General features: G+C 35.2%; 85 protein-coding genes, 10 tRNA genes and 1 riboswitch (2 of these 96 running past the window's edge). Of the genes, 59 read left to right on the forward strand and 36 right to left on the reverse strand.

The window, feature by feature from the left end:
- Positions 1 to 231 carry the 5' end (the start) of a pyridoxal phosphate-dependent aminotransferase gene (locus K4L44_12845; GenBank protein ID QZE13463.1) on the reverse strand. Its footprint begins 972 nt before the window's first position, so 231 of the gene's 1203 nt are visible here — the first part of the coding sequence; it begins with the start codon at positions 229 to 231; the stop codon falls past the left edge of the window.
- Positions 232 to 533: 302 nt separating this feature from the next.
- Between K4L44_12845 and ald the strand changes: the two genes are divergently transcribed.
- A complete protein-coding gene (gene ald, locus K4L44_12850; protein QZE13464.1) occupies positions 534 to 1649 on the forward strand; it encodes an alanine dehydrogenase in 1116 nt (371 codons plus the stop codon).
- Positions 1650 to 1722: 73 nt separating this feature from the next.
- Here the strand turns inward: ald and K4L44_12855 are convergent, their stop codons facing one another.
- From K4L44_12855 to purE, 3 genes are all read right to left on the reverse strand, one after another.
- Positions 1723 to 2874 carry a glycerol acyltransferase gene (locus K4L44_12855; GenBank protein ID QZE13465.1) on the reverse strand — a complete coding sequence of 384 codons (1152 nt, stop codon included), beginning with the start codon at positions 2872 to 2874 and terminating at the stop codon, positions 1723 to 1725.
- Between the two features lie 134 nt (positions 2875 to 3008).
- Positions 3009 to 4988 carry a helix-hairpin-helix domain-containing protein gene (locus K4L44_12860; GenBank protein QZE13466.1) on the reverse strand — a complete coding sequence of 660 codons (1980 nt, stop codon included), beginning with the start codon at positions 4986 to 4988 and terminating at the stop codon, positions 3009 to 3011.
- 64 nt (positions 4989 to 5052) lie between these two features.
- Positions 5053 to 5559 (reverse strand): 5-(carboxyamino)imidazole ribonucleotide mutase, encoded by a 507-nt coding sequence (purE, locus tag K4L44_12865; protein QZE13467.1) that lies wholly within the window; start codon positions 5557 to 5559, stop codon positions 5053 to 5055.
- A gap of 262 nt (positions 5560 to 5821) precedes the next feature.
- Here purE and hpt point away from each other — a divergent pair, with 262 nt between their 5' ends.
- From hpt to K4L44_12940, 15 genes are all read left to right on the forward strand, one after another.
- On the forward strand, positions 5822 to 6361 hold the full coding sequence (gene hpt, locus K4L44_12870) for a hypoxanthine phosphoribosyltransferase (protein ID QZE13468.1): 540 nt from the start codon (positions 5822 to 5824) through the stop codon (positions 6359 to 6361).
- Between the two features lie 19 nt (positions 6362 to 6380).
- A complete protein-coding gene (locus tag K4L44_12875) occupies positions 6381 to 6953 on the forward strand; it encodes an adenylate kinase (protein QZE13469.1) in 573 nt (190 codons plus the stop codon).
- Positions 6954 to 7095: 142 nt separating this feature from the next.
- Positions 7096 to 8085 (forward strand): GTPase ObgE, encoded by a 990-nt coding sequence (gene obgE, locus K4L44_12880; GenBank protein ID QZE13470.1) that lies wholly within the window; start codon positions 7096 to 7098, stop codon positions 8083 to 8085.
- Positions 8086 to 8155: 70 nt separating this feature from the next.
- A complete protein-coding gene (locus K4L44_12885; protein ID QZE13471.1) occupies positions 8156 to 8848 on the forward strand; it encodes a phosphatase PAP2 family protein in 693 nt (230 codons plus the stop codon).
- Between the two features lie 113 nt (positions 8849 to 8961).
- Positions 8962 to 10797 carry a type IIA DNA topoisomerase subunit B gene (locus tag K4L44_12890; protein QZE13472.1) on the forward strand — a complete coding sequence of 612 codons (1836 nt, stop codon included), beginning with the start codon at positions 8962 to 8964 and terminating at the stop codon, positions 10795 to 10797.
- Positions 10798 to 10816: 19 nt separating this feature from the next.
- Positions 10817 to 13420, forward strand: a complete 2604-nt coding sequence (locus K4L44_12895; GenBank protein QZE13473.1) for a DNA gyrase/topoisomerase IV subunit A — start codon at positions 10817 to 10819, stop codon at positions 13418 to 13420.
- A gap of 14 nt (positions 13421 to 13434) precedes the next feature.
- Positions 13435 to 13971 (forward strand): shikimate kinase, encoded by a 537-nt coding sequence (locus K4L44_12900; GenBank protein QZE13474.1) that lies wholly within the window; start codon positions 13435 to 13437, stop codon positions 13969 to 13971.
- 109 nt (positions 13972 to 14080) lie between these two features.
- Positions 14081 to 14830 (forward strand): LytTR family DNA-binding domain-containing protein, encoded by a 750-nt coding sequence (locus K4L44_12905; protein QZE13475.1) that lies wholly within the window; start codon positions 14081 to 14083, stop codon positions 14828 to 14830.
- Positions 14827 to 16338, forward strand: a complete 1512-nt coding sequence (locus tag K4L44_12910) for a histidine kinase (protein ID QZE13476.1) — start codon at positions 14827 to 14829, stop codon at positions 16336 to 16338. The genes K4L44_12905 and K4L44_12910 overlap by 4 nt, the downstream gene beginning before the upstream one ends.
- A gap of 174 nt (positions 16339 to 16512) precedes the next feature.
- The gene (locus tag K4L44_12915) at positions 16513 to 19086 is read left to right on the forward strand and encodes a zinc-dependent metalloprotease (GenBank protein QZE13477.1); all 2574 of its coding nucleotides are present in this window, start codon (positions 16513 to 16515) and stop codon (positions 19084 to 19086) included.
- A 106-nt stretch (positions 19087 to 19192) separates the two neighbouring features.
- Positions 19193 to 22549 carry a SusC/RagA family TonB-linked outer membrane protein gene (locus tag K4L44_12920; protein ID QZE13478.1) on the forward strand — a complete coding sequence of 1119 codons (3357 nt, stop codon included), beginning with the start codon at positions 19193 to 19195 and terminating at the stop codon, positions 22547 to 22549.
- Positions 22550 to 22566: 17 nt separating this feature from the next.
- Positions 22567 to 23913, forward strand: coding sequence for a RagB/SusD family nutrient uptake outer membrane protein (locus tag K4L44_12925; protein QZE13479.1), 1347 nt, complete (start codon positions 22567 to 22569; stop codon positions 23911 to 23913).
- A gap of 722 nt (positions 23914 to 24635) precedes the next feature.
- On the forward strand, positions 24636 to 27824 hold the full coding sequence (locus K4L44_12930; protein QZE13480.1) for a SusC/RagA family TonB-linked outer membrane protein: 3189 nt from the start codon (positions 24636 to 24638) through the stop codon (positions 27822 to 27824).
- Positions 27825 to 27868: 44 nt separating this feature from the next.
- Complete coding sequence (locus K4L44_12935) at positions 27869 to 29515, forward strand: SusD/RagB family nutrient-binding outer membrane lipoprotein (protein ID QZE13481.1); 1647 nt, start codon at positions 27869 to 27871, stop codon at positions 29513 to 29515.
- A gap of 251 nt (positions 29516 to 29766) precedes the next feature.
- Positions 29767 to 30969 (forward strand): transglutaminase-like domain-containing protein, encoded by a 1203-nt coding sequence (locus K4L44_12940; GenBank protein ID QZE13482.1) that lies wholly within the window; start codon positions 29767 to 29769, stop codon positions 30967 to 30969.
- A 73-nt stretch (positions 30970 to 31042) separates the two neighbouring features.
- Here K4L44_12940 and K4L44_12945 read toward each other — a convergent pair whose 3' ends face one another.
- The 5 genes from K4L44_12945 to K4L44_12965 all read right to left on the reverse strand — a co-directional run bounded on the left by K4L44_12945 (position 31043) and on the right by K4L44_12965 (position 36682).
- Entirely contained in the window at positions 31043 to 32239 is a 1197-nt protein-coding gene (locus K4L44_12945) for an amidohydrolase (protein ID QZE13483.1), read from the reverse strand.
- Between the two features lie 14 nt (positions 32240 to 32253).
- Complete coding sequence (locus K4L44_12950) at positions 32254 to 32622, reverse strand: sulfite exporter TauE/SafE family protein (GenBank protein QZE13484.1); 369 nt, start codon at positions 32620 to 32622, stop codon at positions 32254 to 32256.
- A 125-nt stretch (positions 32623 to 32747) separates the two neighbouring features.
- Positions 32748 to 33131, reverse strand: a complete 384-nt coding sequence (locus K4L44_12955; GenBank protein ID QZE13485.1) for a group III truncated hemoglobin — start codon at positions 33129 to 33131, stop codon at positions 32748 to 32750.
- Positions 33132 to 33263: 132 nt separating this feature from the next.
- Positions 33264 to 34613 carry an adenylosuccinate lyase gene (purB, locus tag K4L44_12960; GenBank protein ID QZE13486.1) on the reverse strand — a complete coding sequence of 450 codons (1350 nt, stop codon included), beginning with the start codon at positions 34611 to 34613 and terminating at the stop codon, positions 33264 to 33266.
- A gap of 554 nt (positions 34614 to 35167) precedes the next feature.
- Complete coding sequence (locus tag K4L44_12965; protein QZE13487.1) at positions 35168 to 36682, reverse strand: alpha-L-fucosidase; 1515 nt, start codon at positions 36680 to 36682, stop codon at positions 35168 to 35170.
- Between the two features lie 308 nt (positions 36683 to 36990).
- Here K4L44_12965 and K4L44_12970 point away from each other — a divergent pair.
- The 11 genes from K4L44_12970 to K4L44_13020 all read left to right on the forward strand — a co-directional run bounded on the left by K4L44_12970 (position 36991) and on the right by K4L44_13020 (position 41801).
- Positions 36991 to 37065, forward strand: a tRNA-Val gene (locus tag K4L44_12970).
- 25 nt (positions 37066 to 37090) lie between these two features.
- Positions 37091 to 37168, forward strand: a tRNA-Val gene (locus tag K4L44_12975).
- Between the two features lie 21 nt (positions 37169 to 37189).
- Positions 37190 to 37267, forward strand: a tRNA-Val gene (locus K4L44_12980).
- 21 nt (positions 37268 to 37288) lie between these two features.
- A tRNA-Val gene (locus K4L44_12985) sits at positions 37289 to 37366 on the forward strand.
- 21 nt (positions 37367 to 37387) lie between these two features.
- Positions 37388 to 37465, forward strand: a tRNA-Val gene (locus K4L44_12990).
- Positions 37466 to 37486: 21 nt separating this feature from the next.
- Positions 37487 to 37564: transfer RNA gene (locus tag K4L44_12995), tRNA-Val, on the forward strand.
- Positions 37565 to 37585: 21 nt separating this feature from the next.
- A tRNA-Val gene (locus K4L44_13000) sits at positions 37586 to 37663 on the forward strand.
- A 21-nt stretch (positions 37664 to 37684) separates the two neighbouring features.
- Positions 37685 to 37762, forward strand: a tRNA-Val gene (locus tag K4L44_13005).
- 21 nt (positions 37763 to 37783) lie between these two features.
- Positions 37784 to 37858: transfer RNA gene (locus K4L44_13010), tRNA-Val, on the forward strand.
- Between the two features lie 24 nt (positions 37859 to 37882).
- Positions 37883 to 37957, forward strand: a tRNA-Val gene (locus K4L44_13015).
- 1573 nt (positions 37958 to 39530) lie between these two features.
- A complete protein-coding gene (locus K4L44_13020) occupies positions 39531 to 41801 on the forward strand; it encodes a family 20 glycosylhydrolase (GenBank protein QZE13488.1) in 2271 nt (756 codons plus the stop codon).
- Between the two features lie 249 nt (positions 41802 to 42050).
- On the opposite strand, the gene K4L44_13025 is transcribed toward K4L44_13020, so the two are convergent.
- Positions 42051 to 42644, reverse strand: coding sequence for a hypothetical protein (locus tag K4L44_13025; GenBank protein QZE13489.1), 594 nt, complete (start codon positions 42642 to 42644; stop codon positions 42051 to 42053).
- A 104-nt stretch (positions 42645 to 42748) separates the two neighbouring features.
- Positions 42749 to 44620 carry an endonuclease gene (locus K4L44_13030; protein QZE13490.1) on the reverse strand — a complete coding sequence of 624 codons (1872 nt, stop codon included), beginning with the start codon at positions 44618 to 44620 and terminating at the stop codon, positions 42749 to 42751.
- A 376-nt stretch (positions 44621 to 44996) separates the two neighbouring features.
- Here K4L44_13030 and K4L44_13035 point away from each other — a divergent pair, with 376 nt between their 5' ends.
- Genes K4L44_13035 through K4L44_13045 form a run of 3 tightly spaced genes read left to right on the forward strand, consistent with a single transcriptional unit; the run spans position 44997 to position 47937 of the window.
- On the forward strand, positions 44997 to 45227 hold the full coding sequence (locus K4L44_13035; protein QZE13491.1) for a DUF4492 domain-containing protein: 231 nt from the start codon (positions 44997 to 44999) through the stop codon (positions 45225 to 45227).
- The gene (locus K4L44_13040) at positions 45220 to 46779 is read left to right on the forward strand and encodes a cytochrome ubiquinol oxidase subunit I (GenBank protein ID QZE13492.1); all 1560 of its coding nucleotides are present in this window, start codon (positions 45220 to 45222) and stop codon (positions 46777 to 46779) included. Before K4L44_13035 ends, K4L44_13040 begins: the two co-directional genes overlap by 8 nt.
- A gap of 21 nt (positions 46780 to 46800) precedes the next feature.
- On the forward strand, positions 46801 to 47937 hold the full coding sequence (locus tag K4L44_13045; protein ID QZE13493.1) for a cytochrome d ubiquinol oxidase subunit II: 1137 nt from the start codon (positions 46801 to 46803) through the stop codon (positions 47935 to 47937).
- A 185-nt stretch (positions 47938 to 48122) separates the two neighbouring features.
- Here the strand turns inward: K4L44_13045 and K4L44_13050 are convergent, their stop codons facing one another.
- Positions 48123 to 48839 carry a queuosine precursor transporter gene (locus tag K4L44_13050; GenBank protein ID QZE13494.1) on the reverse strand — a complete coding sequence of 239 codons (717 nt, stop codon included), beginning with the start codon at positions 48837 to 48839 and terminating at the stop codon, positions 48123 to 48125.
- Positions 48840 to 49085: 246 nt separating this feature from the next.
- Between K4L44_13050 and K4L44_13055 the strand changes: the two genes are divergently transcribed.
- From K4L44_13055 to K4L44_13065, 3 genes are all read left to right on the forward strand, one after another.
- The gene (locus K4L44_13055) at positions 49086 to 49778 is read left to right on the forward strand and encodes a Bax inhibitor-1/YccA family protein (protein ID QZE13495.1); all 693 of its coding nucleotides are present in this window, start codon (positions 49086 to 49088) and stop codon (positions 49776 to 49778) included.
- An 84-nt stretch (positions 49779 to 49862) separates the two neighbouring features.
- Positions 49863 to 50375, forward strand: a complete 513-nt coding sequence (locus tag K4L44_13060) for a hypothetical protein (protein ID QZE13496.1) — start codon at positions 49863 to 49865, stop codon at positions 50373 to 50375.
- 36 nt (positions 50376 to 50411) lie between these two features.
- Complete coding sequence (locus tag K4L44_13065) at positions 50412 to 51719, forward strand: MATE family efflux transporter (GenBank protein ID QZE13497.1); 1308 nt, start codon at positions 50412 to 50414, stop codon at positions 51717 to 51719.
- A 39-nt stretch (positions 51720 to 51758) separates the two neighbouring features.
- Here the strand turns inward: K4L44_13065 and K4L44_13070 are convergent, their stop codons facing one another.
- From K4L44_13070 to K4L44_13085, 4 genes are all read right to left on the reverse strand, one after another.
- The gene (locus K4L44_13070) at positions 51759 to 53417 is read right to left on the reverse strand and encodes a nucleoside kinase (protein QZE13498.1); all 1659 of its coding nucleotides are present in this window, start codon (positions 53415 to 53417) and stop codon (positions 51759 to 51761) included.
- 162 nt (positions 53418 to 53579) lie between these two features.
- A complete protein-coding gene (locus K4L44_13075) occupies positions 53580 to 54281 on the reverse strand; it encodes a Crp/Fnr family transcriptional regulator (GenBank protein ID QZE13499.1) in 702 nt (233 codons plus the stop codon).
- A gap of 211 nt (positions 54282 to 54492) precedes the next feature.
- A complete protein-coding gene (locus K4L44_13080; protein QZE13500.1) occupies positions 54493 to 56142 on the reverse strand; it encodes an NAD+ synthase in 1650 nt (549 codons plus the stop codon).
- A gap of 52 nt (positions 56143 to 56194) precedes the next feature.
- Positions 56195 to 56857: a PorT family protein gene (locus tag K4L44_13085; protein QZE13501.1), complete on the reverse strand. Its 663-nt coding sequence runs from the start codon at positions 56855 to 56857 to the stop codon at positions 56195 to 56197.
- Positions 56858 to 57043: 186 nt separating this feature from the next.
- Here K4L44_13085 and K4L44_13090 point away from each other — a divergent pair, with 186 nt between their 5' ends.
- From K4L44_13090 to K4L44_13100, 3 genes are all read left to right on the forward strand, one after another.
- A complete protein-coding gene (locus K4L44_13090) occupies positions 57044 to 58045 on the forward strand; it encodes a hypothetical protein (GenBank protein QZE13502.1) in 1002 nt (333 codons plus the stop codon).
- Between the two features lie 417 nt (positions 58046 to 58462).
- Positions 58463 to 61468 carry a TonB-dependent receptor gene (locus tag K4L44_13095; protein QZE13503.1) on the forward strand — a complete coding sequence of 1002 codons (3006 nt, stop codon included), beginning with the start codon at positions 58463 to 58465 and terminating at the stop codon, positions 61466 to 61468.
- An 11-nt stretch (positions 61469 to 61479) separates the two neighbouring features.
- The gene (locus K4L44_13100) at positions 61480 to 62688 is read left to right on the forward strand and encodes a RagB/SusD family nutrient uptake outer membrane protein (GenBank protein ID QZE13504.1); all 1209 of its coding nucleotides are present in this window, start codon (positions 61480 to 61482) and stop codon (positions 62686 to 62688) included.
- A 574-nt stretch (positions 62689 to 63262) separates the two neighbouring features.
- On the opposite strand, the gene K4L44_13105 is transcribed toward K4L44_13100, so the two are convergent.
- The 8 genes from K4L44_13105 to nadB all read right to left on the reverse strand — a co-directional run bounded on the left by K4L44_13105 (position 63263) and on the right by nadB (position 73576).
- Positions 63263 to 65368, reverse strand: a complete 2106-nt coding sequence (locus K4L44_13105; GenBank protein ID QZE13505.1) for a SurA N-terminal domain-containing protein — start codon at positions 65366 to 65368, stop codon at positions 63263 to 63265.
- 167 nt (positions 65369 to 65535) lie between these two features.
- A complete protein-coding gene (locus tag K4L44_13110) occupies positions 65536 to 66807 on the reverse strand; it encodes a hemolysin family protein (protein ID QZE13506.1) in 1272 nt (423 codons plus the stop codon).
- Positions 66808 to 66821: 14 nt separating this feature from the next.
- Positions 66822 to 67424: an LPS export ABC transporter periplasmic protein LptC gene (gene lptC / locus K4L44_13115; GenBank protein ID QZE13507.1), complete on the reverse strand. Its 603-nt coding sequence runs from the start codon at positions 67422 to 67424 to the stop codon at positions 66822 to 66824.
- Between the two features lie 6 nt (positions 67425 to 67430).
- Positions 67431 to 69062: a tetratricopeptide repeat protein gene (locus K4L44_13120; GenBank protein ID QZE13508.1), complete on the reverse strand. Its 1632-nt coding sequence runs from the start codon at positions 69060 to 69062 to the stop codon at positions 67431 to 67433.
- 39 nt (positions 69063 to 69101) lie between these two features.
- Positions 69102 to 70406 carry a hypothetical protein gene (locus K4L44_13125; GenBank protein ID QZE13509.1) on the reverse strand — a complete coding sequence of 435 codons (1305 nt, stop codon included), beginning with the start codon at positions 70404 to 70406 and terminating at the stop codon, positions 69102 to 69104.
- Positions 70396 to 71124, reverse strand: coding sequence for a type III pantothenate kinase (locus K4L44_13130; protein ID QZE13510.1), 729 nt, complete (start codon positions 71122 to 71124; stop codon positions 70396 to 70398). The genes K4L44_13125 and K4L44_13130 overlap by 11 nt, the downstream gene beginning before the upstream one ends.
- Complete coding sequence (gene nadC, locus K4L44_13135; protein ID QZE13511.1) at positions 71121 to 71963, reverse strand: carboxylating nicotinate-nucleotide diphosphorylase; 843 nt, start codon at positions 71961 to 71963, stop codon at positions 71121 to 71123. The genes K4L44_13130 and nadC overlap by 4 nt, the downstream gene beginning before the upstream one ends.
- A gap of 41 nt (positions 71964 to 72004) precedes the next feature.
- Positions 72005 to 73576, reverse strand: coding sequence for an L-aspartate oxidase (gene nadB, locus K4L44_13140; GenBank protein QZE13512.1), 1572 nt, complete (start codon positions 73574 to 73576; stop codon positions 72005 to 72007).
- 755 nt (positions 73577 to 74331) lie between these two features.
- Between nadB and K4L44_13145 the strand changes: the two genes are divergently transcribed.
- The 3 genes from K4L44_13145 (at position 74332) to K4L44_13155 (ending at position 80177) form a co-directional block, all read left to right on the forward strand.
- Complete coding sequence (locus tag K4L44_13145) at positions 74332 to 75480, forward strand: HlyD family efflux transporter periplasmic adaptor subunit (protein QZE13513.1); 1149 nt, start codon at positions 74332 to 74334, stop codon at positions 75478 to 75480.
- The gene (locus K4L44_13150; protein ID QZE13514.1) at positions 75477 to 78797 is read left to right on the forward strand and encodes an efflux RND transporter permease subunit; all 3321 of its coding nucleotides are present in this window, start codon (positions 75477 to 75479) and stop codon (positions 78795 to 78797) included. The genes K4L44_13145 and K4L44_13150 overlap by 4 nt, the downstream gene beginning before the upstream one ends.
- 93 nt (positions 78798 to 78890) lie before the next feature.
- Entirely contained in the window at positions 78891 to 80177 is a 1287-nt protein-coding gene (locus tag K4L44_13155; GenBank protein ID QZE13515.1) for a TolC family protein, read from the forward strand.
- A 46-nt stretch (positions 80178 to 80223) separates the two neighbouring features.
- On the opposite strand, the gene K4L44_13160 is transcribed toward K4L44_13155, so the two are convergent.
- Both K4L44_13160 and K4L44_13165 read right to left on the reverse strand, forming a co-directional pair.
- Complete coding sequence (locus tag K4L44_13160; protein QZE13516.1) at positions 80224 to 80931, reverse strand: response regulator transcription factor; 708 nt, start codon at positions 80929 to 80931, stop codon at positions 80224 to 80226.
- Positions 80932 to 80953: 22 nt separating this feature from the next.
- Entirely contained in the window at positions 80954 to 82546 is a 1593-nt protein-coding gene (locus tag K4L44_13165) for a HAMP domain-containing histidine kinase (protein QZE13517.1), read from the reverse strand.
- 1807 nt (positions 82547 to 84353) lie between these two features.
- Between K4L44_13165 and K4L44_13170 the strand changes: the two genes are divergently transcribed.
- On the forward strand, positions 84354 to 85952 hold the full coding sequence (locus K4L44_13170; GenBank protein QZE13518.1) for a T9SS type A sorting domain-containing protein: 1599 nt from the start codon (positions 84354 to 84356) through the stop codon (positions 85950 to 85952).
- Between the two features lie 340 nt (positions 85953 to 86292).
- Here K4L44_13170 and K4L44_13175 read toward each other — a convergent pair whose 3' ends face one another.
- Together K4L44_13175 and tgt are read right to left on the reverse strand one after the other, a co-directional pair.
- Complete coding sequence (locus K4L44_13175; GenBank protein ID QZE16007.1) at positions 86293 to 87372, reverse strand: LptF/LptG family permease; 1080 nt, start codon at positions 87370 to 87372, stop codon at positions 86293 to 86295.
- A 32-nt stretch (positions 87373 to 87404) separates the two neighbouring features.
- The gene (tgt, locus tag K4L44_13180) at positions 87405 to 88535 is read right to left on the reverse strand and encodes a tRNA guanosine(34) transglycosylase Tgt (protein QZE13519.1); all 1131 of its coding nucleotides are present in this window, start codon (positions 88533 to 88535) and stop codon (positions 87405 to 87407) included.
- A gap of 422 nt (positions 88536 to 88957) precedes the next feature.
- Between tgt and K4L44_13185 the strand changes: the two genes are divergently transcribed.
- From K4L44_13185 to K4L44_13230, 10 genes are all read left to right on the forward strand, one after another.
- A complete protein-coding gene (locus K4L44_13185; protein ID QZE13520.1) occupies positions 88958 to 89965 on the forward strand; it encodes a glycosyltransferase family 2 protein in 1008 nt (335 codons plus the stop codon).
- Positions 89956 to 90567, forward strand: coding sequence for a sigma-70 family RNA polymerase sigma factor (locus K4L44_13190; GenBank protein QZE13521.1), 612 nt, complete (start codon positions 89956 to 89958; stop codon positions 90565 to 90567). Before K4L44_13185 ends, K4L44_13190 begins: the two co-directional genes overlap by 10 nt.
- A gap of 6 nt (positions 90568 to 90573) precedes the next feature.
- The gene (rsmG, locus tag K4L44_13195; GenBank protein ID QZE13522.1) at positions 90574 to 91194 is read left to right on the forward strand and encodes a 16S rRNA (guanine(527)-N(7))-methyltransferase RsmG; all 621 of its coding nucleotides are present in this window, start codon (positions 90574 to 90576) and stop codon (positions 91192 to 91194) included.
- A gap of 150 nt (positions 91195 to 91344) precedes the next feature.
- Positions 91345 to 91503 carry a 50S ribosomal protein L34 gene (gene rpmH, locus K4L44_13200; GenBank protein QZE13523.1) on the forward strand — a complete coding sequence of 53 codons (159 nt, stop codon included), beginning with the start codon at positions 91345 to 91347 and terminating at the stop codon, positions 91501 to 91503.
- A gap of 155 nt (positions 91504 to 91658) precedes the next feature.
- The gene (gene mqnE / locus K4L44_13205) at positions 91659 to 92780 is read left to right on the forward strand and encodes an aminofutalosine synthase MqnE (GenBank protein QZE13524.1); all 1122 of its coding nucleotides are present in this window, start codon (positions 91659 to 91661) and stop codon (positions 92778 to 92780) included.
- A gap of 141 nt (positions 92781 to 92921) precedes the next feature.
- A complete protein-coding gene (locus K4L44_13210) occupies positions 92922 to 93707 on the forward strand; it encodes a PASTA domain-containing protein (GenBank protein QZE13525.1) in 786 nt (261 codons plus the stop codon).
- 14 nt (positions 93708 to 93721) lie between these two features.
- A complete protein-coding gene (locus tag K4L44_13215) occupies positions 93722 to 94765 on the forward strand; it encodes an RluA family pseudouridine synthase (GenBank protein ID QZE13526.1) in 1044 nt (347 codons plus the stop codon).
- A gap of 28 nt (positions 94766 to 94793) precedes the next feature.
- Positions 94794 to 95771: a D-alanine--D-alanine ligase gene (locus K4L44_13220; protein QZE13527.1), complete on the forward strand. Its 978-nt coding sequence runs from the start codon at positions 94794 to 94796 to the stop codon at positions 95769 to 95771.
- Positions 95772 to 95870: 99 nt separating this feature from the next.
- Positions 95871 to 97481, forward strand: coding sequence for a replicative DNA helicase (gene dnaB, locus K4L44_13225; GenBank protein ID QZE13528.1), 1611 nt, complete (start codon positions 95871 to 95873; stop codon positions 97479 to 97481).
- A gap of 33 nt (positions 97482 to 97514) precedes the next feature.
- Positions 97515 to 98042 carry an RNA methyltransferase gene (locus tag K4L44_13230; protein QZE13529.1) on the forward strand — a complete coding sequence of 176 codons (528 nt, stop codon included), beginning with the start codon at positions 97515 to 97517 and terminating at the stop codon, positions 98040 to 98042.
- Positions 98043 to 98168: 126 nt separating this feature from the next.
- Here K4L44_13230 and K4L44_13235 read toward each other — a convergent pair whose 3' ends face one another.
- On the reverse strand, positions 98169 to 99110 hold the full coding sequence (locus K4L44_13235) for a bifunctional methionine sulfoxide reductase B/A protein (GenBank protein QZE13530.1): 942 nt from the start codon (positions 99108 to 99110) through the stop codon (positions 98169 to 98171).
- Positions 99111 to 99287: 177 nt separating this feature from the next.
- Here K4L44_13235 and K4L44_13240 point away from each other — a divergent pair, with 177 nt between their 5' ends.
- Together K4L44_13240 and K4L44_13245 are read left to right on the forward strand one after the other, a co-directional pair.
- A complete protein-coding gene (locus tag K4L44_13240; GenBank protein QZE13531.1) occupies positions 99288 to 100190 on the forward strand; it encodes a glycosyltransferase in 903 nt (300 codons plus the stop codon).
- A 220-nt stretch (positions 100191 to 100410) separates the two neighbouring features.
- Complete coding sequence (locus K4L44_13245; GenBank protein ID QZE13532.1) at positions 100411 to 101094, forward strand: leucine-rich repeat domain-containing protein; 684 nt, start codon at positions 100411 to 100413, stop codon at positions 101092 to 101094.
- Here K4L44_13245 and K4L44_13250 read toward each other — a convergent pair.
- Genes K4L44_13250 through K4L44_13260 form a run of 3 tightly spaced genes read right to left on the reverse strand, consistent with a single transcriptional unit; the run spans position 101007 to position 103176 of the window.
- On the reverse strand, positions 101007 to 102515 hold the full coding sequence (locus tag K4L44_13250) for an IS66 family transposase (GenBank protein QZE13533.1): 1509 nt from the start codon (positions 102513 to 102515) through the stop codon (positions 101007 to 101009). The genes K4L44_13245 and K4L44_13250 overlap by 88 nt on opposite strands.
- A gap of 23 nt (positions 102516 to 102538) precedes the next feature.
- Positions 102539 to 102883 carry an IS66 family insertion sequence element accessory protein TnpB gene (gene tnpB, locus K4L44_13255; protein QZE13534.1) on the reverse strand — a complete coding sequence of 115 codons (345 nt, stop codon included), beginning with the start codon at positions 102881 to 102883 and terminating at the stop codon, positions 102539 to 102541.
- Entirely contained in the window at positions 102883 to 103176 is a 294-nt protein-coding gene (locus K4L44_13260) for a hypothetical protein (protein QZE13535.1), read from the reverse strand. Before K4L44_13260 ends, tnpB begins: the two co-directional genes overlap by 1 nt.
- A 108-nt stretch (positions 103177 to 103284) precedes the next feature.
- Here K4L44_13260 and K4L44_13265 point away from each other — a divergent pair, with 108 nt between their 5' ends.
- Positions 103285 to 103470, forward strand: coding sequence for a transposase (locus K4L44_13265; GenBank protein QZE13536.1), 186 nt, complete (start codon positions 103285 to 103287; stop codon positions 103468 to 103470).
- A 132-nt stretch (positions 103471 to 103602) separates the two neighbouring features.
- On the opposite strand, the gene K4L44_13270 is transcribed toward K4L44_13265, so the two are convergent.
- Entirely contained in the window at positions 103603 to 104289 is a 687-nt protein-coding gene (locus tag K4L44_13270) for a hypothetical protein (GenBank protein QZE13537.1), read from the reverse strand.
- A gap of 489 nt (positions 104290 to 104778) precedes the next feature.
- On the opposite strand from K4L44_13270, the gene K4L44_13275 reads away from it, so the two are divergent.
- Positions 104779 to 105204, forward strand: a complete 426-nt coding sequence (locus K4L44_13275; protein QZE13538.1) for a hypothetical protein — start codon at positions 104779 to 104781, stop codon at positions 105202 to 105204.
- Between the two features lie 109 nt (positions 105205 to 105313).
- On the opposite strand, the gene K4L44_13280 is transcribed toward K4L44_13275, so the two are convergent.
- Complete coding sequence (locus tag K4L44_13280; protein QZE13539.1) at positions 105314 to 107707, reverse strand: TonB-dependent receptor; 2394 nt, start codon at positions 107705 to 107707, stop codon at positions 105314 to 105316.
- A gap of 43 nt (positions 107708 to 107750) precedes the next feature.
- Positions 107751 to 107852: riboswitch (TPP riboswitch) on the reverse strand.
- Positions 107853 to 108541: 689 nt separating this feature from the next.
- On the opposite strand from K4L44_13280, the gene K4L44_13285 reads away from it, so the two are divergent.
- Entirely contained in the window at positions 108542 to 109174 is a 633-nt protein-coding gene (locus tag K4L44_13285) for a hypothetical protein (protein ID QZE13540.1), read from the forward strand.
- Positions 109175 to 109284: 110 nt separating this feature from the next.
- Here the strand turns inward: K4L44_13285 and K4L44_13290 are convergent, their stop codons facing one another.
- A complete protein-coding gene (locus tag K4L44_13290) occupies positions 109285 to 111282 on the reverse strand; it encodes an OmpA family protein (protein ID QZE13541.1) in 1998 nt (665 codons plus the stop codon).
- A gap of 319 nt (positions 111283 to 111601) precedes the next feature.
- Between K4L44_13290 and pyrE the strand changes: the two genes are divergently transcribed.
- Together pyrE and K4L44_13300 are read left to right on the forward strand one after the other, a co-directional pair.
- A complete protein-coding gene (gene pyrE, locus K4L44_13295; GenBank protein QZE13542.1) occupies positions 111602 to 112234 on the forward strand; it encodes an orotate phosphoribosyltransferase in 633 nt (210 codons plus the stop codon).
- Between the two features lie 114 nt (positions 112235 to 112348).
- Positions 112349 to 112813: a hypothetical protein gene (locus K4L44_13300; GenBank protein ID QZE13543.1), complete on the forward strand. Its 465-nt coding sequence runs from the start codon at positions 112349 to 112351 to the stop codon at positions 112811 to 112813.
- 23 nt (positions 112814 to 112836) lie between these two features.
- Here the strand turns inward: K4L44_13300 and K4L44_13305 are convergent, their stop codons facing one another.
- Entirely contained in the window at positions 112837 to 113592 is a 756-nt protein-coding gene (locus K4L44_13305; GenBank protein QZE13544.1) for a biotin--[acetyl-CoA-carboxylase] ligase, read from the reverse strand.
- A 126-nt stretch (positions 113593 to 113718) separates the two neighbouring features.
- Between K4L44_13305 and rsfS the strand changes: the two genes are divergently transcribed.
- Positions 113719 to 114078 carry a ribosome silencing factor gene (gene rsfS / locus K4L44_13310; protein QZE13545.1) on the forward strand — a complete coding sequence of 120 codons (360 nt, stop codon included), beginning with the start codon at positions 113719 to 113721 and terminating at the stop codon, positions 114076 to 114078.
- Positions 114079 to 114086: 8 nt separating this feature from the next.
- On the forward strand, positions 114087 to 115343 hold the 5' portion of the coding sequence (ftsH, locus tag K4L44_13315; protein QZE13546.1) for an ATP-dependent zinc metalloprotease FtsH. It continues 810 nt past the right edge of the window; only the first 1257 of its 2067 coding nucleotides appear in the window; its start codon is at positions 114087 to 114089; its stop codon lies off the right edge, out of view.

Raw genomic sequence — 115343 nt, forward strand, 5'->3', positions numbered from 1 at the left:
GGCCAGCTTTGTTCGATAAGAAAGGTTTCCGGCGGAGTTGCCGTAAGGAATCAGATCAAAATCAAAGTTTTTGATTCTTTCAATAGCATGGGCGGGTGTTTTAATATCAGGTTGTCCAATATTAAGATGGAATACATGTACTCCTTTGTCTTTTGCCGCATCAGCAAAAGGGACCAACTTGCGAATAGAAGATTCAGGTAGTTGCTTTCCTCGAATTGAAATTTCTGGCATAATAATAAAATGTTTATAACAGTATATACTCTTAATTTTAGAGTACTAAAAAGTGTTATACGACATGAATAACCGAACAAAGGTAAGTTATAATTTTGCGACTTCAAATTCGTATTTCTTACCATTTATCCTTTATCCTCTTCAAAATCAGATTATTTGTAGTGTTTTTGGTGAAAAAAGTTTCAATGAATGAATAGAACGTTTAGTCTGTTTTTTTTGTCCTTAAAATGGACCTAATAAAAATCATATATTGAGAAATAGATGACGCTTACTTTTGAGATATCGCTTAAAAATAATACGCTATGATTATAGGAGTTCCAAAGGAGATTAAAAATAACGAAAACAGAGTTTCGTTAACCCCAGCAGGGGCTGCAGAGATGATCAAATATGGTCATACTGTATATGTACAACATACTGCGGGTATGGGAAGTGGTTTCGAAGATAAAGAGTTCGAAGCTGCTGGTGCAACTATTCTACCTACGATTGAAGAGGTGTATAAGATTGCTGAAATGATTATTAAGGTGAAAGAACCTATTGAATCAGAATATGCTCTTATACGTGAAGGACAGCTTGTTTATACCTATTTCCACTTTGCTTCGTGTGAACCTTTGACACATGCTATGATTAAGCAGAAAGGAGTTTGTTTGGCTTACGAAACTGTTGAACTTGACGATAGATCGCTGCCTCTTTTAGTCCCTATGTCTGAAGTTGCAGGGCGTATGTCTATTCAAGAGGGTGCAAAATATCTTGAGAAACTTTTTGGTGGTAGAGGAGTTTTGATGGGTGGTGTTGCTGGTGTTCCACCTGCAAAAGTATTGGTTATCGGTGGTGGTATTGTAGGTACAGAAGCGGCAAAAATGGCTGCAGGACTTGGTGCTGACGTGACCATAATGGATGTTAACCTTAAGCGTCTAAGGTATTTGGATGATGTGATGCCAGCAAATGTGAAGACTATGATGTCAAACGAATATAATATTCGTCATATGGTTCAATCACATGATGTAATTGTTGGTGCAGTCCTTATTCCTGGTGCTGTAGCTCCAAATTTGGTTACAAAAGATATGTTGCCAACCATGCAGAAAGGGACTGTTTTAGTAGATGTAGCAATCGATCAAGGAGGTTGTATCGAGACTACATATCCTACGACACATGATAATCCAGTATTTGAAATAGATGGCGTGATTCATTACTCTGTAGCAAATATGCCTGGTGCTGTGCCTCGCACATCTACTTTGGCTTTAACCAATGCGACATTGCCTTATGCAATTAAATTGGCAAATAAAGGTTGGAAAACTGCTTGTAAAGAAGATCCAGCACTTAAATTAGGTCTTAATATTGTGGATGGACAGGTTGTTTATCAAGGTGTATCAGAAGCTTTTGATCTGCCTTACTGCGACGTAGATAAGGTGTTAGTATAATTAAATAGTTCTAAATTAGCATAACCATAGTAGTTTAAAAAAGCACATCGTGAGATGTGCTTTTTTATTTTGATTAAAGATATTTAAAGTCTATCTTACTTTGTACTGGGTTGGAATACATCTGAAGCCAAAGTTCCAATGCTTCATTATGGTGTTCTTTAATGATGCTTAAGCTCTCTTTTGTAAGCTTCTCAAACTTTTCGATATCCTTGGTGGTATATTCATTGCTAAAGCGATCCGTTTTATTCAATTGATCAAATGCAATGAAGTTAAAAGGCCATAGTTTGTAATTCTCGATGATGGCCTGATCCATAAGTTCTGCAACTATTTTCAGTTGTTTGTTTTTATTTTTCAGGTCTTCAATCTCACTGAGCTTTTTGTTTAAAGGCTCCCCGAATTGGAATACTATTCGTCCTTTATTCTTTACAATACCAGCCCCCATGCTTTTAAGATCTTCTCCTGGGCCCTTTTTGTAGTCAGGCTCATGTCTTTTTCGAAGAAGCTCAAGAACCTTTAATTCGCCACAAGGCTCAATCTCATAAGAAAGAGATATAGGAATCACATCAAGATCGATAAATCCTTGTTTTACGGTGCTATCAGGGTTGCTGATGTTGAGCATTTTTAGAAGTGCTACTTGTGTTCTATCTACTCCGTCTTTGCTTCTTCCCTCTTTTTGAGCAATCCATACAGAACGGTTAAGTTCTAGAATATTGGTACGGATATAATTGGAAAGTGTTTCAGAAGCTTCCATCATCTGTTTGACAGGAATATCTCTTTTTACAACAAAACTTCGGTTCAATTTCACAAGATCCGTGATCCATTTGTAAATAAGAAGGTTGCTTCCAATGGCGATCTCTGTTGCTCTAAAATCTTGTTTAATAATACCGACATTTAGTAGTGCCGGGTCTAGAACAATATCTCTGTGATTCGAGATAAAGACATGACTCTTCTCTGTATCGAAACGCTCTTTTCCAAGGAGTTGAAATCCATCAGAAGACATTTTAGCAACTTTGTCTACTAATGGTCGTATAATTTCATATTGAAATTGCTCCACTGTATTGACTGAAGCAAATATTTCAAGAATTGCCTTTTTTTCGTTCTGATCAGGGAATATTGAGTCAATGACTTTCAAGAATGTTTCATCTTGAAGTAATTCGGAAATCACTGACTTAAGTTCGTGATCTCTATATGGCCTTATCTCTTCAAATTTGTTTTTAAAATCCATAAACTTAATTTGGTATACAGGGAAATAATATTCCTCAAAATTTTGACAAAAATAATAATAAATAACTGTTTGCCATATCAATTGATAAACAGTCGTGTCAATATTTATGTTTCGTTTGACATTTGTGTCTATTCTTATAGCTTGTATTGTAGGAAAAGCCCGTAATTGCGGTTTTCTACTTTTTGAGTATTGTATCTATTATTCGATGTTTTATTTTTCTTAATATATCTAGAGTAGTCTATTTTTGCAGCAATTTTAAAGTGTTTTGATATTTTGACTCTTTCAAGAAGTGTAAACTTAACCCCTTTGCCATAAAAGAATGGGATGGAGAGATCATATGGTATGCTATTTTCATATGAGTATATGCGAGATTGAAAGGATTCGGTTTGAAATAGAGATATCTGGATTATTGATGCTCTTTTGTCATTCGGTGTGATCTTGGTGTTTATCTTGCTATATAAACCACTCTCTTTAGATGTTTCCAATTGGACATGAGTCCATTGTCCCTCTAAACCACATTGAATGTGTTTGGATAATTTTTTGTCCGTTTGAATACGAATATTATTATATCTGTATTGATATGGTATCGCACGATGGTTGATGCGATGACTTTTATGATAATGTTTATAGGTGTGTCTAATCTGAATAATGGAAGAAGGCGAAAGAATATAGTTTGCAGTTGTGGCGGATTGTATTGACTTGGTGTTTTTTATTTGATGATAATTATAAGGTTGTAACTCGGAGAAATAGGAGCAATGATTTTCAAGTTTAAGAGATTTATTTAATTCATATATTTGGCAAAGGAAAAATCCTTTTTCGTTCTTACAACTGCTATGAATAGCATACCCTTTACCGTAGGGCATAAAAAAGGATGTTGGATAACTGCGGTATCCAATGGTAAATTGATATTGAGGGATTGCTGCTACATAGAGCCCATGAATATGGCCTATGTTTTTTAAAGGGTCTTTAGCTATTTCTCCAAAGAGGTGAAATTTTTTGAAAGTGAAATGGTAGCTGGCACCTCCAATAAGGAATTCTTTATATGGATTTTCATTGATAGATTGGATCGTGTTTCTCTTTTGTAGTGGTAAACTGTATTTTCCTGAGTGGACATAACCTATTATTTTGCAAAACGTATTGGTGTATTCTACTGCTCCACCATATGCAGTTTCTTTGATACTATTGTGATTATTTTTTTGTGTACTCGAGATGTGAATTCCATTCGATATCAAGGAGGAGAAGTAATTTTTTCCTGAAAGACTATGTATTGAAGCGTCTCTTTTTTTTGAAGAAAAATATCCCAATATTCGAAATTTGGATATCTGTTTGTCTATGGCGACTCCTCGGAAAAAGTTGTTTTCATCAGCTTGCGCATAACCTCTTATTTGGTTTAGATTATGTATCATGGCACTAGGAGAGTGATTGGAGTAAAATGAAGCATTCGATAATCCTAATCCTTGACCATAATCTGGTTTGAAGTCTCCAATAATTATTTTTGTACGATGGGTGTTGTATTGAATAAATCCACTTAAATGATCGTAGAAAGGCCTACTCTCCCCGTAATCAGACTCACCAATTCCTTTGATTATTAAGTTTTGAGAGGATAGAATGAATCTACTTTGCTTTTTTAGATATCTCCATGTGTCTTTCTTTGAATCCCCTTTCTTTGCTTTATCTTTCAATAGGATTGCTACATGCCCTTTCCAATATCTATTGGATTGTTTATGATGTATCGTGTCGAAGGAGATAAAATGGGATATTATTTTGGTTTTTATTGGATCTAGAGAGAGGATAATGGAGAGTTCTCTGATAGTATAGATCGTCTTGTATTTGGTGCGATATTGTATGATGTTTTGAATATCAATAGGGCTGAAGAAAGGAAATGATTCGAGGATTTTCTTCTGTGCATTATTAATGTCTAAAGGAGTATAAAGCCATTGTTGAAGCGAATTGAAGGATAGTGGGTTCTCTTCGGCTAAGGGAAGTTCAGTGATGTAATATCTTGAATAGTTGTCATAATCTATTTCTAGATTCTTTTGTCTTTGAATCTCTTGTGCAGAGATGTTTGTAATATAGAAAAAACAAATAACGATAAATAAATAATTTCCCCTCATTCCTTCTGCTATTGGTACTTATAGTTGCACTAACAGATAGAAAGAATGAAGGTTTAAAATAAAACTAGTTTGTTTTATATTGATATTTAATCTCCTTTAGGTCTTTATTTGCTTTTACCACTTTTGCTTTTAAAGACTCTTTGTATGCTTCCATTTTCTTCGCAATCTTCTCATCGCCATTAGCCATAATTTGAGTTGCTAGGATTCCTGCATTCATTGCCCCATTAATGGCAACAGTCGCGACAGGGATTCCTGGAGGCATCTGAGCAATAGCAAGAAGGGCATCCATTCCATCCAAACTTGCTTTAATCGGAACACCGATTACAGGAAGGGGCGTCATGGCAGCAATCACACCTGGTAGATGAGCTGCCATTCCTGCAGCAGCAATAATAACTTCAATACCACGTTCTTTGGCTTCTGTTGCAAATTTCTCCACTTCTTCAGGAGTTCTGTGTGCAGAAAGTGCATGGATCTCAAAAGGAATCTCAAAGTTATTTAAAAGTTGTGCTGCTTTCTCCATAACTGGCAGATCTGATGTGCTGCCCATAATAATACTAACTCTTGGTTTCATGCTTTTTTAGTAACTAAGTGAATGTTTTGGGTTTACAAAAGAAAGAGATACAAATATGTAAAAGTTCAAAAAAATAATTTAAGGCAAAAAAATATGCGATGATTTTTTTTTGAACCGGATATGTTTCGTTAATTTGCGCCCTTTCTCCTACAAATCTATTTATATTATTAAAATGTGACTGTTAGATAGAGAAGATTCGGGGAGTTAATGATGAAAATTTAAAGAATATCTATCAAACGTTAGTCGATAAACAATTTCAGAGATGAAAAGAGTAAAGCTTTGGGACAAAGAATTTGAGGTTTCTTATCCAAATCAGCAGATTGTTGCTGCTGTTAAAGATATGGCAGTTAAGATGAAGAAAGATTTAGAAGGGAAAGAGCCTTTATTTCTATGTGTCCTAAATGGATGTTTTATGTTCGCAGCCGATCTTCTAAAAGAGGTTGAACTAACTGATGCAGAGGTGTCATTTGTAAAGTTGGCTTCTTATGAAGGAACTCAAACAACAGAAAATATAAAACAGTTGATTGGTTTGAATGAAGATATCAAAGGTCGTACTGTTGTGATTGTTGAGGATATTGTAGACTCCGGTTTTACAATTGCAAACCTTATTGACCAAGTAACTGAAAGAGGAGCAGCTGATATTAAAGTAGCGACTTTACTATATAAGCCAAAAGCATTGAAGAAAGATGTTACAGTTGACTATGTAGGGTTAGAAATACCAAATGACTTTATCGTAGGTTATGGCCTTGATTATGATGGCAGAGGTCGTAATCTAAAGGATATCTACACACTTGTACCTTAATAATTTAAGAATATATATAATGTTGAATCTAGTATTGTTCGGACCTCCAGGTGCCGGAAAAGGGACACAAGCAGAATTCCTTATTAAAGATTTTGATTTGAATCACATCTCAACAGGTGATCTACTACGTAGCGAAATAGCATCTGAAACAGAACTTGGATTGAAAGCGAAAGCTTTTATGGATAATGGTGATTTAGTTCCTGATGAAGTAGTGATTGGAATGATTGGTTCTAAATTTGAATCAAATAAAGAAGCCAAAGGGTTTATTTTTGATGGTTTTCCAAGAACAGTAGCTCAAGCGGAGGCACTAGACCAATTATTGTCAGAACACAATACTTCTGTTTCTGCTATGTTATCTTTAGAGGTAGAGAAGGAAGAGTTGATGAAGCGTCTTCTTAATAGAGGTTTGACTTCAGGACGTTCTGATGATCAGGATAGTTCAATTATTGAGAATAGAATCAATAACTATAATGAGAAGACTGCTCCATTGAAAGATTTTTATGGTGCACAATCTAAATTGTATGCTATCGAAGGTCTAGGTTCGATTGAGGATATCGCATCTAGGTTAAAAGGTGCTATCGAGAGTTTATAATTTCTTTTTCATAGAAATAAATTAAAATGACAGATGGAGTGTTCCATCTGTCATTTTTTTTAACTTTGTATCGGCAAAAGTCTCATTGATTGCATGTTGAAAAGAACTTATTGCTGCTGTTTGATTAAAACATATATTATTAATGTCAGGTTCTAATTTTGTAGATTACGTAAAGATATATTGTCGCTCTGGTAAAGGTGGTCCAGGATCTCGCCATATGCGTCGTGAAAAATATATACCAAAGGGGGGACCCGATGGAGGAGATGGTGGACGTGGTGGTCATGTTATCGTAAGAGGGAATAGCCAAATGTGGACATTGCTTCACCTTAAGTTCCGTAAACATATTTTTGCTGGTCATGGAGCTTCTGGTTCTGGACAATGCTCTTCGGGTAAAGCTGGTGATGATGTCTTTATTGATGTACCTCTAGGTACTATTGCTAAAGATCAGGAAACGGGAGAAGTATTGTTTGAAATAACTGAAGAAGGCCAAGAGGAACATATTGCTCAAGGTGGTCGTGGTGGACTAGGAAATACTCATTTTAAGACTTCTACCAACCAAACACCTCAGTATGCTCAACCAGGAGAAGATGGGCACGAAGGATGGAAAATCCTAGAACTAAAAGTTCTTGCAGATGTTGGTCTTGTTGGTTTTCCGAGTGCTGGTAAATCCACCCTTTTGTCTGTTGTATCGGCTGCAAGACCTAAAATTGCAGATTATCATTTTACAACGCTTGTTCCAAATTTAGGGATTGTAGCGTATCGTGATGATCGTTCATTTGTGATGGCAGATATTCCTGGAATTATCGAAGGGGCTCACGAAGGAAAAGGATTAGGTCATCGATTTTTACGACATATAGAGCGTAATTCGATGTTATTGTTTATGATTCCTGCTGATAGCGATGATTATTTAAAAGAGTACAATATATTAGTGAATGAGTTGGAGATGTATAATCCTGAGTTGTTAGATAAAGAGAGATATTTGGTTATCACGAAATCAGATATGCTTGATGAGGATCTAATGGAGGAAATTTCTGCTACACTTCATGAAATACCACATATGTTTATCTCTTCTATTACTGGGTTGAATATAGCTCCGTTAAAAGATGAAATTTGGAAGCGATTGAATCGCTAAAAGTAAAAAGCACAGCATTTATTGTTTGTGCTTTTTATTTCTTACTAAAAACTAATAATCTTTATACTTGATGAATTTATTACAGACACTAAAGGATATTGATACCCAGATCTTATTGTTTATTAATGGTGGACATTCTACTTTGTGGGATTATGTAATGTTCGCTTATACTTTTAAGTTTACATGGATTATTTTTTATGTCATTATCTCTTATACATTATATAAGAATTTTGGTAAAAAAATATGGATGATTTTTGTAATGATTGGATTAACAATTTTAGTAACGGATCAGACATGTAACCTCTTTAAATATGGATTTGCTCGTCCTAGACCAGGGCATGATCCTATTATTGGAGATTTGGTGAATATCTTTTATAAAAAAGGAGGACGTTTTGGTTTTGTGAGTGCCCACGCTGCAAACTGCTTTGCACTAACAGTACTTCTATATAATATCGTCAAGAATAAACGATTCCTTGTTTATATGATAATTTGGTCCGTGGTTGTTAGCTTCTCACGTGTCTATCTTGGAGTACACTATCCTGGGGATGTAATAGGAGGAGCAATTTTAGGATCGTTCTTGGGTTGGTTCATTTATCGACTAACATTATATACTGAGAGGTATCTTCCAATGGATAATAGTAGAAGTTTGTCTAGTCTGTCTTTAAACAACACCCAACTCTTGCCAGTACAATCTGCTCTTTTATGGATGTTGTTATTACCAATAATGATGATCCAATTTTATGTTATGAAGGATCTGTTATAAAGTTTGTCGCTTTAAATGGGATTCATCGTACATTTTATTTAACTTTTTTGTAAGTTAGGAGTTTTCAAACACACTTTATCAGTAATAACCTTTTTGTTCAACCTTGTAATACCATGTCACAAGTCTATTCTGAAGAATCAATAAGAACCTTAGATTGGAAAGAGCATATTCGTAAACGCCCAGGAATGTATATTGGTAAATTAGGAGATGGTTCTTCTCCTGATGATGGAATATATGTCCTTCTAAAAGAAGTCATGGACAACTCTATTGATGAGTTTATGATGGGTTTTGGAAATAAAATAGAAATTCAAGTTTCAGATGAACTTGTTTCTATTAGAGATTTTGGGCGAGGCATTCCTCTTGGAAAAGTGAAGGATGTTGTCTCTAAGATGAATACTGGTGCCAAGTATGATTCAAAGGTATTTAAGAAGTCCGTTGGATTAAATGGTGTGGGGGTGAAAGCAGTGAATGCTTTGTCTTCTCATTTTAAGGTTGAGGCTTTTCGTGAGGGAGAATGCAAAGAGGTTGTTTTTTCTGAAGGAAATATTGTCTTGGAAAAAGATATACAGACAACGGATGAACCCAATGGATCTTTGGTTCGCTTTAAACCGGATAATACAATATTTAAAAATTACCACTATATCAGTGAATTTATTGAGAACTTAATTAAGAACTATTGTTACCTTAATTCGGGACTTATAATCACTTATAATGGGGAAAAGTTTCAATCGAAACATGGTCTACTTGACCTACTAAATGATAGTTTAGATACTCCGTGCCTCTATCCACCAATACATATTTCAGGGAATGACATTGAGATTGCCATTACTCATACCAATCAGTATGGGGAAGATTATTTCTCTTTTGTTAATGGACAGCATACTACGCATGGAGGAACACATCTAACTGCATATAAAGAATCGATTGTAAAAACACTTCGGGATTTCTTTAAAAAAGACTTTGATGCTTCAGATATTAGAGCCAGTATTGTCGCTGCGATTTCTATTAAAGTGGAAGAGCCTATTTTTGAATCACAGACAAAAACAAAGTTAGGTTCTAAAGATGTGGGACCAAAAGGACCTTCTGTTCGAAATTTTGTGGTCAATTTTGTGAATAAAGAGTTAGATAATTACCTATATAAGCACTCTGATGTTGCAGAAGTATTGTTACGGAGGATTCAAGAGTCAGAACGAGAGCGTAAAGCAATCTCGGGTATTAAGAAACTAGCAAAACAGAGAGCAAAGAAAGTTAGTCTTCATAATAAGAAGCTTAGAGATTGTCGACAACATTTAAATACAAATAAAAAAGGATCTGAAGATTCATCCATTTTTATTACAGAGGGAGATTCAGCTAGCGGATCGATCACAAAATCAAGAGATGTTAATACGCAAGCAGTGTTTAGTTTAAGAGGTAAGCCTTTGAATTCATTTGGATTGACAAAGAAGGTTGTTTATGAAAATGAAGAATTTAATCTACTTCAAGCAGCATTAAACATAGAGAATGGCATTGAGGAGTTGAGGTATAATAAGGTGATTATTGCAACGGATGCGGATGTGGATGGAATGCATATACGACTTTTATTAATCACTTTTTTTCTACAGTTTTTTCCTGATCTTATTAAGCAGGGGCATCTATATATTCTTCAAACGCCTCTTTTTAGGGTGAGAAATAAGAAGAAAACATACTATTGTTATAATGATGAAGAGCGTATTGTTGCAATTAAAAAGATTGGTAAGGGAGCAGAGATAACACGTTTTAAGGGACTGGGTGAGATTTCACCTAATGAGTTTAAGAATTTTATTGGAGATGAGATCCGTTTAGATCCAGTGATATTAAAGAAAGCAGAATCCATTCGAGAATTGCTGAGTTTTTATATGGGGAAAAATACCCCAGATAGACAACAGTTTATTATAGAAAATCTTCATGTTGAGAATGATGAGATTCTGTAACTTCCAAAAATAATAATCCATGAACCCAAAAGATATTGATACACCTCAAGAGTCGTTACAAGAGGGAGATAATATAGATGATATAAACGAGACACTTCATCATGCCAAGTACATCTCTGGGATGTATAAAGATTGGTTTTTAGACTATGCATCTTATGTAATTCTAGAGCGTGCTGTTCCTTATGTGAATGATGGTCTAAAACCAGTTCAACGACGTATTCTTCATGCGATGAAAGGTATGGATGATGGACGATTTACTAAGGTAGCAAATATTATTGGTCAGACTATGATGTATCACCCTCATGGTGATTCGTCTATCGGAGAAGCTCTAGTTCAATTGGGGCAAAAAGACCTCCTTGTGGAGACTCAAGGAAACTGGGGAAATATCTTGACTGGTGATTCTGCTGCTGCTCCACGTTATATTGAAGCACGTTTGTCAAAATTTGCCCTTGAAATAGCATTTAATTCTAAGACTACAGACTTCCAGTTATCGTATGATGGACGAAATAAAGAGCCTTTAACTTTACCTGTAAAATTCCCACTGCTTTTAGCACAAGGTGTTGAAGGAATTGCTGTTGGTTTGGCTTCTAAGATATTGCCTCATAACTTTATTGAGTTGATTGATGCTTCAATCTTATATCTGCAGAATAAAGAATTTGAATTATATCCAGATTTCCCCACAGGTGGTTATATCGATGTCTCCAAATATAATGACGGCTTAAGAGGAGGTGCTGTAAGGGTCCGTGCAAATATTGTAAAACAAGATTCTAAAACCCTTGTTATTGACCAAGTACCGTATGGTAAGACTACCTCTTCGGTAATTGAATCTATTATCAAAGCAAATGATAAGGGCAAGATTAAGATTAAGAAGATTGATGATAACACTGCTGCGAATGTTGAAATTCTTGTTCATTTAGGCACTGGTGTTAGTTCTGATCAGATGATTGATGCGCTTTATGCATTTACCGATTGTGAGATCTCTATATCTCCTAACTCATGCATAATTGATAATGAGAAGCCCGTATTTTTAGATGTCAAGACGATTCTAAGACGCTCATGTGATCATACTTTGCATTTACTTAAGAGTGAGTTAGAGATCCGAAAAGGGGAACTAGAGTCGCAATGGCATTACAGTTCATTGGAAAGGATCTTTATCCAAGAGCGTATGTATAAAGACAAAGCGTTCGAAGAGGCTAGTAATATTGATGAAGTTGTTGCTTATATTGATCAACGTTTTGATCCTTGGAAAGAGACCTTGAAGAGAGAGATTTTGCGTGATGATATCGTTAAGCTTTTGGAGATCAAGATGGCTCGAATATTAAAGTTTAACTTACAGAAGGCTACAGACTTTATCCTATCTATAGAAGAGGAAATTGCAACGATAGATAAATGGCTTTCTAATATGGTTAAATTCACCATTGATTACTTCCGAAAGATTAAAAAGAAATACGGTAAAGGAAAAGAGAGAAAGACAGAAATACGTAATTTTGAAAATATAGAAGCGACCAAAGTAGTGGTTGCTAATGAGAAACTTTTTATAGATCGAAAAGAGGGTTTCATTGGTACCTCTTTGAAAAAAGAAGAGTATCTTTTTGACTGTTCTGATATCGATGATATTATATTGTTTCGTCGTGATGGAAGCTATTTCGTGACCAAAGTGAGTGAGAAAGCTTTTGTTGGGAAAAATATAATTCATATTACTGTATTTAAACGTAATGATAAACGTACTGTTTATAATGCTGTTTATCGCGAAGGAAAACAGGGAACTACCTTCATGAAACGTTTCTTCGTTTCTGGTGTTACACGTGATAGAGAATACAACTTAATGGGGGATAAGCCTGGTTCAAGACTTTTTTGGTTTAGTGCGAATCCTAATGGGGAGGCTGAAAAGCTTAAAGTTACTTTAAAACCAAAGTTACGATTAAAGCGATTGATCTTTGAGATCGACCTCGGTACATTGGCAATTAAGGGTCGAACATCCAAAGGAAATACGGTTACCAAAAATGAAGTTCTAAAGGTAACGCTAAAAGAGAAAGGTGCTTCTACTCTTGGAGGTAGAAAGATTTACTTTGATCATGATATTTGCCGATTAAATACAGAGGAAAGAGGTCTTTTCCTTGGCGAATTTAGTGGTGATAATAAAATATTATCTATAAGTAAGATGGGAGACTGTACAGTCCATTCTTATGATTTGAGCAATCATTTTTCTTCCGATATACATAAAATTCAGAAGCTCGACCCTGATAAAGTATTTGTAGTCGTTTATTGGGATGATGACCAGCAATATTATTATTTGAAACGTTTTGACATCGATCCGACTCAAAAGGATACATTATCATTTATTGGAGACAATCCAAAAAATAAAATGGTTGCGATTAGTGATAATGAAGAGGCAAAAATAAAGATTACCTTTGGAGGGAAGAATGAAAATAGACTCCCTGAGGAGATAGATGCTACGGACTTTATCTCTGTAAAATCAATGAAAGCTAGAGGAAAGCGCTTAACAACTTTTGAAGTTGCATCGATAGAGTTAGTTGAACCTGATGTAAAAGAAGTGCCAGATAATCTTGATGAACAAGAAGATGATGTGGCAGATGATGACAACCAAATGAGACTTTTTTAATTGATTAAAAACATATGGTGTTAGGGGATAAAAAGATCAATAGGGTATATCTAAATGGATATATGGGATCAGGCAAATCTACAATAGGTCTGAAACTTGCACAAGCATTAAATTTTGCTTTTGTCGATATGGATAAGTTTATCGAAGAAAAATATTTTATGTCTATTTCTGCAATTTTTGCTAAAGAAGGAGAGAGCGGCTTTAGAGAGAAGGAGAGAATGGCACTTGTGGAGTTATCTCAGTTTGATCATGTTGTTATTGCAACAGGAGGTGGAACTCCATGTTTTTTTAACAATATAGATGTGATAAGCGAAACGGGTGTTTCTGTCTATCTTGATACTCCTATTCCTATATTGGTTCAACGATTGTCTCAAAATAATAGTCAACGTCCGATAGTAAAAGGAAAGAGTCGTGAAGAGTTGTTTCATTTTATAGAGGGCTCTTTGAGTGAGAGAGTTCCTTATTATATGAGATCAACGGTGGTGATTCATTCGGATGATACCCTGACTGCAACAACAATAATTGACCATATTGAAGCTGTACTTTCATAGTATGGTTTCTGTTATGAAATAATCTAAGTGAAAGAAATAATTTCTTCAAAAATATTAAGAGACGATATCTATCAATGTGTTAATTGATAGAAGTTTGAGTGATTGACTTATGAAGGTGTTGATAATTGAAGACGAAGAATTACTTGCAGAAGAACTTGAGAGAAACTTAATGGAGATTGGTTCTTCTACGATTCATATATGCGATAAACTAGAGACTGTAAAAGAGAGTGTCGAATGGTTGCAGGTAAATACTTGCGATCTTATATTTATGGACGTTCATCTAAGTGATGGGGAGTGTTTTGATATTTTTAAACAGGTAAACACGTCTATCCCAATTGTTTTTCTTACTGCTTATGATCAATATTTACACAACGCTTTTCATGTGAATAGTATTGGTTATATTCTTAAACCATACGAAATACGAAGTATTGTGAAGGTTTTAGAGAAGTATGAGAATATATCTGAATTCTATGAGCCTTCCTCACCTCGTTTAGAGGAGAATAATGGGATAATAAAAGGTTATCTAACACGCTTGATGTTGCGTCTAGGTCGTGTTTATAAACCTGTTGATATCGAGGACGTTTCCTATTTTATGTCAGAAGATAAACATCTATTTGCAATTATGAATAATGGTAGAAGGTTCTATTATGATTCGACGTTGAGAGAACTAGAGAATGAAGTAGACCCTTCTAAATTCTTTCGTGTGAATAGATCTTATATGGTGAACAAAAACTGTGTTAGTGAATTGGTTTTATATTCTAAGAATAGATATAGGATTAATTTAGAACTGGATGTAGAAGAGATCGTTTTGTTAAGTACCTCAAAGGTACCTCAGTTTAAAGAGTGGCTTTTATTATGAAAATACCAAGTAAGGTTAGAATATATTTAGGTATTGCCTTTTTAATCCTTTCAGTAGGAGTTTTGTACCTGTTTTTTTTGCGTAATTCTCTTTATGAGAAAGCAAAAGAGGAGGGACGTCGATTTAATATCATTGGAGCATCGGAGAATCTTGAACTGATTAAGAGTTATTTTGTAGATTATGAGAGTGTAATAACTTATTTTGCTAATTACCCACATCGACAACAAGAATTTCCTTCATTATTAAAGACTTATGTAGACACCGAACCTACTGTGGTTGACGGTTGGTACACTGAATTGACAGATGATTCTGAATTGAGTGGCTGGGCAATCGATCGTAAGAAGGATGGTCATGAATTTTATACCATTGGTCCATATTTAAAAAACGATTCCTATTATATGGATTTGGGTATTCTTTCCTCTGATAAGGATGGTCCTTTTATTCTAGGTATCACTATTGATTTGTATCATTTTCATGATAAAGTAACGAAGTTAGATATTCACTCTTCTAACTATATTGAGATTGTGGATCCCTATGGAAGATATATATATCATCCTGATATCCCATTTATTGGGAAGAAAGCAGAGACAATAAATGATAAGAATCTGCTTAATAAGAGTGGGATTGAGATTTCAGAGGCTTTACGTGTTGGTTTTTCAGAATATCTTCAAATTAATGTGATTAGAGCTTGTAGAGAGATGTCTATCGGTGGTCATCGATGGTTACTAATTGGTAATACTCCAGAACTTAATTACACTGAGTTTATTGCTACTATTGAACGAATATTGTTGTGGGTTCTGCTTATCTTTGTCGTATGTATTCTTTCTATCGTGTTGATTTCATGGTATTTCTCTGATAGAGAACACCGTCTGAGATTAAGAGCAGAGGAGTCTTTATATCAGGTTAAAATAAGTGAAGAGAGGAGGCGTAAGGAGATGGCAGTAATGGAATTGCAACTTCTTAAGATCGGTTTGGATCCCCATTTTATTTTTAATTCGCTAAGCTCTTTGATCGTATTAATACCACGGAATTCTGATGATGCATGTCTCTTTGCAAAGAGATTATCCAACTTATTTCGTTTTCAATTGTCAACACAAATGAAAGAGCTTGTTTCGTTGGAGTCCGAATTGTCATTTACACAAGACTATTTTGCAATACAGAAGCTTCGTTTTGGAGATAGGATTGCCTTTGAGATAAACTTTAGTGATAGTTCCCATTTAGAGGATTTGAAGATTCCTCCAGGATCGTTACAATTGTTGGTGGAGAATGCATTAAAGCATAATATAGCGACAAAAAAAGAACCTTTAAGGATCAAGATATTTGAGAGGGATGAATATATTATAGTTCAAAATAATTTGAATCTTCGTACTAGTGAGACGTTCTCTTCCAACCTTGGACAGAGATTGATGATCCTTCGCATTAAAGATTTTACGGACTCACCTTGTCGTTTTTATATCTCAGATAATTTTTACTTGTCCGAGATACCTATTGTATTTAATAGGTCATAAAATACTTTATTATTCACTCTTAAAAAAACTTGATTGACTCCTTTTTTTATGCTATTCACTCTATTGTACTTTTAATGATGTGGAAGTTTTATTTTTTTTAAAAAGTGCTCTGTTTGATTTCTATTTATTAAGAATTCGGATGGGATATTTACAATATTAGAAAAATAGAATTTTATGCGTAATATTTTAATAGGATCAATATTTGTATTTCTATTGATGAATGTGGAAAGTGCCAATGCCCAGTTTAAATGGTTTGGTTTTGGTAAAAAGAAGCAAGATACAGTTTCTGTAGTAGAGAAAACCCCTTATGAAAAGAAGTTTTCTGAAGCAGAAATAGACTCAAGTTTTGTTGATGTATTAAAGAAAGATAGTACCAGTTATTATTTTCAAATACCTCTTCATATGATGGATAGAGATCTTCTGGTGGTAAATAAACTATCGAAGGTGCCAGAGAAACTGAATGATGCAGGATTAAATCAAGGGATTGAGTTTGAAAATCTAGTAGTGCAATTTCATTTGAATCCTATCCAAAATAAGGTATATGTGATGAATTATGAGCCTTTCATCTCATCTCCTGATAAGGACAATATTACTAAGAGTGTTCGTCGTAATTATACCAAGTCTATTTTAGAATATTTCAAAATAGAAGCCTATAACAATGATTCTTCTGCAGTGGTTGTTAAGGTTAATAAAATATACGATGGGAGTGAGAAAAGTTTTATCAACGTATTTGGGAAAATAGGAATCGGAACGAGTCCTACTAAATCGTATGGTTATATAAGTAAAGTGAAGGCATTTCCTAAGAATATCTTAGTGAAAACTGTTCAGACAACTAAGATTACAGGAATGGAATCACAAGCTCGAATGACAGTAGAGGTAACCTCTAACTTAGTTCTTCTTCCTAAAAAGCCAATGACACCGCGATTTGCAGATGAAAGAGTAGGTTTCTTCTCAAAAAAACGTTGGTACTTTAATGACAAACAACAAGAAGTAGAAAAACGTGAGTTGATCTCTCGTTGGAGGTTGGAGCCTAGAGATCCTGAAGCATATGCAAGGGGTGAATTAGTTGAGCCTAAAAAGCAAATTGTATATTACATAGATCCTGCAACTCCAAAACAGTGGCAACAGCCTATTATTGACGGTGTAAAAGATTGGAATGTGGCATTTGAGAAAGCTGGGTTTAAAAATGCTATTACTTGTAAGATTGTAACGGAGGATGATAAAGATTTTGATATTGATGATGTGAGATATTCTGTGATCACATATGCTGCATCTGATCATTCTAATGCGATGGGACCTAGTGTTGTTGACCCTCGTTCTGGTGAAATTATCGAAGCCGATGTCATTTGGTGGCATAATGTATTGGTTGCTGTTCAAGATTGGATGCGAGTACAGACAGGAATAATTGATTCTAAGTCAAGAGATAATGTGTTTTCTGATGAGCATATGGGAGACGCTGTGCGCTTTGTTTCATCACATGAAATAGGACATACCTTAGGATTGGCTCACAATATGGGAGCATCTTTCTCATATGATGTAGACTCTTTGAGAAGCAAAAGTTTTACTGCGCATTCTGCTACAGCACCTTCTATTATGGATTATGCACGATTTAATTATGTAGCACAATCTTCAGATCATTTAGAGCATATTACTCCTAAAATTGGAGTCTATGATAAGTTTGCTATTGGCTGGGGATACCACTTTACAGGAGTGGACGATGCGCATGATGAAATAACTTGGTCTCGTCATTGTATCGAAGAAGCATATAAGGATTTAAGATGTCATTATCTTCCTCAGCAAGGAATGCGAGATGCAGTTGATCCTCGTGCCCAGATTGAAGATCTAGGAGACAATGCTGTTAAAGCAAGTGAACTGGGTTTGGTAAATTTAAAGAAGACAGTGCCTTTGGTTGAGTCATGGACTACCAAAGATGGAGACAACTATGTTGCAGCTGGTCGTTTGATGAATGGTATTATTGGTCAATGGCATAGGTACTCTTATCATGTTCTTGCGAACATAGGTGGGGTATATCAGAATAATGTGGTTAAAGGAGATGGCCTGTTGGCATATCAGTATGTTCCAGGAAATATTCAACGTGATGCCGTGAAGTATTTAGAAAAAAATGTATTGACTTTTCAACCTTGGTTATTCCATGCTTCAATTTATAAAAAAGTGTATCCTATAAAAATGTCTCCTGTTGGTTATAATGAATATGAGCCAACATCCTCTTATTATGGAGCTTTGTCATATCTTTTGTGGGATTTGTTGAGTGATACAAGGCTTCATCGTATGACATTGGCTAAAGAAGAACAAGGCCACAATGGTTATGGACCTCATCAGATGTTATTCGACCTATATCAACATATATTTAAGAAAACAATTCATGGTCGTTCATTGAATTTTGAAGATCGTATGATTCAGAAAAGTTTGGTGGATGCACTTATAATATCTTCAGATCGTAATGCATCAAAAGTGAAAGGAAAGAAGTTGCAAAATGATGTGGTTGATAGTTGGTTACAAGTTGAATTACCATGCTTTCATACATCATGTGATCATTCATCTCACTCTTTAGATTCAAATAAGAAATTTAAGACAGGCTTAAGAGCCGATGATATTGTCAGTTGTAAAAGAGGTACTCTATTACAGATAGAGAAGTTGATGAAAATTCATAGAAATCAAGGAGATACCGCTACCCGTAACCATTATGAAGATCTTATTCTAAGAATAAACCAATCATTAAGAGATTGAACCTAAACCAAAATACTTCATTGGGGAACGTTATTCGTTTCCCAATTTTTCATTTCCCTACACCTTGTGTCAAATATTAACCACTATTTATAATCAACTATTAAAAATGAAAAAGCAATACACTTTATCATTGATTCTGTTTATGTTTCTTTTGTCTTTGGGAGCAAAAGCCCAGGATCTTAAAGTAGTGCATGGAGTCGTCATAGATTCTAAAACGCACCAAACATTGCCTGGTGCTTCTGTTTATATGCAGAACACTACTGTCGGTTTGGCGAACGACGAGTATAATACGGTTGCTAATTACAATCAAGGAACTGTAACAGACCTAAATGGCGAGTTTCGTTTTAAAATTAGCAAGGAAGCAAAATTTGTTACATGTAGTTATATCGGCTACAAGATGAAGCAGGTTCCTGTCTCTTTTTCGGGAAAGATTAAAATTGTTCTTGAACCAGATGTTTCTAATATTGAAGAGGTTATAGTAACTGGTTATCAGGATATTAAAGAGAGTAAGTTAACCGCATCTGTTGTGAAATTGAAGACGGATGATATTATTCAGGCTAATGTGTCTAGTATTGATCAAATGTTGGCAGGGCAGTTGGCTGGAGTTCAGACGGTTGTCACTTCAGGAGCTCCTGGTGCACCAGCAAAGATCAGAATTCGTGGTAATGCCTCGCTAAATGGGGCACAAGATCCTCTATGGGTCGTGGATGGTGTCCCTTTGACAAATACCGATGTTCCAGATCTTGATGGTAAAGATATTAGTGATTTGACTAATAGTAGCATTGCCGGGTTGAATCCAAATGATATAGAAGCTATCACTGTGTTGAAAGATGCTGCAGCGACTGCTATTTATGGCGCTAGAGCCTCTAATGGGGTGATTGTTGTAACGACCAAGAGAGGTAAAAAGGGGAAGGTTAATGTTACCATTAATTCGAATGTCTCTTTTGTGCAACGCCCAGATATGGGTAAGCTGAATCTTCTTAATGCAAGTGAGAAGGTCGACTTGGAGTTACAAATGGCTCAACGTACAGATTTAATGTTTTACCCGGCATATAATGCTCATGGTGGAGAGATCATGAGAATTCTAGATGCAAGTGGTGAATTGAGTGCATATCAGAATGGGAATTTCTCTAATCTTTCTGCAGATACTCAAGCAAAGATCAATGCATTGAGATCTAATGGGGCTGATTGGGGCAAAGAGATCTACCGTTCGGCAATCAATCAAAATCATAATATAAGTGTTTCTGGTGGTAGTGATGTGGCGACATATTATGTTTCGATGGGGTATTATGATGAAAAAGGAACCACAGTAGGAACAGGAATGAATCGTAATAATATTACGATGCGTACTGATTTTAATGTATCAGACAATTTGAAGTTGGGATTAAAGATATTTGCGAATAAAAGAAAGAATACTTCCTTTATGAAAGGAACCCAACGATATACAAATCCGAATAGATATTCAAGAAATGTAAACCCTTATCTAAATATCTATAATCATGATGGGTCGTATCATTATGATAGAGATACCCAAACAAATGCAGATGAATATTTACCATTTAACTTTGTTGAAGAGAGAGAAGGTACGATGAATAACTTATCCACGATGAGTTATATGACCCAGTTTGATTTAGACTGGTCTATCACTAACGACCTTTCTTTTCGTACGACATTAGGATATCAAGTAGATAACTCTTTATCTGAAAAAAGAGCGGATTGGGAAACTTTCTATTCAAGAGATAGGTATGAGAGTTCGTCTTATTCTGCAAAAGATGATGAAGGAAACAGTATAACAAAGTATTATTTGCCTTCTGGTCAGATTCGTAATAATTTAGATACTCGTATCAATCAATGGAATGTCAAGAATATTCTGGAATATAATAAAACTGTTGCAGAAGTACATGAGTTTGATGTGATGATTGGTGATGAGATTCGTCATGATGACTTGGCTCAGCGTCAATCGTGGGTATATGGTTTTAATCCGGTGACACTTACTTCGAAACCGCTTGTTTATCATGATCCTGCTGATGCAAAGAAATTTCCAACATATAAAGAGTCTTCTGATGAAAATGCATATGTATCCTATTTTGGGACTTTAAACTATAGCTATGATAGAAAATACTCTTTGTTTGGAAGTATTCGAACTGATGCGTCTAATATCTTTGGTAAAAATGTAAATGACCTATTTGTCCCTCTTTGGGCTATCGGTGCAGCTTGGAACTTAGATAAAGAGTCATTTTTCCAAGTAGATGCGATTAATAAAGCAAAATTACGTTTCTCTTATGGATTGCAGGGAAATATAGATAAATCTACATCACCAACTTTGATTGGAGGATGGAACACACATAACCTTCTTGGTGGATTAAATGAAAATGCTATCGTGGTAACAGGAGCACCAAATCCTGATCTACAATGGGAGAAAACAACAAACTATGACCTAGGTTTAGAGATGGGGTTCTTTAAGAATCGTATTCAATTTACTGCGGATGTATATTCAAGAAATTCTTACGATCTTATTGGAACAAAAGAACTTGCTTCTGAAACAGGATTTATGACATCTGCGATTAACTGGGCAGAGGTATCTAATAAAGGATATGAGTTAAGTCTTTCTGCACAATTGGTTCGTTCTAGAGACTTTTCATGGGATATGACTTTTAACTGGTCGCATAACAAAGACTTAGTGGAGAAGATTCATATTAATGACAAACAAGTTATTCCTTCAAGAGAAGGGTTCCCTGTGAATGCTTTGTTTGGATTTAAGACCGCGGGGTTAGATAAAGACGGGTTACCACTTTTTGATGATAATGGGAAAGCCGTTTCTGCAACTGACTTTTTTAAGCTAGAAGCTCCTTGGGGTATTGCCGGTTTGACTGCATCTACATTAGAGAAAAAAGAGGTCAGAGACAAGTACTCTTATATGGGGACTACAGATCCTAAGTTTACTGGTGGTATTATTAATAATTTCCGATATAAAGGTTTCTCTCTATATATTGCAGCGAACTTCTTCTTAAAAGGGATGAAAAGAGAAGAACCATTTTATAGTAATGGTCAATTTGATCGTTCAAGAAACTATACTCACAAAATTGATGATATTTGGTCCCCTGATAATACTAGTGGTAAATATCCTGCAATTATTTCTCCAACGTCTTCTTCTGAAAATCCATATGATTTTTATGCATATGATGGTGATGGTTTAGGAACATTTACTCCTTACAAGGATTTAGATATTTGGTTTAAAGAGGTGAATTATTTGCGTATTTCAAATATCCGATTGAGTTATAGTTTGTCAAAAGATCTTGCGAATAGTCTAGGTTTAGGTTCTGCGACTGTTAAAGTAGAAGCATTAAATCCATTTGTTATAGGAACCGATTATTCTGGATATTTTGATCCTGAAACTTATGGTAGTATCTATTCTCAGCCAATTGCGAAGTCTTTCTCTGTTGGTCTAAACTTGAGTTTCTAATTTGTAAAATGAATACAATGAATAAAATATATATAGCGTTGTCATTGATCGCTACGATCCTTTTATCAAGTTGTAGTGATTTTCTTGATATTACTCCTGTAGGTAAGGTTATACCAACTACATTGGAAGACTATCGTGCATTGTTAACCGATGGTTATGCACAAAGTAACAATAACAAATCTTTGGCTGGATTTCGAACAGATGATTATAATTTTTTTGGAGGTTGGAGTGCTTCAAAATATGTGGAACATTTCTTTTGGAATGAAAATAATGGAGATGCAAATTCCTCTGTGTATGATTATATGAACCAATATCAAACTATTTTTATTTGCAATCAAGTGATCGCTGCAAAAGGGGTGATGACAGAAGGTTCCATAGAGGATCAGAATCAACTTGTTGCCGAAGCATATGCATTAAGAGCAATGACCTATTTTGATTTGGTGAATATTTTTGCTGATGTATATGATGCTGCTACCGCGAGTAGCGTGAAAGCAGTTCCTCTTGTTGTATCACCAGACATCCAGTTAGATGGTGAGTTTAATAAAGCTTCAGTTGAAGTGATCTATAATCAAATATTGTCTGACCTAAAAGAGGCAAATTCATTGTCAGCTGTTGTGATACAGAATGATGAAAATCTTACGTATCGTTTTAGTCAGGTTTCTATCAATGCTTTACATGCCAAAGCTTGTCTTTTGATGAATAATTGGAAAGAAGCAATTGCTTATTCTAAGAAGGTATTGGAAGAGAAAAGTGAATTACAGAACTTGAATACTTCTACAGATAACTTCTTAACTTTTAAATCTTCAGAGAATATTCTTTCTATACATAGAGCATTTATTAGTTCATCACAGAAAAACTCAATTATACCGAGTGACGATCTTGTAGTAGTTTTTGATACAGAGGGCTCTTTAAGAAAAGATGTTATGCTTACAAGCGATAACAAAATAGCTGTTCTCGCTGAGAGTAAATATAAAACTACTTTTAGAGTTCCTGAGGTGATGTTAATATTGGCAGAGGCATCTTTACGTTTGGGAACACCAAATGTAGCTGGTGCTAGATCACAATTAAAGAAACTAGTTGATGCTAGGTATTCTACTGCTGCTGCAACTATATTGAAAGCGAGTATTGATACAATGAATAGAGAGGAGCTTTTAGTTGAGGTGTATAAGCAACGTCGTACTGAGTTAGCATTTCAAGGTAAACGATGGATTGATTTAAGAAGAAATGGTAAACCAACTATCACCCATAAATACAAAGGTGATAGTGGTGAGCGAGAAGAAATATTGACTCATAATGATTCTCGCTATGTTATTAAATTCCCTGTTGAAGCTATTCGTTTAAATCCTAATTTAGCGAATAAATAGTTTCTTTAAGTGACAGTATTTGGGGGTATCTTTTATGAGGATACCCTTTTTTTTCTCCTCCCCTTATTTAATCAAAGCAATTTTTATATATAGATGTTTTTGTCTTGTTAAAACTATAACGTTTTATTTATTATGAGTAAAATACTCATCACCCCTCTATTTTTGATAGTATGTCCCTCAATAGACTGTGTTTTCAGAAGATAAACTTTTATATATGGGGTTTATGTGTTTAAAACCTATGTTTAGTTGTATTTGCATGTCGAATAATAGGGGTGTTTATTCTAAATAGTGCAATTGTGCTTATTTAACAAAGATGATGTATTATAATAGATAATGAGAGTGTATTAACACACAATTAACTTATAGACATGTTAGTGAAGGTATAAGTATCTGGATACTAATTGCATAACAGAAATTAATAAAACTTACAATGTATTACATTATTGGTTGGATACTTATGAAATGAAAGAAAAATCAATGATAAGCTTATAGATTGATTTTCATCTCTACTTGTAGACATATATATTTGTCAATGAATAATAGTTGTAATATGGTAAAGTGTCGTCTCATTTTATTAGAATCAATGAAATGATGATATGTTTCTTTTTTAATTACTGACTCATACATTAGACAGCCCAAATTACATAAGACTTTATTCAGAAGAACAAAAATCAAATATTAAGTCTATGAGAAAACAAATGTTAATTTTAGCCTTCTTGGTTATGATTAGTATACCGTCTGTGTTTGCACAGACTCGTGTCGTAACAGGTAATGTTACTTCCGTATCTGATCAGCAATCAATACCAGGTGCCTCTGTGGTTGTAACTTCTACTACTTTGGGAACAGTAACTGATTTTGATGGAAACTTTTCACTTAAGGTTCCTTCTGATGCAAAGACGTTAACTATAAGTTTCATGGGAATGAAATCTCAAGTAGTTACACTGACCCAACAAACTTCCTATAACGTAGCACTTGAATTAGATAATGTAGCAATGGATGAGGTTGTTGTTACTGCGCTTGGTATTTCACGTGATAAAAAAGCTTTAGGTTACTCTGTACAGAATGTTGGTGGTGATGAATTAAACCAAACGAAACAAAGTAATGTTGTTTCTGCTCTTTCAGGTAAAGTTTCAGGGGTTCAGGTGTCTGGTTCTTCAGGAACAATGGGTGGTTCTAGTCGTATCCTAATTCGTGGAGCAAGTTCTATTACAGGAAACAACCAACCACTATTTGTTGTTGATGGTGTCCCTATTGATAACTCTGATTTCAATGGTTCTGAAGCAGCTCGTGGAGCCGGTGGTTATGATTATGGTAATATGGCTCAAGATATTAACCCTGAGGATATCGAAACGATGTCTGTTTTGAAAGGACCTTCTGCAGCTGCTTTATATGGTTCTCGTGCTGCAAACGGGGTTATCATGATAACAACAAAAAAAGGATCTAAAGGGAATAAAGGTATCGGTGTAAGTGTTAATACTGGTATTACTATAGAGAAAGTAAATCGTCTTCCTAATTACCAAACATCTTATGGTGGAGGATTTGGAGATTTTGATAAAGTAACTTTTAATGGACAAACATATGATGCTGTAAGTTACAATATCGATGAAAGTTGGGGGCCTAAATATGATCCAAACAAACAAGTTCTGCATTGGGATGCGTATAATGCAAATGATCTAACTACCTATTTGAAGACTCGTCCATGGGTAACTCCAGAGCATGATGTAGAAGATTTCTTTGAAACAGGAGTTACGTATAATAACTCTGTATCTCTTTCTGGGGCTGATGAAAAAGGTTCTTTTAGAATGTCAATTTCTAGTGTGAATAGCGATGGATATATGCCAAATTCAAACCTTGATAAGTATACTATCGGTTTCAATGGATCACGTAAATTGACAGATAAATTGACTGTAAATGCAGGTATTTCATATGTAAATACTTCAGCAATTGGACGTCCTGAAACGGGGTATGGCGATAACAATGTGATGGTGAAGTTTACCCAGTGGGGACAACGTCAGTTGGATATGGAGCATTTGAAAAACTATAAGAATGCTGATGGTACTCAAAATTCATGGAACAGATCCTCAGCTTATGATGGTACACCAGCATATTCAAATAACCCATATTGGACACGTTATGAAAACTTTACTGAAGACGAGAGAAATCGATACATCGGAAATATTGGGTTGACTTATGATATTGCTACTGGGTTGAAAGCTAGTATGAAAGCATATCATGATTCATATACTTTCCGTAACAGCCAACGTTCAGCAATTGGTTCTCAAGAGACATCGGGTTATTCTGAGCAGGTTCGTCAATCTAACGAGAACAACTATGAGGCGATGGTAAACTATAATAAGCAGATAAACGACGATTTTAGTATTACAGCCATGGCAGGTGGTAATATTCGTCAGAACGATTATTATTCAAACTACGCGTCTACTCAGGGAGGTTTGGTTCTTCCAGACCTTTATACAACAACAAACTCACAAGATCCTTCTTATGTGTCGGATTACGAAGAGCATAAGTTGGTATATAGTGTATATGGAAACTTTAGTGTTGGATATAAGAATACTTACTATTTTGATGCTACTTTCCGTAATGATTGGTCTTCTTCACTTCCTGAAGCACATCGTTCATTCTTCTACCCATCATTTACTGGTAGTGTTGTATTGTCAGAATTGGATGCATTGAAGGATATAAGTTGGTTATCTTTCGGTAAAGTACGTGCAGGATGGGCAATGGTAGGTAATGATACCGATCCTTATTCATTGAAGGAGACGTATACAAACTATCAGCCAAACTTTGATGGAACACCACGTTATAGTACACCAAATACACTTCCAAACAATAACCTTAAGCCAGAGACTACTTATTCATGGGAGCTTGGTGGTGAATTTAAGTTCTTAAATAACCGTTTGGGGTTAGATCTTACATACTATTCAAACAGAACAGAGGATCTTATTACGAATGTTGCACTTAGTGGAGCTACGGGATATATGTACCAGACGATGAATGCTGGTGTGATGACAAATAAAGGGGTTGAGTTGATGCTTTCAGGTACTCCAATTCAAACACGTGACTTTGCATGGGATATTTCATTAAACTTTGCAAAGAACGAAAACAAATTGGTTGAGTTAACCGATGGTATTGACAACTACCAAATGGCTCGTGCTCCTTTTAATGTTACAGTGAACGCATTCGTTGGAGAGTCTTATGGTGCTATCATGGGATACAACTATGTATATGATGATAATGGAAACAAAGTAGTTGGAGAGAATGGACGTTACCTACGTTCTCAATCACCAGAAGTTCTTGGGACTATTCTTCCTGACTATAATATGGGATTGAATAACTCATTCACATATAAGAATTTCACTTTGACTGCTTTAATTGATATCCAGCATGGTGGAAACTACTTCTCTACATCGAACATGTGGGGTATGTATTCAGGTATGCTAGAAGGTTCTGTTCATCAAGATGGTGTTGATATTCGTGAGAATGGTATTGTAGTAGATGGGGTATATGGTAAGTTAGATTCAAAAGGAAATGTTGTTTATCTTGATGGAGATGGTAATAGTTCTTCTTCTGCTGTAAAAAATGAGACGAATATTTCAGGTCAACGTTATTCTGCTGATCATTATTCTGGTCCAGATGCACAGAATGTATTTGATGCCTCTTATATCAAATTACGTGAAGTAACTTTCGGATATACTTTCCCTAATAAGATGACAGGTCCCATCCGTAACCTAAACATTTCACTTTATGGACGTAACCTAGCTGTATGGGGATTGGATAATCCTGATTTCGACCCTGAGTCAGCAGTGACTTCATCAGGTAATGTTCAAGGAATCGAAGGTGGTGCATTGCCAGCGACAGCTAATTATGGTATCAACTTGAAATTTAGCTTCTAATAGTATTTAAAATATTAGCAAGTCAAAATTAAAAACATTGAAGAATGATTAGAACAATTAAATATACAGCGATTGCGTCCTTGCTATTTTTTGCAAGTTGTTCGGAGAAGCTGACAGAAACAAATGAGAACCCTAATGCTCCTACTACGGTTCCAACCCCAAGTTTACTTATTAATGCACAATACCGTTTGGTAGATGACATTAGAGATGAGTGGTATTCAGGACGTCAAGCTTTGCTTTGGTCTCAATACTGGTCACAAGCAAACTATACAGAGGAAGATCGTTACCAATATCGTGAGAACTCTAATGCAAGTTCATTCAAAGTAATCTATTCTGATCTGATGGATTTGAAAACGATTATTGAGTTGAACACAGATCCTGCTACTAAAGATAAAATGTCTGCTTATGGTAACAATGACAACCAGATTGCTGTAGCACGTATCTTGAAGTCATGGACTTTTATGTTGTTAACCGAGACTTATGGTCCAATTCCATATGAGTCACATGGATCTAATGATCCGACTTTCCAGGCACTTCAAGCAAAAGAGGGAATTGTTAACCCTGTATATGCAGACCCTAAAGATATATATGTAGATATCTTGAAAGAGTTGCGTGAATCGGCTGATATGATTAAAGAATCTGAAGTTGCATTTACTGAAGGGGATAATATCTACCAAGGAGATGCTTCTAAATGGAAAAAATTAGCCAACTCTCTTATTTTAAGAGGAGCGATGCGTATTCGTGATGCGGCACCTGATATTGCTGAGGCAGCAATCCTTGCTGCAAAAGATGGATTTATGACAAGTGATGCAGATAATGCACTTTTCCATAATGAGTCTACTGCTGCAAATGCGTCACCATTCTATAAAGCATATGCTGTAAATAATCGTACTGACTTTACTATGGCAAAACCTTTTATGGATCTTCTTAGAGGAGATACTGGACCATTCGCTGGTACTGTAGATCCACGTATCTACTACTTTGCTGCACCTCTAGATGCTACAGCTACAGCTGCTGCTGGGCCTGCAATTTCTAAAGGGGATTACCTTCCAAAGGCAACTGATGTTTTAGGAGCAGGGACTTATAGTGTTGATAACTATATTGGTATGCCTTACGGTTTGGAGAGTGAATATACTTCAAAGATTGGAGCAACTAAAGTTTCTCTTCCAAATGCACCAATGCAAGCAACTTTTGGAAACCCATTTATGGATTATGCAGAGGTATGCTTCTTACTTTCGGAGTATAATGGATGGAGTCAACCTGAGTATGTTGAAGGTGTAAAGGCTTCAATGCGTCGTTGGGGAGTGCAAGAGACTGCTATCAATAGCTATGTTGCTACGCTTCCTGCTGCGAATGAAGAGAATGTACTTACACAAAAGTACATTGCACTATATATGCAACCATATAATGCATGGGCAGAGTATCGTAGAACTGGTTTTCCTAAAACAATGGTTCTTCCTGGAGAAGTGAGTTTTGTGGATACTGAGGGCATTATTAGTGCCGATAATATTGGAAAATCATACTATTTCGAATCTCTTGTTTCAGATGTAGAGGATGATCTTCCTGCTCGTGTTAAATTTGCTAACGACGAGCCTCTTCTTAATCCTTCAGGTTATAACTCTGGAGTAGAAGAGTTAGGTGGTGAAGGGTCAGATAAGATGAGCACCAAGTTATGGTGGGACCTTAACTAGTTTATTTTCATAGATTACATATTTTTGAGAGAACATCGTTATGATGTTCTCTTTTTTTTAAATTTCTCAAATGGGAAATATTGTTCCGTATATGTTCTATTCCTAATTATCTTCTATTTTTACCCTATAAAATATATACAATGTTTGTTATGTTGTTGATAATCAATATAGGCATGTGATACTATAATCTTGATCTTTGATAAAAAATTACTAATTTTATTTCATATCATTTAAGTCAATTATAGAAAATTATGAAAAGATATCTCTCTCTATTACTTGTTATCTCAAGTATGGTTTCATTTACTAGTTGTGATTCTTACAACAAGTTTCCTGAAAAATATCGTACTACTTTAGATAAAGCTATTTCTGCATCAGGAAATAATAAGACTGAAATTCAAAAAGCATTAAAAGCAGTTCCTGATAACCAAAGTGAAGCCATGGCGTATTTGGTTTCTTATATGCCACAAATGGATTTAGATAATATTAAAGCGGACTATCTACTTAAAAATGTTGATTTGGCTTATCAGTCTAAAAATAAATATAGTTGGTCTAAAGAGATCCCTGATTCTATTTTCTTTAATGATGTTGTTCCTTATGCTTCTATCAATGAACATAGAGACGATTGGCGAAAGGACTTTATGGATCGTTTCTCTAAATATGTAACTCCCTCGATGACAATGAAAGAGGCAATTTATGCTGTGAACAAAAATGCCAAAGCTGAACTAGGAGTTGAATATAATACGAATAGATGGAAACCGGATCAAAGTCCTTATGAATCAATGCAGCAAAGTCGTGCCACTTGTACGGGTTTAACTATTTTATTGGTTGATGCTTTTCGTTCAGTTGGTATTCCAGCGAGATTTTCTGGAACATATAATTGGTTTGATGATCGTGGAAATCACAGTTGGGTTGAAGTATGGATGGATGGACGTTGGTACTTTACCGAATATTATTTTGATGATCTTGATAAAGGTTGGTTCCTATCCGACGCAGGAAAGGCAAACCCAAATGAATACAATCATGCTATTTTTGCGACCTCATGGAAGCCTCGTAAAGATCATTTTCCTGCTGTGTGGGATGAGAATATTAAATGGATCCATGCAGAAAATGTAACTGAACGTTATATTGAAGTATATCAAAAATCTATTGATGGTCAGCCACTAAAAGAAGGTGAAGTTATGTTACGAGTTGTATTGCTAAAAGCAATGGCATGTTCAGATCAGAGTGATGCACGTGTTTCAAGGCAAATTAATCTATATCACAAAGGAAAAATCATAAACTCAGGTCAGTCTCCTGATTCATATGATGACTTGAATAACTTTTTGAAGTTTAAAGTTAAAGCGGGACAGACTTATAATTTTTCTTTCCCAGGAGTTAATGGAGAGCCTAAAACATTTAAATATATTACGACAAACGATAAAGACCAAATGGTTAGACTTTATCAATCTAAATAGTTTTTCTTATATATATAGGAATGGGTTATAGTATATACTATAACCCATTCTTATTTTGAACAATAATTAAAAGTTACTCATTAATAAATCGTATAGCTAAATATGCTAAGTTAGCCATCGATGTTTTGAGGGCATTCTCGTCAATATCAAACTTCGGTGTGTGCAATCCACCTTTTGGTTCTTCTCCTTTTGCTCTTACACCAAATCTCATAAAACATACAGGATAAGAAAGAGAGTAATATGCAAAGTCTTCACATGTCATTCTGAGATCCATCTCTTCCACATTAACTTCTCCAAGAAGTTCTGTTGCATATTGCTTGGCTCTTTGTGTAACCTTTTCGTCATTATGAAGAACAGGATATCCATGTTTAATGTCCATCTCAATTTTAGCTCCCATCGAAGAAGCAACACCATTACCAATCTCTACCATTCTTCTTTTTGCTTCCGCTCTCCATGTCTCATCCATAGTCCTAAATGTACCAGCAACTGTTACTTCATTAGGAATAATATTTGTAGCACCATCTGCAATCACTTTCCCAAATGATAAAACTGTTGGAATAGTAGCAGGGGCATTTCTACTTACAATTTGTTGTAGTGAAGTGATAACATGAGCAGTTGTAAGTACTGTGTCTGTTATCTTATGTGGTAGTGCACCGTGTCCACCTTTTCCTTTTACTTTAAAATGGATTTCATCTCCTGAAGCCATATACATCCCCGAACGGAACCCGACATGGCCTACTTCCATCTCAGGAAGCACATGTTGACCTAGAATAATATCTGGACTGAATTTTTGTAATACACCTTCTTCTAATAGTAACTTTGCTCCCCCAGGGTGTTCTTCTTCTCCCGGTTGAAAAATCAATACAATTGTCCCTGAGAAAGAGTCTTCTAATTGCTTAATAATTTTTGCTGCACCAAGAAGTGAAGCGGTATGTACATCGTGTCCACAAGCATGCATTACCCCATCGTTAATAGAACAGTATGAAGAGCTATTCGATTCCTGAATAGGCAATGCATCCATATCAGCACGTAAAGCAACTGTTTTTCCTTTACCAGGTACTTTCCCTGTAATATGTCCCACAACTCCTGTTTTTACATGACCACTTGTAAAAGAAATATTTAATTCATTTAACTTGTCTTGTACAAATTGTGCTGTTTTATGCTCTTCAAAAGAGAGTTCTGGGTTTTTATGTATGTGACGACGGATCTCTCTTACTTCGTCAAAATATTCTAAAGCATACGCTTTTATCTGATGATTAAGGTCTTGCATATTTGGGTTTTTTACTATTTACCAAAGAACATTTTTACGCCAACAATGACTAGGTATATAGCAAATACTTTCTTTAGTGTTTTGTCGGGAAGTGATACGCTAAATTTGGCACCAATCCATGCTCCAAGGACAAAGACTATCATAATAATGAAGGCATATTTCCAGTTGATAAAGCCTTGTTTATGATAGGTCATTGCTGCTAATATACCTGTAGGTGGTAGTAGTATTGCGATGCTTGTCCCTTGTGCCATATGTTGTGACATACCAAAGAACATGGCTAAAGCTGGGATTAAAACAATTCCTCCTCCAACACCTAATGCACCACCAACGATACCTGCTATTAATCCAATAATTCCTAGTTGTAAAATTTCATTTATTCCCATAGTTCAAGCAATTTTCTCTTATTATATAGGATGTAAAAGTAATAAATTACTAGCGTATTAATATTTGTAAATTATTGACAACATGTAGTTATAGACTAATTTAGATTGAATCCATAATCTTCAATCTATTGCATTCTAAAATTAGGATCTTTAAAAGCAGAGATTCGATGTTGAAATACTTTGGCAATGTTGTTCGCCTTCATTAATGCAAAATTCGCAACCTCTCCATGAAAGTTCTCATGTATTGTTTGGGTGAAGAGAAGGAGCCATCTTTCAAAATGTGTCTCTTCTAGATTAAGAGGGATATGTTTACTCAATGGGTTGCCATAGTAATTGTTTTGTTCGAGTAGCATAGATCCCCAAAACCTGTACATCTTTTCTAAATGGTGATCCCAATTACCTGCTATTACTTTATCAAAAATTGGCGATAAGATTGGATCTTTCGATACTTTATCATAAAAGATGTCTACCATCTTTTTAATGTCCTCAATGTTTGTAATATCATTCATATTAACCTCCTTATTTTGAGGTTAAAGATACAAATAAAGATCTGTTTGTCTTATATTGTAAATGTTATTAAAACAAAACGAGCATATAGACTAAATACTATATGCTCGTTCTTTTACTTTAATGAAATGTCTTTAAAAGATTACTCCAGTGTAATTCTGTGGAGTGATAACTCTCAACTCTTCTTTGATTGCATCGCTAACCTCTAATGTGGAGATAAACTCATGAATCACCTCTTGGTTGATCTTTTTATTTGTTCTAGTAAGTTCTTTCAATGCTTCATAAGGGTTTGGATAAGCTTCTCTTCTTAGAATTGTCTGAATAGCTTCAGCTACGACAGCCCAATTATCTTCAAGATCCTTTTCTAGTTCATCACTATTAAGAAGTACTTTTTCTAATCCCTTAAGTGTTGATTTCATAGAGATTACTGTGTGTGCAAATGGAACACCTATATTCCTTAGTACAGTTGAATCGGTAAGATCTCTTTGAAGTCTAGAAACAGGAAGCTTTGCAGAAAGATGTTCAAAAACGGCATTTGCAATACCGATGTTACCTTCTGAATTCTCGAAGTCAATAGGATTTACTTTGTGTGGCATTGCCGAGGATCCTACTTCTCCTTTTTTGATCTTTTGTTTAAAGTATCCCATCGATATATAGGTCCACATATCTCTGTTAAGATCTAGGATAATCGTGTTGATACGTTTGATGTTGTCAAAAGTTGCACTATAGTTATCATAGTGAGCAATTTGAGTAGTCAATTGAGATCGCTCTAATTGAAGGTGTTCGTTTACAAAGTTATTCGCAAATTGAACCCAGTCAATTTCTGGATATGCGACCATATGTGCATTGAAGTTTCCTGTAGCACCACCAAACTTAGCATAACAAGGAATTCCCTTTAATAGTTCTAGTTGTACATTTAAACGCTCCACATATACAAGCATCTCTTTTCCTAAACGAGTTGGAGAAGCTGGTTGTCCATGTGTTCTAGCCAACATGGAAACTTGTTTCCACTCTTCTGACAATGTCGTTAATTTTTCAATCAAAGATTCAAGAAGTGGCATATAAACCTCTTTGATTGCATCTTTAATAGTACATGGAACAGAAGTGTTGTTGATATCTTGTGAAGTTAATCCAAAATGAATAAACTCTTTTGGCTCAGCAATATTCAACGCATCAAACTTCTCCTTTATGAAGTACTCTACTGCCTTTACATCGTGGTTTGTGACAGATTCGATCTCTTTGATACGTAGCGCATCTTCTTCTGAAAAATCAAGATGAATTTTACGAATCGCTTCGTATTTTGACTTATCAAATTCTTTTAATTGAGGTAATGGAAGTTCGCATAGTGCAATAAAGTATTCCACTTCAACAAATACGCGATATTTAATCAATGCATATTCAGAAAAATACTCGCCCAATGTTGCAACTTTGTCTCTATATCTACCATCAACAGGTGATATTGCTGTAAGATTATTCAGTTTCATGACCTATAATTCAATTGTTTTGAATGAATACAAAAATAGCATTTTTGTTCTAACAATTGGCTTATTTTAACAACAGAGTAGTCTTGTATATATAAATGAGAAATATGGTGTGTCGTAAGATAATTGTTATTGTTCTATGAGGTTGGTTGTCAGTATATTTGTTAGTGTCTTAATTTATTGTGAAATGTTGTTTCGCTTTGGGGTATTATAGATGAATTATAGTGAAAATAGTTCTTTTGGACAGAAGGAGTAATCTCTTATTTTAAAGAGTAATATCTGTCATCTGCTGTATTATGTTTTTCTGAAAAGATGGTCTAATGTATTAAAAACTGATATCAACCTATCTCTATTTGGATAGAATTGATAGTATTGTGTTGATTTGAAAAAAGCAGCAATACAGAATCTTTATCATACTGTACTACTGCTTTGTCAATTCGAACTCTTTATATTCCGAACTAAAATTATTACTCGAAACTGTAGGTTTCGCCTTATCGTACTCTAATAAGGATGTTTAATATTAAGTCAATACATTAGCATAACCCCCAAGTAACCGATTATTTTACTTTCGTGATTTTAAGAACATATGCATAGTCAACAAGTTTTCCATTAGGATCATAGTTCGGAAAATCAACAACAATACCGCCTTTAGTCTTTTTAAAAGATAACGGGCCGTTATATCCTAATAGAGTAATTTTTGTGTCTTTAGACACCTTTAGATCTTTAATATGGAGGTTATTGCCTGGCCATTTAGGAACTATCGCATATACGTCATCGCCTTTTGCTGTGAATAGAACCTCTTTTGTAGCCATTCCCTTCGGAGGATTGATTGTCTGCTTTAAAATATAATCGCCTCCAACATACGATACATTTTTATTATCAAAGACTTTGTTTCCTTTTGACCATTGGAATGATCTTTTCCATTTATGAGTATCGTATATTGCTTCACCATTCAAGTCTAGCCATTGTCCAATCTGTAGAAGACGTTCTTGCATTATGACTGGGATTGTACCATCTGCTTTGGGACCAACATTCAAGAGAAGGTTTCCCCCCATACTAACCAAATCACATAGCATCAATACTAATGCTTTAGGCGAAGTATAGTTTTCAATATTTTCAGCACGATTGTATCCAAATGAGAATCCCATTCCTCTGTTCTCTTCCCACGGTTTGTCAATCTCTAATCCTTTCACTTCGTACTCTGTGGTCATGTATCCACCATGTTTATGTCTACACCCTTTGAACCAGCGATCATTAATTACGACATAGTCTTTACAAGGTGACTCTTCATACAGCCAAGTAAGAAGCTCTCCACTTCTCCAAAATTGATCATCATGATCCCATGCACCATCTGCAAAAATCATATCAGGAGCATATTTGTTTACTAGATCTTTAAATTGAGGATGATAGTGCTCCGTTACAAAACGTGGATTCGATTCCATATACCAAGGGTGATACCATTCGTAAAGACTGTAGTATAAACCAGCTTTCAGACCCGCTTCTCTCATTGCCTCCATATAAGGTGCAACCAGATCTTTTTTTGCGCCTGTTTCGCCAGCATTCCATTTTACTTGTCTCATATCTTGTGCTTGCTTATTAGGCCAAAGAGTAAAACCATCGTGGTGTTTAGAAGTAAGTATTACATATTTTGCTCCAGCTTTTTTGAATAGCTTAGCCCAAGATGTTGGATCATATAGTTCCGCTTTGAACATGCGGCCAAAATCGTAGTATGAAGATTCTGTTCCATAAACATTGTCCTGGAAGTTTGGTATTGCTTTCGAATCTGGGTTGTTATTTCCAAAAATACTTTTGCTCACAAGCCATTTTTGATACCATTCGGTGTATGTCCCAACTGGAGACCATGATGGGACTGAGTATGGCCCCCAATGAATGAAAATACCAAATTTGGCTTTTTGATACCATGCAGGTACAGGTCTACTGTCGATCTTTTTCCATAATTTTTCAGAAGTCTTTTTAGAATATGGTAATAGCTTATCCGTCTTTTTTTGAGCTAGTCCATTCATTGACCCAATAAGAAATAAGACCCATACTAAAGGCTTAAGTAATCTCATAATGATGTGTTTGTTTAATTAGTTTACAATGTATAAAGTTACTTAAATAAACGATTGTAGCCAATTATTCGTTTAGAGTGTTCTTTTTTAGTAATTCGATAAGAGAAAAATATGTGGCGTAGTTTTATTTTCTTTTATTCAACGTATTTCGATTAAATAGAATCTTTAGGTGATTTTATAACCTAAAGATTATTAGTCTTCTCCGTATTTATTGCTGTTTAATCGACGTGATAGAAGAAAAAAGATTGCACAAAATATTTGTAACAAATAGAAATTGGTCTATATTTGCACCGCAATTATGATGAAATGGGAGATTAGCTCAGTTGGTTTAGAGCATCTGCCTTACAAGCAGAGGGTCGCTGGTTCGAATCCAGCATTTCCCACAACATATTGCAATTAAGAAATTTCGGGAGATTAGCTCAGTTGGTTTAGAGCATCTGCCTTACAAGCAGAGGGTCGCTGGTTCGAATCCAGCATTTCCCACCACATATTGGAACAAGAAATTTCGGGAGATTAGCTCAGTTGGTTTAGAGCATCTGCCTTACAAGCAGAGGGTCGCTGGTTCGAATCCAGCATTTCCCACCACATATTGGAACAAGAAATTTCGGGAGATTAGCTCAGTTGGTTTAGAGCATCTGCCTTACAAGCAGAGGGTCGCTGGTTCGAATCCAGCATTTCCCACCACATATTGGAACAAGAAATTTCGGGAGATTAGCTCAGTTGGTTTAGAGCATCTGCCTTACAAGCAGAGGGTCGCTGGTTCGAATCCAGCATTTCCCACCACATATTGGAACAAGAAATTTCGGGAGATTAGCTCAGTTGGTTTAGAGCATCTGCCTTACAAGCAGAGGGTCGCTGGTTCGAATCCAGCATTTCCCACCACATATTGGAACAAGAAATTTCGGGAGATTAGCTCAGTTGGTTTAGAGCATCTGCCTTACAAGCAGAGGGTCGCTGGTTCGAATCCAGCATTTCCCACCACATATTGGAACAAGAAATTTCGGGAGATTAGCTCAGTTGGTTTAGAGCATCTGCCTTACAAGCAGAGGGTCGCTGGTTCGAATCCAGCATTTCCCACCACATATTGGAACAAGAAATTTCGGGAGATTAGCTCAGTTGGTTTAGAGCATCTGCCTTACAAGCAGAGGGTCGCTGGTTCGAATCCAGCATTTCCCACAACATATTGGAATAAGAAATTTCGGGAGATTAGCTCAGTTGGTTTAGAGCATCTGCCTTACAAGCAGAGGGTCGCTGGTTCGAATCCAGCATTTCCCACCGATATAAAAGCCACTATTGAAAGAGAGTGGCTTTTTTTATATTACTACTTCAAAAAAACATCTTCAATTTTAAAGGATACTCAACTGGATATATTAACCTATTACCATTTATCGAGACATCGTCTTTGAAAATGAAGTGATCTCTTTATCGTTGTCACATTGTATTGTATTCTGTCATTTGAACCGCTGTTTGTTTACGAATTAGACAATATTCCAAGGAGTGATACTCATTGGATTAAATAACTTCATTAGCCCTTATATGGTCATTATGGAAGTATCTATTGTCTAGGATAAATATGTCTAATGTATTTTCATTAAACCCTATTTATCCCCTGTTTGATACTAACTTTATTCATGGTTATTCCATGCTTTGTTCATGCTTCATTCATCAAATCGATGGACAAACCATGAACAAACCATGAACAAACCATGGACAAACCATGGACAAAGTACGAATGAAACCATAATGAAGTAGCTCTCAAGACACCTATCTCGGATTTAGAAACACTGTCAGAAAAAGTGTGTTAGTTCTATTTATCTATAACTCAATTTATATTTTCTTAAAATTAAACTTTTTATTGCTTTTAAAAATCAACTTAATACTATGCTTTAAAGCGACATTTTCTAAATGTATCGAGGTGCAAATTGGATGAAAGGGAACGATATGATCTTTTACTTAAAACTAGAATGGGGCTCTTCTGAAGCGAAGCTCTCTTACTTTTTTACTTTTGGTGAGATATCTCATACAATCCAAAAATATTATATGAGAAATTAAACATATTTGATCGTAGAAACACGAAACTCTTCTCGGTTTTTTTAAATGCTTTAATTTAAGTTTTTAGAATGATACAAGGAGGAATTTCTTATACCCATTTCTCAGTAGTCTTTAACAAGAATATATAGTACCTCTAATACTTTAGCTGACACTTTTTATGGTAATCGTAAACCAAAAGTAAAAAATATAGATTTAAAGTACTTTCATAAGAGGAGGCATTTTGCTAGAAAGCTTATCTCGACTTGTAAATATTTTAAAAAGTTATTTTGCATGTATCCACTTGTGATTATTTTCTATTGTCTTGACATTTAAAATCTATCATATGGGGTTTTTAAATAATTATGTTTCTAAGTGAGGCATTCTTGTATCCTATCATGAGCTTTGTAGTACTATCTCATTGAGTCGACTGTTGATGCGAGTGTTTTAAAAATGATTCTTTTTTATAACGATCAAGATCATCGATATTTAATCGATTTCAATTGACTAGACTGTATCTGTTTACACTGGTTTAATTTAAATTGTATCCATTTTATTTACTATATAATATTACTTTATATTATCATATCATCTCCATTTTAAATCATTTAATAGTTGATTTGTGATAATATTCATTCTAAACGAACTTTTGTTCAGAGACTCTATGATTATGGGTAAATAATTGAGATATAGGGTGCTTAGTGTTGTGTTTTGAGTTGTAGTGTAAAATTTATGTTAACAAAAGTTTATTAATCGTTATAAATATTCTTATGTTATTTCTATCTTCGCATAAAGGTAACCTTAATGTATCATTAACAGCATGAGAAATAATATTATTACAACCTGTTTTTTTCTGTTTTTTATAGTTCTTTTTTATGGGTGTAAAGACACCGAGGAAAAGAGTGTTTCTACCGTTTTGCTACCTAGAGCTAAACAAGAGATCCATAATAATGGAACATTTGTATCTTCATCTACTTTGAAAGTGATGAGTAATACCGCTTTATTGCGTGGAGTTGAAAAGATAGGGAGTGAAATATTAAAAAACAGTGTAGGGGTAACTTTGGAACGGTCAAAAACGGATATTAATATCAAGTTGTTTTTGATTAAATCGTCGGCCATTCCAAAAGAAGGTTATCAACTTTCTGTTTCCGAAGAAGGGATCGTTATCAAGGCTGTAGATAAGTGTGGTATTTTATATGGTCTTCAATCATTATCTCAACTTGTGAGAAAGATTGATACGGATAAAATTGAGATTCCGTTTGTTAAGATTAATGACTCACCTAAATATCCATATCGTGGATTAGATTTAGATTTATGTCGTCACTTCTACAAAATAAAAGATTTAAAGAGCCTTATTGACGTGATGTCTTATCTTAAGATGAATAAATTGATTCTTGAGTTGGCAGATGATGAAGGGTGGCGTATTGAGATTAAATCGTTACCAAAACTACAATCGATTTCGGCATTTCGTTCTTCTATAGGTTTTACACAGAATCAGGTTTTTGGACATAATAAAGACGATAAGTCTGTTTATGGAGGATATTACACCCAATCAGAGATGAGGGATCTAGTACGTTATGCCAAATATCGTAACGTAGAAATTATACCACAAGTGGAAGTTGCGAATCACTTAATCGCAGCATCCAGAGCTTATCATTTCTTAGAATGTACATCTGATGAAGCAAAGATATCTGGCGAATTGTCTTCTACGACATGTTATAGTAATGATAGGTGTTTAAAGTTTTGGGATCAAGTAATCGGTGAATTATCACATGTTTTTGAGTCTCCATATATTCATGTTGGGGGAGGGGTCATAAAATGTAATTTAGATTATATGTGTGAAAGCTGTCAAAATTTGGTTAAGTCAGGCAAGTTCAAGACTACAGAAGCGATACATTTTGATTATATGAAGAAGATCGAAACTTTAGTTCATAAATATGGAAAAAAAGTTCTTGGATGGAATAAAGTTTATCGATATTCAAAAGATCCTTCTTCCATGGCTATGGTATGGCAAAGTACACAAGCAGCACGATTTAATGTAAAGAACAATCATCCAGTGATCTTATGTCCACAACGTAAGTTTTCGTTTAAAATGGATCAAAATTTACATGGAGATTATAAAGGAAAAAGAGGTGTTCTTACCTTGAGAGATGTGTATGATTTTATTCCATCTTTTTCTAAAGTCGACTCTAAGTTTCTTGGTTCTTTGGTAAAAGGGGTTTCAGCTATATTATGGACACCTAATTCTCCAACATTTGATGTGGCCTGTATGCGTCTTTTCCCACGCCTATTTGCCGTTTCAGAATTAGGATGGTATGGTTTTGAGAACAAAGATTGGGATAACTTTAGATCTCGTCAACAAAATATGATCAGATATGTAAACGATCGTATGATGGCACATGGAAAATTATCGCATAAAGTGTTTTTTAAAACTATTAAGTTAGATAATGGTCAACTTGGTCTTACACTAAGTAATGATGCGGGGGATCCAATTCGATATACTGTTGATGGGTCTAAACCTGATATACATTCTGCACTTTATACAACCCCAATTCCGGTTGACGGATTAATGATTGTAAAGGCTCTGCCTTTGTGTAACGATGGGTTAAAATCGCAAGTGTTTGGAAGGAAACTATTCGATCACAAAGCATTATTTTGTAATGTTCGTTATAAATACCCTTACTCTTATGATCTAGGGGAGTGTCGTTCTCGTGCATTGGTCGATGGTATTGTGAATAATTATCAAACCATTGAGTTGGAAGATATGGATGTAACATTGGATTTAGGGGAAGAGAAAGAGATTTTTCATATAACAACAAAATGGGCTTCACGACCTAAAAAGTCGATATTTGAACCTAAATCTGTTATATATAAGGTGTCAAAGGATGGAGTGAAGTTTCGAACTATTTTCCAAATGATGTATTCTGCAGACAGTAAGGAATCGCATGAAAGACTTGTAGAGTGTTTTCCGGGTGGTTTAAAAGCAAGATATATAAATGTAATAGGAAAGAATAGACGAATCAATCCTAGTTGGCATAATTTCCCAGATCGTTATTCTTGGTTGAATCTAGATGAAGTGGTAATAGAGTAAACACTATTATAAAGAGAATTTTAGAGGCTGTTTGATTTAAAATAGTCTCTTTTTTATTGTTCTACTGGAGTTGTTATAACCAGATATGTGGGGACATTGATCCTTGTTTTGTACCTTAAAGAATCATTTTAATGTACTATTTTTAGGATAATTACGAATGTCATTACTTTACTCATGTGGATAGGGTATAGATACTCCATGAGGTTATGGTTTAGTTTTTATAACCTCATGAAGTTTTATTTAATGATGTTATTTTTTTACGATAGTAATGGACGAAACGACAGGTGCCGCATTTAGCAATACTTCATTGCTTGAAGGGATACCTTGGTCTCCGATAAGCTTCATATAGTCATTCCCTACATCTTTAGTAAGTTTAAATTGTATATGAAACATGTTTTTTAATTTACCTTCGTTCCAAGAAGTAACTGTTCCTGCAAGGTCTCTGTCTATTTCATAGCCAATGATTTCGAACCCTTTCCCATTCAGTTTCTCTATTTCGCTTAATGTACTCCCCACATGTACTCCTTGAGCTGTTTTCCAAGTACTCCCATCTTGTCTTGTTGAGATAGAGTAGATCGCACTTTTCTTATTATCTTTCCAAATAATAGTCAGGTTGTTTTTTTGATTAGGAAACTTAATCTCTGTCATATTAGCACCACTACCTTCATCGATAAAGTCTTTTAGATTCTCTTTTTTGAAATTTTGTTCCAAATCACCATGCGACATGGTAATTTTCACTTTTCCGATAGCATTGCTCGTAATTAGGTTTGTTTGATTTTTGCTACATGAGCTTAGTATGAATAATCCTACTAATACTATAAGTTGAAATAACTTATTTTTCATATTGAATGTTGTTTAATGATATTATTCAATACAAAGATGACAAAAAAAAACTGAGGACCTTTTATTGATCCTCAGTTCAGTGGGTAATTTATAAATATTATGTACTATCTTTTGATAATCTTCTTTACAATTGTTTCTCCATTATAGGTGTGTAGTTTTATTAAGTAAAGCCCTGGAGTCAATTCTGAGATATCGATTCGACTATTCTCTGAGGAAATATTTTGTTGACTTACTTGTAGGCCCATGATGTTGATGATATCCATTTTCACGATCTTATTATCTGATCTGTTTTGGATTGAAATAAAGTCTAATGCAGGGTTTGGAAGAATTTGAATCATCAAGTTCATTTTCCAATCATTCACAGCGGTCGATTTTTTGTCGCCTGTAACTTCAATTCTACCTATATCCCACATCGATGTCTCCCCATTACCTGTACCAGAAGTGGTATAGTGAAATGCTATATAGAGATCTTTATTGGTTCCTGTCTCAATCACATCCGATTTGATATCTTTTTTCCAACTATTTGAATTTTGTACTGGCAAATCAAGATTCATCTCTTTCCATGTCCCGTGTTCTTCAGGGGTTCCATCTTGATAGTCATATGAATAGTAGATGGCAAAAGGCTTCGAATTGCCTTTGTCTGTGAATCTTGTTTTAATGTCTGTTGAGAAAATAAAGTTCTTTACTTTTGAGATGTCGATCTTTTTAATTACAGCCCACTCATCAGTTGGTTTTTTTCCTTTATATCCATTAAAACGTAAAACATCGTGATATAGGTAATAAGGTTTTTTACCACCTTCTTTCATATAGACAGTAAAACTACTTGCATCTGTATTTAATTCATCTAAGAAAAGTACTGTTGGTTTAAGGTCTGAATTACCAATTTCATAGACTTGAGATTTGATGCTTTTGTCTTTATTATCTACAAGAGTAATTTGGAAGAATAAACATTTTGCTGTTTTGTTAATATCTAAGGAGTAATTTCCTGTTTCATTTGGAGTGATCTCCTTTTCATTATCTAGGTTCTCTTTTGTCTCTCCCCAATTTACAGACAATGTTTTGACTCCATCCTTACTCTGATATTTTGCATTGAATGATACTTTACCACTTACAAATGATTGATCTTGGTGTGTAACAGACTCAAAATATGGTCTAGATACTCCCCAGATACTTTCGACATACTCTGGATGATCAATAAATGGATTTCTATTATGCTGAATTTTATAAACCTCATTATTTCTTTTGATCTCTCTTGCACTTACAGGATCGTTATTATGCCACTTTAAAAGCACTTTAATGTACCAAGGTTTTATTGAAGGGTAGTCTTTTCCAGTAAAAACCCATGCTCCTGCACTACTATAAGTAGTCCATTTAGACACTCTATCATTATATCTTGTGACCATATAAAGGTAACTTCTAGCAATGTCTCCTTTGTATTCATCAATAGGTTCAAATACTGTGCCTGTGAACCCCTCATCAGCACATGATCCTACCTTCGATCCATTAGAAGTGGTTAGCGTTGCCTTGGCAACATCTGCATGTGGATAGTTATTTCTTCTGTTGTTTACCCATGTGTCTGATGGATATACATGAAATAAATCGGTTCTCATTGGCGTTGCTTTATTGAACCAACTTTGAGGAACAGTGTGTTCTCGATTGTAGCTTCCACCTTCTGCTTTTTCGCTGCTACCAGTATCATTGATATGGGTGAAAGTGTATTTTGGAGTCCCACCTGGAATATCCGTATACATGTCTAAAACTTTAGAAGGATCATCTTCTCGAGCATCAGTTTTCTTATAAGCATTGTAAAGATCATCGTAATTTAATGAATGATGGTCTTTGATAATGTTAAAAAGAGAAACCTTCAACTCTTTTCCTGCTTTTCCTTCTGCATCTTTGTAGTACCCATCAGGTGCTTGTGCAAATCCAGTTAGAACTGAAAATAATAATAAAAATAAAGTAAAAGTTCTGATCATAAACTTTGAGTTTAGGAAGTGAAAAAATGTTTAATAAATTGTGCCATTGCGTTTTATCTAATATTTATATTAGATAAATTGGATGTTAATTTACATTTATTTACAATTAACTGTGCTGATTTTAGTCATTTTATAGTAGTATTCTTCTCATTGTTCATGTCTATTTAAAATAGGTATAAATTATAATTTTTAGAATGTATTGTTAAACATGAAACATCATAAAACATTTCTATTTACCATCTGTTCAAAGTTTAGTGATTTAATGATTTTTCATATTGTTTGATTTGATGTTTATTAAAGTAAAAGAAATACGTATCTTATACTCTTAAATTCAAAAATGTTTGTATTTTCACGCAAACGAAAAAAATAAATACCCATGAATATCTTTAAAAGAGTTTTTAGTTTTTACTATGAGGGATTTAAGTCAATGACTTGGGGTAAGCAGGCATGGGCTGTAATCTTGTTAAAGCTATTTGTTATGTTTTTTGTGTTGAAGCTCTTTTTCTTCCCAAATAAGTTAAATACTGAGTTCTCAACAGATAAAGAGCGTAGCGCTCATGTAATTGATAATTTGACAAACATTCAAACAGATATAAATAATGATTGACACTTTAGACTTATCTACGGTTGACTGGTCCAGAGCCCAGTTTGCACTTACAGCCATGTACCATTGGTTGTTTGTACCCTTAACTTTAGGGATCACGTTTCTGTTAGCTATAATGGAGACGATCTACTATAAAACAGGAAATCCTGAGTGGAAGAGAGCCACTAAGTTTTGGATGAAGTTATTTGGGATTAACTTTGCAATAGGGGTATCTACGGGTATTATTTTAGAGTTCGAGTTTGGAACAAATTGGTCAAACTACTCTTGGTTTGTAGGAGATATTTTTGGGGCACCATTGGCTATTGAGGGAATGCTTGCATTTTTTATGGAGTCTACATTTATTGCTGTGATGTTCTTCGGATGGAACAAGGTAAGTAAGGGATTCCATCTTGCATCTACATGGTTGACAGCTATTGGAGCTAACTTATCCGCATTATGGATTCTAATTGCAAATGCGTGGATGCAGAATCCTGTTGGAATGCAGTTTAATCCCGACACTGCTAGAAATGAGATGATGAACTTTTGGGAAGTCGCTTTAAGTCCTATGGCTATTAATAAAGTGGTGCATACGATTGGATCAGGTTTGGTTACAGGAAGTGTTTTTATTCTTGGTATCTCTTGCTGGTTTCTTTTGAGAAAGAGGGAAGTGGCTTTTGCGAAAAGAAGCATCATGGTAGCAAGTATCTTTGGACTTATAAGTTCGCTTTTTGTTGCAGGTACAGGAGATGGATCTGGACAGATGGTTGCAAAACACCAGCCTATGAAGTTTGCCGCAATGGAAGGTCTTTATAAAGGACAAGAGGGAGCTCCTCTGATCGCTTTTGGTGTTCTTTCGAATGACAAAGTAAATGATCACTCTACAAGAGAAGCAGACAAGTTCGCATTCAAATTCGAGATTCCTAAAGCTGGTTCTCTTTTGGCATTTCATGATCCAAATGCATATTTACCTGGAGTGTATGATATATTAGATGGTGTTCCTGAAAGAGGATTATTGTCTACAACAGAAAAGATTGAACGAGGTCGTTTGGCTATTAAGACTTTAAAAGATTACAAGATAGCTAAGAAGGAGAAAAATGAGGCTGTGTCTTCTCAATTGAGAGAAAAGTTTATGAGTGAAGATTTCCAAAATAATTATTTCAAGTATTTTGGTTATGGATATTTTAATAATCCTGAGGATATTATTCCCAATGTACCACTAACATTTTATAGCTTTCATATAATGGTTGGACTAGGGACTTTTTTTATTGCACTTTTTGCTTTGGCTCTATTCCTTGCTATTAAAAGAAAACTAACCAAATATAAATGGTTCTATTATCTTTCGTTACTTGCCTTGCCTTTAGTATACGTTGCAGGGGAAGCAGGATGGGTCGTTGCAGAAGTTGGACGTCAACCTTGGGTGATTCAAGACTTGATGCCTACTATTGCAGCTGTCACAAATATTGATTCGAGTGCTGTAATAGTTACTTTTTGCCTTTTTGCAATTGTATTTACTTTTCTACTAATTGCAGAGATTATGATTATGGTTAAACAAATAAAAATTGGCCCAGAGAAATAGGCTGTATAATATTTTGTGATTATGTTAGGATTTTTATCGTATAGTTTCTTACAACATTATTGGTGGGCAATTATTTCCCTATTAGGAAGTTTGTTGGTTTTCTTGCTTTTTGTACAAGGAGGACAATCGATGATTTTCTCTTTTGCGAAGACTGAAACGGAGAAGACTCTATTAATTAATGCCCTTGGTCGAAAGTGGGAGTTTACATTTACAACTCTAGTAACTTTTGGTGGTGCATTTTTTGCATCTTTTCCGTTGTTTTACTCGACGAGTTTTGGTGGAGCATATTGGGCTTGGATGGCTTTGCTGTTCTGTTTTATTTTACAAGCAGTTTCGTATGAATTTAGAAAACGTCCAAACAATTTTTTAGGAGCTAAAACATTTGAGGTGTTTTTGCTAATAAATGGTGTTCTTGCTACAATTCTTATCGGTACTGTAGTTGGTACATTTTTCACTGGTGCAAATTTTTCTCATAATGAGATGAACTTCTCTAAATGGGAGCATCCAATGGGAGGATTAGAGGCCATTTTTAATTATATCAACGTATCTCTAGGTTTGGCTGTTTTCTTCTTATCAAGAGTTTTGGCATTACACTATTTTAAGAATAGTATAAGTCATGATGCATTTGATCGTAGATTTTCGAAATCGATATTAATGAATGCGGTTCCATTCTTGATCTTTTTCTTAACCTTTTTAATCTCTATCTTGTTTATAGACGGAAGAGGATATGATGCTCAAGGTTTTGTTTCTGTAGTACCTCATAAATATTTATATAATTTACTTGAGATGCCATTAAATACAGCGATTCTTTTGATTGGTGTTGTACTTGTTCTTTATGGTATCTTCTCTTCACTAAGATTTCCAAAAAGACAGAATGCAATTTGGTTTTCAGGGTCAGGAACAGTCTTGACTGTTTTTTCTTTATTGATCCTTTCAGGTTATAATAATACTTGTTATTACCCTTCGAATGTAGATATGCAGTCTTCATTAAATATTACCAATAGTTGTTCTTCAGAGTATACTTTAACTGTAATGAGTTGGGTTTCGTTGATTGTTCCTTTTGTTGTTGCATATATTGCATATGCGTGGAGGGCCATTAATAAGACTGATATTACAGAGGATGAGGTTACTGGACATGGAGATACACACATTTATTAATTTAAACTTATAAGAATATGTATTTAAATTCTATATTATGGCTTCTCTCTGTTCCAGTGGTTATTACTATTGCTTATCAGATTATTAAGAGAGTGGTTGCAAAATATGAAGATAGTTTTACGGACGAAATGTAAATCTAATATAAAAAAAAGAGCGGATTTTAATCCGCTCTTTTCATTCCTTTTTTATCGTAATGTTTCATCGTAGAAGAAGCTGTTTTTTTTCTTTATTCGTCGTGCTAAGTACACAAATGGAGTATCTGCGGCAGCTACTACAAATTTAAGTAGATAGGTAGAGACAAAGATCTGAATGAGATCATTATGTGAAAATACACCATAGAATGCAGCGAGTGTGAAAAAACCACTGTCTATAAGCTGTGATACCATCGTGGACAGGTTATTTCTTATCCACAATTGATTCTCTTTAGGAAAGTATCTCTTCCAAAAATGAAATGCCCAAACATCGTGCTTTTGAGAGATAACATATGACAATAGACTCGCAATTGCAATGCGAGGCATCAAGTTAAATATCATCTCAAGAGATTCGTGTGTTTTAGTAGACAAAACATCTCCCTCAAGTGGTTCAAATAAAAGTGCTAGGTTCATTAGAATTACCATGGATATTAGACTGAAGAACCCTATCCATACAGCTTGGTTTGCATCCCTCTTTCCATAGTTTTCCGAGAGTATATCTGTAACAAGAAAAGAGGAGGCATATACAATATTCCCCAATGTCGCTATCATTCCAAATAGATGTACTGTTTGAATTACTTGTATATTTGCAATGATAGTGGATATAGGAATCCAAACTAAAAGACCTCTTTTGCCAAATATTTTATATGCTAGAACGATTAGTATAAAATTGGCTAATAACATGATTAGCCACATAATTGCATTATTCATTATATGTAAGATTGGCCTATCCTTTCTATAAGTGATAGTGATTAATGTATAACAAAGTTTACAAAGTTGTCATTTTTTTCTGAATACTATGGAGGTTTTCATGACATTTTAGCATAGGCATGATTTTTGACCTAGTGTTTAGAGGTTGTCGTTTTGATAACTTTTGTTTATGAATTTGTTTCAAGAGTTTTTGTAGCTTTGTGAATAGTAATTTGAATAGATTTTGATAATTAAAAATTTGAATATATGGAAAATAGATGGATGCAACGTGATGCTTCAGAAGCACGTTCTGCTTTTATGCAGAAAGTTTATGCATGGATGTTCTCTGCTCTTTTAATTACAGCAGGTGTTGCCTATTTGAGTGCCTCTTCGAGTACTATAATTGGTTTAGTTTATAGTAGTGGTTTTGGTGTATTCCCTCTTATCATAGCAGAATTGGCATTGGTTTATTATATCTCTAGCCGTATTGATCGCCTGTCATCCGATCGTGCTCGTTTGTTGTTCTTTATATATGCAGCATTGAATGGGGTTACATTGGGAATTATATTCTTAGTCTATACCAGTGGCTCCATTTATAATACATTCTTGATCACTGCTGCGATGTTTGGGTTGATGAGTCTATATGGTTATATGACCAAAAAAGATTTATCTTCTATAGGTAATATTGCTTTTATGGCGCTTATCGGTGTTATAATTGCTTCTGTTGTCAATATGTTTTTGAATAGCGAAGCTTTATATTGGATCATTAGTTATGTAGGAGTGATTCTTTTTACTGGATTGACAGCTTATGATACACAGAAGATTAAACATATGTATGAAGTGACTGCCCATGACCCAGAAGGAGTAAATAAGGTCGCTATATTAGGTGCTTTAACTTTATACCTTGATTTTATTAACCTATTCTTGTATCTACTTCGCTTTTTTGGAAGAAGAGACTAGTCGTTATCTTATATAAGATGTAAAGAAGATATCCTTGTGGTCTAGAATCATAAGGATATCTTTTTATGAATAAATGTGGCTGTTATGAGTAAAAGAGAGCTCAAGAAACATCTTGATACCCTGAATGAAGATCAATTAAAGGAGATGATTGTTGATCTGCATGATCGTTTTAAAGATGTAAAAGATTTTTATAAGTTCTTCTTCAATCCTGATGAAGATAAACTACTAGAAGATGCAAAAACTGCAATAAATAAAGAGTTTTATCCTGCAAGGTCTAGAAGACCTAAGATGCGTCCAACAGTTTTTAAAAAGAACTACAAACTATTGTCTACTTTGGGGGTATCTCCCGAAAAGCTAATTGAGCTGATGTTGTACTATATCGATGTTGCAATACAATTTCCACGTAGTCGTAATATCAGAAAAGCCAATTTTCATCAAAGTATTTATAAGACATATGAGGATTGTATTTCCTATGTTTTTAAAGAGGGATTTGAGTCTATTTACATGAATAAGTTAGAAGAGATTGTAGACCAGACATGGAAGAAAGATTGGCCTAATAAGTCCAATTTTGATAAAGTTCTCGACCTCTATGCTTAAACTATCATACGTATCTATCTATTTTAATTGAATATTTTGAACAGAAAAATATTGTCGTTGGCTATTCCCAACATTATAAGTAATATCACGGTACCTCTTTTATCGCTAGTAGACCTAGCTTTAATGGGCCATCTTGATTCTGATATATATATTGGAGCGATCTCATTGGGAGGGGTGTTGTTTAACTTTATCTATTGGGCATTCAATTTTCTACGAATGGGAACGAGTGGGCTTACTGGCCAAGCCTATGGAGCAAATGATCACAAACGAGTGAATCATCTGTTATATCAATCGCTGCTTGTCTCTTTAATGATTGCAGTTTCCCTAATCGTGTTACAAAGACCTATCGAATGGTTGAGTTTTAATTTGTTAGAGGGGAGTCAGGAGGTTAAGGATTCTGCGAGAATCTATTTTCAGATACGTATTTGGGCAGCTCCTGCCACTTTAGGACTGTATGCGTTAAATGGCTGGCTCGTCGGAATGAAAAATGCAAAGATCTCTATGATCGTTGCGATTCTTGTCAATATTGTAAATATCGTTCTAAACTCTTTGTTTGTTCTTGTTTTGGGACTTACGTCTGATGGAGTTGCTCTTGCAACAGTAATTTCACAATATGTTGGACTTATTGTTACTGCTGTTTTAATCTATAGGAACTTCAATGCATGGATTGGTTGGACTCATTTAAAATCTTATTTAGACCTGGGAGACTTAAAACGATTCTTTTCTTTAAATAAAGATATATTTATTAGAACTCTTTGTATTATAATTGTCTTTACTTTTTTTACTTCGAAGTCTGCTGGGGTGAACGATCAAGTGTTGGCTGCAAATACTCTACTTCTTCAGTTTATGATGTTTTTCTCTTTCTTTATGGATGGGTTTGCTTTTGCAGGGGAGTCTCTCTCTGCGAACTTATATGGTGCTAAGAAAGTTGAATCGTTTTACAAACTGTTAAAACTTCTCTTTTTATGGGGAATTTGTTTATCTATCCTCTTCTCGCTTGTATATGGATTATTAGGGAAATCAATATTGTCTATATTAACAAATAATAATGAGGTAATTGGGGTTGCAAGTGATTATATTGGTTGGGTCGTATTGGTCCCAGTTCTTAGTTTTTCTGCCTATATTTGGGATGCAATCTATATTGGTGTGACTTCGTCAAAAGCGATGAAGGACACCATGTTAATGTCAACGCTATTGTTGTTTTTCCCTGTTTGGTATTTTTGTAAACCTTGGTTTGGTAATCATGCTTTGTGGTTTGCGATGATTTCTTTTATGTTTGGAAGAGGTTTATTTCAAACTATCTGGTCGAAGAAGGCTGTGTTTAGTAAGTTACGAACTTTATAAATATAAAAAGAGGAGATGTTTAAGATCTCCTCTTTTTTGTTAATATTCAAAGCTACTGCCACCTAAGAACTCCCTTAATATGGACGTTGGTGGTATTTCAGAAGCATTATAGCTTCTAAAGTAAGATATGAAGTTTAGAAGTCTTTTAGCCTCTGCATATTCTGGTTCTCTCTCTTTCACACTTTGTAATCGGTAAACCAAATAAGGTTTCAATACACTTAGTTCATATATTAGTGCCGAATTAAACATTATATCAGCCTCCTCTTGATACGGGAAAATATGTTTTTCTTCCCCATTTCTTACACTAGGCCATCGCTTAATGGTTTCAGAAGCATTGTAATTACGGAATTTACTATCCCTTACAATTCTACGAATTAAACGATTGTCTGTCGAAGGAATATAGTTGTGTTCATCTAATGATATTGGTGTGAGTGCAGAAATAAATATTTTAAAAATATGCTTCTGTTCGATGTCACTTACCAATTGTGGGTTCAGCGCATGTATTCCTTCTATGATTAAAATATCATGAGCTTCTAACTTCATCTTTTCAAGAGTCTTCACTCTTTCCCCTAGTGTGAAGTCAAAACGATGTTTTGTAATCTCCTCGCCACTAAAAAGAGTATCAAGTTGATGGTTTAGGAATGCTTTATCGATAGCTTCAAATGCTTCGAAGTCATATTCCCCTTTTTCATCTAAAGGTGTTTCTACTCGGTTCACGAAGAAGTCATCTAGTGAAATCTGTTTGGGTGTACATCCAAGCACTGAAAGCTGTATTCCTAGTCTCTTGCTAAATGTAGTTTTTCCTGAACTAGAAGGACCTGCAATTAATACCATCTTGATCGAGTCACGAGATTGTACTATTTTATCTGCGATACGAGCAATCTCTTTTTCATGGAATGCCTCTGCAATTTTAATAAGATCTCTATCCCAGTTTCGGTATTTACAGTCATTAAGTTGAGATAGGTTTCTTGCATTAAGATTATTCGCCCAATTCTTATGATACCTAATTGTCTGAAATAATTTCTGTTGATTCTTTATTGGTTCTAACTCTCCATGGTTATTCTTAGTTGGTAGTCTTAGTATAAAACCATCGGAATAGAGTTCTATATCAAAAGATTTAAGATGGGAACTGTTTGGAACAAGGTGATTATAGAAAAAGTTATGGTGTCCATTGAACTCATTTAGAGGTGCATATAAGTTACCATATTCTTCGAAGAGTCTTTTTTTTGCATATAATTTCTCCTTTGAAAGAATTTTAGAACATTGCTCAATTGGATATAGGTGACGGTGGAATGGAATGGCTTCAAGTACAAGTCGTTCCATTTCTCCTTTTAATATTTCATGATAATTTATAGGTAATGTATCAATATTATCCAACTTACAATAGTAACCTCCCGAAACAGAGTTTCTTATTGATAGCGTGTGGTCAGGAAAACAACGTAACGAAGCAACCCAAAGCATGAATGAAAGAGATTTAGCATACATCCTTCTACCTTCGGGATGATCGTAACCAAAGAATGTAATTGTTTTGGGTTTGACTACAGTGTAGTCCAATGATTTACAACGGTTATTTACCATTGCTCCAAGAAGATCACTTTCGATCTTTATATTTTGGTCTTCAGCAATCTCCTCTAATGTAATGCCTAGAGGGTATGTTTTATATACATCGGTGTTGGTGCAATAAATCGATATATTCATAGCCTACGGTTCTTTTTTAACTAAGATAAAATATATTGTGACTGTAAATTAGTTAAAAAATAGGCTAAAAGAAAGAATTGTAGAAGTATGTTTTTGTGTGGGTACTAAAATAGATAACCAACACCGTAGAATAATGTATAGTCCACGGTGGTGGTTAAATTTTTAGCCAAGCATAGATATCTTTTCTAAAGCATTCACATCAGTTAGGCGTATTTTACGTCCATCAATTGCGATTACTTTTTCATTTGCGAAAGTGGATAACGTTCGAATGGCATTTGAGGTTGTCATATTCGACAAATTAGCAATATCTTCTCTAGATAGATATACTTTTAAGGTTGTTTGATCGTTCTCAAAACCATATTTATCTCTTAAGAGAAGTAGACTTTCAGCTAACCTTCCACGAATATGTTTTTGGGTCAAACTAATCGTACGTTTATTGGAGAAACCTAGTTCTTGTGCAAGGTTCTGAAGCAAACGTAATGAGAAGTTATTGTTTTTGAGCAAAGTGTTAAATAGAAAGTCTTCTGGGATACAGTGTACAATACTTTCTTCTAAAGCAACAGCAGATGAGATGTGATTTTCCCCAGCAAGCAATGATCTAAAGCCTACTAAGCCTCTAGATTTTACCATTCGGATAATCTGTTCTCGACCTCCTACGCCCTCTTTGTATATTTTTACTTTGCCCTCATGGAGGTAAACCATACCTGTAGGAGTGTCACCTTCTTTGTAGATTATTTCATTGCGACGACAGCGAATAACTTGACGTGCTTTCTCTAATTCTTTAAGTTCTTCAGGTGACAAAACTGTAAATATGCTTTCTCTCTCTTCAAAGTGACCCTCTAAATCAAAATTTGAATTAAACATACTCCACTCTGTTTATGTTATATAGCATCAAAGTTAATTAAATAATCCTGATACGAAATTATTTATGTGATCGAATATACAATAATTTTGAAAATAAAAAGAGTTTAATTAAACTCTTTTTGCTTTCATCTGTTAACCTTTGCTTTACTACAATAAAAAAAGAGAGAAGTAGCTCTTCTCTCTTTCTGTGCTTCATTTATATTGCTGATATCTAGTTTCGATATTTAGCAACAATAGGCATTTTGCGACCACCTCCAAAAGCTTTCGAGGATACTCTTATAATAGGAGGGCATTGAAAACGTTTATATTCATTGCGATCAACCATTCCAACAATACGTTCTACAACATCTCTTGGATAGCCATGAGAAATTATTTGCTCATTTGACATTGATTTTTCAATGTATAGATAAAGAATACTATCTAGAAGATCATAGTCTGGTAGTGAATCGCTATCCTGTTGTCCTGGACGTAATTCTGCTGATGGTGGTTTCACAATAGTATTTACAGGTATTATCTCTTCATCTCTATTGATGTAGTGTGCGAGTTTAAATACGTCTGTCTTATACACATCGCCAAGAACTGAAAGTCCTCCATTCATGTCGCCGTACAATGTCCCATAACCTACAGCAGCTTCACTTTTATTAGAGGTATTCAATAAGATATTGCCAAACTTGTTAGATATTGCCATCATTAATGTACCTCTTATTCGAGCCTGAATATTCTCTTCTGTTACATCCTCTTCTAATCCTTTAAAAACGTCAGATAAACTTTTTTCATAGGCTAGTACTGGATCAACAATTGGTACAAGATCATACTGTATTCCTAGATTCTTTGCTAAATCCTCAGCGTCTTTTACAGAGTGATCAGATGAGTATTTAGAAGGCATAAGTAATACTCGAACATTTTCAGCACCTAGTGCTTCCACTGCAAGCACAACAGTTACAGCAGAGTCTATTCCTCCAGATAAACCTAAAGTGGCAGAAGAAAAACCAGATTTATTAAAATAGTCTTTAATTCCCGCGACAAGGGCATCATGAATTTTACCAATATTTCCTTTGAACGGTTGAATGGTAGGTTTACTTCTATTCTCAGTATCAACTACAGCAAAGTCTTCATTAAAATATGCCAATTCATTCTGGATAGATCCATCAGGAAGAGCATAAACCGAACCTCCATCAAATAGTATTTCTGTTTGTGCTCCTACTTGGCTGACATAAATAAAAGGCAACTTATATTTGGATGCATGTTGTTGAATCGTTTTCTTCCTTTTAGTCTCTTTGTCATGAGAGAAAGGAGAGGCTGAAAGGTTAATTGCTATATCAGGGTTTAGTTTACTAAGCTCTTCCATGGGAGAGACATTGTAAAGTTTCTTCTGTGCAAAATTATTGTCCGAACTTTGTTCATCCCAAATATCTTCGCATATAGTTATAGCAATCTTTTTACCATCGATATTTACCAACCTAAACGTTTTGTTTGGTTCAAAGTGGCGATATTCATCAAAAATATCATAGGTTGGTAATAAGGTTTTGTGTATTGTATCGTATATTTTACCTTCTCGTAGTATAAATGCCGAGTTGTATAGTCTTTTCCCTTTATTCGTATTATTAATACTAGGTGCACCAACTATGACTGTGATATCGTGTGAGTAATTACATATTTTGTCAATTGACTCCATACAGCTTAAAATGAAACGCTCTTTTTCTAAAAGGTCTTGAGGGTAGTATCCACATATGGCTAGCTCAGAAAAGACTACTACATCAGCTCCTTTTTTCTTGGCTTTTTCAATATGCTGGATGATTTTCTCTGTGTTTTTTTCGAAATTCCCAACGTGGTAATTAAGTTGTGATAATGCTATTTTCATCCTCGGTATCTATTATTTGAATTTTCGTTCTTCTCTCTTTATAATCACAAATCTAAAATATAAAGGCTAAGTTTAGTCTGACATTTCGCAGTGAACTGTTTTTCATGAAAGAATCGTTGGTGCTTATATCTGTAAAACCATTCTGATATAAGACTCCAATATTAAGAGCATTTCTGCCTCCTAGGTCATATTCCAGTCCACCTCCAACATTATACCCCATATTGAAGAATGATAGATTATCTTTTATGCTATCTCCTTTTAAAGCATCATCTTCTGTGGTGATACTACTGCCAATATTAATCCAATTTGAGAGTCCAAATTGGGCATAAAAAACAGATCTGTGTGTTTGATTTGACCTTAACTTTATTGCCGCAGGGATCTCAATAAATTTGTATCCAATTTTTACATCTTCTCCTGCTTTTATCGCAGTGTCATTGATTACTTTATCTTCGTTGTAAGTAACTTTGGATCCCATGGATGAAAGCATTACTCCTGTAAGAAATGAATACCTCTTATCTGAGTCTAAGAAAATGTCGCTTTCGATTCCAAAGTTAAATCCAAACCTTGCTTTGGCATCTTCAATACTATGATCGCTTGTTTTTATCCATCCTAGTTGCGGGGAAGCAACAAATGATAGACGAAACTTTTCCTGAGAGAAAAGCGAGGTAATGCATAAGAATGTAAATGTTGTTATTAGGGCTATTTTTTTTAACATAACTATATGTTTAATTGTTTTTACACACAAAAGTCATCATAATTGTAACTTCAAAAGTACTTTATTAGTTTTAAACTTTGTTTTTAATTTACAAAAAAAATAGTTATTTCATCGATACTATACTTATCATGATGATAAAATTGCCTTTTAATTCATTCTGTTTAATTAATTGAAATTATTGCTATTATGTCTAGAATAATATGTTTTGTCTTTTTGATTGGAGTGCTTTTTTCCTGTAATTCTGACCATCGAAATGTTTCTGTAGAAAATACTCAAACGATTGATAGTATTACACATCTTGAGGATGTCGTCACTCCAACATTAACAGATCCGGTTAAATCATTGTTTGGAGATATCCATAAGAATGAACACAAAGCAGTGTTATTTTTTGCACAACAGGTGTTAGGAGTTGAGAATGAGAGAGTGAATGATCTTAATGTAATCCTTAGTGACTTTCTAAATGACTCGACTGTTCAAAAGGCATATATTGCAGTAGGTAAAATAAATCAGATCTCTCCTTTAGATGACTCTATCAAGAAATGTTTTCACTATTTTAATTATTATTTTCCTAATTCTCCTCTGCCTCATATATATACTTTAGTGTCAGGGTTTAATAATTCTATTTTGTATAGTAAAGACGAACTTGGGGTTAGTTTAGAGATGTATCTTGGAAGTGATTGTCCTTATTATGATATGTTGGCAATCCCAAAGTATAAACATAAACTAATGATTCGTGAAAGAATCCCATTAGACATTATGGAGTTCTGGTTAAGAGTTCAGTATCCTATGTCAATTAAAAAGCGTAGACTAATAGATTATCTTATATATGAAGGCAAGATTTTGTATGCATTAACTTACATCTTTCCTGACAAAGACATTTTTTTTTCTATTGGTTATAATAAAGACCAATGGAGATGGTGTGAAACAAGTGAAGCTGCGATGTGGAACTATTTAGTCGATCAAAAAATGTTATTTGACACGAATCAATTATTGGTGCGAAAAATGGTAGGGCCATCTCCTTTTACTAATTTCTTTACAACAAAATCCCCTGGACAATGTGGCCGATGGATTGGGTATCGCTTAATTGAGTCTTATATGAAAAAAAATCCAGGTGTAACCATCCAAAAATTGTTTGAAATGAAAGATTCTTCTAAAATCCTGAGTCATACAGGTTATGCTCCTTCTTGATTAACTTGTTAATATTCTATCTTCAAAAAGATAATTTTTTCTAATATATATATGTGAATTACTGTTAATAAACAATAAAATTACGGTTTGTTTACTAAAAACACCATATTGAAATCTATTGTTTGTTAAGGTGTTGTTTATTAGTGATTTGTATTATTTTATCTCTTTGTGTGAAAGTTGTGTCATAATGATTAAGATCATGTTTTCGTAATATTGTAAATTAGCATTACATGTTTGTTTGTCTATATTTGCATTTAATCATAATGAGTTGGTTAAAATTAAGATTTGAATGAAACTTTATTGTTTTGTTTTGAATCATATTGTAAATATGAGCTCATTTTGATCTTTCTGACTATTGCAGTAGTGTAGAAAGTATTCCTTTTTTTTAGGATATAAGAAAATCAAATATGTAAATCTATGAAAAGACAATTTTTATTGTTGGTATTTTTGACACTATTGTCGATGTCAGAAGTACTAGCACAGACGTTCTATGTTCAAGGTACGGTAAGAGGTAAAAGTGATAATCTTACAATCCCTGGAGTTTCTGTATTTATCAAAGGAACTACTGTAGGAACAATTACAGATTTCGATGGTAACTTCAAAATTAAAGTTCCTTCTAAGGAAAGTGTTATTGTATTTTCTTATGTGGGAATGAAAACACAAGAGTTTGTTGTTGGCGATCAAGTTCGCATCGATGCTTTAATGGCTGAAGATGCAATCAATATGGATGAGGTTGTTGTGGTTGGATACGGTACAGTAAAAAAGAGTGAAGCCACTGGTGCCATTAGTTCTGTAAAATCAGAAGATCTAGCCAAAGCTCCTGTTGCTTCTGTTGCACAGGCTCTTCAGGGAAAAGCAACAGGTGTTCAGGTTATTTCTACAAGTGGACGCGCTGGAGATGAAACTCAAATTAGTTTGAGAGGAAATGGATCTTTAAGCGCTGGTAACAGTGTCCTTTATATAATTGACGGAGTATCCCAATCTTCGATGGGAAATATTTCTCCTCAAGATATTGAGAGTATGGAGATTCTTAAAGATGCTGCTTCTACAGCAATTTATGGTTCACGTGCTGCCAATGGGGTTATTCTGATCACTACTAAGAATGGTAAAGCAGGAAAATCATCTGTAAACGTGAATGCGTATTATGGAATACAGGATCTTGTAAAAAAGCCTGAATTGTTAAATGCACAACAATATGTTGATGTTCAAAACCAATCAATCATCAATGAGCTAGGGGAAGGTGCTACAGGTCTTCTTGGTGCTCCTAAGTATGATACAGATTGGATTGGACTGGTTACAAGAGAACATGCCAAGGTTCAAAATTATCAAACAAGTTTCAGTTCGGGTAATGAAAAAACTCAATTCTACTGGTCAGGTTCATATTATGACCAAGAAGGGGTCATCAAAAAAGACCAATACACAAAGTATAGAACTAAGTTAAACCTAACACATCGTGTTGCTGATTGGTTAAAATTAGGTGTAAATAGTTTCTTTGCAGCATCAGAAAGTGTGCCATTAAGTGAGGATAATAGTATCTATCAACCTTGGAGTGGTGCAATGAGAGCACAACCTAATCAACCTGCATTTGATGAAAATGGTAAACCTATTGCATATGCTGGTTTTACAAACCCTATGTTTGCTTTTGAGAGACAACTTACTAGTAAGAATACGGATCTAGGTGGTGCTTTCTTTGCTGACATTACTCCAATAGAAGGTCTAGTGTGGCATTCAAGTGTAAGTGGGAACATTCACATGAATAGATATAATCGTTATGATTCTCCTAGTTCAAAACAAGGATCTTCAGTAAATGGATCTGGGTATTATAGCACTACTTATAATAGAGATTTTTTGGTTGAGAATACTTTAACTTACAAAAACTCTCTTCTAGATAAGTCCCTTACCTATACAGTTCTTATCGGACACTCTTTCCAAAAATGGCAGTTTGAGGATTCATATGTACAAGGGCAGAACTTTCCATCTGAATCTTTAAGATGGTTAACTTCAGCTGGAGAGATTACTAATGGTCGAAGTTATTATAGTGCCAATGCATTAGAATCATATTTTTCACGTTTCCAATTCTCATATGAAGGACGTTATAATATGATGCTATCTCTTCGTAGAGATGCTTCTTCTAAGTTTAGAAAAGAGAATAATTCGGGTGTTTTTCCAGCAGTATCTTTAGGTTGGAATGCTTCTAAAGAGTCTTTCTTCCCTCAAGATATTCTTGTTTCTACTTTAAGTCTTCGTGCTTCTTATGGTGTTACTGGTAACCAATCTGGTATCAGTTATGCATCTGGACAAAATCTATTGGTATCAGGAAAAAACTATAATGATAAACCAGGTATTGCTGCGACATCTGTTTATAATCCTGATTTGACTTGGGAGAAATCGAGATCATTAAATGCTGGTTTAAACTTAGGTCTTTTTGAGGATCGTTTAACTTTCACAGCAGATGGTTATATCAAAAAGAGTGATGACCTTCTGAACAATGTTTCTATTACGTATGAGTCTGGTTTTAGAACCAAAAAAGCTAATGTTGGTCAGACACAGAATATCGGTTTTGAACTTGGATTGGTTGGTGATATCATTAAACAATCAGATTTAAATGTAAGCTTGAATGCAAACTTTTCCTACAATAAGAGTGAAGTCGTAGATGCAGGTAAAAAGTCTAAAGATTATTATACTACTAGTTTTGTTTCAATTGTTAAAGAAGGCTATGCCATTGGATCTTTTGATCTTTTAGAATACCAAGGTGTTGCTGACGAAGACTACGTATATATTGACAAAGATGGTAATGAAGGAAAAACTGTTCTAGCTGGAAATGCCCTTTATACTGATGTAAACGGAGATGGACAAATTACTTCGGCCGATTCAAAGGTGTATGAAGGAGGTATTGCTCCAATCTTTGGTGGACTTGGTTTAAATGTAGATTACAAGAATTTTGATTTTCATATCACTGCACAGTACTCTTTAGGAAAGAAGACTTATAATATGTCTCGTAAAGCACAAGTTGCAGGTGCTCCAATAGGTCAGAAAAAAGGCTATTCAAGAAACATGTGGACAGCCCAGTTAGATTATTGGACGCCAGAGAATCATTCAGATATTCCTCAATTAACAACAGACTCAGATCTAAGTGCTTGGAATAATAAAGATTCAAGTAGATTTTTAGAGGATGCAGACTACTTAAGAATTTCTGATATTACTCTTGGTTATAGTTTTGGAAGCAAAGTTAACTTTATTAAAACAGCTCGTATTTATCTTCAAGCGAGAAATTTGTTTACTCTAACTAATTATAGTGGATTAGATCCAGAGGTTCAGTATGTTGACCCTTCAGCAACCAACAACAAAGTTTCCGCTGGTGTTGACAATGGTGGAATCCCGAACAGTAGAACTTTCTTGATCGGACTAAACTTAAATTTTTAATCTAGAAAATCATGAAAAGAAATATATATATCACCCTAGTCTTGTTATTGGGGCTATTAACTGCATGTGAAAAGGATTTAAATATTCCATCACAAGTTAGTGTAAATGCAGAAGCAAATACAACAAAAAGTGATATCGATGCGATGGTTATCGGAATGTATAATAAAATGTTATCACCATCACGCTTTGAATACCTGAATCACCTATATCCAGAGTTCTTAGCGGATGATATAAACGGTATTTCTATACAATTTCGTCAGATTAAGTATACAATGGACCATAGTATTCCTTCTGATGATATTCTTTTGAATTATATGTATTATCCAGTTTATGAGACTGTTGCACGTTGTAATAATATCATCAAACAAAAAAATGCAACTTTAGCGCAAAGATCTTCTGCTTATTTTTGTAGAGCACTCTCTTTTTTACGATTGAATGACCTTTTTGCAGGAGTTCCTTATATTAAAGAAGATTATGTGATCGACACGCCTGTCGCTCCTTCTACAAATGATGAAGTTTTAGAATTAATTGTTGAAGATCTTAAATATGCAGCAGAGAATGCTGTTGATTTTGACGAGAAATCTCGTAAAGAATCATACTCAATTGTTTCAAAAAGTGCTGCTAAAGCATTGTTAGCTCGTGTATATCGTCTTCAGGGCAATATTGTTGAGGCTGGTAAAGTTGCAGAAGAGGTAATCTCATTGGACAAGTTTTCATTAGCTAAGAATCCTGCTTCTAATGATAGTGAGATTATCATGCAATTTACTGGTAATAAAAAAGATGGTAGCCTTGTAGGATATGTTTTTTCAAAACCGTCATATGGGTGGAACTGTTTCTCTGCCTCTGAAGAATTGACAAAACTAATTAAAGGAGACGATACACGTGTAAATACCTTTAAAAGTCTAGAACTAGGTGAAGGAGAGAACAAAAAAACTTATATGGTTCCCAATAAATATACTGAAGAACAAGACTCTTCAATTCCTGTAGTGCGTATTGCAGAGATGTATTTAATTTCAGCAGAAGCAGGGAATGACAATCGTTTAAAGGAATTTCAAACCATTCGTAAATCAAGTTTATCTCTTGAAAACGAGCGTCGATTAGAGTTATGTTTCGAAGCTGGAATTCGTTGGGAGGATCTAAAGCTTGCTGGAAAAGAAAACTATGTATTGCCTTATCCAGATAATGCAGTGGATGCAAATCCATTATTGAAAAGACCTTAATATCGCTTTATTGTCGGTAGATTATCTAAAGAGATCTCGTTTTGAGATCTCTTTTTTTTGCTCAAACAATCATACTCTAGTCTTTTATGTCAGTAAAACCCAATGTTGAATAATCATGGATACCTAATTGACTCAATATGTTATTTTGCTTTTTTTATGGTGTCTCATGCCATCAATATGCAAATGATGATTGAAAGGATTGTGTGTGTCTTTAGACTCTTAAAAGCTTCTTATTTGCAATTTAAATATCGTTCGTATCGGTGTTCTTATATTAGAATTGATTGATCCTATTCTAGACAAGAAAAAAGTGATTGATGTCATGATACAGAATCAGATTAAGAAGTGTCGCATACATGATATTTTCAAAAGAGTTATACTTCTGCTTTTAACAAGAGCTTTCTTCTGCTTTTAACAAGAGCTTTCTTCTCCTGTGTAAGTATATAATTCTTATCCATATATGTGGTGAGATTGTTCCTGTTTCAGTAAGAACAAATAGTGAATCCTTGATTCTAGCACAAAAAAAATAGGTACTCCCGAAAGGGAATACCTACTTTGTATGGTAAGCAGATGTCTACTAGTAGAACTTAATTCTAAAGTCTTTTACATCTGAAATTTCTCTAAGTTCGTTAAACGCTTGGAAAGCTGCTCTATATGATATCTCGTTAGACATACGCTTTTGAGCTGCGACAACGTTATTGTCAGTTCCCTTTGTTTTATTTGTTACTTGAACCACATAAACTCCGTTATTACCAACAACTGGTGCAGAAACTTGATTCAATTTACAAGATGCGGCAGCACCGATAACAGCAGGTTCAATACCAGCACCTGGAATTGCATATGACGCAAAGTTTAGGTTCTCAGCAGTCTTTACTGTTGTATTGTTTGCAGAAGCGATACTGTTCAGGTCAGAACCTTTAAGTTCTTTAGAGATCAATACTCCTTTTTTCTCCTTCACAACAGCCAATTTAACTTGTGCTTTAACTGTATTGAAAGAAGAGATACCTTCCTCTTGCTTTGAAGAAAGCAATGCTACAACAAAGTTGTCATCACACTCGAATATCGCAGCTTGTTTGTTGTCAAGGATAAGTTTGTTTGCCTCTTCAGCTTGGAATGCAGAACGAATGATACTTCTTGAGTGAGTAATTCCAGCGATTGCTTGTTGGTTCTTAGATAGAGTCGCAATTCTAGGAGAAACCTTCATTGCTTCCGCTTGCTTATCAAAAAGCTCACTATTTGTTCCTTCAGCTACAAATTGTGATGCTTTGTCATATACGTCACGATAAGTACTTGTACTTGGCTCAATATTACGAACAAGAACGGCAATTTTAACATTGTTTGATTTCTTACCAGTCTTTTCAACATCAATAAGGTGGAATCCAAATTGAGATTGTACAACCTGTAGCCCTTTCTTACCAGAGAAAGCCGCAGCTTCGAATTGTGGAACCATTTGTCCTTTTCTGAACCATCCTAGTTCTCCACCTTTTGAAGCAGAACCTGGATCTTGAGAGTATTTCTTTGCAGCTGCAGCAAATGAAGTTTTATTTGATTCGATGGCTGTTTTTAGACTGTCGATTAAGTGTTGGTTTTTAACCAAATCAGCTTGATTTCTTACAGGAAGAAGGATGTGTCTTGCTTTAACAGAATCTGGTAGATCTTTGAATTCAATGATTTTAGCCATTTTCCAACTATTACCCTCTTGGTATGGGCCATAAACATCTCCAGATTTTCCATCTTGAACTAATGCCTTAAGGTTTGATGCAACATCTGATGGCTTCACAAAGTTGTTATCATATGCAACATCTGAGTTTAGGCTCATGAATGATGTTAAGTTTGCAGTAGTAGAGAACTCATCTTTACGATCTTCCATCCATTTTTTTGTCTGTAGATCATCCTCTTTTGAAGGAGAAACGTTAAATACAACATATTTGATTGTTGTATTTTCGTTGTGTTTATAGTTCTCTTTGTTCTTTTCGTAATATGCTTTCATTTCAGCATCAGAGACTTTTACTAAACTATCGCTCAAACTGCTATAACTTTTAGTAACATAGTTGATGTTGAATTGATTATTACGTTCTGCTAGATCAATTTGTGCCTCTTGGTTTGTAACAAAAATTCCTTTATTGATAAGGCTGCTATATTTTGAGAACTCTCTATCTTTGATCATTTGATCTTCAAGAAAACTCCAATATTGTTTTTGTTGAGCAGAAGCTGTTGTTTCAATTGATTTAAGGAATTGTACGATAGCAGGTCTGTTCACTTCTCCTGTTTGAGGATTTCCAAACAGTTGTTTGATCATAGGGTGAATATTTTCACCTTGGATCATATCCAATAGCTCATCTGATGTTATATGAATATCTAAATCTTCATATACATCTCGCATCACATACTTACGTACTAGTACTTGCCATGCTTGCTCGCGGATCTGTTGAGTAACCCTTTCGTCTACGGAAGCGCCTCCAGATCTCATTTTATACACCTCTGTATAATCGTCTACAATTTTTTGATATTCTGGTTGCTTGATTGAAGTACCATTTATTTCAGCTATTTCCATCGCTTCGTCGCGACTGAAAGAGCTTCCCGATTTAAGTAAGCCTCCTAAAACAAAAGCTAGAAGTGCACCACCTATTGTGATTCCTACCCAAACCCCACCTTTGTCTCGAATCTTTTGTAATGTTGCCATCGATATTTATTTGTGAATTTGTAATTACAAGTTTTAAAAGTTCAATTAACTCCTTTGGAGCTACGAATATAGTAAAATAGTTGTGAATAAAAAGAGACTATTTTGGTGTAGTTGATTAAAAAAGTCACTCTTTGATATTTAAAATTAACAATAATTTAGAAGTCGTCCTAGTTTAAATCTATATCTTTTAGTCTAAGTTCGACTAACTCAATTCTTGTTGGTGTACTTTTTAATATTTTCCATTCATAAGACTCCTGCTTTATCACTTCTTGCATCTTAGGAATCCGTTCGCATTGATTAATGATAAGTCCAGCTATGGTTTTATAATTGTCACTTTCCGGAAGATTGAGATGAAAACGTTCATTTAGGTCATCTATTTCTAGTCGACCAGAGAGCATGTATAGATTATCCTCCATTTTGTTTGCGATATATTCATCATTATCATGCTCGTCTTCAATTTCTCCAAAAATCTCTTCTAGGATATCTTCATTAGTAACAATACCTGCTGTCCCTCCAAATTCATCGACAACCACTGCGATACTTTGATTTTGTTTAAGAAATTTAGACAGAAGCTTGCTAGCCTCCATTGTTTCTGGAACGAAATCAACATTTCGCAAAATTTCTTTTATAGAGCTAGGATTCTTAAAAAGATCTGATGAGTGAACATATCCCACTATATGGTCTATTGAGCTTTCGAATATAAGTATTTTACTAAATCCTGTTTCTATCAGAAGATGTTTAAGTTCGTCAATAGTACTATCAATTTCAAGAGCGTGAATTTCTGGTCTAGGTACGATGCATTCTCTTAATTTTACTTTTGAGAAGTCCAGTGCATTTTTGAATAATTTAATTTCATTCTCTGGTATGTTCTCTTGGTTCTCTAGCTCTTGTTCATTAAGAAGGTTATCTAAATCGATCCTTCCAAATATCTGTTTTTCGTCCTCATCTTTTATCTTGCCATTCTTTGCCAGCAGTTTGATAACCATCTTGGTTATCAATTGTGTTAACGATGTAATAGGATAGAAGAGGATATAAAAGAGAGCAACAGGGATAGAGAAAATGTTAATGGACATATTAGGATTTACACGAAATAGTGTTTTGGGGAGAAATTCTGCAAATACTAGAATTATTATTGTTGATAATAAGGTCTGTATTATAATTTCAGCACTTGTTGATGTGGTCCAATTTGCAATTATAGGGGCTAAGATTGTTGAGAATGCAAGTCCGTATATTACCAAAGCAATATTATTACCGACCAACATGGTGGAGATATATCGACTTGGATTTTTTGTGTAAATATTAAGTAGTTTTGAGTTCAGTGCATTTCTTTTTTTGTCTACCTCTAGTCTTAGTTTATTTGACGATAGATATGCAATCTCCATTCCGGAGAAAAAAGCAGAAAGGATAATGGTTATTATTACTATGGCAAAACTACTCATCTACGATTTTAAAATTATTTTGTTTCTTTTTTTATACTTTTTTCTTCAATATCCATCCTAATATTTGAATTATATAGGACTCTATTTTCAAAATTTTCATCTGATTCAAAGCGGTCTCCTGTGATAATACGATCTTTTTGAATAATCTTGACAAACACATCTGAGTATATTCTCTTGTCTTGTTGTAAATAGATCAAGTGCTCTGTTTTAAGAGTATCTCCCTTTTCATTATACACCACTACATTTCCTCTCGCTTCGTATTTATGTTCATACTCGTATTCCTTTCCGTAGTCAGCGGATATATGTCCGATCATTACACCATCATTATTGTATCTTTCAACAACAAATCCCTTAGTACATAGTTTAAAGCGATTTTTCTTTTCGTCTTTTCCTTCATCAAAGTCAATTATCAGCTCTGGTGATTTAAATTTGAGTGTAACTCTTGCAGAGTCTGTATAGGTGAAACGAAAATTTGTCGAGGTCGAAATAGGAACGTGTTTGTATTCTGGTAGATCCACTTTCTCCTCATCATTACTTTTGCATGAAAAAAGGAATATGGTGGGCACAACTATTGCTAGTAGTGCCACCATATTCCTATATTTTGATATTACCAACATATGGTACTATTTAATTTTAGCTTTTGTTGATTCGTTGATCCAACCACCTAATTGTACAGCTTGTCCTGGTTTCATTCCATCGTGGAAGAAAAGCTCACTTTTAATAGGGAAATATCTCTTATACGTAGCGATTTTCTTCTGAGCTTCTGCCGCAACAGATGCATCTACTCTTTTCGCTTTTGCAAAATAGTCAGTAGCCAACCAATATACCATTGAGTGCTCAAATTCATCTTTACCATAAGTCTTCGCACCAACACCTAGAATATTACCAGCAAGGATATAATATTTTCCATCCTCTGGATCTGCCTTAATCGCTGCTTTAGCATATTTGAATGCAGTTGCGTAGTTATTCTTTAATTGGAAGTAAACAATACCTAGCATATAGTTTGCAATTGCATCATTTTCTGCAATTTTTTCAGTTTTGTTCATCTCTAAAGCCTTTTTCAAGAACTCGATCGCTTTAGCTGCATCTTGTTTCTTCGCGTAACGTTGTCCTAGAGAGATTGCAGCACCTGCTGATGGGTCTAGATTATAAAGTTTTTCTGCACCATCGTTAAACAGTTCGCTATCAGTACAGTTTTGACGACGGAAAAGAGCCATCATCTTTTTCAACATAACGACATCGTCTGGATTTGCATCAAACTTAGGTTGATAAATTGCAACGATTGATTCACAGTCTAAAGCACCACTTCTAACAACGATTTTGTCAGACTGAGACCTTGCTAGTTGGTAAGAATCATCTTCACTTTCTGCATTAGCGTCAAGAATTGTTGACACTTTATCGTAGTTTGTTAGGATTTGCTCTTTGCTAAGCTCTCCAATACGGAAAAGGTCAGCAGAAACTTTCATGTACAATAGAAGAACAGCTCCTTTAGTATCGTTACCTGCCTCTTTGATTGCCGAATCAAGCATGTTGTACCCTTTTTTACCAACTTCTTTTAGTTGAGAGTCCGTCATTTCTTGAGGATTGTACATGTGTTGTAGATAAGTTAAAGCTTTTCTACCTTCGATGAATCCTTTTTTACCAAAGTACTTTGCACGTTGGTCATAGATTGCCATCTCTTTTTCGATCAATTCTTTCTTTTCAACTTTAGTTGAAGAAAGGTTGATGAATTGATCGTTCATCTTCATCCCTTTGATATAAATGTTTTCAGAAGATTTAGGATACTTTTTGTAAAGAACTCCCCATGGCTTCAATGCACTCTGATAATCTTTTTGCTTATAAAAATCGAAGAAAAGATTATACTGACGCATGTAATCTGAAACTTTTGCCTGAATAAGCTCTGAGTGAGATCTTAGGTCAATAGCTCCACCATTTGCTTTTGGTGCAACAAATGGTTTTCCACCGAAATTATAATTAAATACATTCCCATCTTTGCCTTGAATATCAAGTTTCTCTTCTTTTTCAGGGAAAGCAAAACGAATGTATTTAGTTTTTGATGAAATAGTTAATTCGTATTTGCCATCAAAACTTGTATAGAAAGTGTCTTTCGATTTGTGTGCAGACACTTCTACTCCTGCTGCAGGTTTTCCGTCTTTATAAACGACTCCTGAGATTTTCTTTTGAGCTAATGCTGCGGCTCCACTGATCGTGACAGCCAAAAGTAGCATTAGTGTTCTTTTAAAAATTGCTTTCATTTGATTTCAATATATAATTCTACATATTATATTCTACTCTTAGTCTATCTTACGTTTGAAGAACCAATAGTCATGAAGTGCGAAACTAATATATAGTTTCGTATAATCTTGTCGCATTGCTGTTTGCGTTGCACTTCCTTTGGTTCCAAACTCGATTCCTATATTCAACGTTGATCGTTGACGAGCGATAGGCAATCCTAGTCCTGCTGTCACAGCATACGTATGAATATTGTTTCCTTTGTAAGTGAAATAGTCATTCTCCATTTTCACTCCTGCTCTATATGATATTCTTTTAAAATAGTTTCTTAAAGCATATTTTTCTGGAATCCATTCTATCCCTGCTGATGCAGTATATCTACGAGTGTATTTAACATCGTTATTTTGTTGTCCAATATTGTCGTTATAGTTACTCCAATCTTCGGTATAAAAGTCTGCTGCTACTGTTAATTTATCCGGATTAACGAAAGAGAATCCCAATCCTAAACCATAAGGAATATTAACATCTTTCACTTTTCCAGTACTATAATTTATCGTGTCTTTTGAGGCAACAACTCCTCCTTGTCCGTTTGGTACATAGGAGTTATAATAGTCATAAACATCATAATCTCTCGTTAAATCTGTACCAAGCTTATATACAGCACCAATAGTAATTAACTTGTCGTCCTTAAGGTTAATATCATACTGTAGACCAGCATCGAGACCTAAACCTCTTATTCTATTTGTTTTGGAAAAATAGGTGTCAGTCGTCAATGCATTTTTAAAATCGGTACCATAATTAGTAGACAATGTACCAAAATAGTAGTCAGCATTTACTCCTAATGATAAGTTTTTTAGAACTTTAACACCTGTTCCGAAAAAGAATTTCGTGACACTTCCAGAGCCATTATATAGAATATTAGCTTCACTATCTGTGCCTACATTTTTAGTAGATAGCATATTGAAACCTTTATTCGTATATGGTTGAAGTCCAAATGCTAATGCGAGACCATCGTTGATTCTAAAAGAAAGTGCGATATAGTCAAAGTTACTATCATTGGTATTATTCACAGAAGAAGAACTGTTAAATCGAGTTTGCTTCCCACTTGCACCCATTTCAAAAACCATAGACATACTGTCCCTGGCTGTATATGACGCTGGGTTTGTTGGGTTTATCTGATTTCTATCTCTAATCCCTATCGCTGTTCCGCCCATAGAGTTTGATCTACCAGTAGAATTATTAGACAATTCGCCTACACCGAAAGAAGATAGTGGCGAACTTGTATTATTATTCTCTTGTCCTTGAGCAGGCTTTACTATCATCAAAGAGAATAGTGCCAAGCAAAGTATGTATAGTTTATTTGTCATTATATCTGAGGATTCGGTTTAGTCCTATTAAAGTAATATTAAAGTTTACAAATATGGAATTTTTTAGCTTTGTTTCAAAGTATTGTGCGTCTCCACCTGTGATAATAATGTGAAGATCACAATATTTTTTGGAAAAGAAACTGATGTATCTTTCTACTTCGAATAATAACCCAAGACCTACGCCATTATGTATTGCGGTGTTTGTGTCCTTCCCTATTTCATCTTCAGTACTTTCAGCGATTAGATAGGGTAGTTTCCCTGTATAATCATGTAGTGCTCTATACCGAGTTTGTAGTCCAGGTGAAATGTTCCCTCCTAGATATGTGCCATTTGAATCAATAAAATCATATGTGATTGCCGTACCTGCATCTATTACTAGAGAATTTTTATTGGGAAATAGATCCCAAGCTCCAACTACTGCTGCAAGACGATCTTTTCCAAGTGTTTCCGGCGTTTTATATGAATTGTGAATAGGTACGTCTGTTTTTTCTGACAAAAGTATGACTTTACGAATACTTTTGTTGAGAGTCTCCTTCATTTGATCTCCGTTATTTCGAACATCAGAAATAATTGCAGATGAAGGAGAATATTGCTCAATTATTTGGGTTAATATTTCGAGATCAAAGTTTTGAGTACTCAATATGGTGATGATTTTATCCAAATCAAAAACGGCATATTTGACTCTTGTATTCCCTATGTCTATAATTAGTTGACTCATACAGATGTAAAGTTCATCGAGATATCAAGGGCAGAAACAGAGTGTGTAATAGCTCCAACTGATATAAAGTCAACTCCTGTTTCGGCAACGGATTTGATTCGATCTAAAGACATATTTCCAGAAGCTTCTACTTTTGCTCGTTTTGCGATAAAGTCAACACATTTTTTTGTTAACTCATTATCCATATTGTCCAACATGATAATATCTGCCTCAGCAGCTACTGCTTCCTGAACCTCTTTGTAGCATGTTGTTTCAACCTCAATTTTAATAGAGTTTGGGATCTCTGCACGTACCTGGTCAACGGCCTTGGTTATACTCCCAGCCATTTTGATATGATTATCTTTTATCATTACCATATCATATAATCCCATCCTGTGGTTCGTTCCTCCTCCTGCAAATACAGAATATTTGTCAAGATGTCTATAAGCCGGAAGTGTTTTACGCGTATCTAGAATTTTTGTTTTTGTTCCAACTGTTTGATCTGCATATTTTTTTGTTTCAGTTGCAATTCCTGACATTCTTTGAAGAAAGTTCAGTGCAGTGCGTTCTCCAATCAAAAGAGATGTATAAGAGCCCGTCATCTTTACAATAACTTTGCCTTTCTCAACAAATGCACCATCCTCCACCTCTTTCTCAAATATGATAGAAGAATCAATTTTCTCAAAAACTGCTTTTGCGACTTCCAATCCTGCAATCACACCACTCTCTTTTGTGTGCATCAATGCAGTAGCCATCCTTTCCTTAGGAATAATATTTTGTGTCGTAATATCTCCTTGTAGAAGATCTTCGTTTAATGCTTGGTCAATAAGATGTTCAATCTCTTCTATATGTAGTTTCATAATTATCTTATTTTACTTGATTTCTCTGCAATCTAGTAAAATTATTTTTTTTGCTTTATTAAAGTTTTATTAATATTTGAGTGAGTCCTATATGATTCTACACTATTTTTGTAATCACTTCTAATATGTCCACCTCTTGACTCTTTTCTATTTAGTGCCATCTCAATCATTATACTACAGGTGTCTAATCTTTGGATAATGGTAGTCCCTAAAAAGCTTTTGGTAAAGAATATCTTTTTTTTCAACTTCTCTATATCGAGTAATGCAGAACTAAGTAAAGATTGATTTCGTACAATACCTACTTTATCCATCATTATTTTTGCAAGTTCTCCTTCAATCTTATGAAATGTTTCCATGGACTCTTCTGTATCTTGTTCCATGTAGACATTTTCAGATGTTATCGAACTCTCTGTGAGTGTCAAAGCCTCTTTCTGACATTGGTTAATGGCTCTGTATGAAAAAACAAGACACTCTAACAAGGAGTTGCTTGCCAATCGATTGGCACCCATGACTCCAGTAGATGCAACTTCACCAACAGCATAAAGCCTTTTCATACTAGTAGTTCCATTAAGGTCTGTAGTGATTCCACCAACCATATAATGGGCTGCAGGTGCAATAGGTATATCTTCTTTGGTGAAATCAATTCCATGTTTTAGTAGGAAACTATTAATAGATTGGAACCGATGTTTCATATACCCAGATTCGAGGTGTTTTAAGCTTAGAAATACATGATCTGTATTATCTTTTTTCATTTGATTGAAGATTGCACTTGCAACAATATCTCTAGGTGCGAGTTCTGCGTCTGGATGGATCTCTTTCATAAATCTAGAACCGTCTTGACTCCTCAAATAAGCACCTTCTCCTCTTACTGCTTCACTAATTAAAAAGGATGGCAATCCATTAATTGCTAAGGCAGATGGGTGAAATTGGATAAATTCTAGATCTCGTACTTGTACTCCAGCAGCAATAGCCATACTAACTCCATCGCCTGTAGCCGTTTTTGGATTTGTTGATCTCGAATATACCTTAGATATTCCACCACAAGCTAGAATCGTATTTTTTCCAAAAAATGATTCTAACTCACTAGTATTATTATTGACAGCGACAATACCATAAGCCGCTTGTTGGTCATGAATAATGGTCGTAGCCGAATATCGTTCAAAAATGGTGATTTCAGGATTAGATTTCACTTTTTGTAACATGAAATCTGTTACTCTTGCACCAGTAGCATCTCCTCCAGCGTGGAGAATCCTTCTTCTGCTGTGTCCCCCTTCAAGGCCTAAAATTATTTCTCCATGTTCATCAGTGTCAAACTGCATTCCCATTTCAATAATCTCTTTTACTCGAAGTGTCCCTTCACTTACAAGAACCTTAATAGCTTCCGTTTCGCAAAGTTCTCGTCCGGCAATCATGGTATCTTTCATATGTAGATCCACGTTGTCATCTTCACCATATACACAAGCAATTCCTCCTTGTGCTTGGTGCGAGTTACTCTTTTCGATAGCACTCTTTGTTAGTAGTGCAACGTTGCCATATTTGGATGCATGGTAGGCAGATGCTAGACCTGCAAGTCCACTGCCCACAATTATGTAATCGAAATGATATGATTTCATGCCCTATTTTTATAAACCTTTATCATTACAAAATTAGTATTTTCTTTTTGTTAAAATAGAAATTATGAGGCTTCATGGAGATTAATACCAAAATAGCACAAACTTTTTTGATTTTACTCTCATCTAATCCGTAATCTTTATTTGTGTGTAGCTTCCATTGGATACGTAATAGACTCCCATCGGTTACCCTTCAGTTACTCCACGAGTAACCGATGGGTAACCGATGGGTAACTGAAGGGTATCTAAAAGAGCCTTTATGTACTTTTTATTTTATTCTTTTTTAATCTATGTTTTCTATCGAAACATGTCTAAAATATCCCCTTATATTCGAGAATTAAATCTTTTTTTCGTTCAACGGATATATTTATGTCTGTGACAGGATGAATATTTGTTGATATATGTGCTTCTACTTTCTTGTTCCTTTTATAGACCTCGTAGTGTATGAGTCCTATTCATTTTCGTAGAGGAATAACAATTGAATGAATGATGCGATCAGATTGAGCATTCTATTAAGATCATAACCAACATAAGAAACATCATCCTGATAAAGTGATAAATCATTAAAAAAATACTCTATGTGCTGCGGTTGTAATAGGGTTTCATAATGCAGTAAAAAATGATTTGTAATAGCCTTTCTTTTGATTTTGTGGTAATGTAATATGATAATTGTTAATTTCTGTAGATTTTGTTAACTTTGTGATAATTAGTATGGTGTGAATTGACTGCTGCTGTGTGTAATAATAAAACAAACCTAAATGTTAAAAAGAAAAATCATTGTCACCTTATTAGCGATAGTTTCACTTATTGTGATTTCTATCCTATTCAGTGTCTCTATTTCTAGTACAGCTCCGAAACCTAAGGATGTTGAGACAGTTGAAAAAGTTATTTATGTTCATGCTATTCCTGTAGCATACAACGAATTGCAATCTCCACTGAAAGAACAGGGACGTGTTCTTTCAAAAAATATTGTCTTACTAACAGCCGAAGCATCAGGGAAGTTGATGATTGGGGATATTCCTCTGAAGAAAGGGGCCACATTCAATAAGTCTCAAATGTTGTATCATCTTTACGATAAAGAAGATAAACTAGCATTAAAAGCTCAAAAGAGTGAGTTTTTAACTATTGTCGCACGTATGTTGCCTGATATTAGAGTGGACTTTCCTGAAAGTAATGAGTTTATTGAGAACTTTTATCGTGCAATAGATTTAGACAAACCTTTGCCAGAGTTGTCCATGTTAAAAATTGAGAGAAATGATAAACTAAAAACCTTTCTCGCAACTCGTAATTTTCTAAATACTTACTTCCGCATTAAGCAAAATGAACTGCGTGTTTCTCGTTTTGAAAGTTTTGCTCCTTTTAATGGTACTTTTTTGTCAGTGAATGTAGAAGTGGGTGGATATGTGAACCCTGGACAAAAAATTGCAACCATGGTTGATAATAACGCTTTTGAAATTGAAGTCCCTTTTTTATACAGTAGTCTGAAATGGTTGAAGAAAGGGAGTATTGTTCATATTTTGGATGATCAAAATGAAGCTTTAGGTAAAGGTAAAATCGTACGAATTTCGCCATTTGTTGATCCTGCAACGCAATCGTCTAGTGTTTTTGTTTCTGTGTCTAAAAAGAGTTGTCCAGATCTATATTATGGTCAGTATGTAAATGTGCAGTATGACAATATACAGCTGAGTGATGTGATGCGTCTGCCTAGGAATGCACTGTTTAATCATAATATGGTATTTGTAGTAGAGGATGGATTGTTGCGTAAACGTGCTGTTAAGATTCTAAAGAAAGAGGACTATTTTGTGCTTATTAATGGTTTATCGAGAGGTGTTATGGTTGTCGATAAACCTCTTGTAAACATGCGAGAAAATACTCGTGTTCAAATTCTTAAATCTTCTTCGAAATGAGAAAAATTGTCGCTCAATTTGTAAAATATCCATTTTATGCCAATCTAATTATCCTTTTTCTTCTAATTGCGGGGATTGTTAGTTTTAAGTCGATGAAGAAGTCTTTCTTCCCTGAGGTAACAGGCCGGATGATTTATGTTTCTGTATTTTATCCTGGAGCTTCTCCTATAGAGATGGAAGAAGGGGTCACTTCGCGTATTGAAGAAGCTATTCGAGGTTTGGTAGGAGTCAAGCAGATTACATCCACTTCATCTGAAAATAGCTGTCGTGTGAATATCGAGACTACTGGAACACACGATATCGATGAGATGTTGATGGACGTAAAAAATGCGGTTGATGGAATTTCTTCATTGCCATCTGCTGCGGAGCGTCCTATTGTATATAAACAACGTAGTTCTACTATGGCTCTTTATATCTCTTTTGTTGGAGATGTCGATTTAAAGGATCTTAAGAAATATGCACAGGAGGTGCAGGAGGATTTTTATGCTTCTAGTATCGTAAGCCAGATATCTTTGATAGGATATCCCGACTTGGAGATCTCTGTAGAGATTAAAGAGAACGATTTAATGAGGTATAATTTGACCTTTGATCAGATTACTAGTGCAATACGTCAGAATAATAGGGATATTTCTGGAGGTCAAATATTGTCTGATGAAGAAGAGGTGCTTATACGATTTCGTTCAAGATCTGCTTCCCCAAATCAGATTCAGAAGATCGTATTAAGAACAGATGATAATGGAGCTAAAATAACTATTGGTGATGTAGCAATCGTAAAGAAGAAGTTTGCAGATGTTCCTTTAAAACTCACAAAGCATGGAAAAGCTTTGGTTAGTATGAATGTTTCAAAATTAAATAGTGAGGACCTTGAAGAGATTACCGATTACGTAAATAATTACATCGAAGAGTTTAATAAGACTCATCATGGAGTAACAATGCAAAATGAGTTTTCGTTCATGGAAGTGCTTCAGAGTCGTCTTGATCTTCTTGTGACTAATGGGCTAACGGGTCTTATATTAGTACTTATTGCCCTCGCTCTCTTCTTGAATCTACGTCTCTCATTTTGGGTGGCTTGGGGAATACCCTCTTCTTTCTTAGCAATGTTTATTGTTGCTAATTTAATGGGGTTGACCATCAATATGATTTCACTCTTTGGTATGATTCTCGTAATTGGAATTTTGGTGGATGATGGTATTGTTATTGGAGAAAATATCTATCAGCATATTGAACGAGGAAAGAAACCTATCATTGCCGCAGTGGATGGTACCATGGAGGTGGTCCCTTCTGTTTTAACCTCAGTGATTACAACGATTGTTGCTTTTATGCCTTTGTTGTTCCTAAAAAATCAAATGGAGACAATGCGTGAGATGGCATATGTGGTGATACTATGTCTTTTCTTTTCTCTATTCGAAGCATTTTTTGTTTTACCCGCCCACTTAGGAGGTTCTAAAGCATTAGATAGACATAGCAAAAATTCTCATAAGAGTGGTGTAAGAAAAACCATGGATACTTTTATTAAGTGGTTGCGAGATAGGGTTTATGATAGGTATCTAACCTTTGCTCTGAAATGGCGGTATGTTATCCTCTTTGTTCCTGTCTGTTTGATCATTATTACCTCTGCGATGTTCCAATCTAGGTGGATAAAAACAACCTTTTTCCCAGCGATGGAATTTGACTCCTTTCAAATCGATTTTGCCTTTACTCCAGGATCTGGGGAAAAACAGACGGAAGCCTATCTGAAGAGATTTGACCAAGCGGTATGGGAGGTAAATGATTCGTTAATGAATGTATATGGAGATGTTTTTGATGAGATTGAGCCCACGTGGATAAGTCGTTTGACAGGGAGTAAGTTTGATACAACACGCTCTTTTATTAAACAGACGTTTGTGATTTTAGGTACCTCCTTTAATGGTTTAGAGAATGGTTCCCATGCTGGTTCTATTAACTGTTTTCCTCGAAATCTTGAAGGATTGCCTATCTCATCCAATGAGTTGACTAATTTGGTTAAAAAGAAAATAGGTCCTGTGCCTGAGTTGAGTAAATTTACTATTGCAGGACAAACGATGTTTGGAAAACCTGTCTCTTTGAGTTTGTTATGTAGAGATACCGAGATGTTGGATGAGGCAAAGACTTTTCTTTTAGATAGACTCTATGAAAACAGTAAGCTTAAGAATATTAATGATAATAACACTTTAGGCAAACAAGAGATTCTTCTTAATTTAAAGGATAAAGCTTATGCTCTTGGTTTGAATGAAACTTTTATTGCATCTCAAGTTCGACAGGGTTTTTATGGAGATCAAGCCCAACGACTACAGGATGGGAGAGATGAATTAAGAGTATGGGTACGATATCCATTGTCGGATAGGGAACGTGTAGGACAGTTAGAACAGATGCATGTAAAAACTCCGAAAGGACAATATCCCCTTTCAGAATTAGTGGACTACTCTGTGAAGAGAGGTCCTGTTTCTATTAAAAGATTTGATGGATATAGAGAGGTGAAGATAGAGGCAGATGTAAAAGATCAAGATGCTTCTGTTACCGATATTATTAGAGAGATTGAAAAAACAGATCTTCAAGAGTTAAGAAGAAGGTTCCCTTCTGTGAAAATTGAGAGCCAAGGACAACAGAAAGAGAGTAACGAAGCAATGCAGACAGTCGGTTTTTATTACTCTATTGCCTTTCTTATCATTGTAATGATTTTGATGATACACTTCAAATCATTTCAACAGCCTCTTCTTATTCTTTTGATGATTCCCTTGGCTGTTATTGGTGCATTCTGGGGACATGGTCTTGCTGGTAAGCCTGTGTCTATCCTTTCTGTATGGGGGATAATTGCTCTCTCTGGTGTTATTATTAATGATGCTGTGGTGTTCCTGTCTACCTATAATTCCAATATACTAGAAGGAGATATACCAGAATTGGCTATACATAAAGCTGCCAAATCAAGATTACGTGCTATATTGTTAACTACCATTACTACGAGTATAGGTCTGTATCCATTAATTCTTGAAAAGAGTTTTCAGGCACAGTTTTTAATCCCTATGGCGGTGTCTCTTGCATATGGTGTTGCTTTTGGAACATTGTTTATTCTTCTCTTTTTTCCTTCTTTAGTTTTGATATTGAATGATGTAAGAAGATGGTTTACTGGGGTAAGACGTACATTAAATCACTATTTCAGGACAGGAGAGTGGAATTGGCAATCTGTTAAGGCAAGTGAGGTGGAAATTGTGAATATCAATTTGAAGAAACATAGGATGTATGAGTCCACACAAAGTGTGAATACGCTAGTGGGAGATCTCGATATTCCTGATGAAAAGTAGTGAGATCTTATTAAAAATTAGGAGGAGCTTGGCTTGTCCCTGTTCCTCTTTATTTTTAAAAGCCTGTATTATTAAATTTAAATAGATAGAATAATGAAATCATATCGATTATTAATATTATTATTTATTGTGCCGATCTCTCTTATGTCTCAGAATAGGCTATCTGTAGAAGAAGCTGTTCGTATTGGTCTTGAGAATAATTATAATATTCAAATAAATAAAGTAGACGTGGATAAGGCTGTATTATTGAATAGTTGGGGTCAAGCAGGGCGTTTCCCTCAATTATCTTTCATTGGCAAAGCAACGAATAGAGATCTTTTCACTCCTAAGGTAAGTCATGAAAACAACGTCTCTGCTGGGGTCAACCTGAGTTGGGTTCTATTTGATGGCTTTCGTGTTAATATAACAAAATCGAAATTGGCTGACTTGCAAAACCTTTCTGAAGGAAATGCAATGGTCGTTATTGAGAATACGGTGCAGAGTATTATTCTTGCCTACTACCAGCTACTATTGAATCAATCTGAGAGAGAAGTGCTTAAAACAATAGAACTACTATCGTATGATCGAATGAAATATGTAGAGTCCCAAAGAGAGGTGGGAACTGCTGTGAAGTTTGACTTTCTCCAGGCTAAGAATAATTACTTAGAGGATAAAGCGAAATATCTTCGGATGCAGATGACAAGTAAGACACTACAACGTAATTTAGCATTTTTGATTGGGGACTCTGTTCAAGTGAATTATGATTTAACCGCTAGTTTGGATGCTCCCACACAGACCTATTTTCTTCCTGATTTGGAAAGAAAGATGCGAAGATCGAATAGGAATTTAATGGTTCAGTATCTCTCACTGGCAGTGGTTGAGGATGACTATAAACTGAGTAAATCAGGAGATTATCCGTCGATTGCTTTAAACTCGAACTACAATTTAGGATATGGTTGGGCTGATGCAAGTGGTCAATGGAATGGTGCTTCGGTGAGCAATCTTTATGTGGAGATGGGAGTACGTTACAACCTTTTTAACGGGGGAATACAGAAGAGAGCCAAAAAGATAGCGAAATATAATGTCAAAGTACAAGAGCTTAGAGTGGAATCGATATGGATTGGTCTAAAGAATCAACTTCTGAATCAACATGCGAAATATTTACTTGAAAAAGAGCTGTTATTTGTTGCGGAAGAAGCAGAGGAGAGTGCTCTGTTAAACTTAAAACTTGCAAAAGAGCGATATGATGTTGGGGCTATTAACTCTTTTAATTATCGTGATGTTCAAATTGTATATCAAAATGCTGCTTTAGCAAAATTGAGATCTAAATATAGGATGATAGAGTCTAATCTGGGCTTGGTTAAACTAACTGGAGGTTTGCTAAGTGAATGGGATAAATAATGATTTGTTTGGATAACCAAAATGGTTTGGTTATCCAAACAAATTTTTAGTAGGAGTTTAATGATCCTCCATCAGTCATGATAAATCCACTACCATGAATGTTTTTGATTTCAATATTTGGATCTACCTTCAGATATTTACGAAGTTTGGTGATGAAAACATCCATACTTCTAGCAGTAAAGTAGTCGTCTTCTCCCCAAATCTGTTTTAGTGCTACTTCTCTTGTTAGAAGTTTGTTTTTGTGTTTGCAAAGTAGTTCTAGAAGCGAAGCCTCTTTTGGAGAAAGTTGCTTTGAGAACTCTCCCGATTTTAGAACTCTAGTGATGGTAGAGAATTCGATTGTTCCAATCTTATAGTCCTCTTTCGAATCTTCAGTTTTTGCTCCTTTACGACTTAATATAGCTTGAACTTTACAAATTAAAACTTCTGTGTCAAAAGGCTTTGTTATATAGTCATCCGCACCTACATGATATCCTTGAAGGATATCTTCCTTCATCGCTTTTGCAGTCAAGTAGATTAATGGGACATCTTTATTAATCATACGAATCTCTTTTCCAACAGAAAAACCATCAATATTTGGTAGCATTACATCAAGAATGCAAAGATCGTAGTGATTCTTTTTGAACTCTTCTATTGCTTTTGCACCATCATTAATCCATGTGACATCATAATTGTTTATTTCTAAATATGATTTTAGAACGGTTCCAAAACTTAAATCATCCTCTAAAAAGAATATGCGAGATTTATCTGACATAGTATACTGTTTTTATGCTTATCTAATTATTGTTTGTATAATGTGGAATATATACTTCAAAAATACTTCCTATTCCAGGCTCGCTTTTTACGATAACCTTTCCTTTATGGGCGTCGACAATGGCTTTTACATAGTTTAGTCCTAGTCCAAAACCTTTGACATTGTGAATATTTCCAGAGGTCTGTCGATAGAATCTTTCAAAGACTTTATTTTGCACGGATCTAACCATCCCCATTCCATTATCTTTAACTTTAAACACTACTCCAGCATCTTTGTTGTATGTTTCTACGACTATTTCAGGTGTGTCTGGGGAGTATTTATTAGCATTGTCAAGTAAGTTGTTGATAACACTAATAAAGTGGTTCGGATCTGTTTGGATGATCGGGTTCTTAGCATTGGGAAGAAATGTGATTTTTCCTCCTCGTTGTTCTACTTGTATCTTAAAGCTCTGGATACATCGATCTACAAGTTCGTTACTGTCAAATTCGGTGAAATTTAACTCAAGTTCTTTTCTTTGAAGTCGTGCAATACGAAGAATCTTTTCAACATGAGCATTCATCCTTTTATTCTCCTTCTTGATCATGTTGGCAAAAAAGGAGATCTGCTCAGGTTTTTCAATTATTTGGTTATTCATAATTGTATCTGCCGCTACCCCGATTGTTGCAATAGGAGTTTTGAACTCATGAGTCATGTTATTAATGAAATCATTCTGCATCTCTGAAGTCTTCTTTTGCTTCAATATTAAGTACAGACTCATTCCGAATGTTACAATAATGATTAGAGAAAAGAGAGTTGAAAGGCCAACCATTCCTAGTACAGAGCTGATAATGTAGTTTTTGCGATATGGGAAACTAACCCCTAACTTGTACCCCATACGTAGGATAGCTGAAGGGAATAGCGATGCATAAATAGCATCTTTGGGACTATATTTTTTTGAAGAAGAGTAAATCTTTTTACGTTGTGACGTTAAACAAAAAGCATAGTCTGTTTTTATCCCTTTATTGCGTAACTCTTCACTAAGTATCTTATTGACGGTATTAGGATCTAATTTGTGTCCTTGTTCCCAAGCATTTATTTCTTTTGCAAACTTGAGCAAAATTGTTTCAAGTTCTTTTGTTTTACTCTCTAAGCTTCCATTTATGGCATTTATATTGATACTACGTTTTCTTGTTTTTTGAATCTCAGGCCCCATTTTTGGTGCATTATTATGATGCTGAGAGTCTCTCAGGTTTTTAATTTCCTGATCCATGGGGATTTTTATATGTGAACCACCCATAGATTGTTGGTTCATATAGGCATTGGCCTGTATTTTTACTGTTAAATACCCATTAGGAACAATAGAAGGTGATACCATTTTTTGAACGATCTGTCCTCCTTGTAATAGTAATCTGTCTAAGTTTAACGAATCAGAGAAAAGAACATGATCTACAAGTTCCATTTTTTGATAATCTTCAAGTCTTCTTGCTGTTTGGTATACTGCATCGTTGACACTTCTTTCGAATATTTCATTCTTTACATCTAATGCATTTTTAATCCAATAAAGCTGAATACCAGTAATCCCTATTAAAGAGATGGTCATAAGACCAATCAAAATATTAATGTAAACTTTTTTCATTCAGGTATTATTTGTGTTTCTGTTACATCAAAGATAATCAATAAAGTGGAGCTTATTTGCAGTGTTAACTTTTCATTAACTGTAATTAACCCGTCATTAACCGCAATGCATTTTCAGATCGCCTACATTTGTAATGTAACAATTAGGGAAACAAGTTTAGATCTTTTGTTACTACGTTCTTTTTATTTTGTTGGAGCTTTGAGACAAGCCCTTTGATCGAGATTTCATAGATTTTAGATATAGATAGTTGGTTTTAGTTTCGTGTTAGGAATAACACATTTTTCATAAGCAGATATTAGAAAAAGGATGGATTCATCTCCATCCTTTACTTTCCGCTTCTTAAAACCATTTGAATAAGAGATTTCATAGATTTAGATATAGATAGTTGGTTTTAGTTGTGTTATGTAATGACACGTTTTTTTCATAAGCAGATATTTTAAAGGATGGACATTGTTCCATCCTTTGTTTTCCGCTTCTTAAAACCATTTGAATAAGAGATTTCATAGATTTTAGATATAGATAGTTGGTTTTAGTTTCGTGTTAGAGATAACACATTTTTCATAAGCAGACACTTTAATTTGGATTGAGCATTTTTGCTCAGCCAATTAAAGCTTATGAAAAACACCAATTTTAGATTAGCGATTTCATAGATTTTAGATATAGATAGTTGGTTTTAGTTTCGTGTTAGAGATAACACATTTTTCATAAGCAGACACTTTAATTTGGATTGAGCATTTTTGCTCAACCAATTAAAGCTTATGAAGAAGATCAATTTTAGATTAGCGATTTCATAGATTTTAGATATAGATAGTTGGTTTTAGTTTCGTGTTAGAGATAACACATTTTTCATAAGCAGACACTTTAATTTGGATTGAGCATTTTTGCTCAGCCAATTAAAGCTTATGAAGAGTACCCGTTTTAGAATAGCGATTTCATAGATTTTAGATATAGATAGTTGGTTTTAGTTTCGTGTTAGAGATAACACATTTTTCATAAGCAGAGACTTTATTTGGATTGAGCATTTTTGCTCAACCAACTAAAGCTTATGAAGAAAATCAATTTTAGAATAGCGATTTCATAGATTTAGATATAGATAGTTGGTTTTAGTTTCGTGTTAGAGATAACACAGTTTTCATAAGCAGAGACTTTATTTGGATTGAGCATTTTTGCTCAACCAACTAAAGCTTATGAAGAAAATCAATTTTAGAATAGCGATTTCATAGATTTAGATATAGATAGTTGGTTTTAGTTTCGTGTTAGAGATAACACAGTTTTCATAAGCAGAGACTTTATTTGGATTGAGCATTTTTGCTCAACCAACTAAAGCTTATGAAGAAAATCAATTTTAGATTAGCGATTTCATAGATTTAGATATAGATAGTTGGTTTTAGTTTCGTGTTAGGGGAATAACACATGTTTACATTTAATTGTAAATTTAGGTTCGAATGAGAAATCATTCGAACTTTTTTTTTCTTAATACATAGTTTCTTCGTAGTATATTTCCGTTTCATTATTTTACATATTTATTTTATTGTACTGCTTTCTGTAGCCATATTCATATTGTGTTATAAAGCACATGAATTTTTCGCATGAACTAGTAATGTATTGTTTCATAGAGTGATAAGTTGTGTTGTCATGTGGTGTTTAAGAAATATTGTGCTTTGTCTCGTACAATTGGTTCATCTCAAATGTACGATCATATCCAATTGTATCATTTCATTTTCCAAATATTTGTTCCATCAAGTTGCGACACTATCTAAAGTGTTGTGTATGTAATGTATTTGATGAACTAAAAATTGGAAAGCTTATGATTAAAAATCTACTTTTATTTCTTGTGGCAGTATTGTCACTTAATAGTGCTTATGCTCAGGAGGAAGAGACAGTACTATTTTATCCTACCATGACATATTTAAAAGGGGCACATGGTGTAAATGGTCAAACTATCGAAGGAACAGCCCCAGGTACTGATCAGGTATGGTATAGGATTAAAGCTGTATCTCAAGATTCGATTGCTTATTCAAGACCTGCAAGTACTAATGAATATAAACACATTAAGATTTCAGCAGCAAGGACTTCAGATAAGACTTATGATGTGTTAAAAACATATTTAGTTTTAGATGAGGTCGATTTAAGTTCTGCTATTGGTAATATTAACTTAGATTTCTATACAAGAACATTTTCATCAGACAAGACTGGCTCATGTGAGATAAAATTACTTGCTTCGACTTCTTATGTTGTGGGAGATGTTGCTAATTTGTCCAATAATTGGGTTGATATAACTACTGATAGTTTTAAAAATAATCTTAAGCAATATCAACAAAAAGATATATACAGTAGAAATACGGTGTCATTAAATGTCTTTGCTGGTCAGAAAGTTACTATTGCTATTGAATATTCTTGCCCTATTGCAAGTGGTGATGCTCCTATTCTTGCCCCTCTTGGAGTAATGTTTGGTGATTTTAGAATATCTTCTTCTCTTGATGATAGTTCTTATGCTGAATTTTCAAATACCAATTTTGATGATGCTTCTTTTGGTGTGACTCCTTCTGCTGGATATGGGGTTTGTTCAATCAAAGAATATACATTTGGACCAGATGGAGCTCAATTTGAAAAGATCACTGTAAATATTCCAGCAACGGATAATGAAAAAACATTTTATGTACAACAGTCTTCTTCTACTCATAATTTTGGTAAAGAGGGAGATGATCGATTTGGAGAAGACAATCGTTATGTTCGTGTAGTGGGTAAATCATTAGCTGGAAATAAAGCATTTTTGATCTCTCCTGAGATGGACTTTACTGATTCAGAGAGTGTATATATTGAGTTTAAAAATGCATTACGTTATGGGAAATATGCTAATACTTCAATTAAGTTATTGGTGATTGAAGGATACACTGGTTATGATGGAGATGGTGACCCTCTTGATCAAATCGATGCTTCTGCAATAACAGATATCTCTAGTCGTGTCAATTGGTCTAAAGATGTTGTTACAGGCCAACATGAAAAGCCTAATTGGGTGAACTCTGGAAAAGTGAATTTGTCAGATTTTGCAGGAAAGAAAATCCGTTATGCGTTTACAGTTGAAATGTTAGATGCTGCGAACACGACCAATGTTTTCTTAGACGATATCAAGGTTTTTGTTGATGGTATTGCTAATTCTGTTGATGGATTTAAAAAGAATGCTTGGACTATTTACCCAAATCCTGTAGAGTCTCAATTCAATATTCATGGGTCTGAAGCAGTGAATAGAGTTGAGGTTTATTCTATCTTAGGAAATAAAGTTGCCGATTGGACTATTGATTCTCAAGTAGGAGTAGATGCTTCTACTTTAGATGCAGGTCTTTACATCTTGAAATTGTATGGAGTTCGTGGAACTACATCAATTCAAAAACTTATTAAAAGATAAGTTTATTCTTTTGTTGTTATAATTTGCCACGTTGCAAGTATGCATTTATGCTACTTGCAACGTTTTTTTTATCACTAGTTTCTTTTCGTTTGTTATTCCACTTTATCTTCTTGTAGTGAATCCCATCGAACTTATTGGTGTTTTGTATGATAGCATGTTGTTGACCCAGCTTGAATGAAATGGATGTCAGGGGAGGTCAATTGGATTATGAAGAGTGTAGAAGATGAAATTTTCTTAAGGAAGTGGTTGAGAATATATCACCGGTTGAGTAGTTTATCTTTATAATGCTCTCAATCGTTGAAAAGAGAGATGAAAGAAGTTGTCCATAGGACAACTTCTTTTATTTCGATGCCCATCGATATAGAACTAGGGCTATTATGGAATATACAATATTGGGAATCCATACAGCAATAAAAGGATCTGTACCTCCACTGATTGCAAATACCTTTGTTACTTGCATAAACATGATGTATGAAAAGCTCAAGAGAAGCCCCAAGGCAATGTTTAGTCCAATACCACCTCTTGTTTTTCTTGATGCTAACGATACCCCAATAATGGCTAAAATAAAGGTGGAAAATGGACCAGAAGTTCTTTCATGCTTCATAATCTCATATTCCTCCATATTAGAGACTCCTCTAAGCCTTTGACTCTTGATGTAGTCGTTTAGTTCAAAGAGGTTCATCTTTTCCGCCTCATTAACCCTTGTTTTAAACTCTTTTGGAAGAATAGTCAGCGTGGTGTCAATCTTTCTTCCAAAAGTCAGTGTTTCGTGCCCATTCTTATCAAAATCTCTAATGTAATAATCATGAATGGTCCATTTATCTTTTTTCTTATCCCATCTAATATATTGCGATATAAGCTTAGATACAATCCTGTTATCCTCTATCTTCTCTAATGAAAATCGATGTCCTGTATCTGTATTTACATTGTACCTACTCATGTACATATATACACCGGGACTAACCTGCTTGTGTATGTTTGTCTCTGTATTATAAAATTTTCCTTTGATATAGGTGTTTTTGAAGTCCAACATTTTGATATTTGAATGAGGGATGATAAAATTACCTAATATCCAAGACATACATGCAATAAGTAAAGCTGAGACAAGATAAGGGCGCATTAATCTTTTGTATGTAACTCCTCCTGCTAGAATACCAATAATTTCAGAATTGGAGGCCATTTTAGAGGTGAAGAAAATTACAGAGATAAAAGTAAAAAGGCCAATGAAAAGGTTTGCAAAATAAGGAATCCAGTTAAGATAGAAATCGAAGATAATTGCTTTCAAAGGAGCATCATTCTCGATAAAATCATTCATGTGCTCACTTACATCAAATACAATTGATATACTAAGAATTAGAGTAATGGACAAGAAGAAAGTTCCTAAGAACTTTCTTATGATATAAAAGTCAATTTTTTGCAAGAATGGCTTCATGTACTTCTCTTGTTTTTCTATTATAATCTTCTACTCAATTGTTTTACCATACGAGCTTTCCATTCAGGGAATGTTCCATCTAAGATCTGTTTTCTTGCTTCTCGTACTAGTGATAAATAGAAGGTCAAATTATGAATACTACCAATTTGAGCACCTAGCATCTCTTTCGACTTGTATAGGTGCCTTACATATGCTTTTGTATAAGTTTGATCTACGTATGATGTTCCTGCAGGATCTAATGGAGTAAAATCGTTCGCCCATTTTTGGTTACGCATATTCATTATGCCGTTCCATGTGAATAACATTCCATTTCGTCCATTTCTTGTAGGCATAACACAATCGAACATGTCTACCCCACGATCAATATTCTCAAGAATATTTACAGGAGTACCTACTCCCATAAGATAACGAGGTTTCTCTTCTGGTAATACTTCATTAACCACTTCGACCATTGCATACATATCTTCTTCGCTCTCTCCAACAGACAGACCCCCAATAGCGTACCCTTCTCTATCAAGGCTTGCTACATGTTCTGCCGCTTTAATACGAAGATCTTTATAGACACATCCCTGTACAATTGGAAATAATGTTTGATTATATCCATATTTAGGCTTTGTTTCGTCAAATCTCTTTACACAACGCTCCAACCATCTTTGAGTTAGTGACAATGATTTTTTTGCATACCCATAATCTGCATCACCAGGAGTACACTCATCAAATGCCATAATGATATCTGCACCAATAGTTCGTTGTGTATCCATCACATTCTCTGGAGTGAATAGATGCCTTGAACCATCAATATGTGAACGGAATTCAGCACCTTCTTCAGTGATCTTTCTTATATCTCCTAGTGAGAATACTTGAAATCCACCACTGTCTGTAAGTATCGGACCGTTCCATCCATTAAATTTATGTAATCCACCTGCTTTTTCTAGAGTATCCAATCCTGGACGTAGATAAAGGTGGTATGTGTTTCCTAATATAATTTGAGCTTGAACATCATCTGATAAGTCCTTTAGATGAAGTCCTTTGACTGAACCAATTGTTCCAACAGGCATGAATATAGGAGTCTCAATTTCTCCATGATCTGTAGTGATCTTCCCAGCTCTTGCCTTGGTGCCTTTCCCTTTTTGTATAAGTTCGAATTTCACGTTGTCTGATTTATTTAATATACAAGAGAATGATATTACGATCCTTCAAATTCTCCCTTTTCGATGGAGCAAAGATAGTTATTAAATGATGAATCGTCTCTTTACTTATGAGGAAAAGGTTTGTATATACACTTTTTATTCCCTCTTAAATATACTATTTATAAACATTCGTTCATAAAAAATATTTCCTTCTCAATGAAATTATGTGTAATTTTGATTAAGTATGTCGTACAAAGATTATTTAAAAAACTAATTGTTGCTTTATGCGCTCCCCACAGGACTTTTTATCCTTCCATTTCCCACATATTGATTTTGCTTCTTTGAATCTCTTAGAAGTGATTTGTGGCAGTGTACTTATATTTTACACTGTCTATATTTTTGTGTCTTTTATTAGAAAGATTTTTTTCTTCGCAAGTAGAAGTTTGATTAAGAATAACCATACCCCAAGTGTCTCTATTATTTTGGCTACAAAAAACCAATTTGAGGTTCTTCGTCCTGTTCTAAATTCTCTTTTGGAACAAGATTATCCTGATTTCGAGGTGGTCGTGGTGGATGATTGTTCTGAAGATATGACGCCGATTGCTCTTGATAAAATGTCAAAAGAGTTCCCTAAATTAAAGTTTACACGTGTATTTAATGAAACTAGATTTTCAAATGCTCTTACTTTATCTGTTGGAATTCGTGCAGCTACAAAAGATTGGCTCCTATTCCTTACTCCTGAGATGAAACCTGTAAATAAGAACTATTTAAGAACCTTAATGTCTAATGTAACAGACAAAACGTCCTTGGTACAAGGTGGATGTAACTATATACCCCAACACTCATGGGGCAACTACTTTTTGCGTTTGCATTTAGCAAAATATACTCTTGATTATTATCCTTATGCTAAGTGGTTTGGCTTGGTTCCTGCACTTCCTTATAATATCGCATATAAAAGAAAATATTTTGTGGAATCAAAAGGCTTCCGCGAATTCTTAGATGAAAAGTTCTATATTAATGAATGGTATGCACACAGCCTAACGACTAAAGATAAAAACGTAGAAGTGGTTCTGCACTCTGATGCTAAGGTGTGTTTGAGTGATTCGTATGACCTTCATGATTTTGTGAACCAACGAGAGAAATATTTGTTATTAAAAAAGAAGTATGGTCTTGGTTATAAGGGATTACGTTTGATATACAATTGGGGAGGATTTTTAGTCCTTGTGGCAACTGTATTGCTCTGTTTATCATCTCAGTATAGTTATTGGGGAGTGCTAGTTTTTATTCTTTTGTCGTTGATTCATCTTATTTCTATGGGTATCATATTGAGAAAATTAAAAGAAAAAAACTTTCTTTTTTTCGAATATGTCTCTCGCCTCTTATGGCCTTTATATAGCTTCCATTACTCGCTTAAGTTTTGGATATTAAGACAACGAAAGAAATGGAATTAAGGGGAAAAGAAAAGAAAAATAAAGATCTGTTTTGGATTGGAAAAGCATTAGAGGGTAAAGCGGAAGGATACAACTATCTTCTTGAATATTACTACCCTCAGTTGTATGTCTGTTTACGTGCAATGGTCAATTCCGATCAAGAAGCAGAGGATCTTACTATAGAGAGTTTGACAAAGGCTTTTAATAGTTTGCCTTCATATGACAAATCTTATGCTTTTAGTACATGGATCTATCGAATCGCTAGGAATCATTGTATCGACTACTGTCGTAAAAGAGAACTACCTTTGATGTTTACGGACAAACACTACCTTCTTAATGCCAAAGCAGATGTACGCCCTTCTGGATATATGGAGACCCCAGAGACAATTCTTCTTCGTCAAGATATGGTGATTGCTGTTCGTGATTTGGTGCAGAAATTAAGCCCTCACTATTGCAAGTTAATCACATTGAGATATTTTCACGATTATTCTTATGATGAGTTGTCAAAAGCACTAAATTTGTCGGTCGATATTATCAAAGTTCAGCTTTTTCGTGCAAAGAAGAGGTTGAAAATGTTAGTAGATAAAGAGGAGTTTAAAAAGTGCATTGCATTCGATATATAGAGAAATATGGATATTATATTAAAATACTTCCCAGATTTAACGGAAGAACAGGAGAGTCGTTTTGCGATGTTAAAATCGCTTTACACGGAATGGAATGAAAAGGTGAATGTGATTTCCCGTAAAGATATTGACCACCTTTATGAAAAACATGTTTTGCATTCATTATCGATTGCCAAGGTAATGCAGTTCAAGCCGGGAACTAAAGTGTTAGATGTAGGTACTGGTGGAGGATTCCCTGGGGTCCCTCTTGCAATCCTTTTTCCAGAAACAGAGTTTCTTTGTGTGGATGCAATAGGAAAAAAAATAACTGTTGTGAATGGCGTTTGTGAAGCGTTAGGACTTACAAACATTAGAGCTGAACACACCAGAGTGCAAAATGTCAAAGAAAAATTTGATTTTATTGTAAGCAGAGCAGTCACTGCATTCCCTAAGTTTGTTGCCATGTCACGTGCTGTTGTTCAAAAAAAATCATTCAATCAGTTGGCTAATGGTATTTTATACATAAAAGGGGGGGATTTTATCGAAGAGATTGCTAACTTTGGCGATAAATGTAGTATTTATCCTGTTTCAGACTTTTTTGATGAAGATTTTTTCGAAACTAAAAAAGTAATCCATCTAGCTCTTTAGTGCCATTAGGCAGTGCCTTTTTCACTAATTTAGATCGATTTAAATAAGGAAAATATAAAAATAGAAACCGCTTCGTTTGGTAGAGCAAAAAAAAGACTTATTTTTGCAGACCGAAATATTTAGCGAATATAATCAGAAAAAGTATACCCGATGAAAAGAACATTTCAACCATCGAACAGAAAGAGACGTAATAAACACGGGTTCAGAGAGAGAATGTCTACTGTGAACGGACGTAAAGTATTGAAAGCTCGTAGAGCTAAAGGTCGTAAGAAACTTAGTGTTTCTGATGAGCCACGTCATAAAGCTTAAGCATTATCCTTTAGGATTGCTTTCGAAAGAGTTTAAGAGAGGTAAAGATTCGATGTTCTTTACCTTTTTTTTGTCTCTATTTTAAGAAAAATACATATAACTCTTTTTTTGAATCTCTCTTTTATATCTATCTTTGAACAAAAGGTTATTGAGAGATGCAGAAGATTAAAGAGATGATATATGAGCAGCTGTCAACTAATTCTAGTTTGACTCCTGTGGTAGACAAAGTTTTCCATGGAAAACGTTTAACCCGCGAAGATGGGCTAATGCTTTATAAGGAGGCAGAACTTCCCCTCCTAGGACTTCTTGCCGAAGTCGTACGTCGTAGAATTAATGGGCTACAAGCAACTTTCAATAGAAACTTCCATTTTGAGCCTACGAATATATGCATGAAGAATTGTTCGTTTTGTTCCTATAAGCGTCGTTTTAATGAAGAGGGTGCTTGGGAAGAAGGTATTGATGAACTTCGTCAAACTATTGCTAAATATCGCGATAAAAAAGTAACCGAGGTACACATTACAGGAGGAGTACATCCAGATAGAGGGGTTCCTTATTATGTAGAGATGGTTCGAGCCATTAAGCAAGAGATGCCAGAGCTTCATGTAAAAGCATTCTCCGCTGTCGAGATTGAAGCAATGTGTGAAATCTCTGGTCTAGATTACAAGACGGCTCTAAGAGATCTTAGGGATGCTGGATTGGGATCTATTCCTGGTGGAGGTGCTGAAATCTTTGATGAAGAGATTCGTCAAAAAATCTCTCCAGATAAGGCTACTTCTGATCAATGGTTAGAGATTCATCATACAGCTCATGAATTAGGGATGATGACCAATGCAACCATGCTTTATGGACTTATAGAGAATTACGAACACCGAATTGATCATATGGATCGCCTGCGTAGACTTCAAGACAAAACGGGTGGTTTCAATACTTTTATTCCACTTAAGTTTAGACGATATAATAATGCATTTGCACACGTAGAGGAGTCTACTACAACAGAAGATCTTCGTAACTATGCTGTCTCTCGTATTTTCTTGGATAACATTCCTCATTTAAAGGCTTACTGGCCTATGATAGGAAAAGAGGTGGCACAGTTGTCCTTGTCATATGGAGTGGATGATTTAGATGGAACTATTGATGATTCTACTAAGATATATTCTATGGCTGGAGCGGTACAAAATCCGAATGCAACCACAGAAGAATTAATATCTTTAGTAAAGGAAGCTGGGAAAGAGCCTGCTGAAAGAGATACACTTTATCATATATTAGAGCGTTTTTAAGCTTAATATTATACCACTTTACGGAAGGAAAGGGTTATATCTTCGGTATGACTCTTTTTTTGTATAATTATTTCTCATCATAATCTGTATATTTGCATCTTTATGAGGTCATGTCGATAACAAACAATTATAAAATACTGTATGAGCTTTAAGGAATTTACCAAATCAAGAGTGTTTATATACAATATTATTGGTGCTTTTGTTTTGATCCCCCTAGTGGTATGGATCACTATGTTTAGTATACGTATCTATACAAGGCATGGAGAGTCTATCATTCTACCTGATTATTCTGGACAAAATGTAGATGTCGTAAAAAATGCAGACAATGTATCTGTACGTATTTTGGTTGCCGATTCAATTTATCGTTATGGAACAGATGCAGGAACGATTATTGAACAGACACCAAGACCTGGGGAGAAGGTGAAACCTGGCCGTAAACTGTTTGTAACAGTTGCAGCAAGTAATCCTAAGGAGATAATCATGCCTAAACTAGTAAATGGGTCTATTCGTAATGCAAAACTGAAGCTAAAGAGGCGAGGTCTTAAATTAGGTAAAATGGTAATGGTCCCTTCTCCTTATGAGGATCTTGTGCTTACACAATCGATAGATGGAAAAGAGATAGAACCAGGCAAAAAAATATACCTAGGTAGTATTATTGATCTTACCGTTGGAACAGCTTCTCACTTAAAAAAGGTCGATATCCCGAATTTGGATGGTTCAAAATTAGACGAAGTGAAACAAATACTTGACGACCAAGGTTTATCTTTAGGTGCGGTAATATATGATGGAACATTTGAAACTACGGAAGATAGTTTGAAAGCATATGTTTCGAAACAAAGACCTAGTGTTGAGCAAGGTCAAGTTAAACAAGGTTCTTTTATTGATGTTTGGTTAAAGTCAGTAAAAGACACAATTATTTTACAATAAAGGAGTAGTTAAAGATGGTAGATGATACAATGACTAATTATGATTCTAATGACGAAGATGCACTCTTCGAACACTATCGTATTGAGGTAGATCCAGGGCAAAAACCGCTTCGTGTCGATAAATATCTAGTGAATCGTATTGATCAGATCTCACGAAATCGAATCCAGACAGCTGCAGATGCTGGTTGCGTACGCGTAAATGAAGAGGTAGTAAAAGCAAACTATAAAGTAAAGCCTGGTGATGTGATTACAATCATGATGGATTATCCTCGCCGAGAACTTAAAATTATTCCAGAAGACATTCCTTTAGATATTGTCTATGAAGATGATGACCTTGTTGTGGTAAATAAGAAGCCTGGAATGGTGGTGCATCCTGGACATGGTAACTATACCGGAACACTAGTTAATGCGTTGGCTTACCGTTTTAAAGACCTTCCAATGTATAATAGTGAGGATACTCGTCCAGGACTTGTTCATCGTATTGATAAGAATACTTCGGGACTTCTTGTCGTTGCTAAAAATGAAAACGCAAAAACGCATTTGTCAAAACAATTTTTTGATAAAACCACTAAACGTAGATATAAAGCCTTAGTTTGGGGAGATGTAAAAGAAGATCATGGTACAGTAGAGGGTAATATCGGTCGTAGTTTAAAGAACCGACAGGTATTTACTGTGTTTCCTGAAGGAGATTTTGGAAAACATGCAGTGACTCACTATAATGTAGTAGAGCGTTTGGGTTATGTCAATCTAGTTGAGTGTGTACTAGAAACGGGAAGAACGCATCAGATCCGTGTTCATATGAGATATATAGGACACACGCTTTTCAACGATGATAACTACGGTGGAGATAAAATATTAAAAGGGACAACATTTACAAAATATAAGCAGTTTGTTCAAAACTGTTTTGATGTATTACCTCGACAAGCACTTCATGCACAGATGTTAGGTTTTGTTCATCCAACTACTGGAGAAGAGATGATTTTCGAATCAGAACTACCGGAAGATATGGTAAATTGTATTGAAAGATGGAGAAACTATATTGCGAACAGAGGGGAATAGAAGTGATAATCGTTAAGTCTATTTTGTGATGACAAATAAAAATATAGCAGTAATTGCTGGAGGCTACTCTTCTGAAAGAGAAGTCTCTCTTCGCAGTGCTGCCTTTGTAATGAAGTGTCTCCATGAGACACACTATACACCATGGCTTATAGATATTTCTGAAAAGGAGTGGGTTGTTTTACATGAATCAACGAAAATCGTTGTGGATAAAAATAACTTCTCTTTTTGCTTGAATGACAAAAGTATCATAATGGATGGTGCTTATATTATAGTACATGGTACTCCTGGAGAAGATGGAAAACTTCAAGGATATTTAGACATGATTGGTATTCCTTACTCTGGTTGTAGTGCCGCGACCTCTTCTTTGACTTTCAATAAATATTTCTGTAATCAGTTTTTATCGAATCAAGAGATAGAGATCGCTCCATCTAAGCGTATCTTGTCCGGAGACACATGGGATGCACAGGCTTTAGTCGAACAATTAGGGCTTCCAATGTTTATTAAACCGAATGCAGGAGGTTCTAGTTTTGGAGTATCCAAAGTAAAATGGATAGATCATGTCGATGATGCAATTAAACTTGCTTTCCAAGAAGGGGAAGAAGTCCTATGTGAATCATTTATGCAGGGTCGAGAGTTTACATGTGGTGCACTACTTCATGGTAATAAAGTGTTAATGCTACCAGTAACAGAAGTGATTCCAGAGAATGAGTTCTTTAATTATGAGTCAAAATATGTGGAAGGCAAGGCACAAGAGATTACTCCTGCAAGACTTTCAGATGAAGAGACTGTATTGATTCAATCTTTGACTCATAAAGTATATCGTGCGTTAGATTGTCGAGGAATTATAAGAGCCGATTTTATATATGATGGAGAGGTATTTCGCCTTCTCGAGGTAAATACAGTTCCTGGTATGACGGAAACAAGTTTCATTCCACAGCAAATACGTGCAGCTGGCTTTACCGAGACGGAGATTTTAGTATCTATTTTAGACAATATATTAAACTAATTTTTGTAGCTTTAGAAAGAGCGATAAGGATACATACGGTCATTTCAAAATGAATCTGTATCTTTGCCGCTCTTTTATAAAAAAAAACAGAAGTCAACGATGGCTGTACAGCGCTCACAAAATATCAGAAATAACAATGCTCAATCTTTAGAGCAGATTGAGGCACAATACGGAAAACTTCCTCCTCAAGCTGTGGAGGTTGAAGAGGCAGTATTAGGTGCTCTAATGTTAGAAAAAGATGCATATGTTTCTGTTGCCGACATGCTACAACCGGAATGTTTCTATAAAGACGAACATCAACGTATTTTTAAGGTCATTAAAGATCTTAATCTTTCGGATAAACCGATCGACCTATTAATGGTAACACAAGCATTACGTGACCGTAATGAGCTTGATTTGGTTGGTGGACCTCTTTATATTACACAACTTACAGCCAAAGTAGCATCTGCTGCACACATTGAGTTTCATGCTCGTATTATTGCCCAAAAGCATATACAACGGGAGCTGATTCACATGTCTTCTGAAATTCAAGCAAAATCGTACCAAGACTCTGTAGAACTAGAAGACCTTATTGATTTTGCAGAATCTTCTCTTTTTAAAGTAACCGAAGGAAATATTTCTAAAGAATCTGTTCCTGTAAAACCAGTGATCGCTGAGGCTATTGAGGTGATGCGAGAGAATGCTGCCAAACCAGAAGGTATGAGTGGCGTCCCATCAGGTTTTACTGGATTAGATAGAATAACTTCCGGGTGGCAAAAGACCGACCTTATCATTATTGCTGCACGTCCAGCAATGGGTAAGACTGCTTTTGTTCTTTCAATGGCTCGTAATATTGCCGTGGAACACCAAAAACCAACAGCAGTATTCTCGCTAGAGATGTCGTCTCTTCAGCTCGTCAACCGTCTTATTTCAGCAGAAACAGGGTGGGGATCTGATAAAATAAAGACGGGTAAACTAGAAGAACATCAATGGCTTGAACTTCATACTAAATTGGAGAAGCTTACTGGCGCTCCTCTTTTTATTGATGATACTCCAGCTCTATCCGTTTATGAATTTCGTGCCAAATGTAGACGTCTAAAAAGTCAGCATAATATTGGATGTGTTATTGTCGATTATCTTCAGTTGATGACTACAGGCGGCGATGCTAAGTTCTCTAGGGAGCAGGAGGTATCAACGATCTCACGTAACCTAAAGGCAATTGCCAAAGAGATCAATGTACCTATCATTGCGCTATCTCAGCTGAGTCGTGCGGTTGAATCTCGTGAAGGACGTCGCCCACAGTTATCTGATCTTCGTGAGTCGGGTGCCATTGAGCAGGATGCGGATATGGTGCTATTCATTCACCGTCCTGAGTATTATGGTATTACTGAAGATGCTGATGGACAAGACTTAACTGGTATTGCAGAGTTGATCATTGCCAAACACCGTAATGGTGCCACTGGAGATGTACAACTAAGATTCCAAAGTAGTATGGCGAAATTTAGCAATCTAGATGACGGAGATTTCGGTGACTATTCTACTCCAGAAGCATTGGACCCTAAAGTCCAAAGAGACTCCGGTCAAGTGGTTGCATCTGGGCAAACTTTCAGCTCCAAGATGAATAGTGATGTCGATCAAAATCAAAATCAAGGAAATCAGCAAGAGAATCTTGGATTCGATGGCTTTGGTTTCCCAACAGGAAATGATTTTGATGATGCGCCTCCATTCTAAATATCTCTTTTAGATTATCCATTTTTTTGTATCATGAGAAAACGTAAGAATTGTGAACTTGGTCGACTAACGGTCGAAGAGTTCAAAGCAAACGAAAAGGCCCCTATCGTTGTAGTAATGGACAACATACGTAGTAGTAATAATGTAGGTTCGTTATTTAGAACTTCAGATGCATTGAAAGTTAATGCACTTTATCTATGTGGAATAACCAACACACCTCCGAGCGATGACATACGCAAGACTGCTTTAGGTGCAGAGGAGAGTGTTAATTGGAAATACTTCGACAATACACTAGATGCAATTAGTACATTAAAGGAGCAAGGTTATCGTATCTGTGCTATTGAGCAAGTGGAAGGATCTGTGATGCTACCAGACTTTTTACCGATAAAAGGAGAGAAGCTTGCACTTGTTTTTGGTAATGAGGTGAAAGGAGTCGCACAAGAGGTCGTAAACCATTGTGATTTATGCATTGAGATACCTCAATATGGAACGAAGCACTCTTTGAACATCTCTGTAAGTGCTGGAATTGTACTATGGGATATCTTTCAGAAGATATCTTAATCTTTCCCTCCATACAGATATCAAAGAGAGAAAATATAGAGGTTGATAATATCTGCATGACAGACTATTATCAACCTTTTTTATATACACACTTTGCCTTTAATAGGCAGGGAGTCCATGATCACTTTATTCAAACTTATTTTGGTAGATATGACAGTAGGGACTAGAACCTTTATTCTCATAATAATCTTGATGATATGTTTCTGCATCATAAAAGATCTCCGCAGGAGTCAACTCTGTTACGACAACATAACCCTTGCCACGTAGCTGTTCCATTAGCTTCTCTGAAACCTCTTTTTGTTTTGTATTGGTGTAGAATATAACAGAACGATATTGGGTACCAATATCGGGTCCTTGTCCATCAATCTGCGATGTGTCATGCGTCTCAAAGTAGATCTTTGCAATCGTTTCAAAAGAGACCTTCTTTGGGTCAAACATCACTTTGGTTGTTTCTGCATGTCCTGTTCTGCCACTACAAACCTCTTTATAAGTAGGATTTTTTGTCTCTCCTCCCATATATCCCACTGTAGTAGATATTACTCCAGGAATCTTTTGAAGATGATATTCTGTTCCCCAAAAACATCCCGATGCCAAATATGCAACCTCTACCTCAGGATGCAAAACAATCTTCTTAGGAAGCGCTTCGCCTTGAGGAATAAATGTCATAGAGATGGAGTTGACGCAATGACGTGTTTGCTTTTTAGTGAACCCTTCGTTGAGGAATACATGTCCTAGGTGGGCATCACAGTTACTACAAACAATCTCTGTTCTCAGCCCATCATTATCAGGAACTCGCTTCACTGCTCCCTCTATTTCATCGTCAAAAGCAGGCCATCCACAACCCGCATCAAACTTGTCGTTTGACTTATAAAGGGGAGCATTACAACGTTTACATATATAAGTCCCAGCTTTCTTAAAGGAGTCATATTTACCTGTGAACGGCGCTTCTGTATATTTGTTCTCGATGATATTCTTCTCTTCTTGACTTAAGGTATTATATTGATTTTGTGCCTTGCTGTTGTATGCTGTCATAATGATTAGAGTTATTATAAATAAAATCTGCTTCATAAACTATTTATATGAGTGTATTTCTCTATAACTCGTTTATGGCAAAGATGTTCCGATAAAAAAAACTAAAATAATATCTTTTTGTCTTTTTACCTGAAAACTATATATACTACCACTGTTTTTGGGTGAAAGTACAATAAAATAGCTCTTAGATAGGTTTAATAGATAAAAAGAGTCATGGGTCGTTTAGCCACAATTTGTATTCCTATATATAATAGAGAAGTGATAACCTTGGTCGAAGCCTTAGTCTATGAGATTAAGAGGGCTGATCTACCTGTGAATATTCAGCTTATCGATGATGCTTCCACGAATCATTGTGGTGAATCCAATGCATTGTTGTCCTCCCATTATGTTCAATACACTAGACTAACTCGAAATGTAGGGCGTGCTAAAATAAGAAACCTCTTTTTAACCCTTACTGATACTCCACTATTAATCTTTATTGATTGCGACTCAGAGATTCACAGTAAGGATTATATCCAAACTTACCTCCATCACTTTCGCGACCCTCAAAACCAAGTTATTTATGGTGGTCGTATCTACCCTGATACGTGTAAAAGGTCTGAAAGACTAGAATGGCTTTATGGAAATAAACGAATCGCTGCTAATGCAGAGAAGAGAAGTCGTGAGGGAAATCGTGCATTTCTAACCAATAATTTTGCCCTTCGTAGAGAGATTCTTGAAACCCATCCTTTTGACGAATCGATACCATGTTACGGCTATGAGGATGTACGCTTTCAATTTACACTAAGTCAGGCTGGAATCCAAGTACTTCATATTGACAATGTGGTTTGTGATAGTGGCTTTGATAGTAATAGAACGGTATTGATGAAAATGGAGATGGCCACACGCTCCTTAAAATACATCTTTGACAAAGATCCAAGAAACCCTTTGAGAAAAGAGATGAAATTAATGCGCTACTATGATAAGCTTAATCGTGTATGTCCTCTCTTTATTACACAATCTATCTCTATTATACTAATTCCATTTATTCGAACTTTCGCACACTCTTTCCCTTCCCTGTTTTGGTTAGATACTTATAAACTAATATTACTATATCGCTATAAGGTATCTTGTTGAAATACTATTAATGCTTGTTCTTCGGTTGAATCCCCACACATTATAATTTACTACTTAACCCTTCATCAGATCATTCCAATTTGAGTTGTTTTCAATGAAAAGTTGTGAATAATTGTAATGATTATGATAATATACATACTAATATTAAAATATTAAATCATAGAAGGTCTTGTTTTTTAGATCATTTTGAGGTTTTATTTTGGTAAAAAGAAGTAGTTAGATGAAAAGAATATTGTTGCTAGGGGGTATGATGTTTTGCTCATTACTTGGGTGGACTAAAGATGATATCAAGCGTATTAAATTAGGTGATTGGGAATATCATATGGTGGAGCTCAATGGAGTTGAAGGAGCAAGTTTAGATTTGTATGTAGGAACAGATACAAAACTTGAAATACTAGATGAAATTGATGGACATCATGTAATTTCTCTTTGTCATGATGGAAATGTCTCAGCTGGATTGTTTGGACAGAATTTCTATAATGAGAATCATAGAATTCAAACTGTTTCAACTCTCAATGCAACCTATTTAAAAGAGATAGGGCCTTGTACTTTTCAATTTTGTGAAAACGATCGTTTTAGTGTGCATCTTAATGAAGATATTGAATATATAAGAGAAAATGATTTTTCTAATAGTTCCATTAGGGAGATTGAGTTTCCTACCAGCCTGAAAAGTCTAGGTGATTTTTGTTATGAATATTGTAAGAACCTACAATATTTGTATAGAAGTAGTTTACCTGAAAGAGTTACAAAGATTCCTTTTAGCGTATCCGTTCGGCTACTCACGTATATGAAGATTGATCTTTTTTACTATAAAGATTATTTCCAGTTTAGAGGAAGTAAGTCATCGTATTTCGATGGCTTGGTATCAGATATACGATTTAAGATATCTGTATACCATGCATGAGGTTCAACGTCTGCCATTTTGCACATGGAAGATAGGGTATAAAACATTGCTGCTCTTTTTGCTCCCTCTTCTGATCCTGCAAAGAGATAGTTTTTACGTCCAATGGCTACTGGACGTACTTTATTCTCCACATTATTATTGTCGATAATGTAGCTTCCATCTTCTGTATATTGGCACAGTTCATCCCATAGGTTCAAGCTATAGTTGATTGCTTTCCCAATAGGGCTTTTAGGTAATGCTGTAAGGGACTCTTTTTTTAACCATTTTTCGAGTTCCTTTAGTATGGGTACAGCAAGTTCTTGTCGAAGAAGATAGGTTTCTTCGATAGACAACTCTTTTTCCTGACTTGTTCTCTCTATCTTATATAGTTCTTGGATCTTTTTTAAAGCATATTCGGCACGAGTTCGATCATTTTCTTTTGCCTCAAAAAATTTCCGTCGAGCATGTGCCATACATGCTAGCTTGATAATTTCTTTTTGATTTCCAAGTTTATGATAACCTTGATATCCATCTGTCTGTAGAACTCCTTTAAACTTTTTTAAAGTAGATTCTGGTACTGAACTCCTTCGAGAGTTATCGTAAGTAAATAAACAACTCTTTATATGTGGAGCATAATAGATCCAGAAGTAACCAAGATGAGTGGCTCCTTGTTTCTTATCTGTTAGAACCTTGATACTTGTCTCATCGGCTTGAATATAGTCTGACTGGATTACTTTTTTCTCGATATGTTTGTATAGTGGAGAACGTAGTTCAGCAGCCTTCCTTATCCATCCATTGATGGTTGCTTTAGGAAAATCAATTCCTGATCTTTTAAAGATCCCTTGGGCTCTATAAAGAGGTATATGATCGTAGAATTTACCAACAATAAATTGACTTATTAATGAGTTTCCCGCCATACATTTGGGGATAAGATCCGACGGAAGCTCGGAGATGATAATGCTATCCTCTTCGGGTAAACGATATTTTGGACGAACAATTTGTCTTACATAAAGCTTACCTGGACTAAATTCAATCCTCTCAGATATCTCTTCTCCAATACGAGTTGCTCCCTCTGGGACATCATCAGGTTCAATCACTTCTACTTGACGAGGAAGGTCAGAAGGGATACTTTTTCTTTTTGCCTTTTTTTTCTTCTTAACAACCTCAATAACCTCCTCTTCTGGAGAAGATATCTGTAAGTCTTCTAGATTTTCATCTTCGACTCCAAGATCTAACTCTAATTGGTTCGGATCTTTATAGGTTTCTTTGGTTGAACCAAAGATGCGTCTTTGAAGATAGGCAATCTGTGCCTTTAAGGATTCGTTTTCTTGTTTTAAGTTGGTGTTTTCAGAGTCGACATTAGAGTATTCAGTCATCATCTTTTGGAGTTGGTCCAAAAGATCTTCTTTACTTACATCCTCTATGATATCGCTCTTATTCATGGTTTAAGGATACACATATTTATTTAAATAACATAACGTTTTTGTCTTTTATATTCTTTGACAAGAACACCTTCTATAAGAAGGACAAGATCAGTGTACTCAAGATGAATTGATGTTAAGTCTTTTATTTCAGGAGGTCTAAAGGTTCCTCTCTCTAGTCGTTTCACAAAAAGAACAAAACCACCTCTTTCCCATTTAAGTAATTTCATCATGGTACGACGTTTGTTCAGAAAGATAAATACATCACCCGAAGTAATATTGGCATCAATCTTATTCTGCACCAATCCGGATAATCCATCAAAACTTTTCCTCATATCTGTTGCTTCAGAATAGAGGTAAAAACGATCATTTGAAGATATTGAAAACATTAGCCTTGAATCTGGATTAATGATCGAAGCGTCGATATTGTCGTTGCTGAAGAAAGTTGAAGGGTTACACCATTGGGATAAGTGATAACGATCTCTTCTTTTATTTGTGAGGTTTCATTGTCTAATGTGACAAAGAAACCTTCAGTTTCTTTAGAATACTCCTTCTTATATTTTGCCTTCCAATAACTATATACTGATAGTTTTATATTATTCTGTTTACAGTAATCGATATTGCTTAGTCCACTATTGTGTTGTGCTTCTATGAGATCAAACATATGTGCTTTTTTACTCATCAATTTCTTTTTTTGATTATGTCTCAAAAATAGAAGGCTTTAAAATAATGCACAAGATGTGAATAACCGAACGCTTACAATGAGACTGAAATCCCTCAGCTTAAGAAAATGGTAGAACTATTGACCAAGCACAAAACAGGAATTCTAAATTGGTACAAGTGCCATATCTCCACGGGGCCTTTAGAAGGAATAAATAACAAGATTAAAACCTTAAAAAGACAAGCATATAGCTATCGTGACCTAGGTTTTTTTATGTTAAAAAATAAAAGTAATGCATCAAGATATATACGCTAGATATGGATGAACGAAAAAACTTGTTTCTAGTCTAAAAAGACTAGAAACAAGTTATTTGCAGCTTAATTCTCAGTAATAAGGTCTTAAAGACCACGCTTATTTCATTCTAAGTAATTTTTATAGATATTAAATCTATAAAAAATCAGCAAGTTTTAGATTCTCAACTTTCAAATATGCTTGTTGAATAAAATAGAATTGGAAATATCCATTAAAGTCGTTATTCGAAGTTTCAGCTTCTATATTAGCATTGTAATATGACTCCGATGTATCTTTAGGAGCAGGAATAACTTTTAAAATTGCATTCACCCATACTATATACTCATCAAGAGCCTGTCTATCAACCTCTTTCCAATAAGCCACTGCAATTTGATTCGCTTGAAATTCTTTCTTATAGTCTGACATATTATTCATTGTCCCCTTTAGATCCTGAACATAATGTCCCAACTCATGAATTACCAAAAACCAATTAAACGATTTCTTAAAATACTGCTCCCCAGAGAAAGAACCTACAGCCTGATCAGCCCAATTATTGAATTTTGTTTTCTGCTTCTCCTCTAAAGTTTTCCATTCAGGCACTGTCAGTCCTTCTGATCCATAAGTGATCATTGCAGGTGTATTTGCAATTCGTACTATTGGTACATTAGGCGTTTCAAGACCTAACGAATTAATTTTCTTCACAAAAGGATCTCTTATTGTTTCAATCTCTTTTTTCAATTCTGGATTGTCAATCAAAACAGTCTTATCTTTATTGCAAGATGTACAAGCAAATAAGGTGACTGTTAAAACAGTTAGCGTTACTATTTTTAATATTTTTTTCATCTACCTATTTTTTGATATTGCCTAGACTACTAGAGATTAATCATTATCTTTACGTATAGCCCACAACACATTGATTAATATTTTTCATGAATAAGCCTGCAATGAATACTAACGTAAAAAACAAATATCTATTGTTCCAATCAAATCAAAGCAGTGTGTGTCAACTCTCCTTCTATCCAGTATCAAATAGCAATGAGCCATACTCGTCATAAAGAGTAGGAGTGATGCCTTAGTCTAAGCTATGATTAATAAATACCTTAGAAAAGACAACTTAAATAAGACACTTTCCAAAAATTGGTAGACTGACATTTTTATTTAGAAAATGAAATAGATATAAGATAGTTAGAACCATTGACTACCTCCCGTTTTTTAGTCAGAAAACTCGTGCCGAATATACCTTAAAAAGTAACTACTCAGGTTCTTTTTGAGTATAATAATCACACAAAAGTTCCTATAAAGAATCGATTACTGAGCGTTTGTGAAAAGTATATGGCATATTATCAAAAGAGAGAAGGAGATGAACAATCTGCGTCTATATCTCTATATGATTTGAATTATATACCGACGATGGAACATTGTATGCAGCATATTTGTGCAATCGAAAGGGATATACTGATTTCATCGAATGGAGTACAACGTTTACATCAAAAGATGGATTGTTATGACATGGTTGATATGATTGATAAGAACTATAACATGGAGGCTCAAAAAAGAGTTCGATCTTGTATGCAGGAGTTTTTATTATACCATCAACATACAGACAATCTACTATCCTCTTTATCATTAACTAGATCGCATGGAATTAGCTGTTTTATTCCAACCCAGAATACGAGCTGTTATGCTTCATTCTATCAAAATTTATGTTGGTCACAAAGAACAGGTTATGGTAATTCACTCTTTAATATTTCTAAATAATGTCTTGCTATTGATCCAGTTATGTGATTTATCCATATTTCAAACTATAAAGCGCGATCCAAATATATTGAATCGCGCTTTATCAAAGTTATCTAATATTGTATCGGAATTACAATCTCAGTGTTAATCCAATAGCCCAGTTTGCACCTGCTTGTGGATAGAGTCCAATACTATTATTACGTTCTCCGCCTAAATAGTATGAATATACCCATCCATTGCTTTCATATTTTTGATTGAAAATATTGTTTGCTTGGAACCATATGGATGACTGTTTTAATGGACGAATCGTAAAGTCATAAGTTGCTTTTAGGTTTGTAAAGCTATATGCATCTAACTTTCGATCCTCGCTTGAGGTGTTGTCCAAATATTGTTTTCCTACATACTGAGAGATCCAATCGATAGAGATTTGGTCATTGATATGGAACTTAGCCATGATATTTCCTACGACATTTGGAGAGTAAGCGATATCTGTCTCTCCAAGGTCCTCTCTCTTTTGTTCCCCTAGTGGCACCCAATTTTCATCATACTGGTCTGTGTAGGAGACAAAGTCTTGAATCTTATTCTTAGATAACGAGATATTTCCACTTAGGTCCATCCAATCAAAAACTCTTGCTCCTGCAGTGATCTCCACCCCAGCTCTATAACTATCGGGAGTGTTAATCATGATGGTGCTACCAACATTGTTCAGTTTCCCAGTATTTACCAATTGGTCTGTATAGTTCATGTAATATAGGTTAACTCCAAACTGAAATTTATGGAACTTCCCTTCTAGCCCCAACTCCCAGTCAGCAAGTTTTTCTGGTGTTGGTTTCTGATCATTTGGAGCATCTACAAAATCGGTTCTTTTTGGCTCTTTATGGGCAATGGCAAAACTGGCATAACTATTTAGGTTCTCGCTAAGTTGGTAGTAAAGTCCGACTTTCGGATTAAAGAAGTTATAGTTGTATGACTGACCAATATCTTCCATATTGTCGTCTATTCCGGAGATGGTATAATCTACATTTCGATATTGTAGGTCTCCCATTACAGAAAGTTCTTCTGTAATATTCGCAGTGAACTTGGCATAAACATTTCCGTCAATTTTTGTTCCATTTCCACGATACCACTCTTGTTCATAAGGAACATTTACCTTTTCTGCCCATAAAATTTTACCAAAGTGATCGCCATCATACTTGTTTAAAGCACCCCCAACAACCAGTGTTCCAATGGTGAAGTTTTGACGGTATGAAGTCGTAAAACCATAGAATATATTGTCGAGCCACTTTTGGGTGATGAAATCCATCTTCTCATCTGATGTCGTAATTCCGAAGCTACTTGGCTTTTTGTTGTCCTTATAGCTTTGGTAATAACCATCACCAATAGTCGTGTGAAGCGCAAAATTTAATGATGCTTCTTCGTTGAAAATATGGGTGTAGAATAGTTGGTAATGGGTTTGATGATAGTTGTCTGTTTGGTCATCGTAATATTTAATATTCCCGTCGGCATCGGTGTACTTTCCCTCTGGGTTGTAGGTTCTATTTCCTGCGTTTAATGAGTCTAAAGGGACTCCGCTCCATGCTTGATAGGTCTTCTCTATTCCTGTGAATGCGTTAAAACGTACCACATCTTTATCTCCATAATAACCCGCTGCGAAAAACAATGACTGTAGATCAGAACTAGCTCTGTCGATGAAACCATCACTATGAATTAAACTTCCTCGGACATCTACACTAAAACGGTTGTTGATCAATCCTGTTCCAGCTTTTAAGGTGTTTTTAGTGGTTGCAAACGAACCTCCCATACTTTGCACTTCTGCGTACGGCTCTGAACTAGGAGCTGCGGTCTGTATGTTCACTGTGGCACCAAAAGCGGCTGCACCATTGGTTGAAGTACCAACTCCACGTTGTACCTGAATATTTTCAACAGAAGAACCCATATCAGGCATATTCACCCAAAAAACACCTTGGCTTTCAGCGTCGTTCAGTGGGATTCCATCGATGGTAATATTAATTCTTGATTGGTCGGTACCACGAATTTTCATCGAGGTATATCCAATCCCTGTACCTGCATCTGAGGTTACAACCAACGATGGGGTGTTGTTTAGAAGGTAGGGAAGGTCTTGCCCTGTGTTTCGCTCTTCTAGAGACTCTTTACTAACATTAGAGTAGGTAAATGGTGCTTTCTCTCCAGCACGTGTTGCTTCTACCAATACCTCATCCAAAGACTCTAAAGAGGGAGACAGTGTGATTTTTAGAGGCTTTTTATTTGGTACTTCTACCATATATTCCGCCTTTTCGAAGCCGATAAAAGTGATTTCTAGAGTATAATCCCCTTTGTTTAAATTCTTAATGGTGAACTCCCCATTAGGATCGGTGATGGTTGCTTTGTCTAGTTCTTTCACGTGAACTACTGCACCTGCAAGTGTATTTTTTTGTTTGTCTTGGACACGACCTGTGATCATATGTTGGGCTTGCGCACCCAAAGAAAAGATCGTAATGAGTAGTGTTAATAATGTTGTTCTCATGTTTTTTTCAAATGTAGATAGATGAAATTAAACATGGAGGATAAGAAGATCGGACTTGATTCCCTAAGCAGGATTACCTCCTCAGGTTCAAAGGGTATGATCTCAGCCTTATGATAAGTTTCAATAGGCACCCCCATCTTTAAATGTTAAAAATGATACCACAAAGGTATGTGAAATAATATGAATTAGACAATAGTAGTAGATCATTTTTAATTAAAACAGATAGAATTGTCCGTTATTTTATTTCACTGTTTCGAAAAAAGTGAATTATCAAGAGGTTTATTATGAGTATTTTATGTATTTTGGTGTTTGACTTGCTTTATTTTATGAATAGCATATTCTAAATAAACTATCATAATACAATATAGAGTTTGATCTCTTTAAAGAACTGCTTTTTTTACTCCATTGGACTTTTGTATGTTCTGATCATATTTTGTTAAGAGACCATTCTCCACCCTACTTTGGTTACCCTTTAGATACCCTTCCGTTACCCTTTGGTTACTCCTAGAGTAACCAAAGGGTAACGAATCTCTATGTTAATTGTAGCGAAGGTCACTTAAATTTAGAGGAAAAAAATATCCAGTTGATTTCAATTCTTGTAGAGTAAGAGTCGAGAATTTCGCATAGGAATCCTTTATAATATTGAGAAATGGAGGGAGAAAAATGAAGAAATTAGAAGCATATATAGGACTTGTTCTACATGCTTGTTCTGTAAGCTTGATGTTCAGGTTTTTTAGCTCTATGTTTAAGATATGAGAAGCATTGAAGTCATAATTGTATGTCCTTTTAAATCTTCTGCTCTCTGATTTTTAAATCTTTTAAATACGATATCTAATGGCAAAAATAGTAGATTCCTTTTTAAGTGGTGTTATTGGACCTGTGGTAGCTTATCAATCAGGTAACAAACAGATTATTCGTAGTTGTCCACAGCGGTCGAATCAAAGTCCCTCAGAGAAACAAATATTTCAACGACAAAAGATCAAATTATCCAATCGTTTACTAAAGCCTTTTCATTCTATCCTTCGTTATGCTTTTGCAGTGAAAGGGGCGACTCGTTGTTCCATTAATAGAGCGAGGTCTTTGGTGTTACGTAATATGGTTCAAGATGACTACAATAAAGTAGTCATCCAATATGAAAATATCCGTATGAGTCTAGATGGGGATTGTTTGTGTCGTATAAAGTCGGTATGTCTAGAAGAGAATCGATTGGAACTGTTTTTTAATACGAATCCAACTGTGCCGAGCCATATAACTCTCACTGTACTCATGTATTCCAATGGGGTAGGATCGTACCTCTCTTCTATTATATATCAGGAGGATGGTCATTATAGTATTGCTCTTACGCTGGATGTTCAAAAGCAATATGTCGAAAAAAAACAGGATATCCATTTTTGGTTTCTCTTTTACGATCCGTTAAAACAGCACTATTATGGCAGTATCTATCATGTAGAAAAGAGTAGCAGGTGAAGGTCAACAGGACATCTTGGTCCCGATTAAAACAAAAAATAGGTAGTTTATCCCATCTGTCGAGGGCAAACTACCTATATTCTATTTCATCTTCACTTTTGGGTATCGATCTATCTCTTAAGATAGTTTGTGGACAATACTCTAAATTCGGTTCTACGATTTATTTGATGACAAATTTCTTGTTCTTCTTTCTCTTTTCGTTGAATAAACTCCATGGTAAGCGTATCTCCGACCTCTAGAAATTCATATTTATTCGCTAGTTTTTTGTCGATAACTTTTGGAGAAGTTTTACCATATCCTTTCGCTGATAGTCGAATTGCAGGTATCCCTTTTGCTTTTAAAAATGCCACCACACTAAGCGCACGTTTTTGTGATAGCGAAAAGTTTGATTGGCTATCTCCTCGACCATCTGTATGTGCCATGATCTCTATAGAGATGGTTGGGTTATCAACCAAAACTTGATAGAGAGAGTCTAACGAAGCGATGGACGCAGGGAGAAGATCCCACTTTGCAAGATCAAAATAGATGTTGTCTACTTCAATAGGTGCATCTGTTGGGGTTAACACTAAATTGCGAGAAAGATGTACACTCTCTTTGGCATCAAGAGTATTAAAGAGGTATTTCGCATTTAAATAACCCTTTTTATATGCAGCAAGAAGATACTCGGCATCTTTTGATATGTTGAATCGAAATTTTCCATTACGTGTTTTTAATTTTAGCATGGTTCCATCTGTACCAATAACTCGTATGGTTGCTTGGGTAAGAAGTTTGTTTGTATTTTTATTTAAAACTTCTCCCTCTATTGTGAACTCCATTGGAGGAATGACAAAAGAAAATATATCATCCGATCTTGTTCCTTTTCTATTTGAACTAAAAAGACCTTGTTCCTTCCCTGCTAAGAATGTGATGGCAAAATCATCTCCAGAAGAGTTTAGTGGTGCCCTTACATTTTCTACTTCCCATATTCCATCTTCATTCTGGATTGCTTGAAAGATATCCAACCCTCCAATGCCTGGATGTGTATCTGAACTGAAATAAAGTGTTCCATTATCTCGGATAAAAGGATAAACTTCGTTTCCTGTGGTATTGATTTGTGGGCCTAAATTTATTGCGGGTCCCCACTGGTTTCCCTCTTTCTTCGACATCCAAATATCATTACCACCGTATCCTCCAGGTCTATCAGAGACAAAATAGATCTCATTGGCATCCAAAGTTACAGAAGGGTGTGCCACCATGGTAGAATCGTCTGGTATCTTAATTCTTTGAGGCTTTGCCCACTGTTCTCCATCTACTCTACTTTTGTAAATAGCTGCACTAGCACCCCCATTTTTTGCATATTTACATTGGGTGTAGTAGATAACGGATCCTTGAGAAGCAAAAGAGGGAACCCCTTCATCTTCTTGTGTATTAATGATTCCGTCAGGATCGAGATTCTGTGGTTTTCCCCACCTCTGTTTCTGTATATCGTAATTGGCATAGCATAAATCGTAATACCTCTCTCCTGTAATATTACTTTTCTTTTTTGTTACCAATTCGGCATTGTTGGTTGCAAAGACGAGGTAGTTGCTTCGAGATGAAGGATATATTGCAGAAATATCAGATCCTTTCGAGTTTATAGCGCGTAATTTCTCTATCTGTATTCTCGATTTTGATTCAATCCATTTGGGTGCTTGTTTTGCCAGTGAGATCTTTTCTTTTACCTCCTTTGCTTCAGGATGATCTATAAGAAAAGTGTTGTAAGCTTCAATTGCTTTTTCATATTTTCCGCTACCACAAAGCATATCCCCATATTTGATCCACAATAAAGAGTCTGGGTACTTATAGGTGATGGCTCTTTTATAGAAACCCGATGCTTTTCGGAAGTCTCCTATCTTTCTTTGATTCTCAGCTGTTTGAAAATAGAATTTGGATCTCTGTTGTTTGCTTTTTGATTTTTGAGCTGCTCTATTATACAGTTTGGAGGCCTTATAATACTCTCCATTCTGGTTACAGCGATCTGCTTTCTTTATTAAACTATTTAACTGACAACTGCAAAAAGAGAAGACGATAAGAATTGCCCATCCAAATTTTATGCTTTGCCTATAAAAAGAGTTGCTATATTGAATCATCTTTGAGAAAATTACCATTGCTCTATGTAAACACTTATAATACGAGTTTTTCAAAATTAAAACGTATCATCGTTTCTTTTATTATAAAAGGATGGAGAGAAACATTTTTTTTAAATAAGTAGAGGTTAAATCCTCTTTATTCAAATCATTTTGTATATAAAGCAGCCCATTTAGTAGGGATTTCGAACTAACTGGAGTGTCGATTAAATATAATTTAACAATTTATTAAGAATGTCCTTCAGCATAAATGAACCAAAAAATATAAAACTTTTTTACCTTTGCCCAAGTATTTATATACACAAGAAAAAGCGTAATTAGTATGGAAGACTTACAATTGGAAGTAACGAAAAAGTTAGTGGAGATCAATACAATTAAAATCTCACCAGAGAGTCCTTTTACTTGGGCTTCAGGTTGGAAATCTCCTATTTATTGTGACAATAGAAAGGTACTTTCTTATCCTGCTGTTCGTACTTTTATTGCAAAGCAGTTTGCTGCATTAGTACGTGAGAAATACCCAAATGCTGAGGTTATCGCAGGGGTAGCAACAGGAGCTATTGCTCACGGTGTTTTGGTTGCAGAGGAGTTAGGTCTTCCTTTTGTTTATGTAAGATCTAAGCCGAAAGATCATGGTTTGGAAAATCTTATTGAAGGAGATTTGAATCCTGGACAAAAGGTTGTAATTATTGAAGACTTAGTTTCTACTGGAGTGAGTTCATTAAAAGCTGCCGAGGCTGTTCGTAATTTTGGAGGTGATGTGCTTGGAATGATGGCAATCTTTACCTACAACTTTACTATTGCTACGGAGAATTTTGAAGAAGCTAATATTGAATTGACTACTCTAAGTAAGTACCAAAATCTTTTGGAACTTGCATTAAGTAATGGAGACATTACAGAAGAGCAGAAAGTGGACTTGGATGGCTGGAGAAAAGATCCTGCTAACTGGGGACGCTAGTCTCTTAAATACCATATTTTAAAGGCTATTTCGTTTGTGAAATAGCCTTTTTTATGGTGTTGTTTGTCATGACATTGTCGAAATAAGCTTTATTTTTGAAAAAAAATTGAAACAATGGGTTTAGAGAAATATACAAGTGAGGTGGTAAACCTAGATTGGAATCAAGAGGTTGTATTTGAGAAATTGAGCTCTTTTAAAACTTTTGAAGCACTTTTTACTCCAGAAAATATTGAAAAAGTGAAGAGTCAGGTAAAAGATGCCCCTGATTTCAAAATTGAAGACTTTGAAGCAACTGTGGACACCTGTTCGTTTAAAGTTGGTTCTATCGGACGTACCGGTCTTCAGATAATCAATAGAGAACCTGCCAAGGAGATTAAAATGACTGGACATGGAACGGTTCCATTTAAATTTACTTTATGGATTCAGATTTTACCTGTCGCTAATGCTACTTCTAAAGTGAGGTTAACACTTCATGCAGATATGAACATGATGATGAAGATGATGGTTGGTAAAAAATTGAAAAAAGGAATTGATCAACTAGCCAATGGCATGCAACAAATTCCTTTTGGTATGTTATAATAGTTTAAAGATAAGCTTGGTGTCTATGAATTCATGGATGCCAAACTTACCTCTTTGAAATTATATACTCTTTGTTGAAGAGTCCGATCTTCTATGATTAATTGGCCATATTCGTTTACGCCAATAATTTTTCCTTCGAATATTCCATTTTGGTCTTTGAATTTCGTCCACTGACCTTTTAAGTAAAGATCTTGATGATATGCTGTATCCAGCTTTTCTGGATGATTCTCCATGACTTGCCAATATGTCTCTAACTCGTCAAGAAGCAATGTGAACTCTTCTTGAAGGTTATAGTCGATGCTTGTTATCTGTGTGATTGAGATAGGGTTGGGGGCATCTGAAATAAATTCTCTTTGGTTTACATTAAGCCCAACCCCAGCAATCGCTTGTTTAATTTCCGTCGCAAGCCATTGTGTCTCTATTAGGATGCCACATATCTTTTTATGACTTACATAGATGTCATTAGGCCATTTGATTTGTACTTTATCCACTCCTTTTTGTCTTAAATAAGATACAATGGCCAAAGAAATAGCCTGTGAGATATAGAACTGATTCCCTATCTTCAAATCTTTCGGTTCTAGAAGAAGGGTGAAGGTGAGATTCTTTCCTTTTTCACTCTCCCAATGATTGCCTTTCTGTCCTTTGCCACTGTTTTGATAGTCTGTCACGACAACCGTGCCATGAAGCTGACTTTTTGTCTTGAAAAGTTCGTTGGCATAATTATTGGTAGAATCAATATGATCAAATTGTATTTTGGTATGGCCTATTGCTCTTTGCATGAAGTTTGATTTCTGAATTATTTATTAATGGATACAATATTAATATCCTTTGCGTGGAATATAATATTTTCAGATTAAAATATATCTTTGTCAATAGGTCTAGTATAAAAAAACGTCCTAGTATTTATGAACGAAACCCAAAAATTAATTGACTCTATTGTAGAGGGAATACAACAAAAAAGAGGTAAAGATGTTAAATTGATAGACCTTCGAGATGTTGAGGGGGCAAGTACTGATTTTATGATAATCTGTCATGGTAGTTCCTCTGTGAATGTCGATGCTATTTGTAACGGTATTGCAGAAGAAGTTTTAAAAACAATTCATGTGGATTCTCGTACTGTCGAAGGTCTACGAAATGCACAGTGGGTTGTATTGGATTACTTTGATGTGATTGTCCACGTATTTCAAGAGAGTGATCGTTCTTTCTATAATATAGAAGACTTATGGTCTGATGGAGTATTTACCACAATTGATAGTGAAAATTAAACGCAAGTATGGCTAAAGATAGTAATAAAAAAGGCTGGAACATGCCTAAGCAAGGTAAGCCGGGAAGTAACGGCAAGGGGGGATTATCTCAAAAATTTAATCCCTTTATTTTCTTCTTAATCATTACCTTGCTATTTGTAGCATTCCAGTTTTTTGCTGGAGGTAGTGGTGCTATTGAAAAAAATTGGAACGAAATTCGTCCAATGTTTGTAAATAGAGATGTCGAAAAAGTAGTAGTAATAAATAAGGATAGAGCTGAATATTATCTAAAAGCGGACAAACTAAAGAAGTATGAAAGCGACCTGAAAGGTACTTTTTCTAAGCCATCGCCTGAAGGACCTCAGTTTTATAGCCAAATTGGTGATGTGACTGTATTTTCACAACAATTGGATAGAGCACAAAAGAATATTCCAGAAGTTGACCGTGTGATACCAAGTTATAATACAAGAACCGATTCAATGGGTATATTCTTTAATATACTTCCTATTTTGGTGATTATATTTATTTGGTTCTACTTATTTCGTCGTATGGGAAAAGGCGGTGCTGGTGGTGGTGCTGGTGGTATCTTTAACGTTGGTAAATCCCAAGCAAAAGTAATTGAGAAAGGGGAGAAAGTAGATACTACTTTTAAAGATGTTGCAGGTTTATCTGAGGCAAAGCAAGAGATCGAAGAGATTGTAGACTTCTTGAAAATGCCAGAGAAATATACGAAATTGGGTGGTAAGATACCACGTGGTGCTCTTTTAGTTGGCCCTCCAGGTACCGGAAAGACTTTGCTTGCTAAAGCGGTTGCTGGTGAAGCTGGTGTTCCTTTCTTCTCTATGTCAGGTTCTGATTTCGTAGAGATGTTTGTAGGAGTAGGAGCCTCTCGTGTAAGAGACCTTTTTAAACAAGCAAAAGAGAAGTCTCCTTGTATCATTTTTATTGATGAGATTGATGCTATTGGTAGAGCTCGTGGTAAAAATGGCGGATTTTCATCCAATGATGAGCGTGAGAATACGTTGAACCAGTTGTTAACTGAGATGGATGGTTTCGGAACGAACTCTGGTGTGATTATACTTGCTGCAACAAACCGTGCTGATATCTTAGATAGAGCATTGATGAGAGCGGGACGTTTTGATCGCCAAATTCATGTGGATCTTCCAGATTTAAATGATAGAAAAGCAATCTTTAAAGTTCACCTACGTCCATTGAAGATAAGTGAGGATTTTGATTCTGATTTCTTGGCTAAACAGACACCAGGTTTTTCTGGAGCGGATATTGCA

The organism is Prolixibacteraceae bacterium (assembly GCA_019720755.1).
GTDB classification, from domain to species: domain Bacteria; phylum Bacteroidota; class Bacteroidia; order Bacteroidales; family Prolixibacteraceae; genus Halosquirtibacter; species Halosquirtibacter laminarini.

What these genes read in the sequence shown, in the direction of transcription:
- K4L44_12955 (QZE13485.1), bottom strand. Translation starts at nt 33,131, where the DNA reads ATGAATGATATTACAAACATTGAGGACATTAAAAAGATGGTAGACATC.
- K4L44_12915 (QZE13477.1), top strand. Translation starts at nt 16,513, where the DNA reads ATGCGTAATATTTTAATAGGATCAATATTTGTATTTCTATTGATGAAT.
- K4L44_13030 (QZE13490.1), bottom strand. Translation starts at nt 44,620, where the DNA reads ATGATCAGAACTTTTACTTTATTTTTATTATTATTTTCAGTTCTAACT.
- K4L44_13080 (QZE13500.1), bottom strand. Translation starts at nt 56,142, where the DNA reads ATGAAAATAGCATTATCACAACTTAATTACCACGTTGGGAATTTCGAA.
- K4L44_12900 (QZE13474.1), top strand. Translation starts at nt 13,435, where the DNA reads ATGGTGTTAGGGGATAAAAAGATCAATAGGGTATATCTAAATGGATAT.
- K4L44_13300 (QZE13543.1), top strand. Translation starts at nt 112,349, where the DNA reads ATGGGTTTAGAGAAATATACAAGTGAGGTGGTAAACCTAGATTGGAAT.
- K4L44_13145 (QZE13513.1), top strand. Translation starts at nt 74,332, where the DNA reads ATGTTAAAAAGAAAAATCATTGTCACCTTATTAGCGATAGTTTCACTT.
- K4L44_13260 (QZE13535.1), bottom strand. Translation starts at nt 103,176, where the DNA reads ATGAGTAAAAAAGCACATATGTTTGATCTCATAGAAGCACAACACAAT.
- K4L44_12940 (QZE13482.1), top strand. Translation starts at nt 29,767, where the DNA reads ATGAAAAGATATCTCTCTCTATTACTTGTTATCTCAAGTATGGTTTCA.
- K4L44_12950 (QZE13484.1), bottom strand. Translation starts at nt 32,622, where the DNA reads ATGGGAATAAATGAAATTTTACAACTAGGAATTATTGGATTAATAGCA.
- K4L44_13220 (QZE13527.1), top strand. Translation starts at nt 94,794, where the DNA reads ATGACAAATAAAAATATAGCAGTAATTGCTGGAGGCTACTCTTCTGAA.
- K4L44_13105 (QZE13505.1), bottom strand. Translation starts at nt 65,368, where the DNA reads ATGGCAACATTACAAAAGATTCGAGACAAAGGTGGGGTTTGGGTAGGA.
- hpt (QZE13468.1), top strand. Translation starts at nt 5,822, where the DNA reads ATGAAAAGAGTAAAGCTTTGGGACAAAGAATTTGAGGTTTCTTATCCA.
- K4L44_12855 (QZE13465.1), bottom strand. Translation starts at nt 2,874, where the DNA reads ATGGATTTTAAAAACAAATTTGAAGAGATAAGGCCATATAGAGATCAC.
- K4L44_13110 (QZE13506.1), bottom strand. Translation starts at nt 66,807, where the DNA reads ATGAGTAGTTTTGCCATAGTAATAATAACCATTATCCTTTCTGCTTTT.
- K4L44_13125 (QZE13509.1), bottom strand. Translation starts at nt 70,406, where the DNA reads ATGACAAATAAACTATACATACTTTGCTTGGCACTATTCTCTTTGATG.
- purB (QZE13486.1), bottom strand. Translation starts at nt 34,613, where the DNA reads ATGAAACTGAATAATCTTACAGCAATATCACCTGTTGATGGTAGATAT.
- K4L44_13075 (QZE13499.1), bottom strand. Translation starts at nt 54,281, where the DNA reads ATGTTTAATTCAAATTTTGATTTAGAGGGTCACTTTGAAGAGAGAGAA.
- K4L44_12905 (QZE13475.1), top strand. Translation starts at nt 14,081, where the DNA reads ATGAAGGTGTTGATAATTGAAGACGAAGAATTACTTGCAGAAGAACTT.
- nadC (QZE13511.1), bottom strand. Translation starts at nt 71,963, where the DNA reads ATGAAACTACATATAGAAGAGATTGAACATCTTATTGACCAAGCATTA.
- K4L44_12920 (QZE13478.1), top strand. Translation starts at nt 19,193, where the DNA reads ATGAAAAAGCAATACACTTTATCATTGATTCTGTTTATGTTTCTTTTG.
- rpmH (QZE13523.1), top strand. Translation starts at nt 91,345, where the DNA reads ATGAAAAGAACATTTCAACCATCGAACAGAAAGAGACGTAATAAACAC.
- K4L44_13085 (QZE13501.1), bottom strand. Translation starts at nt 56,857, where the DNA reads ATGTTAAAAAAAATAGCCCTAATAACAACATTTACATTCTTATGCATT.
- K4L44_12925 (QZE13479.1), top strand. Translation starts at nt 22,567, where the DNA reads ATGAATAAAATATATATAGCGTTGTCATTGATCGCTACGATCCTTTTA.
- K4L44_13285 (QZE13540.1), top strand. Translation starts at nt 108,542, where the DNA reads ATGGCAAAAATAGTAGATTCCTTTTTAAGTGGTGTTATTGGACCTGTG.
- K4L44_13020 (QZE13488.1), top strand. Translation starts at nt 39,531, where the DNA reads ATGAGAAATAATATTATTACAACCTGTTTTTTTCTGTTTTTTATAGTT.
- K4L44_13160 (QZE13516.1), bottom strand. Translation starts at nt 80,931, where the DNA reads ATGTCAGATAAATCTCGCATATTCTTTTTAGAGGATGATTTAAGTTTT.
- K4L44_12930 (QZE13480.1), top strand. Translation starts at nt 24,636, where the DNA reads ATGATTAGTATACCGTCTGTGTTTGCACAGACTCGTGTCGTAACAGGT.
- K4L44_13170 (QZE13518.1), top strand. Translation starts at nt 84,354, where the DNA reads ATGATTAAAAATCTACTTTTATTTCTTGTGGCAGTATTGTCACTTAAT.
- K4L44_12860 (QZE13466.1), bottom strand. Translation starts at nt 4,988, where the DNA reads ATGAGGGGAAATTATTTATTTATCGTTATTTGTTTTTTCTATATTACA.
- K4L44_13305 (QZE13544.1), bottom strand. Translation starts at nt 113,592, where the DNA reads ATGCAAAGAGCAATAGGCCATACCAAAATACAATTTGATCATATTGAT.
- K4L44_13210 (QZE13525.1), top strand. Translation starts at nt 92,922, where the DNA reads ATGAGCTTTAAGGAATTTACCAAATCAAGAGTGTTTATATACAATATT.
- K4L44_13165 (QZE13517.1), bottom strand. Translation starts at nt 82,546, where the DNA reads ATGAAAAAAGTTTACATTAATATTTTGATTGGTCTTATGACCATCTCT.
- K4L44_13240 (QZE13531.1), top strand. Translation starts at nt 99,288, where the DNA reads ATGGGTCGTTTAGCCACAATTTGTATTCCTATATATAATAGAGAAGTG.
- K4L44_13050 (QZE13494.1), bottom strand. Translation starts at nt 48,839, where the DNA reads ATGAATAATGCAATTATGTGGCTAATCATGTTATTAGCCAATTTTATA.
- ald (QZE13464.1), top strand. Translation starts at nt 534, where the DNA reads ATGATTATAGGAGTTCCAAAGGAGATTAAAAATAACGAAAACAGAGTT.
- pyrE (QZE13542.1), top strand. Translation starts at nt 111,602, where the DNA reads ATGGAAGACTTACAATTGGAAGTAACGAAAAAGTTAGTGGAGATCAAT.
- K4L44_13290 (QZE13541.1), bottom strand. Translation starts at nt 111,282, where the DNA reads ATGATTCAATATAGCAACTCTTTTTATAGGCAAAGCATAAAATTTGGA.
- K4L44_13265 (QZE13536.1), top strand. Translation starts at nt 103,285, where the DNA reads ATGGTAGAACTATTGACCAAGCACAAAACAGGAATTCTAAATTGGTAC.
- K4L44_13150 (QZE13514.1), top strand. Translation starts at nt 75,477, where the DNA reads ATGAGAAAAATTGTCGCTCAATTTGTAAAATATCCATTTTATGCCAAT.
- K4L44_13215 (QZE13526.1), top strand. Translation starts at nt 93,722, where the DNA reads ATGGTAGATGATACAATGACTAATTATGATTCTAATGACGAAGATGCA.
- purE (QZE13467.1), bottom strand. Translation starts at nt 5,559, where the DNA reads ATGAAACCAAGAGTTAGTATTATTATGGGCAGCACATCAGATCTGCCA.
- K4L44_13155 (QZE13515.1), top strand. Translation starts at nt 78,891, where the DNA reads ATGAAATCATATCGATTATTAATATTATTATTTATTGTGCCGATCTCT.
- K4L44_13130 (QZE13510.1), bottom strand. Translation starts at nt 71,124, where the DNA reads ATGAGTCAACTAATTATAGACATAGGGAATACAAGAGTCAAATATGCC.
- K4L44_12910 (QZE13476.1), top strand. Translation starts at nt 14,827, where the DNA reads ATGAAAATACCAAGTAAGGTTAGAATATATTTAGGTATTGCCTTTTTA.
- K4L44_13270 (QZE13537.1), bottom strand. Translation starts at nt 104,289, where the DNA reads ATGAAAAAAATATTAAAAATAGTAACGCTAACTGTTTTAACAGTCACC.
- K4L44_13035 (QZE13491.1), top strand. Translation starts at nt 44,997, where the DNA reads ATGAATATCTTTAAAAGAGTTTTTAGTTTTTACTATGAGGGATTTAAG.
- tnpB (QZE13534.1), bottom strand. Translation starts at nt 102,883, where the DNA reads ATGTTTTCAATATCTTCAAATGATCGTTTTTACCTCTATTCTGAAGCA.
- rsmG (QZE13522.1), top strand. Translation starts at nt 90,574, where the DNA reads ATGGATATTATATTAAAATACTTCCCAGATTTAACGGAAGAACAGGAG.
- K4L44_13070 (QZE13498.1), bottom strand. Translation starts at nt 53,417, where the DNA reads ATGAATATATCGATTTATTGCACCAACACCGATGTATATAAAACATAC.
- K4L44_12945 (QZE13483.1), bottom strand. Translation starts at nt 32,239, where the DNA reads ATGCAAGACCTTAATCATCAGATAAAAGCGTATGCTTTAGAATATTTT.
- nadB (QZE13512.1), bottom strand. Translation starts at nt 73,576, where the DNA reads ATGAAATCATATCATTTCGATTACATAATTGTGGGCAGTGGACTTGCA.
- K4L44_12875 (QZE13469.1), top strand. Translation starts at nt 6,381, where the DNA reads ATGTTGAATCTAGTATTGTTCGGACCTCCAGGTGCCGGAAAAGGGACA.
- K4L44_13060 (QZE13496.1), top strand. Translation starts at nt 49,863, where the DNA reads ATGAGTAAAAGAGAGCTCAAGAAACATCTTGATACCCTGAATGAAGAT.
- K4L44_13230 (QZE13529.1), top strand. Translation starts at nt 97,515, where the DNA reads ATGAGAAAACGTAAGAATTGTGAACTTGGTCGACTAACGGTCGAAGAG.
- K4L44_12885 (QZE13471.1), top strand. Translation starts at nt 8,156, where the DNA reads ATGAATTTATTACAGACACTAAAGGATATTGATACCCAGATCTTATTG.
- K4L44_13235 (QZE13530.1), bottom strand. Translation starts at nt 99,110, where the DNA reads ATGAAGCAGATTTTATTTATAATAACTCTAATCATTATGACAGCATAC.
- obgE (QZE13470.1), top strand. Translation starts at nt 7,096, where the DNA reads ATGTCAGGTTCTAATTTTGTAGATTACGTAAAGATATATTGTCGCTCT.
- K4L44_13095 (QZE13503.1), top strand. Translation starts at nt 58,463, where the DNA reads ATGAAAAGACAATTTTTATTGTTGGTATTTTTGACACTATTGTCGATG.
- rsfS (QZE13545.1), top strand. Translation starts at nt 113,719, where the DNA reads ATGAACGAAACCCAAAAATTAATTGACTCTATTGTAGAGGGAATACAA.
- K4L44_13040 (QZE13492.1), top strand. Translation starts at nt 45,220, where the DNA reads ATGATTGACACTTTAGACTTATCTACGGTTGACTGGTCCAGAGCCCAG.
- K4L44_13100 (QZE13504.1), top strand. Translation starts at nt 61,480, where the DNA reads ATGAAAAGAAATATATATATCACCCTAGTCTTGTTATTGGGGCTATTA.
- dnaB (QZE13528.1), top strand. Translation starts at nt 95,871, where the DNA reads ATGGCTGTACAGCGCTCACAAAATATCAGAAATAACAATGCTCAATCT.
- K4L44_13275 (QZE13538.1), top strand. Translation starts at nt 104,779, where the DNA reads ATGGCATATTATCAAAAGAGAGAAGGAGATGAACAATCTGCGTCTATA.
- lptC (QZE13507.1), bottom strand. Translation starts at nt 67,424, where the DNA reads ATGTTGGTAATATCAAAATATAGGAATATGGTGGCACTACTAGCAATA.
- K4L44_13120 (QZE13508.1), bottom strand. Translation starts at nt 69,062, where the DNA reads ATGAAAGCAATTTTTAAAAGAACACTAATGCTACTTTTGGCTGTCACG.
- mqnE (QZE13524.1), top strand. Translation starts at nt 91,659, where the DNA reads ATGCAGAAGATTAAAGAGATGATATATGAGCAGCTGTCAACTAATTCT.
- K4L44_13090 (QZE13502.1), top strand. Translation starts at nt 57,044, where the DNA reads ATGTCTAGAATAATATGTTTTGTCTTTTTGATTGGAGTGCTTTTTTCC.
- K4L44_13045 (QZE13493.1), top strand. Translation starts at nt 46,801, where the DNA reads ATGTTAGGATTTTTATCGTATAGTTTCTTACAACATTATTGGTGGGCA.
- K4L44_13055 (QZE13495.1), top strand. Translation starts at nt 49,086, where the DNA reads ATGGAAAATAGATGGATGCAACGTGATGCTTCAGAAGCACGTTCTGCT.
- K4L44_13280 (QZE13539.1), bottom strand. Translation starts at nt 107,707, where the DNA reads ATGAGAACAACATTATTAACACTACTCATTACGATCTTTTCTTTGGGT.
- K4L44_13245 (QZE13532.1), top strand. Translation starts at nt 100,411, where the DNA reads ATGAAAAGAATATTGTTGCTAGGGGGTATGATGTTTTGCTCATTACTT.
- K4L44_12965 (QZE13487.1), bottom strand. Translation starts at nt 36,682, where the DNA reads ATGAGATTACTTAAGCCTTTAGTATGGGTCTTATTTCTTATTGGGTCA.
- K4L44_12890 (QZE13472.1), top strand. Translation starts at nt 8,962, where the DNA reads ATGTCACAAGTCTATTCTGAAGAATCAATAAGAACCTTAGATTGGAAA.
- K4L44_13190 (QZE13521.1), top strand. Translation starts at nt 89,956, where the DNA reads ATGGAATTAAGGGGAAAAGAAAAGAAAAATAAAGATCTGTTTTGGATT.
- K4L44_13025 (QZE13489.1), bottom strand. Translation starts at nt 42,644, where the DNA reads ATGAAAAATAAGTTATTTCAACTTATAGTATTAGTAGGATTATTCATA.
- K4L44_12935 (QZE13481.1), top strand. Translation starts at nt 27,869, where the DNA reads ATGATTAGAACAATTAAATATACAGCGATTGCGTCCTTGCTATTTTTT.
- K4L44_13250 (QZE13533.1), bottom strand. Translation starts at nt 102,515, where the DNA reads ATGAATAAGAGCGATATCATAGAGGATGTAAGTAAAGAAGATCTTTTG.
- K4L44_12895 (QZE13473.1), top strand. Translation starts at nt 10,817, where the DNA reads ATGAACCCAAAAGATATTGATACACCTCAAGAGTCGTTACAAGAGGGA.